This is a genomic window from Natronolimnobius sp. AArcel1 (assembly GCF_011043775.1).
Lineage (GTDB): Archaea > Halobacteriota > Halobacteria > Halobacteriales > Natrialbaceae > Natronolimnobius.
Genome location: NZ_JAAKXY010000002.1, coordinates 729,107 through 829,900, shown reverse-complemented (window position 1 = coordinate 829,900; position 100,794 = coordinate 729,107). Strand labels below are relative to the sequence as shown.

Below are 100,794 nucleotides of genomic sequence, written 5' to 3'. Positions count from 1 at the left end.
AGAAGGGGGAGGGTCTCTTTGGCGGTGAATGTCGTATCAATACACACTCACACATAAATGGGTCCACGTTCGGCGACCCCGTCATAAACCGATCAGGCGTCACCGAACTACCATGGCTCACATCAGATCCCATCTTAACGGAAGACCGCAGGGGTGGAATCCTCATCTCCTTCGGACGTATTTGTAGTCCGTCTGGGGTACTTAACCCCTTCGGACCGTCCGTCCAAGTCGACCACACTGAGCGTTTCAGTGCGACCGAACACATCACATCCGAATACCCTTATACACTTAAGGGCATCGGATCGGCGAGCCGCCGGAAATCGCATCCGGGGAGCGCCGTTGCGTACTCCAAGAGACGCGCCTTGATTACTTAAGGGCACCGTCTTGGTGTCGCATCCGATCCCGTGTGGGCATGGATGTGCGTTCCTGCCTCCGTGCCGGAATACGGCCGGAGGGCGCGGCGTCGTGCGCCGCGTTGTTCGCATTCATACCGAGTGCCGGGTCTATATATAAGGCCGTCGGACTGTCGGGACTTCGGAACCCGATACCATGAGACAGTGTTTCATCGACAAGCTGCTGGAATCGAACGCTGTTGCTACGCTATGGGGCGTGGTTCACGAGAATATTGCGCAGGCGGAGGTCGGTTGGTCATTCCGTCCTTGCAGACACGGTCGCACCGAATGATACCTGCGCGTTCGCACTGGAATTGACACATACGCATGAAGGCTTCGGGTTGACGATTATAGCAACCCGCCGAATTAGAGCGAACACGTTCGGAACACGGTATCTGACGGCCGTCACAGGGCGGCCAGCATCGATGCGAATAAACGGCATGCGTTGTAAGAAACGAACGAATGGTCCGGGACCCGACCGCATCGGAGTCGGCACCATCGGCGAACGAAATCTGTGCCGCGCTCGACGATCCCGATTGCCGTGAGATTATTCGGAATCTCGAGGAACCGATGACGGCCTCTGAACTCGTCGATCAATGCGAGATCCCACAGTCCACACTGTATCGAAAACTCGAGTTACTGACTGAGGCGACCTTACTCGAGGAGTCGACGGAGATCAGACGGGATGGGCATCACGCGAGCAAGTACACGGTGGCGTTCGAGGAGATCACGCTCTCACTAGACGATAATCGCGATCTTGCGGTTGAAATCGACCGGCCGGCCCGGACGGCAGATGAGCGACTTGCAGAACTGTGGTCGGAGGTGCGAAAGGAGACATGAGTCCCCTCACAACACTCGGAGAACTGGAGGTAACGCTTGCGCTGGCGGTAGTCAAGACGCTTGTACTCGTCGTAGGTGGGGTAATTACCTACTTTGCATTCAAAGCCTACCGACGCACACGCCAGCGAGCGCTCGGGTATCTGGCACTTGGGTTTGGCTTGGTAACGCTTGGGTTCGTTCTGGCAGGAATGCTGTATGAGATTCTTAATGTCACGCTGGCGCTTGGCGTCTTACTCGAGAGCCTACTCGTACTGGCTGGCTTTCTGGTAATTGCCTACTCGTTGTACGTCCAGTAATTTGTTAGCGGTTCAACGTATGGATCGCGTGTCCGAGTGCGTTTTCGGCAGCCTCCATCACGGATTCGGAGAGCGTCGGATGGGCGTGAATCGTCGAGGCGACGTCCTCAAGCGTTGCGCCAAGTTCGATAGCGAGGCCCAGTTCAGCCACCAGTTCGGAGGCTTCGGGACCGGCGATGGATGCGCCGAGGACGTACTCCTCGTCCGCATCGGCGACGATTTTGACGAACCCATCGCTTTCGCCAGTCGTCAGTGCGCGACCGCTGGCCCGGAAGGGGAATTTCCCGACCAGTGGCTCGAAGCCGGCTTCCTCCGCCTCCGTTTCGGTCATCCCGACGGTTGCAATTTCGGGGTCGGTAAAGACGACTGCGGGCATCGCCTGGTGGTCGATCGCGGCAGGTTCGCCAGCGATGACCTCAGCGGCGACCTGACCCTCCGCGCTGCCTTTGTGTGCGAGCATCGGTTCGCCAGCCACGTCCCCGACCGCGAAAATGTGTTCAGCGCTCGTGCGTGCGCGCGAATCGGTCTCGATGAAGCCGCGGTCGTCCGTCTCGAGGCCAACGTTCTCGAGATCAAGTGTATCAGAGACGGGTTCTCGGCCGACTGCGACGAGCACCGTTTCGACATCGATCTCGAGGCGCTCGTCCTCAATAGCAGCCTCGCTCCCGCCATTCGCCGCTGCTCCATCGACCGGCTCGGCAACGATGCGGATGCCATCGCCGGGTTCGTACCACTCCGAGGCGGTGTGTTCGAAGTGAAAGTCGATGCCGAGGTCGTTCGCACGCTGTTTGACCGGGCGTTTGAGGTCGTCGTCGTAGCCCGGCAGGATCGAATCGAGCATCTCGATGACCGTCACATCAGTTCCCAGTTTCGCGAAGACGCTCGCCAGTTCCATCCCGATGTAGCCCGCGCCGACGACAGCCAGCGAGTCGGGCACTGACTCGAGTGAAAGAGCCTGTCTCGAGTTCAATACCGGCGAGTCATCAAACGAGAAGTCGGGGATCGAGATGGGCCTCGAGCCGGTTGCGATGATTGCGTGTTCGAACTCGATAGTCTCGGATCCCTGGCCCTCGCCGCCATGAGAGATGCGAGCGGTGTGCTCATCGACGAAGGTGGCGGTGCCCTCCATCAGATTGACCTGATTGGCTTTGCAGAGCTTTTCGACGCCGCTGGTGAGTTGATCGACTACGTCGTCTTTCCAGCCGACCATGCCGGAGAGGTCGATTGCGGGGTCGGCGTGGATACCCATCGCCTCGGCGTGGCGGGCCTCGTGGGCGATGTCGGTGGCCGTAATCATCGCCTTCGAGGGGATACAGCCGTGGTTCAGACAGGTGCCCCCGTAGGCTTCTTTCTCGACGAGCGTGACGTCTAACTCGAGTTGTCCGGCCCGGATCGCGGCGACGTAGCCCGCAGGTCCAGCGCCGATGATCAATACGTCCGTTCCGGTGGTAACGTCTCCGACGACCATTAGCTCGATCCTCCCTTCGAATTCGTAGCGACCGTGGTGACTGACTCCATGTGTTGGTAGTTCGGTGTAGGCTCACTCGAGCAATAGTAACTGTGGGTTCTCGAGGTACTCCATGACGGTGTTCGTAAATCGCGCGCCGATCGCGCCGTCAATGAGTCGGTGGTCGAACGACAGCGACAGCGTGAGCACGGAGCGCGGTTCAATCGACTCCGCGCCGTTCTTGTCGGTAACGACGCGCGGTTTGCGCTTGATTTCGCCAATCGCCAGAATACCTGACTCGGGGTAGTTTAAGATTGGCGTGGCGTACTCACCGCCGATGCCGCCGACGTTGGTGACTGTGAACGTCGAGCCCTGCAACTCATCGGGCGAAATCGTGCGCTCGCGAGCCTTCTGGACCAGTTCGTTCATCTCCGAGGAGAGTTGAAGCAGGCCCTTCTCGTCGGCGTTCTCGAGGACTGGCACCATCAACCCGGCGTCCGTCGCGGTGGCGATGCCGATGTTGTAGTAGTCGCGGTAGACGATTTCCTCGTGTTCGTCGTCGAGGACCGCGTTCATTTCGGGGTATTCCTTCAACGCCGCGACGACAGCCTTCATGATGAACGGCATGTAGGTCAGGCGAATGCCCTGCTCCTCGGCGCGCGGTTTGAGGTCCTCGCGAGCCGCGACCAGTTCGGTCACGTCCACTTCGTCGTGGTGGGTGACGTGGGGTGCGCTGTACTTCGATTCGACCATGGCTTCGGCGATGCGCTTGCGGACGCCGCCGAAAGGTTCGCGGCGCTCGCGCTCGCCAGGGTCGAACTCGGTGCCCTGCTGGCCGACCGGTTCGCCGGCCTCGAGCGCCTCGCGGTCCGCCGTTTGCGCCTGCTGCTGTGCCTCGGCGTACTCCACAACTGCCTCGGGCGTGACGAACGGCTCTCCGTCGCGTTCCTCCGTGGCAGGGACGGCGTTGATGTCGACTCCCTCCTCCTGTGCGAGTCGACGGGTTGCAGGCGCGGCAAGCGTTCGGTCGCGGTCGGCGGACTCGAGCGATGACGGCGTGTGTTTCGGTTCTGCACTCGCGGCTGCACCAGCCTCTGCGGAGTCGTCACCACCGTCACTCGAGTCAGCCCCTATCTCGCCCGAGCCACCAGCGGTATCTTCTGACGTGGGCTCTGTCTCTGTTCCACCGGAAACGGGGGGCTCACCGTGTGCGGCGGCTTCGATATCCGCAGCCGTAAGCCGACCACCGGGGCCGCTTCCCGCGACGCTCGAGAGGTCGACCCCTTCCTCGCGGGCTAATCGGCGTACTCGAGGCGGGGCGAAGACCCGGTCCTGTGGCGTGTCGATGGTCGTGGTTTCGCTGCCGGTTGCGCCTGCGTCTCCAGCGTCAGCAGCGGTGACTTCGTCATCGCCAGCAGCGGGTTCGCCATCATCGGTTTCCGTCTCACCAGCGTCGGCCGCATCAGCAGTACCTGAATCGGCTTCAGACGCGGGTGCCTCCTCACCCTCAACATCGAAGGAAATGATAACCGTCCCGACGGGGACGACCTCGCCTTCCTCGACGTGCAGGTCGCGAACGGAGCCGTTGACCGGCGCAGGAACCTCCACGAGTGCCTTGTCCGTCTCGACTTCTGCGACTGGCTGGTCTTCGCTCACCTCATCACCTGCATCGACGAGCCACGAGACTAACTCGCCCTCTGCAACGCCTTCGCCGACATCCGGGAGTTCGAACTCACGAACCATCTTAGAACCCCATCGCGTTGCGAATGCCCGTCTCGATGCGCGCTGCTTCAGGGAGGTAGTAGTCCTCGAGTGCGTACAGCGGGAACGGCGTATCGAAGCCGGTGATACGCTCAACCGGCGCTTCCTGATAGAGCAGGGCCTCCTCCTGCAGCGTTGCGGTGATCTCCGCGCCCAATCCGCTCGTCTTCGGCGCTTCGTGGACGACCGCGGCGCGCCCGGTCTTTTTGAACGAGTCGACAATCGTCTCCTCGTCCAGCGGGGAGAGTGTTCGCAGATCGATCACCTCTACGTCGATCTCGCCTGCGAGGTTTTCCGCGGCCTCGAGCGTCGGCCTCGTCATCGCACCCCACGTATAGACCGAAATGTCGCTGCCCTCGCGACGGACGGCGGCCTCGCCGAGTGGGACTTCGTACGATTCCGTCGGGACATCCTCGCGGAAGGCCCGATAGATGAGCTTCGGCTCTAAGAAAATGACCGGGTCGGGCGAGCGAATCGCGCTGGTGAGCAGCCCCTTCGTGTCGTACGGGGTCGAAGGCATCACGACTTTGAGTCCGGGCTGGTGGACGAACATCGCCTCACTCGACTCGGAGTGGTGTTCGGGCGCGCGGATGCCGCCGCCGTAAGGCGCGCGGACGACCAGTGGACAGGTGTATCGCCCGCGCGAGCGCGTTCGCAGGCGCGCGGCGTGAGAGACGATCTGATCGAATGCGGGGTAGATGAAACCCAGGAACTGCATTTCAGCGACCGGCCGGAGGCCGTAGGCAGCCATTCCGATTGCCGTCCCGACGATACCCGACTCCGCAAGTGGGGTGTCGATGACGCGGTTCTCGCCGAACTCATCGTACAGTCCCTCAGTCGCCCGAAAGACGCCGCCGTTCTTGCCCACGTCCTCGCCCATCACGAGCACGTCCTCGTCGCGGCTCATTTCGGTCTCGAGGCCGTCCTGAACGGCCTGCACGAGTGTGAGGCTCTCCGTCTCAGTCGATTCGCCGTCTGTCTCAGTGCGTGCGTCCGTCGCCATTGTTAGCCCTCCAAGAGTTTGTCGTCGCCATGCGTTTCGCGGATCGATTCGAAGTACTCGAGTTGCTGCTGGAGTCGCCGAGGCATCCCCTCGTAGACGTGTGCGAAGATTTCCTCGGGATCGGGTTGTGCGACCGATTCGGCGCTCTCGATGGCGTCGGCCACGTCCTCGCGGATGCGTTCTTCGATTGCGTCGACGCGTTCGTCGTCGAGCAGGCCGTTGTCCCGCAAGAACGTCTCGAGGCGCGGAATTGGGTCTTTGGCCTTCCAGCGGTCAACCTCGTCGTCGTCGCGATAGACCGACGGATCGTCGGCGGTCGTATGCGCGCCAAAGCGGTACTGGACGGCCTCGATGAGCGTCGGTCGCAGTTCGTCGTCTGTGGGATTCTTGGACTTCTCGACGGCATCTCGAGTGACGTTGTAGACGGCGAGTGGATCCATACCGTCGACCTGAACGCCCTCGAAGCCGTAGGCTTCGGCCTTTTGGGCTAACGTGGCGCTTGCGGTCTGGCGCTTGCGGGGCACCGAGATCGCCCACTGGTTATTGTTACAGAAGAAGACGTTCGGCGTGTCGAAGACGCCAGCGAAGTTCAGCCCCTCGTGGAAATCGCCCTCCGAGGTAGCTCCGTCGCCAAAGTAGCACATAAAGGTCTTCTCCTCGTCTTTCAGTTTCGAGGCCCAGGCCGCACCCGTTGCGTGGGGAATCTGGGTTGCAATCGGCACCGCGACGGTGAAGATGTTGGCGTCCTCGGGAATGTAGTTGCCCTGCTCGTGGCCCATCCAGTACAGGAGGGTGCGCTCGAGTGAGAGGCCACGAACCAGCCCAACGCCGTGTTCGCGGTAGCTTGGAAACACCCAGTCGCGGTCATCTAAGGCGTGGGCGCTCCCGATCTGGGCACCCTCCTGACCCGACAGCGGCGGATATGTGCCCATCCGTCCCTGTCGCTGCAGGCTCACCGCGCGCTCGTCGAAGTGACGAACCAACCGCATCTGCTCGTACATCTCGACGAACTCGTCGTCGGTGAGGTCGGGGACCCTGGCACCCTCGAGGACCTGCCCGTCCTCGTCGAGGACCTGTACTCGCTCTCGGGGGTCGCGCTGTATCGTACTCACGGGTGAACCCTCCTGAACATACGTTATTGATTGTATCGCACAGGATAAAGGGGTTTTCCCGATCTGCAGTATGACCGACGAGGCAGACTCTACATGAACGTAATGATTTCGGACATCAGTAGACAAACATGGACATAGATTCAACATTGCTCCGTGTTCGTTCGTGGAGAATGACGGAAAGACCAAGCACTCTCGCAGTTGGTGTGATGACCCTGTTCAGAGATTGTATGCCCACCAGAACACGCCACAACCGAACGCGATACTTGCGAGACCGAAGACGATGTCAGCCGTTCCTGACGATTCGACGGTCGATTGGACACCAGCGATCACGAAAACCGCAGTGAGTACGAATCCGAGACACAAAGCCACAATACGCAAAAGCGCGTTTTCGACGGCGTCTTGGACCGCTGTCTGAAACTCATCAGCATCCATCTCGAGAGAAACAGTCCCTGACTCAGCGTTTTCATCTACCATTGCTACACCACATTTCGGCCAAACTACAATAAAAATGGGATATCGAACGATGTGGTCCGACGTCACTCGGCGCGCGCCGCCGTCCGCGCCTCCGCGGCACTCTTGCCTTCGCGTAGGATGGCATCGACGAACAACTCGCCCGCTTTGTACGACGAGCGGACCATCGGCCCACTGGCACAGTACAGAAAGTCAAGTTCCTCCTCGGCCACCCGTCGCCACGTCTCGTACTTGTCCGGATGGTCGTACCGGCGAACCTCGAGGTGGCTTCTCGAGGGCTGGAGATACTGCCCGAGCGTGACGATGTCGACCCCGCGCTCGCGACAGTCCGCCAAGGTCTGGTAGACTTCGTGGTCGTACTCGCCGTGGCCGAGCATGATCGATGTCTTCGTGTGAATCTCGGACTCGCGCTCGACTTGCTCGAGCACGCCCAGGCTCTGCTCGTATCCCGCACGGCGGTCCCGAACGGGGAACTGCAGACGTTCGACGGTTTCGACGTTGTGCGCGATAACGTCTGGTTCGGCGTCGATGATCTTTCGGACGAGTCGCTCTTCGCCCTGGAAATCGGGGATCAGCACTTCGACGAGGATGCCCGGATGGCGGGCTTTGATCTCGCGGATCGTCTTAGCGAAGTGGCCTGCGCCTTGATCCGGCAGATCATCTCGATCGACCGACGTCAACACAACGTAATCCAGTCCGATTTCGGCGACCGCCTCGGCGACGTTTTCTGGCTCGTCCGGATCGAGTGGCTCCATCCCACCGGTTTCGACATCACAGAAGTTGCACGCTCGAGAGCACCGATCTCCCATGAGCATGAACGTCGCGGTGCCGCCTTCACTCTCTCCCGTACTAGCTCCGCCCGACCAACACTCACCGAGGTTCGGGCAGTTAGCTTCCTCACAGACAGTATGAAGATTCCGCTCGCGCAGCGTCTCACGAATGTCGGCGAACTCTCGGCCCGACGGTGGGCGCATCTTCAGCCACTCAGGCTTTCGAGCGCTGCTCATATGGGTAGTCTCGGACCGGAGGAGGAAAAACCGTTCCGTCACCGAACGGATTTTTCCCACACAGATGTGAAGCATTCACAACAGGTCAGGTAAATTTATAACTATCGGCCATAAGCTATGGATAGGAATGTTCGATCTCGAGCGCGACGAGATCACCAGCGGGTCGATTCCGCGGACCCTCGCGGTGCTTGCCGCGCCACTGTTCGTCCAGAACCTCGTGCAGGTCCTCCAGCAGGTCATCGACACCCTCTGGCTTGGCCGTCACAGCCTCGAGGCCGTCGCGGCTGTCGGGCTGATCTTCCCGATTGCTGGATTGCTCGCTGCCGTTGCAGTTGGCGTTAGTGTCGGAACGCAAGTGCTCGTCTCCCAGCGTGTCGGCGCGGACGAGTCGACGGCTGGTCGCCGAGCTGCGTTCAACGGCACGCTCGTCGGCCTGCTCGCAGGCGGCCTGACTGGCCTCGTCATCTTCTTCTTTGCCTACGAAATCGTCTCTATCTTCGGTGCGGATGAGACGGTAACCGATCTGGCCGCCTCGTATCTCGCCGTTTACGCCCTGTTGTTTTTCATCCTGACTGCGAGTGAGTCACTCGAGTCGGGCTTCATTGGATGGGGCGATACGCGGGCCGCGCTGTACATTAACGTCCTCGCAATCGCGGTGAACATCGTCCTCGATCCGTTCCTGATCTTCGGCTGGTGGGCGTTCCCCGAACTGGGCGTCGCAGGTGCGGCGCTTGCGACCGGGATCGGCTACGGCTTCGGGCTGGCGCTTGGCGTCGCCATGGCGGCGCACGGGCGCGATGGATTCGTCTTTACGCGCGAGAATTGTCGACTCTCACTCGAGGACTGGCGCGAAATCATCGACATCGGCTGGCCGACGGCGGGCCAACACGTCTCGAGTCAGTCGGCCCGCGTCGGGATGATCTGGCTGGTCACCTTCTTCGGCGGGACGGCAGGGCTGGCGGCGTTTACCATCGGCGCACGCGTGGCGACGATTGCGTTCGTGCCGGCGATTGGTCTCCAGCAGGCCGCACAGAGTATGATCGGCCAGAATCTCGGTGCAGAACTGCCAGAGCGAGCGCGCCGGACGACGTGGGTTGGCGTCGCCATCGCGAGCATTGGGCTCTCTCTTGTCGGTGCGGTCCAATGGTTCATCCCCGAAACGCTGTCGGTGGTGTTCGTCCCCGACGCGACGGCCGCAGAGGTCGCTCTCGCTGCAGACTACCTCCGGATTCTCGCCTACGGCTACTGGGCTATCGGCGCAACCTACCTCCTGCAGGCCGGGTTCAACGGTGCCCGGCGCACCCGGACGAGTCTCATCGCGACGCTGTTGCAGTACTGGATCATCCGCCTGCCGGTCGCCGCTGCAGCGGGATACCTCATGGAGCCAAGCGTTATCGGCGTCTTCTGGGGTGTGACGATTTCGAACATTGTCGCCGCGCTCGGACTGGGCTGGTACTACTGGCATGAGACTTCGAACGGCATGAACGCTCGAGCGGCCGAAACGGCGGCCACAGAGGCAGCAGACTGACGAGTCGCACTCGCTCGAGCGCAGAAACCACCCCCTACCACGGGTAGCTTTACAGTCGTGAACGGAATACCGCCTGCGTATGAGCGCTTCGACGCCGGACTGGCTGCATCTCACGGACGAGGAAGAAATCGTCTGGGAGAGCCGGCCACACCCGATTGCGATGGGGCCGCGGGTACCGCTCGCACTGGCGATTGTCCTCGTCGGCGTCGTCCTCGCTGGCTGGGGCGTCACCGACAGCGGCATTGCAATCGTCGCGTTGTTCGGCGTCGTCTTGATGATTGCCGGCCTCATCGTTGCCGGCATCCAGTACATCATCTGGACGAACACGCGCTACGTCATCACCTCCGACGAGTTGTACAAAAAGTACGGTATTATCTCGAGAGATGTGACCCAGTTTCGTCTCGACCGCGTCCAGAATACGAGCCTGCAGCAGTCAACCGTGGGCCGTGTGTTCGGCTACGGAAATTTGACGGTGTACACCGCCGGCTCCGGCGAACCCGAACTCACCTTCGAGCGAACGCCGAGACCGGAACGGGCCTCGAGCGTCCTCAACGAGTATCTCGGGAATGTTAGTGCGCCGAACGATCAGACAGTGTGACAGACTCCTCTCAATCAATAGTCCTTCGGCCATAGGCGATTGTATTCACCCCCTGTCACATTTGGCAGCAGACAGTCTGAGACAGATTGTAATTTTTAGCTGCTGAGATGGCCGTGATCGTCACTGACGGTTAGCATTATATATTTCTTAACTGAACAGATAGAACACAAAGCTCATATGTGAGTGTGGATTCTGCCAACGACACTATGGCATCACAGCCTGTGCTGTCGAGCGACCACGGTGAGACGAACCGGACGAGCGTCGCCGCGAGTGCCGGACTCGGGGTGGTAACTGCTGCGGTTGGCTACCTGCTCACGGCGCTTCTGATCGCAGGTGAAGTCAGCGATGGCGCTGGCGAGGAGGTCGCCGACTGGAAGGGCATCGCCTGGTACTACTACAACGGCCACATGGTCGATATCAGCGGCTCCGGATCGATCGGTGGATTCAGCAGCAGCGACACCGTTAATTTCCTCGCTGAGTCAAGTTCAACGAGTGCCACGCTCGTGTACGTCGTCCCGCCGATTGTCCTTCTCGCGACCGGGGCAGCCCTGGCGTACCACTTCGGGACGCGAGACATCGGGTCGGCCGTCCTGATCGGCGCACCGGTCACGATTGGCTACGCCGTCGTAATGGGGCTCGGTACCCTCGTCACGGAAGCAAGCGGCGAGTGGTCGGCGTTTGGCATCGATGCAACTGCCTCGATGGCTCCCGAAACGATGCCCGCAATCGTCCTTGCAGGCCTCCTCTACCCGCTCGTGTTCGCGACGGCCGGTGCCGTCCTGACTGCCGTGCTTCGATCCTAAGAACCGCCACTCGAGGGCGGCTGTGCCGACTCGAAGGAAACGCCTTTCACTGCTGACTCCCCGTGTTCGCCTGATGGAGGTCGCCGAGGTTCTCCCAGAGTTTGCCGACGCCTTTGCCTTTGAGGAGTTCAACCGAATGCAACGCGAGGCCGTGCCAGCCTTACTCGAGTCAGAGGATAACGTCGTCGCCAGCGCGCCGACGGCGGCGGGCAAGACCGCCCTCGCCGAACTCGCGATCTGTAAGGCGCTCGCGGATGGCGGAACCGCACTGTTTATCGCGCCCATGCGGGCGCTGACGAACGAAAAGGAAGACGACTGGGACCGGTTTGAAGACCTCGAGTACTCGGTGTACGTCGTCACGGGCGAGCGGGATCTGAACCCGCGACGCGCGCGACGCGCGGACATCCTCGTGATGACGCCCGAGAAACTCGACTCGGCGACCCGCAAACACGATTCGCGACGCTACGACTTCGTCACCGACGTCGACGTCTGCGTTATCGACGAAGTCCACTTACTTGATGCCGACCGACGAGGCTCGGTGCTCGAGGTGACGATTTCCCGACTGCGGCGGCTCTGTGAGCCACGCGTCGTGGCGCTGTCGGCGACGATGCCGAACATCGACGACGTGGCGGCGTGGCTCGACGCGCCCGCGGAGACGACCTTCGAGTTCGACGATGAGTATCGTCCGGTCGATCTGAACGCAGGCGTCAAGACCTACACGCACGGCGAGAACTCCTTTGCCGACAAGTATCGGCGTCTCTATCGCGCACTCGACCTCGCAGAACCCCACCTTCGGGAAGACGGCCAGTCGCTCGTGTTCGTCTCCTCGAGACAGGACACTGTCCGCGCGGCCGAGAAAGCCCGCGACGAGATCGCCGAACGCGACATTCCGATGGGCGCACGCGGCAACTACGATTTCCATACTGACTCGAAAGAACTCGAGAACGACACCCTTCGGAACTCCGTCCTCGACGGCGTCGCCTTCCACCATGCGGGGCTCTCGAAGAACGACCGCGACCTCGTCGAGGAGTGGTTCAAAGCGGGCATCGTCGAACTGCTCTTTTCAACCTCGACGCTGGCGTGGGGTGTCAACCTCCCCGCGCGCTGTGTCGTGATTCGAGACACGAAACTGCACGACCCACTCGAGGGCGAAGTCGATATGAGCCCGCTCGACGTGCTCCAGATGCTCGGGCGGGCAGGTCGGCCGGGCTACGACGATGTGGGCTACGGTTGGGTCGTCTGCGATACAGCGGAGGCGGATAAGTACCGCCGCCTGCTGCGCGACGGCAAGGAGATCGAATCCCGTCTCGCCGAAAGCCTCGAGACCCACCTGAACGCCGAAATCGCGATGGGGACCATCACCGACCTCGATGACGTGATGGACTGGCTCGAGACGACCTTTTACTACGTCCGCGGCCAATCCAAACCCGACAAATACGACTTTCCAAACCTCCGCGAGCGCGTCCGTGACTGCCTCGAGGATCTCGTTTCCCACGGCTTCGTCGAAACTGGCGAGGACCTCTCGATTGAGGCGACACAACGAGGCGTCCTTGCCTCGAAGTACTACCTGCGCCTCGAGACGGCGGCGACGTTCGCCAGCCTCTGTGACCGAGCGGACGACGGAACAACCCTCGAGACGGATGACATCCTCGAGGCGGTTGCGACCGCCGGCGAGTTCGATTCGGTCTCGGCCCGCCAGGACGAACGCGACGCCATCGACGCCGTCTTAGTCGGCCAGGAGTACGGCGACCTCGAGGCTGGCCAGCGGAAGGTCCTCGCCATCTTGCGCGGTGCAGCAAACGGGAGGACACCCACAGAGTTGACGAGCGACGCGTGGGTGATCCGCCAGAACGCAACGCGGCTACTCTCTGCACTGAGCGCGTTTCTCGACCGATTCGTCGGCCCGCACGCGGCGAACCTCTCGCGACGAATCGAAGCTCGCATCGAAAACGGCGTTTCGGCGGACGCTGTCGGGCTAACGGCCATCGACGGCGTCGGTGCCGGTCGCGCGAGCAAACTCGCGACAGAGGGGCTGGCGACGCCCGGCGACGTAGTCGACGCCGGTATCGCTGGCCTCGTCGACGCCGGTCTCTCGGAGGGCGTCGCCGAACGCGTCTACGAGGGCGCACAGTCCCTGCCGGCACTCGAGATCGACTGGGGGGCGTTCCCCGAGACCATCGCAACCGGCGACAACGACGTTTGTGAAGTAACCGTCCGAAACGTCGGCGAACCCGAACGCGCCGGTATCCGCGTCACCGTCAACGGCCGCGAGATGACGAGTACGAACACCTATCTTCGCGACACTGAAACCGTCCCCGTCGGCGTCTTCGGCGCAGACACGGACGAACTCGAGTATACGATTAGCGTTGCGTTCCCAGATGAATCGCTGGTGCCGGTCGAGCAACGCCGGACGGTCACAGTCCAGTCTGAGTAGGCTGACTTCGCTTCCGCGACTAGTGAAACTGGATCAAAACGACCCGAGAGGCCGGTACATCTTTACCCCCGACGAGACAGGTATTCTACATGCAAATCGACCGCTTTGGGGGAATACGGTCGTCGGGTAGTGACGTGTCGGCTACCGTTGGGTGGGGAACGGAACGCGGCATATCGCATCCGATGTCAGGGTGGGAGTACGCGGACGGGCCTCTTCTAACAATCGTGCGCGAGTTCAGCGGTCTCGAGACGACGGTTAGTATCGTGGACATTGGGCCGGCGGTCGCGCTGGCCATGGGTGGACTCCTCGTTCTCGGTGCCGGACTGGCGATTCTCCGCCGATCTCGATCCAACAGCAGATCAGATACTGAGCCTGCCTCCTCACGCAAACCCGATGACAATGCTCCGGAAATCGGGTCGAAAAACGGTGATGCGCCAGCGCAGAACGGGACCGTGGACCCGCAGGTCGCCTTCGAGGAACGGATCGGTGGCGGAACGCTCAATCGGCTCAAGCCGATCGTTCCAGACTCCGTCGAGGAGGCGCAAGCGTTCGACCCGGCTGCGGCTGCCGACCCGATGAGAGAGATCAATCGACTGGAGCAACGCTTACGCCGGGAACTCGAGGACGCTATCGGTGATGGAACGCTCGATCCAGGCGTTACCTCGAGGGATGGCAAACCGTACGAGATTGTAAATTTGCCGAGCCAGTATCGGGAGGTCTCGTTACCGCCGGCGAACGAGACGATTCACGTCGCGGATATCGAAACTGTCGCCGCCGACGTCCTCGAAGACGAACCCCACGTCCGAGACGCCGCGCGAACAATCGCGGCGCTGTTTGATCACTGCCGCGAGATTGAGTCATACGTTCGTCGGCAAGAAGACGCCTTTATTCAGCGCCGGCGCGACGTCGAAGGGACCCTCGAAGACGTTCGTGACCTGATCAACCGGTTCGACGGAGACCTCAAGGATCGGGTCGCCGAGTTTGTTCTGGAGGGGCGCCACGGAGAGGTCGACGGCGTCGTCGAAATCGAACGAGAACTCAATGATGCGACGCGGGCACTCCATCGGTGTACGTTCGACGAGGCGACGCGGACAGGAGAAGCAGCCGCCGAACGAAGCGACGAGTTGCTGATGACAGTGGACTTTCTGAGCGGTGTGGTTGGGACAATCGACCACGGCCGCGGTACAATCACCATCCCCGAGGACGTCGCGGTTGAATTCGTCGCCGACATCGCCCCGATCATCGAGCGCCAGTACGAACACGCCGTCACCCTCAAGCGCGAGCGTCGGGAGCTTGTCGTTGAGGATCCGGCCAACGAACGCGGTGACGAATTCGAGTTTGACGGCAGCGAGTTGTCCCATGGGCCCGAGGCAGCTGGCGTGGACACTCCACCAATCAGTTCTGATACAAATGTGGACGCACAGAGGGGTCCCGATGGACAGACACGAGTACCCGACGAAGAACCCGAATCTGGAGCGGCGCGAGCGCAAACACGGCGGGCGGAGGTACCGCCGGAGGCGGTCGCCGACGAAGTGTTGTTCATCCTGCGAGAACTTGACGGCGGCGGTCGCGCCAGCGTTGAGTGTCAGACTGAACGCCTTCCCGATGCCGTTGCGAAGCCAGCGGTTCTGGAGACGCTCGAGCGGTTCTGTCGCCGACAGACCGACATTGTCGCGACCGTCGAGTTACAGGCGGGTGCACCGCCCGGCTTTTTCGAACTCGAGTTCGACGACCGAACGAGCGCGAGCGCTGGTCTGGAGACCCTTCGCGAACGATTCACGGATAGGTACGGCAGGTAACTGCCTGATGCAAACTCAACGCGGTGCAACAATGCAGTGCAAAGACGGCGGGGTGGCGCCCGACACACCGATTGAGCACTCACCCCACACGTAATACTTTAGATAGTTCCGACAAACGAGTACGATATCCGAATGTATGACTTCCATCTGTAAAATTTGCATGAAACGAGCGAACGAGTGGAATCGAGAGACACTCCTCGAGCACGTTCGGGCGGCTCACGGAGACGAACCGGCGTCAGTCGAGCAAGTGTACCCCGAGTTACAAGAAGAGGTGTTCGCGGAGCCCGAGTCCGAGGCGGGAACAGGACCAAAAAGCAGTTCTAATGCGAGCGACCGGAACGGACCTGCTGGCGGCCATCTGAGGGAAGGGAACGGACTCGGTGACGGAGAAATCGGAACCCGTGGATCGACTGCGGTGCCGAGCGACGACCTGATGGATTCATCGTACGGGAAAAAGTGGTACCTCATCGGCGTCGGCGGCGCGGGGAATAACATCCTCGACGCGATCCTGTTGCGCCGAGATACCTTAGCGGAGAATAACGAACGGAGAGCACGCATCTGGAATGGCGGACTTGCCGGCTACGGTCCGCTAAACACAAACATCAGCGAACTCGAGCAGACCTACTATGCCCAAGAAGAAAAAGAGTACAGTCGACACGACCTCCTCTCGAACTGTATCATCGGGCAGGGAAAGCACGACTACGCGGGCGCCGGCTATCGCTGGGATATTGGCGAGCAACTTGTCGAGGCCGACTTCGCCGACGGAGGAGATCCCTTCCGGGAGCGGTGGGATCTCAAGCCGCAGGCGATTCAGGACTCACAGGCCGTCATGTTCGTCCATAGCGTCACAAAGGGCACGGGCTGTGGCTCGACGCCGGTGCTGGCTGAGAAACTCCGCGAGGAAGTGGTCGAAGAGGATTTCGTCGTTCCGAAACCGCTGTTTAGCAGCATCGTCATCCCCTCAGAGGGAACCGAGTACTCAGAGTTTGGTGGGCGGGCGAAAGTGAATGGGGTTGTGGGTTTAGCCCGGGCTTCCCGCTCCGTGGACGCGATAATCCCCTTCGATAATAATCGCTTGGAGAACGTCCAGGCAGACATCCGGCCACGAATCAACCGTCTCGAGGAGTACAATCCGCCCCAGTACCGCGAAATTAACAGGCCGCTCGTGGCGTTCCTCGAAGCGTTTACAATGTCGTCAGTGCCGCAGTTCCTCGACCGTGACGCGACGATGTCGATTATGGGCGACGTCTTTGACCCGGCAGACAGTTTCCGCCCGGTTCAGGACAAGTATCAGCGCGACCCCGACAGCGAGTTCACGCCGGCAGTAATCCTCGCGCCCGTCCTTGGTCGGTCGCGTGCGAGTTCGTTCGATGAGTCAAAACTTGAAATCCTCGTTCGAAACGCATTGTTCCAAAATAAGCTCGCAGAGTTTGATCCGACGACGGCTTGGGGTGGGACCTTCCTCGTCTACGGACCCGAAGACAAGATGGCAGCGGTCTCAGAGTACGTTTCCGATGGGACCCTCTCGAGTATCATCGCTGACGAAGAGTTCCTCGATGCGGGCACCGTAAGCGGTATCGAGTCAGTCGACATCCACGTCAAACAGCTCGTCACGCCCTACCTCGACGACGTATTCCTCTGGGGAACATTGTGGAACCCAGAGATGCCGTCACTCGACGAGATGTACGAACACGCCAGAACACTCAAACAAGAGGGGAACACACAGCAAGCAGAGAACGTGCGGGAGACGTGGGAGCATGTCGAAGCGCTGTTCTCCTGTTTGGGACGCGAGAACATGGGATAAGCTACTCCTCCGGTCGATTCGCTCCACGGTTGTCGGCGCAGGCATCAACGTCGGTCGATGCTGATCGGTCAGAAAAGGAAGTCTCATCCGACCTGTATTGTTCGACTATGGCAGCCAATGTGGCTCGAGATTGCTCGAGGGTCGACATCGATGTTGTTTTCGTGGCGCGTGCTGCGCGACGAGAGTGTCTGCCTGCGTTTCTGGTCGTTGTAGCTGCAACCCGCCTCGAGCGGTCGGCAGCTGATCGGGCTGCGTCGGTTTGTCGGAGTCGAAAGACGGCGTGCCACGACGAGAGCGTATGAAAGCCGACGACGATGGCCCCGATGAACGTCAGTGTAACGACGTTGAGGCTCCCGTCGATGAGCCACAGTCCAGGTGCTTCGAAAGTAATGCCGGCCGCATCGAGTACTGCTGCCACCGGTGCGACGATCCCGACGGTTCCTGAGCGGGCGATGCGCTCTTTAGTCAACAATACGCCTTTGCCGACCAGCAGCGTTCCAAAAACGGTTGCGCCAGCATGGCTGCTATGTGCGCTCGCAGTCTCGTCGGTAACGTGTCGAAGTGTCCGATCCATTGTGCCGCGAACGACCGCGCGAACTCCAAGAACAATGAGGCTGAGGAATCCGAATCCAAGTAATGAGACGAAGGCGGTCCGATCGTAGGTGATAGCGTTGGTTGAGACGAACCAGATCGATACTGCAAGGCCGAGCACGAAGATCGTTCCCGACCAGGCATAGGGTCGGTAGCCATCGATCCGTCGAACAATCATGACGACGGCGACGGCGCCTGCACCGATCGACAATGCCGGCGGAGCAACCGTCGCAAGCACCAGTGCGAGTGCGATCCCGGCGCTGCTGGCACGAAGTGAATCGATGACACTTCCCACCATACGATGACCCTCGGCGCAGAATTAGTAAAACTATTGGCTCAAAGCTGAACCGGGGCTGGCCTGATGACACAGCTGCCGTGCAATCACTGTGACTAGCATATATATTTGGTTCTATAGTACACATATCATATTCAGACACATAACTGGTTTCTACATAGGTTCTGGAACGGGTAGCAGGTCGGTGTACGACTCGACAGGAACGTACAGGGCGAGTAGCAGTAATCGTAACTGGTGATCGCCAATATCTGAAAAGGGAACCGCTACCCGCCCAATTCCGGACGGAACAAAACAAGGAACGAGAGCAAAGGCGGTAGGCAAACCGTTCTTTCAACGGTTCGGAAAGCGAATCCACACACAAATTTTTAACAGATGGTTAGTAATTGGCGGTTGGGATGACTAATGAGCGAGTCTACAAATAAGGGAGGCGAGGGGACCGGGAAGTTGCTGAAAGCAATCCTTGCGGGAGTGATTGTGACCAAAATAGTCTACTTCATCCCGGTTGTACAAATCGGTGCACCGCTCCTCGGCGGGGCGACGACAGCCTATATTATCAACCGAGGACCGCTCGGCGGACTGAAGTCCGGTTTTCTTAAGGGACTGGCGATGACGTTTCCCGCCATTATACTTGGCGTGTTCTTCGCGGGCATGGTAGCCGACGTGCCGTTCCTGGGAGATCTGCTTGCAGGAAGTCTCATCGTTCTCGTCGGGATAATCGTGATACACTCCGTTACGCTGGGAATGATCGGCGGACTCGTCAGCGGCTGGATCGCACAGAAAGTCCGAACAACGCCCGTACCGACCGACCAAACAGTGAAAAAAACCGCAGAGGCGGCTAACACTGTCGATAACGTGAAAGACACATACTCGGAACACCGAAATGCCAAGTCTGACGTCGACGACACCACTGAGAGAACATCGGCTGCGGCGAACGATGCCGATTCGGACGACGTGACCGAAGAGACGCGATCGAAACCAAACGCCTCCATACCGTCGACGTCTAAAGGAAGGCCGACATCCGCGGACAGAGAGCAAGACCGGACACCAACGCATGGCGAACGTAGCGGATCGGCCCCTTGGTCGAACGGCCAACCTTGTTCCGCTTGTGGGGAAACTGTCTCGACCAATGCAAGTTTCTGTCCCGCGTGTGGCGTCGAATCACCGCTCGAGTCAACAGCTGAGAAATCCCATTCAAACGCCGAGTCGAACTCGAGCCTGCGGACCGCAGGGACCAACGCTCAAGGGCCACAGCGCAAGCAGGGACACGAGGACGATGAGAGTGGCGACGACACCGAACCGAGTGTGGCGGCAACTGCTGCGGAGACGGTTGCCGAGCACGAACGGCCCGAGTCGGCCGTTGCAAGCCAACTTTGTCGGACCCTCTCTGATTCCGACGCGTCAAGCGACCGCGTCGAGACCGTTTTGAGTGATGCGGTCGCGGTCATCGACTCGGCTGTCGCAGTGATCGACGCAGTCGATGCAATCGATGATCCGTCTTCGAGTCGAGAACTCGAGTCCGCCCGTCGACGGCTAACCGGGACGAACGGCGATCTGGCTACCGCGTTAGTGCCGGTTTTCGAGCGAGGGCGCGAGCGCGAGGAAACGCTCGAGACCGTTGAACGGAAACGAGAGCAACTTCGGGAGGCGGCCAAAAAGCTTTGTCAAGAAGCCGAACAGGCGGACGATCTGACGATTCGCTCGACCGACATTGAGTCTCGAACCGCCGAACTGGCAAGGGCACTCGAACGGAACGAAATCGTGTTTGCGGCGTCGGGAGCGGACGAATCGGTGACCGAGACCATTGCTGAATTCGAGCGGTCAGCGCGCCCGCAGAGCGCGCAGTCCCGCGAGTTGCTCGAGGTTCTTGGTGGTGGGCACAGCAACGAATTGACGGACGTGTTGCGCGCAACGATTGACTCACTCGATGAGTTCGCTGACTTACAAGCGGCAATCGCAGACATTGGCGAGCGCGACGTTCGCCGGCGACTCGACTCCCTCGATGGAGAACTCCAGCGTGAGGAGGGAGCTGTGTATCGCCATCTCGCTGACCGCGTCCGGGAACTCGAGGCAATGGTCGATCGAAACGAGATCGACGACGTACAGCTGTACGCGATCTATCAGGAGAGTACATTCTATGATCGAACGCTACTCCCACGACTGTCCAGGGCCAGACCCAGTGATGGTTCGGTCGATTTCGACCGACTCACGACGGCTGTCGACCGGCGGATCGAAACGATAGAAGACGAGTACATCACCGTTCGGGCAGATCACAACCACACGATACCAAAGCACTTCCTCTCGTTGGCTGCGGAACTGCGCAACGAAGCGGCCGCGCTCGAGGGACGACAGCCAGAACAGGCAGCCGGAGTCCTTTCTGCGTCCGAGGAACTCCTTGACTATATTGAGCAACTCTACGAGCGAAACGAGTACAGCGTGATGCTTCGTCGGCTACGCGGGTAGTCGGCTTGATTACGCGGGTGGCGAGTCCCTGTCTCAGTTGGCAGTTCCAATCATCTTCTAGTATAGTAGTGACAGCGGCCAAATAATCACTTCAGGCAATATGGTTGGAGTATTTTCCATATTTCTGAGATATAGATGTTTGACCTATAGCGTACAAATAACCAAATATGACCTGGATAAAACGAAATATCGTATTCAGCCAGTATTTTTATTACTGACTACTCGAGTACTAACTACTGTCGAGAAATGTACCGTTTAGTAACTATTTCTTCACTCGAAATAAACAACCGGTTGATACGAAAATGACGTACCTGTTTGTTGGGGCGGGACAGGCCGGGGGAGCGATCGTCGACTCAATTTTTGATTACACCGACGACTCGATGTTAGGGCTATTCGAGTCAACCGACATTTCGACGCTCGGTCGTCCAATGGTCTTCAATTCGACGATGCGAGACTTACAGAACCTGTCGAATGTTCCCGCCGGAGATCAGTACGGTGTCGCAGAACAGCACGGCCTGGTTCAGGGGACCGAACCGGGCTTCGAAGAGATGGTCACGGGAGGATTCGGGCGCAATCCGGTGGAAGCTGACGAGGTGATGAGCGAGCATGCGTCTGAACTCCAGACGATTTTCGGGGAGCGTTTCGACGACGGGTACGACAGAGCAGACGATTCCGAAGGGGCAGAAGACGTCCAAACCGACCCTAGTCGATCCAACACGATTCAGTTTGCGTTTCTCTTTCTCGGACTAGGCGGGGGAACTGGATGCGGGATCGGTCCGCATCTGGCCCGAGAGATCAAATCGTTTACTGACGGGCAAACAAAAGTCGTCGCGGTCGCCGTCCTGCCAAACACGAGAGGAGGAGCTAGTTCAGACGACGACGGCCCGAGCGCTGGTCGACAAGCGTGGAACGCACGGTACGGGCTCGAGCGCCTCGAGGAGGAGGTTGACGGGATAATTCTGATGGATAATCAGCGGATTTCGTACCTCGCCTCTGCGGGCGGAGAGTTCGGTGAGTACAACGAGTACGTTGCGACGGCGATCCACGACATGGTTGCGGGGCCGATGTTGAGCAGCGTCGACGCAAGTGAGGTTGACGGCATCGACACGCCGGACATTGACGTTCGTGACATCGTGACGTCGCTCTCGTTCGGCGTCGGCACCGAGGAGTCGACGCCGGGTTACGGCGCAATCGGTCGTTCGGTAACGATGACGCGGTCGCTTTCGGGCTACCTGTTACCGTTCGTCGGAAAGCGAAACATCGACAGCGCTGCACTCTCGCGGCTGTCGGCGTCGAAACAGACGCTCGCAAACGCCGATGTTGAGGACGCACAGAAAGCCATCGCACTGATCCGAGCGCCGAGTGCGACCCTCGGCGGCGGCTCACACAGCGTCGAGACAGGGACCGTTAAGGAGTTCCTTGAGCGCAGTTGCGGGCTGAATGAGGTGAACTTGGGAGTTGCACTTAGTGACCGGAATCTGGCATCGGTGACGACGTTGTTGACTTATCGCCGAGAAGATATCGACCGACTCAAGGAGATCGAGGCGGCGGCCGACGCCTACGAGCGGGAGACGGAGGAGTTACTGGCATGAGGTGGGGTGGGACACGACGGGCAACGTTCGGAGCGAGTGTGCTTGCCGTCTTTTGGTTCGGTTTCGTTGCTGTCGCCGGAGCGAGCGACTCAGCGGGCGAATTGTCGATACAAGACGATATCACTGCGACGGAGACCGCGGCGTTGACCCACGAGTTCGCTGACCAGGCGTTGCTCGTCGTGGGCGGGGGCCTTCTGCTGGGGCTTGGAGTCGGAATAGTCGTCGCAAGCGGCGTGACCTACTGGTACAAAAACAAGGAAATTGGGGGACGATTGGGATGAACGAGACCAGCAATGACGGACGAATCGTCGTTGCCGTGGCGTTGTTCGCGATTGGGCTGGTAGCGGTCGCCGTCGCTGCGACGGGTTCCGTTGCGGCCGTCGAGGACCACTGTGAAGATGTCGACGAACCAGCCGTCGTTGGCGTCGTCGCAGACGAGACCTACAAACCTGACGAAAACCTGGAGCTTCACGTCAACTCGACGGTTGAAGTAGTGTTCTGCGACGCGGACGACGAACCCGAAGATGAGTGGCTCAACGAAAGTGAGCTCGAGGGCCTTGAGGTGACCGAGAGACCGACCGAGAGTGATGAGCACTACGAGTTCGTCGTTGTCGGTATCACCGACGAGATTGTCTTCGAGGACGCCGTCACGGTCCCTGAGTACGAAGAGACGCCCGAGGCGATCACGGTGACGGTCGCCACGAGCGAGTATGCGACTGACGAAGCGTTCGCAGGTGTGGACTGGATCGCCGGAACTGGATCGGAGTACGAACTCCACGAAGAGAACTACCTCGGGGCTAGCGAGGATCTCACGGCGAGCATTGAGGAACTGAACGAAACGACCGCGAGCGACGACGGACTCGACCTCGAGGCGGGAGCAAAGACGCTCGAAAAGCTCGAGGACCGACACGAGGCTATGACGACGAACGAAACCAAAATTGTCGACTATTTGAACGCGGAAGCGGCGGCGGGGAACACGACAGGAACGTTCAGTGCGATCGACGTGATCGAAACAGAGCAAGCGGACCGAACTGCGGCGCTCGAGGATGCAACCAGCGAGTACCGTGACGCGGTTGCGAACGAACGAACCGAGCCGCAATCGACAGTTCAGTTCTCGCTGTTCGGATCGCTGATCGGTGGACTGCTTGTCGGTGCGGTTGCCGGGGCGGCGATACCGCTTGTGGCAGCACGGCGTGTCGAGGAGAAAATGAAACTGAGTCGGAACGTAAACTACGATCGAAAGACGGCGCTGTTGCCGATGCTGGTCGGGACCGCACTCGTGATTGCAGGACTGGTCGTCTTGACCGTTCTGCTCGGTGATGGCCTCGACTTGTTCAGGGTGATTCGATGAGCGGGAACGCAAAGACGGCTGCAGGAGTCGGCGCGCTCGTCGTCGTCGCGGCAGCGATTGGAGCTGGCGTCTTCGTCTGGTCCGGTTCGCAGGCCGCGACTTGGTTCGTCCTCGTCGGCATCCCACTAATCGTCGTTACAGGAATTACGCTGTACGTTCGCGGCGTCGTTGCCCGTAGCGGCACGAGCGAACAGCAATTCGTCCGCACGCGCGCCCGGTCGATTGCAGAAGAGTTTCAGGCGTGCATCAGACAGATAAACGATCTCGAGAACGACTATCCAGAGTGGAATGCCGGCGTCGACGCGCAGCTTGAATCGATCGCGGGCGACTTCCGCACGGAAGGCGTTACGTTCGATCTCGAGACGGGCGCGTTCGACCTCGGAAAGGGAGTCAAAAGCGCTGATCTTCAGGAATTTGAGCGGCTTTCGACCGAGATCGAAACGATCGAGCAGGACGTCGAATCGTCGTTCCGGGAGTTTGGCGCACAAGAACAAGACCGCATCGAGGACGCTATCGATCGCCTCGCGGATGTCGGTCTCATCGACGGAGCCGGTGGCTCCTACCCCGAACTCGAACCAGACAAGAGTGCAACGATACCAGAGTGTCGAGACGCAATCGACGCGCTTCGAGTGGAGGCAGTCGAGATCGTCAGGACGGCGATCGGAACCGTCCGCGAGATGGGACGAGGCGGAACGCGACCTGACGATGGCAACGCTATCGAGCAGGAGCTAAAAGAGGCCGAGGCGGCCCTCGAACGCACCGACTTTGGAACGGCCGTCGAGCGGATCCTCGAGGCCCGTGACCGACTTCGTGATCAATTCTCCGGCTCGTTCGAAAGCGAACGCGACGCAATGCGCGGGTTAGTCGAGACGGTTAAAGACGCTGAAGTCGAGGCGTACGTCAACGCCGAGTACGTCGACGATATCGATCGGATCGATTCGACCATCGAGGAACTCGACTCGGCGCTGGATCTGTCCGAATTGAGTCGTCCACGATCGGAACTGCGTCGGACGTGTATCGACATGATTGCGGCGATGGAACGCGACCTCGCAGACGACGTGGAGACGTTGCGGAATGCAGAACTTCCCTCCGGCTACTACTCCGAGCCAGAGATCGTTGACGAACGACACGTCGACGAACTGCAGGATGCCGACGATCTCGAGGGGCTCGCTGAACGGTGGGGAGAGATTGCAGACCGATTGAGTACGGCCCTTGAGACGGCGAGCACAAAGGCGGCGGTCGTCGACGCCTACGGTGATGTCGCTGACACGATTCAAACAACACTCGAACAGGAGGGTGAGGTGGTCGGCGACGATCTGCCGATGCGTCACGCCGATCAGTTCCTCGGGCTCTACTTCCGTCGAAACGACGGTGTCGAGTTCGATCCTGCGGTGCCCGTGCTCAGACGTGGCGACGTCGAGACCTATGACCTCGATATTGCGGTGACCTACGAGAAAGGCGGCGATGTCCGAACGGCGACGCTCGAGTTGACGGATGGCTACGCGGCGAGCGAAACTGTCAAAACCCGGATTGCCGGGAAGGCGACGTTTGTCGACGTTCCCGAAGGGACTCATACGCTCTTGGCAGATCCGGGTGACGAAGCGTTCGCACCCATCGAGCGAGCGGTACGCGTCAACGAGGATCGCGAAATCACCGTGGAGTTCGCCGAACGAGATCTTCGCGATCAACTCTGCGAGGGTGTCGAGACTGACATGGTGGCTGTCCTAGGGGATATGCGCCCACACCTCAAGGAACTGTTCGACGACGAGGGGTACGTCTCGACCAAGATGGACCTCCCCGTTCGAGACTCCCACGCCCCGTGTTTGCTCGCAGTCTGGAGCGAGCAAACGAGCTATGCGGTGTGTCAGGATGGCGACGAAATCGTCGTCTACGACAGGGCAGAACTCGAGCGGGAGCTGACCAACGTCCTGCGGTACAACCTGGAGTCGGGCGACCGGCTGACGTACGACGACCTCGAGCGGAACTTCCTGTCTGCACCGGTTCCGAGGCCGGTAATACGGGACGTTGTCCGCGAGATCAACGGTGATGGAGAGTACAGCGTGACGACAAGCGAAACAGCGATTGAATCACAATAATATGGCACAGATAGATACGTTTACGAGATGGAGCGTCATTGCGTCGGGAGAGGGAGGCGGCCGAATCGCCTCGCAGTTTTTCAACCGTAGCGAGAATCCGGGGATCGATGACCGCATTCTGGTAATGAATACGAACCGGGCTGACCTCCGGAATACAATCGACCGAATGCGGGGCGAGATGGCGTCTGATCAAGGCGAAGAGGAGATGATGCAGTCACACGCACTGGAGTTCGGGACTCAGCAGGGGGCCGGCAACTTCTTCCCGAATGGGGAGGCCTGTGCTCGAGAGGACCTGGATCGCATCGTCAGGCGAATTAGTGACTTCAATGGAGCTGATGCGTTCATGCACGTTGCGACGCTTGGAGGAGGCACCGGAAACGGGTCGATTCCGTACGCTGTTGATCAGTTCAAAAACGGCCTCGCCGACTTGGATGACGACGGAGCGTCAGAAGACTGGATGGACAGCGTGATCCACACAGCATTCGGCGTCTGGCCGTATTACACTGAGCCGCCACAACGACACTTCAACGCTGTCTCCGGGCTTTCGCGGTTGCTCCGGAACGCTGACGGAAACCAGAACGCCGACATGGTTCTGCTCGCAGCGAACTCCCACCTCGATGACGAGGGTCGTGGGAGTGGGCGTCACTACGACTCGATCAACGACGCGATCATCACCGCGGTTGACCTGATGATCGGAGCCGGACGCGAGACCCACAGCGTGATCGATATCAAAGATTACGTCACGATTCCGTCCCAGATGGACGCCTACCACTTCACGCCTGCCGTCGCGACGGACCTCAACGGCGATGTCTACGAACTCAAGTACATGCTTGATCAGGCCGCAGAGAACACGTACGTTCCGATGGATGTCGCCACCACGCAGGCGGCATACGCTATCGTCCGCGCACCTGAAAGCATGATCGACAACGAGGAGATTACCGAGCCGGACGTTTACAGTGCCTTTCAGGACTGGACAGACAAACACGGCATCAACGTTGCCGGCCAAGCCAGTCTGACGCCTAAACGCGGACGAGGCAGCGACGTCGACGTCCTACTGTTGCTGGGCGGGTTTGACTTAAATCCGCTACTCGAGCACTCTCGAGACGAGTTTGAGATGCTCGGCGACAGCCTCGCTGGCCAGGGGGGAAGCGGGGGTGGGGGCGACCTCACACGCACGGAACTCGATCGTATTGTCGAGAACCTCGAATCGTACGTCGAACGGAACGCGGAGTGACGGTGACCGATGGTAGTACACGGAACCCACGCCGATCAACGCTCGAGCGCCCGACGACTACTGACGGTCTTCCTTCTCGTCATCGCGATTGCGTTCGCCGGCGCGGTAATCGCTGACGTCGCGGTCGGTGAAGACAGTCAAGACGACAGCGAAGACGCAATCGAACGAAGCGGTCATAATCTGAGCATTGGGCTCACGGATGTCGACGGCGACGTCAACGAGGTACGCGTCACTGTTGAGGACACAGACGTGCTGTACGAACAGAACGCGACTGACGAAAGCCAAATCGACATCGACGTCACCCAACCCGAAGAGGGAACCGTTGGCGGAACGTCGCTCATTGATCCAAACGTCACCGTCACGGCCGTGACTGACGAAGACGAAGAGACGCTCGTCGACGGCGTACCGGTCGGACTCCACGCTGTCTCGTTTGCCTCCGAGGCACCTGTGTGGATCGACGAGGCCGTCAACGAGGGCGAAAGCGACATACTTCGTGTTCCGCTTTACGAGTCGGCAACGACCGGTGTCGCCGACGGGGATGAGGTTTCCGTCGTTGTAAACGGCGACGAGGAGGCGCCGCTCACCGGCATCGTTAGCGCTAACGCCAGCCAACTCGCTCTCGAGCGTGAGGAACTCAAGGCACTCGAGGACGTATCGGTCGAATCAGAAATCGGAGTCGATGTACGGGCCGACGATGAATCCGTTACCGAAGACCCCCACATCCTCGAAGCCGAACTGCGTTCGATTGACGATCAACTCGTCTTCTGGCATCCCCTGCTCGTGGACAGACAAACGTACGACATCGTCGCTGATGACGGCAACGGTCAGTACGTGAGCTCCTCCGTCGAACCGAGTCAGCCTGGTGCCCTCGAACTTTCCTCACTATCACCTGACGCAACCATAGACATAGACGTCACCGGCAATGACTTCGAACTTGAGGAGACGGAACTCGAGTACAACGGCGCGTTCGAGATGATGGGGACAGTTCAGGGCGGTGACTCGACCGTCATGTTCGATGAGAATGAGTGGGCTGCCGATCTCGAGGTGACAAGCGCCGTTCTCGAGTCAGAAGACGATCAGCCGCAGTCACTTGACACCGATGGGATCGACGAGGATGGCAGTCTTTCGGTCACTCTCGAAGACGGCGCGCTGACCGAAGACGACTCACTCTTGTTGCAAACGCCAGCCGGTGTGGCATCGGTCACACTCGAGGAGTCGACTCCTGGAGAGACCGATGAAGAGAGCGACACGATGGGGGCCGTCCTCAGTGCTGGGCAACTCGCCACACCAGTCGTACTTTCGCTTGCGTTCGGGCTCGGAATCGGCGTTGTCGGGGCTCGTTTTGGCGGTTCTCCGACGCCGGTGACGGTCGGCCTCGCAAGTCTGATCGGATTCTGCCTGACGCTTGCGACGACCTTGATCGTCCTTCTGATGACAGACAGCGTTCAACCGATAGATTCACTCACCCACGGAATTGCTGCAAGCGGTGTTCTCCTTGCGACGGTGCTGGCTCCGACGTCGTACTATCTGCTTGGAAAGCGATTCGCCGCGGGACCGACAGGATTTACGGCCGATGTAGCAATCACCGACGGGAGCGACCCGATAACAGAGCCGATCACGGTCTATTACGAGAAAGGCGACGGCAGCCGGGCTGGGAAAGAACAGATTAGCGGGGGCGGAGGAAACATCCGCCTTCCCAGCCGCGGCGCGTGGAAACTGGTCGCCGAACGTGGCACTGATAGGTCCGACCCCGTCGAGATCAGTCATCGAAGTGCGAGTGCCACCCTCACTGTTACCTCCGCGACGACGCTTGCCGTGGTCGATCAGGCGAGCGGTGAGGCGATCCCGAACGCAACGGTTCGCACCACCGATGGTTCGATAGCAACGGACAAACGCGGCCGGGTTACCATTGAGCCACCAACCGACGACTCGAGTACGCACCTCGAGGCCGAGTTTGATCATGAAAAGTACCACGAGCAGTCGAAAACCGTTCGCTTTGATCGACGTGCCGACGGGAGGGTCAGACTCGCGCCGCGAACTGGGCGCATGCAGATCGTCTCACGAATTGACGGCGTCGCGACGGAGTCCATGGCGCTTCGAGTGACGCCGGCCGAGAACGAACAGTTCCTCAGATACCGCTCTGAAGGATTCGAAGAGACGACCGGTGGAGACGGGGTCGCAACCCGAGATGACGTGCTCGTCGGCACGTACCGGGTCGGGATCTCTTCGCCCGGCAACCGTTCGGATATCTTCGCCCAAGGCGAAACTGACGTCGTCATCCGGGAAGGTGACACGGCGCGGGTTGACGTCGATGCGCAGTTCACCTGGACGCTCTCACCAACCCACAAGGATCAAATCGCCCGAATCCGGGACGACTTGCGGTCGCTTTCGGCACACTCCGGGCGTGATACGTCGATTCCAGCCTACTACGCGTCGGTTGTCGAATCGATGCTCGAGACTGTTGAATCGATGCCAGACGCTGGCCATCACTTCGCCGGGGCCGGCGCTGACCCCGATTCGGTCGCTGACGCCGTGCTTGAGGCTGCTGCAAAGACGACCGATGCGATTAATGATGCGATGACAACGAAACGCAACATCGATCTCTTTGCCGCCTGCGCAGATATGTCCGAACCGCGTTCCGGCGCTCGGTGGCGCGGCGAACACGATCTTGAGGAACTGCTCGAGCGGCTTGCAGACGATCCGATGAGCCAGCGTAACGAGCTCAAACAACGCTACGAGGCCGTCGCTGGTCAGATCGAAGACGCCCGTCAAGATGTCTCCGAGGTTGCACCGGCGCGTGAGATGCACCGGCGCGCTTGGGATATGGTCGGTGACACCGACCGTGGTGACGACGCGATAGCCATTGTCTATGCGTCCCTGCTCGTGCTCGATTCGGTCGAAAAGATGTTTGAGCACGATTTCCTCCGCGAACGACTCTCACGGACGGTGTTCTAGATGTACGAACAGACACACACCAACACGACTGGACCCAGCGCTCGATCGGTGATCCTCGTTGCGATCGTTGCCGTCGCAGCCGTCGCAACGGCGACTCTGTTCGTCGCGAGCGTCGCCGCGGACGAGCCAGAGACAGCGAACGAGTACTTCGACGAGTTCCGTGCAATGGAAGGAACCGAAGCCTACGAAGAGTACGACGAGTTCGAAACCCTTCGGACGTTCGCCGTCACGCAAGTACAGGAAATCGGCACCCTCGATGCAGACGAACAAGCCGAACTCGAAGCCGTCCGCCAGACGATGCTCGCCTTCGAGCAGGCGTACGAACACGCGGAGGGCGGCGACTACGAGGAAAGCCTCGAGTACGCTGAAGAGGTCGACAGTCACGTCGACGAACTCGAGGAGCACGAACAGACTCAGGCAACACTCGCCGATCTTGCAGTGACGCGGTTCTACGAAGGGCTGGCTGACGGCCTTCACGATGATGCTGAAGCCGTTGATCGGACGCCAGATCGACTCGACCTGCTCTCGCTGACCGCGACAGCCTACGAGCGAGCGAACATGCCCGACGAGGCAGCGGAGTTCAATTTGCAAGTCGAACAAGAGACCGCAGCCTACGAGGCCGCGCTCGAGGAAATGAACGACACTGAGAATGACGCTGAGGCGTTCTTCGGGGACTGTGTGGACTGCGATAACGTGGGCAGCGCCGTCGCCGGTGCGCCGAACGCCCTCGAGACTTTCGAGAGGTATCAAGAGATCCAATCGGTCAATGCCAAGGTCGGAGACGTCCGTGGAGAGGCTGAAACGCATGGATTAGAGGAGCGAGAGGAAGAACTCGCGACGATCGACGAGGAGGCCGGGAACGCCCATCTCTCGCTCGCGGTCGCATCGACCTCGGTACTCGTAGGATATGGCATCATCGTCGGCTTGTTGGGGACAGTCCTCCTTGGGCGGATTTTCCTCTGGAAACGAACATACGACAGGGCGCAAGTCGGTTCGGTTGTGACGGTGGGTGATGGCGATGTCTAGGCGAACGGTTGCGACACTCGCGATTCTTGCCGTCGTTGTAGTGGCAATACTGGGGACACTACCGGTGGCGCAGGCTGGTGAAGTCATCGACGTCACTGGGAACGACGACGTCGAGATACTGACCGGCGAGAGTGACGAAACCACGATCGAAGTGTCGACGATCGACAACACTGGCGAGGAAGAAGAGGCCGACGACGTCGACGCCGATATTTCCGTTGACGATACCGGACTGCCGTTCGACGTCGAGGAAACAACCGTGACAATCCCGCCGGGCGACACCGAAACCGTCAATCTCGAGGTTGACGTGGACGACGACGCCGACCCCGATACATACTCCGTTTCCGGAGATGTGAACGGCGAACCGTTCTCGTTTGACGTGACCGTCGAATCGCAACCGCCGCTTCCTGGTTTCGAGGACGAACCCCTCGACGCCGGCGACATTCTCGTCGGCGAAACGGTGTCCGACGAGTTCGTCGTTGAGGAACTCGGTGGGGACGAGGGACTCGACGGCGTTGAGTGGGATATCGTCAGCGATGACCCCGACGCCGATCTCAGCTTCGACGATTTGAGCAGCAGTGGCGGCTGGGGCGGGAGCGACGGCGTCCAGACTGATCCCGGCGGCGAGGACACCGCTGAATGGGAGGTCTCAGTCGATGACGACGCGGACCAACACGAGTCACTGTCCTGGACGGTCGACCTCTGGGACGAGAACAACCCTGACGAGGCCCGTGAGGTCGATGTCGAGGCGAATGTGATCTATCCCGGCTACTACGGGACCCTCGAGTTCGAGGAAACGATGGTCTTTGACGAACCGAGGGACGAAAATGACGTGATCACGCAGACGCTCGAGTTGGACGTGCCGAACGACGGCGATGAGCCACTCGAGGTCGGTAGCATAAGGGGATCAGCGTCGAACGCCGACATCAGCGTCGACACCGAGAATGTTCCCGATGAAATCGATGCGCAGTCGAGCGAAACGATAGACGTCGTCGTCGCCGCGGACACCGATCTCTCGGAAGGCGAGTACGACTTCTCTGCGACTGCGAGCGCCGACGATGTTGACACCGACGATGGAACGTATGACGGTGATATCGAAATCATACATGAGACCGAACTTACCGTTGAGAGCGTCTCAATCGGCGAGGTGGCGATTGGTGAGAGCGAGCAAGTCGCGACCGAACTCAAGGAAGAACTCGGCTACAACGACATTGACGACCTCGAGTTAGCCCAAGATGAGGGGCCCGACGAGTGGCTGGTCGTCGAAGAGGAACCAACGTCGCTGTCAGCCGGCGAAACCGACGACGTCGTCTTCGACCTCGAGTTCGATACGGATGCTGAACTGGGCGAGAACTACGAATGGGTTCACACCGCTGACGGTGACGGCGTCGAAGCCGAATCCATCTCCGTTTCTGCCTCGCCGGTTCCGCTCGACCTCGATCCGATCCGTGACGACCTCTCTGGTCACAGTGGGCCTGTTGCCGACGGAACCCTTGAGATGGTCGAGACGATGGACGAGCAGATGCAAGCCGGCGAGGCTGACGATGACGACATCTCGACGGTGCTGACCTTCGGCAGCGCGTCGACGCTTTACCTCGACGCCGCAGAGGAGGCAAACGAGCTGGTTGACGACGACGACCACGAGGAGGCACAGGCTGAAATTGTCCAGTCGTCGGCCGCCTACAACACGATGACGCTCTACGCAGACCAGATCGAGGGCGACCAACAACGTGACGACAGTGAGGCCATCCTCGAGACCGCCGAAGCGGATCTGGAAGAGTTGATCGACGCACAGGAAGCCCACTACGAACAGCGCCTCGAGTCCGGCGAACTCTCGTTGCTTGAGGAGGCGACGATCCAACGAGAGCTCGCCCGTATTGCCCTCCTGCAGGGTGACGACGAACGCGCGGACGCACTCGAGAGCGATGCAGAGTCGGCGTTCGAGGAGTACTCCGAGGCGGTCTCAGACGGTGAAGGGGCGGCCCAGTCGAGCGAAGATACCTGGCAGACGATGGAGTCCGAGCAGTTCGTGACAGTACTTGGCCAGCCGTTGATGGTCAATCCGGCGGAGTACGACACGTTCACCGACAGAACCGACGAGTTACACGATTCATATGATGCGTCGGTGACTGCGTTTGAGGATGCAGGTGAATCCAGCCGCGCCGAAGTAGTTGCAAGCGAACACGAGGACCGAAGCGGGTCGCTCACTATCGCGCAGACGTCGTTATTCGTCGCCACCGGCGTCTACGGGCTCGTTGCCATCGGAATCGTCACCCGAATCTCCAGACGGATGTACTGGTACCTCCGCGACGCTCGCGAGTCGGTCACTGGCGACTTCCTCATGTAGGTATCAGACCCAAGCATCGATCCGTCTATTCCGAATCGTCTCAGTTTCAGAGCAAGAAGAACCGGAACCGTAACTTACGGAAGTTGTTTCAATGGCATCAGTGCCAGATAACGAGGTGAAATCCTGAAAAGAAAGCTACCGCCGACGAAGCGACGTTGACAGCGACGACGGTAATTCGGGGACCGAGAGGGTCTCGTTGCCAGCTGTCGCCTCGTCAAGTCGTTCGACAGACCACGCCGCGAGATGGTCGTCAGTCCACTCCGCTTCGTTGGTGACTGCTGGCCCTGACGCACGGACGGTATACGCTCGTTCAGAACTGTCCTCGAGCATGTAGCTCACGGTTGCTTCGAAGGTCGGTTCGTCAATACCACTTTCCAAGTCGACGAAATGTTCGATCCAGTCACCGGCCGCCAGTTCGCCGCGGCGCGCCTCGGAATAAAACATATCATTGATTGGGTCGCCAGTTGCTGACACTGAGACATCCAGCAGCGGTCGGTTGCTTTCGTTCTTGAAGACGAGCACAACAGAACCGTACTCTCCCGCAGCCTGAGTCTCAGGCCCGATGGCGGCAGTGAGCAACATGTTCTCGGGCGACGATGAGCCGGTGGCCGTTCCACCCCCCTCGAGCGGCGTCACCGCCGCCAGCGCGTCAATCGTCTCCTCTTTGCCGTCGTCGTAGCGAACGGCGATCGAGAGGCCAACGGCGTCGCGTTCAACACCCAATCCGCGCCCATCTCCGCCGACAGTGTCGAGAGAGGCGGTAACGGTCGCCGTTGCACCAGCCTCGAGTCGCTCGTCGATCGACTCTGGACGGCTCGGTCCGTCGATTTCAACGCCAAGCACCCGACAGTTGCGGTCGTCGCGGTTCGCCAGATCTGCGACGACGGTTCCGTCCGTTGGGTCGACTGCTGCCCTGACGGCGAGTCCCTCGCTCGAGACCTCGAGTCGGCGCTCGGGAAGCCGGTCGACGATGGTTCCGCCAGCCTCGACCGTCGCGGGCGCTAGAACCACGCCGTCGATGGAGACAGCACCGACAGCGCGCTCTACGGTTGCCGTTTCGCCAGCCGGAACAGATCCAAGTTCGACCCGTTCATCATCGATGATAACCGAAACCTCCTCAGCGCGACCGTCCACTGCCGAGACGACGATACGATCTCGGACTGCGTGGCCGAGCACGAGAGAGTCGTCGACGCGACGAGTTACAGAAAGTGATTGAGAGTCAGCGTCGGTCGCGGTGGTGCTCTGGCTCTGGTCTGGAGGGCCTGAGAGATGGCGTTTCGGACCCCTCGAGTCAGTCGGGTCGGATGCAGCAAACGTATCGGCTGCTCCCGGGTCAGACCCGGGGTCGGAGCGCGAATCGGAACCAGGCTGGCGCGATGGTGGGTCGGAACGGGAACGAGAACTGGAACGGTTACCACGGCGCTCGCGAGTGGACCTGGTTCCCGATGACGTCGTGAACAGACTCAAATCGGAGACCTGGACCCGCTCGTCGACATCGATTGCATCGAGTGCGATACGCGCGGTCCCATCTTCGTACAGAGGGACGACTACGAGGAGTTCGTCACCGTCGATCGTCACCGGCGATCGAACACGGCCGGCACCGGGCACCTCGATCACCAGCCTATCCGAGACCGGCGGGTCGCCATCGGTCACGATCGTCGCTCGAATCGCGTCGCGACCGGATTCGACGTCGATCGTCGGGAGCGCAGGGAGCGTACAGGTCGGCGCGTATTCCCGACGGCGATCCCCGCGAAACACCTCGAGGCCAACTGAAACGCGCCGATCGGGCTCGTAGGGTCGGGTTACCGACCCCGTCCACGTCTCACCAGGTTGGAGTTCGTCCGTCCCGGTTTCGGTCTCGAGCAGCGAGACCGAATCGAGCGCCACGCCGCCAACATTCTCGACGGTCACCGCGAGTTTGGCTACGCCATCATCGATCGACGCTGTCTCAAGAGCGGCGTCGACAGCCAGTCCCCCGCTAGCGGCGTCTTCGACTGTAATCGACGTCTCGGAGGCCACCGAGCCATCGACGGCGATTGAGAGATCAGCCACACCCTCCGCGCGGACCGCCGACACTGGAAAATCAACGAGTTCTGTTACTCCGGGCGCAACGGACACCGTCCGCTCCGCCGGCGAGAGCGAACAGCCCGTGACGTCAACGGTGAGCGTTGCGGTCCGCTCCCGATCCGTCGGGTTCGAGACGTGAATGTCGATGGTTCCACCGATGCCGACAGTCTCGGTCGCGACCTCGAGGCCGAGTTGCTCGCGCGTGTGAACATACGTGGCTACCGTTCCGCCTCGCACCGCACAAACGAGTGTCCCCGAGGGCGTGGTGTACGTCTCGCCGCCAGGGAGGTCGCCGACCGGTTCGGTCGTCCCGTCAGAACTGACCGACCGTGTTCCGTCGGTCGTGCTCACGAGTACCGTGCCTTCGCCGACCGGTGCGACGTGGTTTGCTTCGAGTTCCGTCCGCCACCGCGGGTCGCCGGTACCGGCCTGAAGCCCGACGAGTTGATCGCTCTGCAGGGCTGCGACGAGCGTGTCATCACAGCGTCCAACGCTTCGAACGACCGCCGAAAGGTCACGATCGAAGTCGACGTGTCCCTCGACGTCGACATGGGTGAGGAACGTCCAGGTGGCGATCAAAAACCCGGTTGGAACCGCGATAAGGGCGTCATCAGGGCCACCGGGTCGAGATCGTTCAACGTCGAATCGCTCGCGGCCACTCGAGACGTCGATTCCAGATACCCGATCGGGACCGAGCACGCCGCAGATGTCTGCGTTGGTGATAGCAGCAATCGCATGGGCATCCTCGACGGACTGAGTCCACAATCGGTCACCCGTCCGCGAGTATGTGGTGAGTTCGCCGGGAGAAAGAACGATCACCCGGTCCGCAACGGCAACGTCGAGGATCCGGTCGCCGTGGTCGATCCCGGTCGAGTCACTCCCTGTAACCAGTTCGAGGCGATCCTCGAGTCCGATCGCGATCACATCGTGGCCGACACCGACAGCCTCAACCCGCCGACTCTCGAAGGAACCGACCTGTCTGTAGTTATCGGTCATCGGACTCACCCCCAGTACCGAACTCAAAGCCGTCTTCGTCTGATCCGTCAGTGGCACTAGCACCGTCAACACCAACGTCATCCCTTCCAACGGCGTCGCTGGTTGCGGACTCGGTCATCGCGAAACCGTCCATGTCCCTCGCTTGAGCGCCGTCCGATCTGGAATCGCCACCAGAGCCCCCGCCAGATTCACTAGCAGAATTACCGCCAGAGCCGCCACCTAACAGCCGCTCGAGCGACGACGGTTCGTTCCCGAGTTGCATCCCCAACCGGTCCGCCTGTGCCTCAACGTATCGGCGCAGTTCTGGATACCCCTCGAGATCGTCGATCTTGGTGCGGACGCTAGCGACGTACTGGCGAATCGTCTTCGGATCGGTCCGCTCGAGGCGATCAACGAAGTACTCAGTGTCGGGCTCGATCGGGTCTCGTTCCGGAAGATAGACGCTCTCGACGAACTCCCGCTGGAGATCGCTGCCGAGGACGCGATCGGCGATTTCAGCCGGAGTGTATCCTTCCGAGGCGACGCCGAGACGCTCGTAATCAATGGTTTCAGTCTCCGTCATCGACGAAAGATGTTTCCGCCAGACCTCGGCCATTACTTCCCGATCGGGCTGTGGGATGAACTGCTGGATCGGAAACCGCCGGGTCGCAGCCGGATCAATCGTAAACGGCATATTCGTCGCGCCGATTACGAGGAGGTTGTCTTCGATCTCGTTCATCTCCTGGAGGAAGGCGTTAGTCAGCGACCGCTCGTGGCGCTGCAACGAGTCGTCACCGCGGTCTGGAATAAGGGTATCAACCTCGTCAAAAAAGAGGACAGCAAACCCCTCCTGGGCGATTCCGTGAGCCTTCTCGAAAATCGCCTCGACGCGTTTCTCGGACTCGCCGGAGTACTTCGAGAGCACGTCGCTGCCCTTGATCTCGAGGAACTTTACCTCGCCGTAGCTATCCTCAATGTTTGAGTTGTATTTAGCCTCGTAGGCGATTGCCTCAGAGATCAGCGTCTTCCCGCAACCAGGCGGCCCGTACAGCAGCATACTGTTACCTCGCGAGGCGAACTCGTCACCGTACCGTTCGACAACCTCGTCACGAACGTCGGGATCAAACAGCGCAAGCAGGTTCTCCGCTGTTCGTTTCACCTCCGGCAGCCCAGCGACATCCTCCTCAAAGCTGACTGTCGGCTTCTTGGGCTCGAGCGATACCTGTACCTCCTCATCATCGCCGGCTTCGCCTTCTCCCGCACCGCCACCAGGACCGCGCCCGGTTGCGTTTCTCGTTGCTCGCAGTTCCCGCAGTTCGCCGGCGTCAATGAACTCAAGGTCCGTGTTCGGAGTGACTCGAAGCGTGGTGTAGCCCGAGGGCTCCATCTCAGCAACCTCGAACGTCGCCAGATCGTCGCCTTTCGGAACGACCTCTTCCATCGGGTGTAACAGGTAATCGTTCTCCCGGAGGAACGGCTCGAGGTCGTCCGGGGCGACTTCACTCGTGTGAATCTTCGCTCTGGAACACTCTACGACGTCACGTTTGCCGGCATCAGGATCGACGAGAAAGTCAGTCCCACGGTCGATTCCCCCGAACACCGTCTTGACGTTCTGGTGCATTCGAACTTTGTTCCCGATACCGTCAACAATTGAGTCATCAATCGGCTCGACATAGAAAAATGCCCGCCCATCGTTGTGACGGATCTCGACGGTGTCGGTGTTTGGACCGACTTTTTTCGCCCCGATTTTGATTTTCGAGGTTGGCTGATCTCGTTTCAGTATTGGCGTCAGATTAAGCATTGTCGTTACTCTGTGGTTGTAGCTGCGTCGTGGCTTGCTCGATCGTCGATAACAGTTCTCCCTGGCGCTGGTCAGTCCGATTACGAACGTACCGTGAATCAGCATCGGCTCGCTGAACAACAAGCAACAGTGTCTCAAGCATCTCGACGACCGCCTCGCAGCCGTTGATGAGTAGGCGATCTGTCTCTGCGGCCCGCACCCGACGGACGATTCTCCTGAAATCCTCAACAATTCTATCAAGTCGGGCCGAGAGCGTTTCGATGACCGGACGCCAGTTAGACGCGTACGGTTCGGCGCCCGAAAGCGGAACAAGAACCCAGGAATCGACTGTCTCAAACCGTTCGTCAGTCACAACTCGGTTGGCGATCCCCGGGTCAAGTTGGTCGGTTGTCGCCCCACCGCGTTCGTAACTAGTCTCAAGAACGCGACGTACGAGGGGGAATTCGTCTCGATCAGCGTCAGTACAGTTTGGGTTTGTCACGTTCGTTCGACTGCTGCGACCACCGCCCGCATTCGATACGAGTTCCACTCGCGGTGGAAACGGCGCCCCGGCGCGGAGCAACTCGGCTAAATCGACAAGTGCGTCCATCGTCGCATCGATCCGGTGACCCAGTTCGACCCCTGAAAATGTTCGCAAGGAGAGGAGCTGTTCTCCCTGCCGATCGATCCGTCGGATTCCTTGCAGTAGCGAGTCCGCACGCATCCTACGACATCTCGAGTTCGTTCGCTTCCGCCTCCCGTTCCGCCTCACTTTGCATCTCCTCGCCAGCGGTCTGCTGTGCGGTTTCACCGACCCCGTCGATGCTGCCAAGGACGTCGTCAACCACGCTGCCGACTTCGTGGTCCGGCGTCTGCTCGATTGCTTCTTGAATGCCGCCGACACCCGCAAGTTGAGTTGTCAGTTCGCCCATATTGTCAACAATGTTCATCGCCTCGTCTGGGAACGTCTGCTTTTTCAGCGCCTGAGTACGAACCTGCTCTCGCTTGTTCCCGAGTGTCGTCTTGGCTGATTCCAACATTTCGATGTTATCAGCGAGTCTATCGGCCCCGCTCTCGACTTTCTCCGCTAAGTTCTCTTGATCCGCCTCTTTCATCTTCTTGTGGTAGATCAGCTTCCGTTTGAGCTGTTGGAAGCGGTCACGTTCGTCCTGAGAAAGCGCCGACGGATCGTCCGGAACGCCAGGTCCATCGCCAAGGCTCCTGAGTTCCTGGGCAGTTTCTTCCAAATGTTCGTCGATCTTTCCTGATTCCTGGTCGATGTCGTCGATCCGATTCTCAAGTTTTTTCTTTGCGTCGTCGACTCGTCCGATAGTCTCGGTGATCTTTTCCACACAGGCGTCGATTGCGGCCGCCCAGTTCAGGATCATCCGTCCATTTATCTCTTCGGGGTTCTTGCCGGGATTGCGAAGCATCACGACCTGTCCACTTTGTAACTCGAGGATGTCCTCGTCAGCGAAGAACTCGATCAGCGCCTCGGCTTGCTGCGTGCTGGTGACGATATCGCCGTCCTCGTCGCTGGCGGCTGCGAGCGTCTCGATTGCCTGTCTGCGATCGATTCGCCCATTCCCCTCTTTAAGTTCCATCGAACCGAGCAAGTCAGTCTTGATGATCGCCCGAACAGCACGTTCCCACTCGCCTTCGATATCGTCGCCCTCAATCCACCTGGCGTCGAGACGGACTGGGTCAGCCGTCTGGTTGACCGGATCCGCGATCACGTATTCCCGTCCGTCGCTTTCTATGCGTTCGAATTCGTATTTTTGCGGCATTGTTGATCAGTTGCTGTATGTCGTTTTGGTATCAATTATTCGGCCATTCCGCCGAACTCCTCCTCATTAACGAGTTCTCGGTACCGTTCTCGAACTGCGTCGCGAACGTACTCGTTGACCGCCGTCGCGTTGCTAACATGTAGTTCCTCGAAATACTCCTCAGCCAGTTCGACCCACTCCGGCAGTGTTCCAGGAAGCTGTTCCTGATCGGCTTTCAGATCGGTTCGAATCCGCCTGGCGTGGTCCTCGGCCACGTCCTCGAACGGATCGACCGCCTCGACCATCTCCCGTCCCGCCTCGAGACCGAGGCGATCAACCAGTGTATCGGCGGTGCTCTCGAGGAGTTCCCGGCGAACACTGCGAGCCTGCGAGAGAACATCGAACCGACTCTCAATCTCATTTTCAACGACGCGGTCAAACTCGTTGGTTTGAAGCACGTAACTCGAGTCCTCGAACACCGCTTCGACGGCGTCTTCAATCTCTTCGGCCAGGTACCGAGCGTACTCGTCGAGCGCCTCCTCGACCAGATACTCTCCATCCAGGTCGACAATGTATCCCTCCCGATCGAGATACCGAATCACGTCCGAGGTTGCGTCGACGTCGATGACGTTCTCGAGGTCACTGTGGGCAATCTTTCCGTCTGACGCCTCTCGCTCGAGTCGGGAGTCGAGACCGACGTCGTCGGCGTGTTCTTTGAGTTGCGGGCCGATTGTGTAGTAATCGCGTTTGCCAGCGGTGATCCGCCGGAGGTAGTTTCGTTCCGCGAGTTCGTCGGCGAAGAACTCCATGTCATCAATCGCCAGCGAAAACCGCGAACGGAGCGTCTCGCCGGTGACAACAAGACGTTGACCGAATAAGTTCGTGAGTTCGCGAGTGATGTTCATGTTCCCTTTGACACCGAACGGATCGACGTAGAAAACGCCGTCCCGAAGTTGCTCAACGTCGACGAACTCGTCGGTCGCCATCTCGGCCAGTGCCTTGCGCATATCACTGACAGAAAGCGACCGTGCGTTGACGAACCCGACGTCTGAACTCTCGTACGCGGATTTGATCTCCCCCTTCTGATCGGAGACGTAGATAAATCCGTAATTGTCCTGTGCGATGTCTCGACAGACATCTTCCAGAACGTCAGTATCAACAGGTAAGAGAGTCATTGTAAAATGACACACATGCTCGCATACTAAAACTTGCGCCCATCGGCCGTTGAGGGGGTAACACGTACGAATTTAATTCCACGGTTGGACGGGAAAATACAGCGCGCAGACGCATGTCATAGATTTACCACCGGAACGACGGTACGCTTCGAGGATGCAATCGAAAACGCAACCACAACGGACGGCACCGGAGACGAAGTCGTCCCGTGAACTGCACAGTCGACTCGATCCTAGCATTCGGGTTCGCACTCGGCACGACAGTCGCGGCGAGTATCGGCTTCATCGGTGTCGCCTCGAGAATTGGCTGGGGGAACCAGTGGCGGACGCTGTTCGCCGACCTGTATCCCGGCTTCGAAGCCGATCAGGGCGGCACGTTAACTGGAATCGTCTGGGGCGGTCTCGATGGCTTTGCCGCTGGCGTTGCATTCGGCTGGCTCTACAATCAGTTCAAACGAACGTCGTGAGAGGATTCCCCAGCTGAGAACGAACGAGTTGGGTCAGAAAATCAGCTCATGAACAGTCGCCGACCCGCGCGTTCGTGTCGCATCCCCATGATTTCGGCAAGCGGCGCGAACGACACCATCGCTGACGGATCGCGCTCGACGTAGCGATCACAGACTGCGGCAATCACGGGTCGCAGCGACTCGAGAATGGACTGAATCGCGGTGTGGCCGAACCGGCCAAGTCGCTGTGCGGCCCCGAGCAGGCCGGTGACGAACGCGTGGGCGTAGGCGAGGCAGGCCTCGCGTCGCGACAGCCCGCGTGTCTGGGCGACCGCGCCGAAGACAACGGGATAGTGCCCCGGCGTCTCGTCGGCGTCGATAGCGTTCGCAACCGCAGCGTCAAACGCGCGGTCGCCGTCCACTTCGAACAGCAACTCGCACAGCTTCGCACCGGCTTTTGTCGAACTCTCGCGGAACTCTCGAGGCATCGTCACCGCGTGAAGCCGTTCGTCGACCGCACAAAATGCGTCAAGAGCTGCGTCCGCACTCGCCGCGTGGGCGTTCGACAGCGCCACCACCTCACAGGGGCCGACAACCCGACGGAGGAACGCAGCGACCACCGCCTCGAGCTCGTCGTGAGTCTCTATTCGCCCTTCGTTCAGGTACTGCTCGAGGCCGTAGGAGGCCGTGTAGCCCCCGACTGGTAGAAACGAGTCGGACAGGCGGAGGGCCGAGAGGAACGCGTCGGCGTCAGTGGTCATGATCGTGTGGATGGGAGTGGTCAGTGGTGTCTGTATGCCTGTGTTCGTGTCCGCGAGAGTGTGAGTGATCGGCGTCACCGTGTGCATGTTCGTGCTCGTGTGAATGCGAGTGATCGCCGTGACCGTGCGTGTGGGAGTGGCCACCGTCGCCATGGGCGTGGTCAGCGCCGCCGTGTTCGTGCTCGTGGTCTGGGACCGTCTCAGCGCCGTCGGAAACGAACAGTTCGGCCTCGACTGTCACCGCCTCGACGCTTGCTCCTGGAATCACGTCGGTGACGACCCGCTCGACGATATGCTGGTCGGCCTCGAGCGGAACATAGGCGATGCCATCCTCAACTGCCAGATCCCAGTGCTGGTTCCCGACGCGATGGCCGAGTTCAACCGCCGCCTCGAGCGTCTGGGGCGTCGCCTCGGGCAACGTCACGGCGAGTGCCTCGCGAGGTTCGAACGCGACGACGATCATGCGCTCATCATCGACGAGCAACACGTCGCCCGCGGAGATTGCGGCGCTGTCGACGACGACACCGACATCTGTTCCCGCATCTGTCATCTCACGAAAGCGCGACCGCCTGCGCCGGCCGGCGTCGATGACGACACGCTCGAGCGTGCCCGCATCGGCGTGTTCGGCCCGCAGCGCGGCGAGTTCAGCGTCGGCGTGGACATTGCCGACGATGCCGTCGATTTGCTCCATCAGTATCGCCGGTCGGCAGGTGCGCCGACCCCCAGTGTCTGCTGTCGCGTTTCGTCCCATGCCTGTCGCAGGGCCTCGGTGACGTCTGCCTCTCGATGACCAAGCAGGCGAACGACTGCACCCGACTCGAAGGGAAGCGTCGAAACGCCCGCGTGGACGCCCTCGAAGTCGGCAAGCCGGTCGTGGATGGCGTCCGTAAGATCCTCGAGATCGGGTGTGATCGCGGGTGCAGGGTTGGAATTGGTGGCGTTCGCAGCATCGCGCTCACCCTCGTTCGCATCGGCATCCGCCGTCGGTGCGATAATATACAGCGAGCCAACAGTGCTGTACTCGCCGACGGTCGCCGGATCGCGCGGGTCGCGCTCTGCCGGCCGCAGGTCGACCGCGTCCGCACAGATGAGTCGGCCCTCGTGGTCGGCATCGACGCGTGCATGGTAGTGGTCAAAACTGAACGACTCGTGGTCGGACAGACCATCAGGCACGAGCACGTCTGCGATAACGGCCACCGCCCCGCTTTCGATATCGACGCTCACGGTTTGCAAGCACCGCGCATCCTCGTTGAGGATAGTCGGCCCCGGCATGTACTCGAGGTAGCCATCGGCTGCCACCGACAGCGAGGCATCGAGATGCGCGTAGTTCGCATGCATGCTGTGGACTTTCGTTGCACTCTGGGTGGTGACGTGTGCGCGTGCGCCCGCTTTCGCGTCGATTTGCATTCGGTGACGATCACCCTGTGCGACGCCGCCCGTCGGTTCCTGGGCCACGAGCGTCGTGAGGCTGGGCGCTGGATCGGTCTCGAGCGTGCCGGTGTGATGGTACGGAACCTTCGCACGGTCGTGGATGAGTCGAGTCGGAGCGTCGCCCTCGCGGGCAAACGTCGCCTCGAGCAGGCCGTTCTTTCCGGGGCCGCCGGCGGGAGCCTGTGCGAGCGACTCGTCGGCGTAGCCAGCGAACGCGGGTGGCAGTTGCCCGGTTTCGCTGCGGGCGGTCGTCTCGGTGCCGCTCACGCGAACAGCACCTCTCGCTCGATATGCTCGAGGGTTTCGTCGATGCCTGAGCCGTCCTTGCAGTTGGTGAAGACGAACGGGTCGTCACCACGAACGGCTGCGGCGTCGGATTCGATCACATCCAGATCGGCATCGACGTGGGGCGCGAGATCAGTTTTGTTGACGACCAGCAGATCGGCCTGCGTGACGCCGGGGCCACGTTTTCGTGGGATGTCCTCACCTTCTGCGACCGAGATAATGAACAGGAAATAGTCGGCGAGTTCGGGGTTGAAGGTTGCGGCGAGGTTGTCACCGCCGCTCTCGATCAAGACGACATCGAGGTCGGGATGTCGTTCGGTGAACTCATCGATCGCCGCGAGGTTCATCGACGGATCTTCACGAATGCCGGTGTGCGGACAGGCACCCGTTTCGACGCCATCCACGAGGTCCTCAGGGAGGAGATCGGCGAACGTCTCGCGGAACACGTCAGCGTCCTCCTGCGTCATAATGTCGTTTGCGATGACGCCAACCTCGTATCCCTCCTCCACAAGCGCCGGCACGAGATGTTTGACCAGTGCGGTCTTTCCCGACCCGACCGGACCGCCGAGACCAACTTTTGCGACGTCTCGGTACCCCATCTATTCACCCTCCGTCTCGGTCTCGAGACTGTCGCCCGGTTCGCGTCCAGCCGTCTCGAGGTCCTCGTCCGGATCGGGGTCGACGGCCTCGAGTTGGTCACGACTATCGGCTCGGATCGGTTCGTGGATGGTGACGAGCTTCGTGCCGTCGGGGAAGACGGGTTCGACTTGAATCATGTCGACCATTTCGGGAACGCCGCTCATGACGTCCTCGCGGGTGAGTAACTGGGTTGCCTCCGCTCGGATCTGTGAGACGGATTTGCCGTCACGGGCAGCCTCGCAGGCCCAGTCGGAGATGTAGGCAACCGTTTCGGGGTGATTCAGCTTGACGCCGCGAGACTTGCGGCGGCGAGCGAGCTCTGCGGCCATGAAGATCGTGAGTCGTTCGGACTCTTTTGGTGAGAGATTCATAGTGTGTATCGCTGTGCGAGCGCGACGCGCTCGGCTGGGTCGCATGTCGCTGGTTCGCCGTCAATCGACACCTCGAACGTCTGGGAGTCGACATCGACAGACGGGCTATACGTGTTGTACAGGAAGTCATCAGTCGAGAGCGACCGCGTGTTCCCGACGGGAAGCGTCATCGAGGAGAGGCCGTACGTGTCGCCAATATTGTCGTCGTAGGCCTGCTGGCTGACGAACTGGACGCTCGTCGCGTGCTTTGCCGAGCCGAAGGCCCCGTACTGAGGCCGTTGCATCATCGGCTCACAGGTCATCAACGAGGCGTTTGCCTCGCCCATCGAGGCGTACGCCGGGAAGCCACCTTTGATGACGACCTCGGGCTGCAGCCCGAAGAAGGCCGGGTCCCACAGCACGATATCCGCGAGTTTGCCCGGCTCGAGGCTGCCGACGTAGCTGTCGATGCCCGCCGTGATCGCCGGGTTGATCGTGTACTTCGCCAGATAGCGCTTGATTCGGAAGTTGTCGTTGTCCGTGTCCGCATCAGGCTCGAGTGGGCCGCGCTGTTGTTTCATCTTATCCGCGGTCTGCCAGGTTCGGGAGATGAGTTCGCCCATCCGCCCCATCGCCTGGGAGTCAGTCGTCATCATCGCGATTGCGCCCTCATCGTGGAGCACGTCTTCTGCGGCGATGGTTTCGGCCCGAATGCGTGACTCGGCAAAGGCGACATCTTCGGGCACGTCCGGATTCAGGTGATGGCAGACCATCACCATGTCCAGGTGCTCGTCGAACGTGTTTTCGGTGTAGGGCATCGACGGGTTCGTCGACGACGGCAGCATGTGCTTCTTCCCAACGAGTTCGAGCACGTCGGGTGCGTGGCCACCTCCAGCCCCCTCGATGTGGAACGCGTGGATCGTTCGGCCGTCGATGGCGTCGAACGTGTGTTCGACGAAGCCAGACTCGTTCAGCGTGTCCGTATGGATCGCTACCTGCACCCCCGTCTCGTCGGCGACCTCGAGACAGGTGTCGATGACTTCGGGTGTTGCGCCCCAGTCTTCGTGGATTTTCAGCGCGACCGCGCCGGCATCGACCTGTTCGTGGATGACTGCCGGTTTTGAGGAGTTGCCTTTGCCGTAGAAGCCGAAGTTAATCGGCCAGGCTTCTGCGGCTTGCATCATCAGTTGCAGGTTTCGCGCGCCGCTCGTGATGATGCCGACTGTCGATGGGCCGACGCCGCCGCCGAACATTGTCGTTATGCCCGAGGCGATGGCGTGAGTGGGCAACTGCGCGGAGTTGAAGTGGACGTGAGCGTCGATACCGCCTGCGGTCGCGATCAGCCCCTCCGCGGAGATGACCTCGGTATTCGCGCTGACGATCAATTCTTCATCGACATCGTTCATCGTCTCGGGATTCCCAGCGTTCCCGACGCCCGCAATGTAGCCGTCTTTGATTCCGATATCGGCCTTTTGGATGCCGAGTACGGGATCGAGGATGGTGAGGTTCGTCAGCACCCAATCGAGCGCACCCTCCTCGGCCGTGAATCCGGGCTTGAGTCCGAGGCCGTCGCGAAGCGTCTTTCCGCCGCCGAAGACGGCTTCGTCTCCGCGAGCAATCTGATCCTCCTCGATCTCTGCGATTAACGACGTGTCCGCAAGCCGGACCTGATCGCCCGTCGTCGGCCCGTACAGACTGGCGTACTCGCCAGCCTCGAGGTCGCGTGTCATAGCAGGTACCGCTGGGCCAGTGGAATCTCGTCCGCTGGATCGCAGGTGACGTGTTCGCCGTCGACTGCAACCTCGAACGTCTGTGCGTCGATTTCGATGTCGTCCGGGCAGTGGTCGTTATGCAACATATCTGATTTCTCGACGGCTCGTGTCCCGGAAACCGGGCGAACGGGCGTCTTCAGGTCGTAGGCCTCGCCGACCTCGTTTTCAGCAGCCGCCTCGCTGACGAACGTCACGGAGAGGTCGTGTTTGGCCCGTCCCTGCGCGCCGGCGCGCTCTCGCCCTTTCACCGGCTCACAGGTCATCAGCGAGCCGTTGGCTTCACCCATCTGCGACCAGACCGGAAAGCCGCCCTTGATCACCGCCTTCGGCTTGATTCCGAAGAAGGCCGGGTCCCACAGCACGATATCCGCGAGTTTGCCCGGCTCGAGGCTGCCGACGTAGTCGTCGATCCCTGCCGTAATCGCCGGGTTGATCGTATACTTGGCGACGTAGCGTTCGATGCGGGCGTTATCGGCTTCGGTTCCCTCGTCGGCCTCGAGCGGCCCTCGCTGATTCTTCATCTTGTGGGCGGTCTGCCAGGTACGGCAGACGAGTTCGGCCATGCGGCCCATTGCTTGCGAGTCGGTCGTCATCATCGAGATGGCGCCGGTGTCGTGGAGGACGTCCTCTGCACCGATTGTTTCTGCACGAATTCGGGATTCGGCGAAGGCAACATCTTCGGGGACATCCGGATTCAGATGATGGCAGACCATCACCATGTCCAGGTGCTCGTCGAATGTGTTTGCCGTGTACGGCATCGACGGATTCGTTGAGGATGGCAACATGTGCTCGTGGCCGATCAACTCGAGCACGTCCGGCGCGTGGCCGCCGCCGGCACCCTCGATGTGGAAGGTGTGGATCGTCCGGCCGTCGACGGCGTCGAAGGTGTGCTCGACAAAGCCGGACTCGTTCAGCGTGTCCGTGTGGATACAGACCTGGATATCTTCCTCGTCTGCGACCTCGAGGCAGGTGTCGATTGCAGCGGGCGTCGAGCCCCAGTCTTCGTGGAGTTTGAGCCCGGCAACGCCGGCCTCGATCTGTTCGTAGAGGGCAGCGGGCTGGCTGCTATTACCCTTGCCGTAGAAGCCGACGTTGACCGGCCACTCCTCGGCGGCCTGGAGGAATCGCTTGATGTTTTCGGGACCCGGCGTACAGGTCGTCGCGCCGCCGCCGAAGCCGCCACCGAACATCGTCGTGACGCCCGAGGCGAGCGCGTGGTCGACGAGTTGCGGGCTGTTGAAATGGACGTGAATATCGAGCGCACCGGCCGTCGCGATCAGGCCGTCCGCCGGGATAGTGTCGGTGCTCGCACCGATGACCATATCCACGTCGTCCATCGTGTCGGGGTTGCCAGCCTTGCCAACGCCGACGATTTCACCGTTTCGGACGCCGATATCGCCCTTTCGGACGCCAAGGATGGGATCAATGATGACGACGTTCGTAAACGCCCAGTCGAGCGTCCCCTCGGCCTGTGTGGTCCCCGACTGCATTCCCATCCCGTCACGCATCGTCTTTCCGCCGCCGAAAACTGCCTCCTCGCCCGGAACCGTATGATCCGTTTCGATCTTTGCGAACAGATCCGTATCACCGAGGCGGAGTCGATCTCCCTCCGTCGCGCCGAACAGATCCGTATACTCACGCCTCGAGAGGTCCCGACTCATTCGTCACCGTCCCCCGCAGACAGATAGCCCTTCTCTCGAGCGCGTTCTATCGCCCGCGTTTTCACGTCCTCATCGTCGAGGTTGCCGTTGACCAGCCCGCCCATCCCGTGAACGATTCGGTCGCCGCCAATGGCGACGAGGTCGACATCGCGTTCGCAGCCGGGTTCAAACCGGACGGCTGTGCCTGCCGGAATATCGAGTCGCATGCCATAAGCCGCCTCACGATCGAACGTGAGGCCAGGATTGACCTCGAAGAAGTGAAAATGGGAACCAACCTGTGCGGGACGGTCACCGGTGTTTTCGACCGTGACGGTCGCCGTTTCCCGTCCCTCGTTGATTCGAACAGGCTCGTCTGCTGGCAGCAACTCACCCGGAATGTGGTCACTCATATGGACTCACCGCCGGATTGGCGATAGATAGGTGTTCGGAACAATAGTGTATCACGGCCCATCATAGGAACACGTTCGATGTAAACGCATGGCTGCGAGACAATATTTGCCCACTAAGCCTGTGTTTTGAGTGAATAATATAATTAATACGCTGTTCGTGTTAGATCGTCCACTACAGAAACGGCCATTCACGCAAACTGGTTCTGTACAGACAGCTATGGCATGGAAATGAATTGTCTCACGCAGCCGAACACAGTACACTCGAGTCAACACTCAAGAACGACGATCGAACCAAACATACGTCCAGAATAATAGGATATCCAGTGACTCATCACCCGATTAGTGTGACTTTCATTCTACCTACGGTTACGCATATCCTTGAAGCAACCCTTTTATATCTCCCACCATCTCGAAAAGAATGGCTAATGATCGGACAAATGTTGTCTAATACTACTCGAATGGATTACGATAGCGGAAATGAACAGGAGATCGGTTGTGGGGTGTCACAATGAGTCGCCGATCGATCTCGCGCCGGGACATTCTTGCTGCCGGAACAGCTGGGACGCTGCTTGGTGTCTCTGGATGTCTCAGTGATGGGGGGGTACTCGGCGACTCGGATGACGACGACGATGGGGCACCGACGATCGGCATCCTCGAGGACCGCTCCGGTGAGTTCGCACTCAACGGCGAATCGAAGTGGCAGGCCTCACTGCTTGCTGTCGAAGAGATCAACGCAGATGGCGGCGTCCTCGGCGAGGAGATCGAGGTGTACGATCCTGACCCACAGTCGGACAACCAGCGCTACCAGGAACTGACTCGTGAGGCGATCAACGACGAGGGTGTCGATGCGCTGTGGGCAGGCTACTCGAGTGCGACGCGCGAGGCGATTCGCCCGATCATCAACGACGAAGAGCAGTTGTACTTCTACACGACCCAGTACGAGGGTGGCGTCTGTGACAGTACGACGTTTGCAATGGGGGCGACCGCTCGTCAGCAACTGGGTGCAGTCATCCCGTACATGATCGAAGAATACGGCCCACGTATTTACACGATTGCTGCAGACTACAACTTCGGACAGATTTCGGGTGACTGGATCCACATCCTCGCAGAGGAACACGGCGCAGAGGTCGTTGACGAAGAGTACATCCCACTGGGCGAGACCGACTTCGGCTCAACGATCAACAATATCCAGAGTGAAGACCCAGACTTCATCGCCTCGATGCTTGTCGGCGATAGTCACGCCAACTTCTACGAACAGCGTGCTGATACCGGCCTCGACATCCCCATGGGATCGTCGACAACAATGGCCCAAGGCTACGAACACCTGCGTCTTGACCCACCCGCACTCGAGGATATGTACGTCGGCGTCAACTACATGGAAGAACTCGAGACCGACGAGAGCCAGACGTTCGTCGACGCCTTCTACGAGGAGTACCCGGACGCAGACTACCTCAACCAGGAGGCACAGAACAACTACTTCTCGGTCCACATGTGGGCCGAAGCCGTCGAGGCCGCCGGGACGTTCGATCAAGAAGAGGTCATCGCCGAACTCGAGAGCGGGGTTGAAATCGATGCTCCTGAGGGAACGATCGAACTCGATCCGGCAACGCATCACATGACTCACCACATGCGGATCGGGCACGCAGACGAGAACCACGAGGTGACCTTCGACGAGGAACAGTACATCGAGCCGACATTCCTTCACGAAGTTGGGTGTGACTTGACCGAAGAGCCCGAACAAACCCAGTACGAGCCAGAAGAGTTCTACGACGAGATCTAGTATGGATGCTCTGTATGAACTGCTGAACTTTGGCTTTCAGTTCCTCGATAGCTTCGCGTTTATCGTCCTCGCAACGGTGGGATTGGCGATCATCTTCGGGATGATGGGCATCATCAATCTCGCTCACGGCGAGTTCATCCTCGTCGGGGCGTACGCGACGACACTATCGTTTCACGCTGGGTTGCCGCTCCCACTTGCGATGGTCGCTGGTGTCGTCGTGACGACGATTTTCGGCATCATCCTCGAGCGGACGATCATCCATCGACTGTACGGTCGGTTACTCGATTCGATGGTCGTTACGTTTGGGATTAGCCTCGTGATGATTCAGTTGACCAGAATCGTCTTTGGCAACTCACTCCCCCAGATCGGGACGCCGTTTGGTGGCATCAGCTACGGGCCGTACTCCTACTCGACGTACCGAAGCGTCTTTCTCGCGTCGGTTGCGGTCGTGGCGCTCGTCGCACTATACGTCGTGTTCACGCGAACGACGTTTGGAGTCTGCGCTCGCGCAACGATTCAGGACGAAGAGACTGCCCGCAGCATGGGCGTCGATACCGATCGAATGTACCTCTCGACGTTCGCAATTGGGTCTGCACTGGCTGGGCTGACCGGCGCACTGTACGCGCCAGCAACGACAATGTCGCCCGAGCTCGGCACGTACTTCCTCGTGGAAGCGTTCGTCGCCGTCGTTGTCGGCGGGCCATCAGTGTTGCTCGGAACGCCACTTGCCGGCGTGCTACTCGGGACCGTTGATGCGTTTTTCGCCAATCTGTGGGGACAGTTCATGGGAACAGTCTTCTTGCTCCTGACGGCGATCATTGCGATCCGGCTCATGCCCGATGGCATCACCGGCTTGCTCAGAGATCTCCGTGAAAAATGGGGGCAGTCAGAATGAGTTCGGAATCGAAGTCATCGCTGCTTGCTCGCGTTCGCAGTCCATTCGAGGGGCCAAACACGATTGGCAACTCGAACGCGTTCTGGGCGAGTTTCACACTGGGAATCGTCCTGCTAGGACTGTACCCGGTCCTGTTCGGTGCATACGCCGCCGAATCAAGTTCCGTCTATCTCGTCTACGCACTATTGGGTGTGAGCCTGGCGTTCATCTGGGGATTCTGTGGTATCCTCAGTTTCGGACAGGTCGCCTTCTTCGGCATCGCCGGCTACACCTTCGGGATCGTCTCGATTAACATCTCGACGTACACCGGCGTTACCCTCGGCCTCCTCACGGGCGTGCTCGTTGCAACCCTGTTTGCAGCCCTGCTCGGGTACTTCATGTTCTACGGCGGGATCCGCGAGGTCTACGTGACGATCATCACGCTGGTCGTCGCGCTCGTGTTACACACGTTCATGGGCCAGACCGCAGGCAGCGAGTGGGCCATCGGCGATGCCCGACTGGGCGGGTTCAACGGCATGGTCGGCGTCCCTGACCTCGCAGTCGGTTTTGGCACCACCGGCCTCGAGTTCGCCGGTGCGATGCACTACTACATCGCATTACTCGTGTTAGTCGCGACGGTGCTTGGACTCCGCGCGCTCGTCAACAGCCAGTTCGGCTACGCCATGGTCGCGACGCGAGAGGACGAAACACGAACCGAGATGTTCGGCTACAACACGACGTTCATCAAATTCGCGACGTTCACGATTGGCGGTGCACTCGCTGGACTCAGTGGCGTCCTTTTCGTCACATGGGGCAACTACATTGACCCGAGCGAGTTCGCGATTACCGCTGCCGCGATGCCGGTCATCTGGGCCAGCATCGGCGGTCGCGAGTCACTCGTCGGGACGGTCGCCGCAGCGATCGTTATCCAATGGCTTCAGCTCCAACTTATCGGCGAGTGGGCGCTCGTCATCGTTGGCTCGTTACTAATCGTCGTGATACTCGTCCTTCCCAACGGGATTGCGCCAGGAGTTCGGGATCTCGTTGCCTCCTTTCAGGAAAACCGTGACAAAGACGCCGGAACGCCTGCTGCAGCCGAGGAGGTGAGTGACTAATGGGAACAAGCGATCCTACGGTCAAAACCAACGTCGCAGTCGACGAAACCGGCGTTGACACGGATACGATCCTCCAAACGCGCGACCTCCGCAAACAGTTTGGCGGCCTGACTGCAACTGACGACGTCGACTTCGGTATCGACGAAGGAGAACTTCGCTGTCTGATCGGCCCAAACGGCGCTGGCAAGAGTACGTTCGTGAAACTCCTCACCGGCCGCCTCGAGCCAACCGACGGGTCTATCTACTACAACGGAAGCGAGATTACGTCACTGCCATCCTACAAACGAGTCAAACGCGGAATCAGCATCAAGTTCCAGGTGCCAAGTATCTACCCGAACCTGACCGTCCGGGAAAACGTTCGCATTCCGCTCCAAACGGTCGCTGATGCCGCGGCCTTCGAGGAGCGAACCCACGATATTCTCGAGCGATTCCACCTGGCTGAGACGGCCGACCAGACAGCGTCGAGTCTCTCACACGGCCAGCAACAACGCCTCGAGATCGCGATGGCGATGACACTCGAGCCAACACTCATGCTACTCGATGAGCCGGTCGCCGGACTGTCAGTCGAAGAGACTAGCGAGATTGCCGAGTTGTTGACGACGATTAACGAAGAAGACGGCGTCGCGTTCATCGTCATCGAACACGATATCGACTTCGTTGAAGCGATCGCCGATCAGGTGACAGTCCTCCATCAGGGGAGTATTTTCACCGAAGGCTCGATCGAGGACGTTCGCACCGACCCTGATGTCAGACGAATCTACCTGGGTGAAGAAGAATGATGCTCACAGTCGAACACCTCGATGTATCGTACGGCAAAACGCCGATCTTGCGGGATATCAACATCAGCGTCGATGACGGCGAAATCGTCGGCATCATGGGAAAAAACGGCGTCGGGAAGACGACGCTCGTCAAGGCAATCATGGGGCTGCTCGAGGCCAACAACGGCCGGATCGTCTTCAAGGATGAGCGCGTCGTCGATGCGACGACAACTGAGACGGAGGACACGGATTCCGGTGGGCTTGCGAACCTCGGGAGAGTCTTCCGTACGGATTCGACGCCACAGGTCTGGGTGAGTGCCGACGAACGCGCCCGCCGTGGAATGGGGTACATTCCGCAGGGACGAGACGTCTTTCCGGACCTCACTGTCGAGGAAAACCTCCGAATGGGCGAAGGAATCAACGCCGCCGATTCGACGGTCCGCTATGATGACGTCTATGACTACTTCCCTATCCTCGAGGAACGGCGTACCCAGAAGGCCGGGACCATGAGCGGCGGCCAACAGCAGATGCTCGCGATCGGCCGGGCGCTGATCGGCAATCCGGATCTCTTGTTGCTGGATGAACCCTCTGAGGGCGTCCAGCCATCGATCGTCCAAGACATTACGCGCGACCTCAAACAGGTCAATCGCGACCTTGGAACGACGATTCTGTTCGTCGAGCAAAATCTCCACGTCGTCCAGAATCTGGCCGAACGATGCTATGCAATCGACAAGGGAACGATCATCGACGAACTCGGACCCGACCGAATCCAGTCGCGCGAAGAGGTCACAGAGTATCTGGCAGTCTAGTGACCGCTCGCCTCGAGCACCGTCTTCCGTAACTCGGCCGGCGACTCGACCACGTCATCCGCAGTCGAGAGGTCCAGCCCGTCATGGGCGTCGATTCGATAGGCGATAACGAACGCACCCGCTCGAGTGCCTGCCTCGACGCCATGTTCGGAATCCTCGATGACAACACACGACTCGGGAACCGCGCCAACCTCGCTTGCGGCGTACTCGAAGACGTCCGGTGCAGGTTTTCCGTCAGCGTCGATATCTTCGGCGCTGATAACTTCGTCGAACGCATCCTCGAGATCGAAGCGCTCGAGCACCCAGCCGATCCACTCCTGGGGCGACGAAGAGACAACGGCCGTCTCGAGGCCGCGTTCGTCGAGTCGGTCGAGCAATCCCGGGAGTCCATCCAGCAGGTCGACGTGGTCGCGATACATCGTCTGGGCTGCCGTCTCGAAGCGATTTTCAAAGTCATCGCGCCCGATAGCGGTGCCGTAGGTCTCCTCGAGATAGTCGTAGGTTTCGCGGTAGTTCATCCCGGTGACTTCGGCGACGTCGACATCGTTGTCGGGAACCGCCGCGGGGAGGAGTTGATCGCGCTGGAAGTCGGTCCAGTAGTCCTCGCTGTTGACGAGCACGCCGTCCATATCAAAGAGCACTGCCTGCATGTCAGTACATCTGGTTACCGGACGGTCCCGTATAGCCATTTGGCCGGACTCGAATTAAGCAAAGACCGAACCGCGCCGGTCGTGAGCCATCTCCTCACTAACTGCGTCCGCGATTTCCGCGCCGAACTCGCGTTCGACAAGCCACAGCGCCAGATCAATCCCCGACGTGACGCCACCCGCGGTCAAGATGTCGCCGTCATCGACGACACGCTCGTCAACCATTGAAGCCGTCTCCGCGAGGTCCTCGACGGCGACGTGGTGGGTTGTGGCAGGCCGGCCCTCGAGCAAGCCAGCCTCAGCGAGGATCATCGCGCCGGTACAGACCGAGGCGACCGTCGCACCGTGGGTGTACCACTCGTCGACGGCATCGGGAAGGGCACCGTCCTCGACTGCAGCGCGGACGCCACCAGCTGCGGTTGTCCAGCCCCCACCGGGGACGACGAGCAAGTCGGGTTCGCCCAACGTCCCGTCCGGTTCGACTCGCAAACCGTGACTGGCCGTCACGAGGTCCGTTTGCTCGAGCGTGACTAGATCGGTCTCGAGCGATGCGCCGGCTTGGGCAGCGTTTTCGAAGACCTCGTAGGGTCCGATTGCATCGAGTTCGTCGAATCCCTCGAAGAGCACAATTTCGGCGGTTGTCTCGGACATACTTGCGTCTCGGACACGAACGACCAAACCAGTTTCTTCACTCACAACGGGTTTCGTGACATTTTTGCAGCATCTCTCAGTGAACCTACTATGGACTTGCCAGACGCACAAGCCGCCGTTGCCGACTTCGTCAAAACCCACAACCTCGAGATCCCACCCGAGTACAGACTGCTCGATCTCGTCTCCGAAATCGGTGAACTCGCCAAGGACGCAAACACCTCGACAGGGTATGGCGCAAGCCCCGACGACCTCACAATCGAATCCGACGAAATCGGTGACGTCCTCTTTGCGTTGCTCGCACTCGCAGACGACCTCGAGATTGACGCAAACGCGGCGCTCGAGGAAGCACTCGAGAAGTACGAAGAGCGGTTGGCAGCAACCGGTGAGGAGTCACCTGGATCGGGAGAGTAACTGACGCCCGGAACGGAACTGGAGTCGCGCTCAGAGGTTTCCCTCGCCCGGGCTGGACATCGTGGACTTCTTGCGTCCCGTTCCTCGCTCTTCGTCGGAATTACGTGTGTTCGGACCGTCTGTTTCGGCATCATTTCGATACATCGCGACGGCAGCAACGATCACGGCAAAGACAACCAATCCAACGGACAGCGACCCAATTCCCTCGACTATTGCGGCTCCGAGCGCTGCAAAAAGGCTCAGCACGACGAGGAGACCGTAGCCATTTAATTGTGGAACGGTTGCGTTTGAATCTGTCATTACTAGTGGATGCATAATCGAAACATATAATTCTTGTTCGTCACACGCCAGATTCGTCACCGCTCTCGAGCAGGGGGAATCAGATTGTCGTCCGAAAGGAAACTCAGCTGGGTCGATTTAGCACCAGATCTATCGCTGGGGCTACGGCACAACAACCGCGTCCGTCTCGAGTACCGTCGCTGCTGCTGCCTGGACGTCATCGAGTACAGGCTCTGGTGCATAGACACCAAGTCGCCAGATTTCTCGAGCACAGGCATCGAGACCAGCGACCAGTGACGAGCGCTCCTCGAGTCGTTGCAGTTCGCCGTCGACAACAAGTCGGGCGCGAGATTCGGGCGAACTCGGTTCCGACGGACTGTCAACGATAACCGCTGACGGGTCGACGCCTGCGAGATCGGCGATTTCGCGCTCGAGGCCGCGTGTTCGATCGTACTCGAGGCCGGCGAATCGGTCGGGAACGTCCTGTCGGCGCGCCCAGATGGCTCGTTTGTAGAGGTCGCGCTCACGGATTCGAGTCGCCATATCAGCCGTTGGCTCGTAGTCGGCGAACGTCGCGAGCAGTTCTGCGTCGGTGAGCCGGGCGAATCGATCCGGGTCGATGTGGCCGTCTGCGAGCAATCGCTCGCTCGCCCGGTCGAGCATTGCACCGGCGATCCGAGAGACGTGATGGCGATAGACCGTTGCGTTCATCAGCGTCCGGGCGATCAGCGCGCTCTCAGCTGTCGCAACGTTGCCCGCCTCGAGTGCAAGTTCGCCGTCGACGATGCGCAGGGCGTAGAGCAAGCGCGCGTGGTCGATTGTCCCGTAGGGAACGCCAGTGTGATGGGCGTCGCGCACGAGGTAATCCATCCGATCTACGTCGAGCGAGCCCGAGACGAGTTCACCGAGTGGGCCACGGCCGTCGACCGTGGCTGCGACAGCCTCGAGCTCAAGGCCGTGTTCCTCGAGAACGTTCCCAATCTCGCTGTCGGCGAGCAACCACTCGATTTCGTCGTGATGACGCCCGACGTGACGCTCGATGGCGGCCTCAGTTTGGTGGCCGAAGGGACCGTGGCCGACATCGTGGACGAGTGCTGCGGCCCGAAGGCGATCAGCGAGAGACTCATCGACCTCGAGTCGGGAAACGGCTCTCGAGGCGAGGTGATAGACGCCGAGGCTGTGCTCGAAGCGGGTGTGATTCGCCGAGGGGTAGACGAGTTGAACGGTACTTAGCTGTCGGATCGTCCGCAGTCGCTGCATCGCCGCCGTATCGAGCAGCGCCTCGGCGGTCGGGTCCAGTTCGATATAGTCGTGAATGCTGTCTTTGATCGTAGTCATAGCAGACGGAAAGCGTCGGTACGGGCGAGCTATGCGTTGCTCATTGCCAGAATCGAGCGGTCGATCTGTTCATAGGTCTCCTCGAGCGTGCTGGAGTTGTCGATGACGACGTGGTCGCGTTCGATCGGTTCGAACGAGTCACGGACAAGTTTGTAGACGCGGACGTCGGCATCGCTGACGGAGTCCGTGCAACTGCGACTCTCGATGCGGTCGATAACAACGTCAGAATCGCAGGTGACGTGGACGATATCGAAGCCAACGCCGATAGCGTCGGCGAGGTCGGCCGCACGCGCTCGCAACTGTTGTGAGCGAAAGGTTGCATCACAGACAACGGTCTCACCGGCCTCGAGGTCGCTGCGAGTACGTGCGAACAGTTCGTCGTAGGTCGCTTCAGTTTCCTCGGCGGTATACTCCGGGTCGGCAAACAACTGTTTGCGGATTTCGTCGGTCCGGTAGCGCGTTGCCGAACACTGATCTGCAGTGTAGGCAGAGGCTGCCGACTTCCCAACCCCAGGCAGGCCACAGTAGACGAGGAGTCGTTGACGGGGCACGAGTACAGTGTGGGGTGGGACGGTACTAAATCAAACCGATTCGTTGGAACGCCGTCTCTGCAGTGTCGCATGTCAGGGTCGCCGGCGGCAAGGAAAACAAGGAGCGTAGAAATGGAATACTCGAGTGCCAGACGTTACTTCGTCAGGGAGTCGGCAAAGCGGTTGGGCATGCCGACGATGAGTTCGCGCCAGCCCATCTTCTCTTCGTCAGAGCGCAGTCGAGCGCGAAGGCGCTGACTGAACAGTTCGACGAGGAAGATGAGGACGAAGATGACGATCAGCGTCGCCATCATGTTCGCGAAGTTGAAGAAGTTCTCCTGTGCAGCAACGACTGCACCGAGTCCGCCGGCACCGATCACACCGACGGTCACCGCGGCCCGAACGTTGATCTCGAAGATATACAGCGTCCAGGCGATAAACGAGGTTTTGACCTGGCTCAACATCCCGAAGAAGACAATCTGGGATTTGTTCGCGCCGGTCATCTGCATCGCCTCGATAGGCCCTTCCTCGAGTTCCTCGAGTTCCTCAACGAAGAGACGGCCGAGGTTGCCGATGGTGTTCAACGCAATTGCAAGCGTCGCGGCTGCAGCGCCGAGGCCGACGAGGGCAACGAAAATCAGCGCCCAGATAATCGCCGGGATAGCGCGGATAAAGGACATGATTCCGCGGAAGATGAAGTTGATCGGGAACGGCGTCACGCGCTCAGAGCCGAGGATACTGAACAGTAACGCGATCGGGAAGCCAAGAATCGTTCCGACCAGCCCCATCGCGAGTGTGATGCCAGCCTCACCGAAGATTGCGAACATCCCCAGTTCCTGGAAGAGGAACGCGTAGAGATCAGCACCGCTTGGCGGGAACTGAAAGAGTAAGCCACCGATGTCGCTGTCGTAGATGAGGTCGTTGGCCCAGATGAACTCCCAGTACCGGCCGACATCGAGAAACGGAATCCCGCCGTAATCCGTGAGCGGGAAGTAATCGCCCATCCTGCCCGAGAAGTGACTCCAAGTGAATTCTGTTCCATCGTCGAAGAACTCAGTCGCTGCAAGCCCCTGAAGCAAGACGAACGCGAGTGCCGCTGTACCGACAAGCCAGCCCAGTGCACGCTGACGGCGTGTCTGTCGGATGTTCTCGAACTGTTCGTTGATCTCCGGTCCAGCAGACTCGAGTCGCGCCGACCTATCGGTACCACCGTCAGTCGCTGGCTCCTGACGATTGCTGTCAGTCGCGTCAGTCACAGTGTGGCCCCCGTTTCGTTGTTTTCATCGGCAGGGTTCGCCGGTCCGTCGTCAGTCTGTACGAACATTCCCTCGGTGTCAATATCGCCATAGATTGTGTCGATAACGTCAAGTGTCAGCTCATCCCGATAGCCATCAAAGACTTTTTGACCGTTGTGGAGGCCGATAAATCGCTGGCCGTACTTCCGGGCGATGTTGACCTGATGAAGACTGATAAATGTCGTTAGCTCCCGTTCGGTTGCCGCGTGATGGAGATACTGCATCACATCCTGTGCACTCCCAGGATCGAGACTTGCAACCGGCTCGTCAGCGAGCAACACTTCGGGTTGCTGTGTCAGCGCACGGGCAATGCCAACACGTTGTTGTTGGCCCCCACTCATTCGTCGCGCTTTCTTTTCGGCGTCATCGAGTAAGCCGACCGTATCGAGCGCCTCGAGCGCGCGCTGTTTTTCCTCGAGATCCTGCAGTTGAAGGACGCTCTCGGTGAACGAGCAGCGGTTGATTCCACCCGATAGTGCGTTCGAGTAGGCGCTCATGTCACCGATGATATTGTGCTGCTGGAAAATCATTGCCAGCTCTGGACGTGGCCGGACCATGGGCTCTCCATCGATCACGACCTCACCAGCGGTTGGCTTCGTCAGTGACGACAGACAGCGCAAGAGTGTTGATTTCCCAGAGCCAGAAACGCCGAGGATAATAACGAACTCACCGGCCGGCACTTCAAACGAAATATCGTCAAGTGCAACGGTGTCCCCGTACGTTTTTCTCAGATTGTCAACGACAATTTTGCTCATTAGTTAGCCTGAGTTCGGAGTTAGATTAGTTGTTGCGTGTCCAATCCCTGTACCGAACGCGTTATCCCATCTCCTCGAGTTCGATACCGAGATCCTCGGCGAACTCACGAATCGGCTCGTAGTCGTCGTGGTCAGCGTCGATGATGTCCGTAAACCACAGCGTGTGGTCGTCGAAGTTGTCCCAGTCATCTTGCTGATCCTCGTCGAGGTCGTACTCGTCGGGATCGGCATCCGCATCCGGATCGTTGTAATCCTCGAGCAGGCCCTCAGGAAGATCCAGGTCGAGCGCATCGGCGAGGTCGAACGCATCGTGATCGAGGTCCTCCGTCTCGAGTTCGAGCATGAACTCCTCGATTTCGTATCGAATATCGTCTTCCCACTGCGTGTTGACGAGAATCGGTGCACGTGGGATCGGTGGCGAGGCACCGATCAGGCGAAGTTCTGGGTCACGCGAGCCAGCATTGGCCATTTCTGCAGAGATATCAGCGACTTCTGGGAAGTCCGATTCGATCTGGTCAGCTGGAACGTGTGGCAGTGATGCGAATCCGCCTGCACCGGCTGCCATGATCGTATCGTCTTCGATCAATTCCTCAACGGCAAGGTCGTGTGCGACACCGCCACGCCATTCGAAGTCTTCGGCACTGCCACCCTGTGCAGCGTTGCCGATGTCAAGACCGGCATCTTGCAGAATCCACAGTGGTGCAACGCCGCCCGACACCGAGCCAGCATCGCCCGTCGCAATCGATTCACCCTCGAGGTCGGAGATGTCCGTAATGCCGCTATCGGCCGTGGTGACAATCGTTCCGAAGTACTGCTCTGCGCCGTGTTGCTCGCGCATGCCGACAACGTCGACAACATCGGGGCCGAGCAATGGAACAGCATTTGGCGACGTATCAGCGAGAATTGCATCGCCTTCACCGGCGCGATCGAGTTCCTCAAGTGTTCCCGAGTAACTCGATGTTGGCTCACCTTCGATTTCGACGTCGAACTCCTCTTCGATGCGGTCAAACAGCGGCTGATACTGAATTTCGATATCGATCGTTTCCTCGGCAGGATTCATGACCCACGTAATGGTGTCCGCATCGCCATTGCCACCGTTTCCACCATCATCACTGCTTCCACCATTGCCATCGTCACCACCAAGACAGCCAGCCAGCGCAACCGAGCCGACACCAACAGCACCGGTTTTTGTCAAAAAGCTACGTCGAGTGTTGTTCGATCCACCACTTTCTCGAGACATTCGTATAGTGGATTCGATAACACCACCAAGTATTTTTCTAATTCAGCTACCGAGTGATACATTGACTAGGTCGATGTCAGATCGGGTTGGGAACGAATGACGTAACCACGATTACCGTGTGTCCTCAATATTGAGTCCCTGTGCTCGTTCGAGAAAAGCCGTCTTTGCGTCGTCCCACTCGAGGTCGGCTGGCTTAACTGCAAGCGCCGGTCGGTCGAACTGACTCTCGCCGAAGTGAGTCGCTAATTCGAACCGGCCGACTGCCGAGTCGACAGCGTCGACAAGTCGGACATCATCCGGCTCGAGTGAGAGGTCAAAAGCGGTCTTGACGGTCTCTTGAAAGCGCTTTTCAGCATGTGTGTAGCCGGGCAAACTCCGCTTGACCGGGGCGGGAACGTCTGCGAAGTAGGCTTCACTGGCGTCGTGTAACAGCCCCCAGCGCTGGGCCTCAAGCGAACCGTCGCGGGCTGCAACCTCGTGGCTGACGTGGATCGCGTGGCGCGCAACGCTGTAGAAGTGAGTGCCTTGCCCGGCAAACCGGCTCAGGTTCGAAAGCGCGTGGGCGATGTCCACGAGCGCAATTGCATCCGGGTCCGGCTCAAACGGCGTAATCTGGCCACCCGAGTGAGTGTTGATTTCCCAGTGACCGCCCGCCGTCTCCGCAAACGCATCCTGTACGGCCCCTGCAACAGATTCGAACAGGTGGCGCTGGTCGTCCGCAGAGACGTCCGCCGCCGTCAGCGACTGCGACAGCACCTCGAAATTAACCTCGAGCCGCTCGAGTGCTCGCTCGAGCGACTCGGTATCAGCGTCGGTCCCAGTCCTCGAGTGGGTCCGCGACTCAGTCGGATCAGTCATACACAGGGACTCCAAGGCAAGCTAGATAAGCGTGGTGCGTCACCGGTACACTTGTCCGCGAATTTAAATACGAAACCGGGGCCAACGGTGGTATGATCGACGACGCGATTCGCGTGCTCGCGGGCGACTGTACCGTCATTACTGAGGGCGTCGAACGCGAGGAATACCGCGGCCGCATGACGACAGTGGTCAAGCCGGACAACACCGTCCTCGTCCACGACAGGGACGGCTACCAGCCCGTTGCCTGGCTAACGAGAGCCGACAGCGTCTCGAGTGAGCGTTCGGACGGATTTACCCTCGTGGCGAAAAAAGACACCCAGACGTTGCGGATCGCCGCACACGAACAGGATGGCTTCGCGCACTATCCAGTCTCGGCTGCGGGTCCGCTCGTCGGCACGTGTCCGGACTGTGACGGCGCGCTCGTGCGCTCGAAAGGGGTCCACTGTGTCGACTGTGGCACCCGCTATGGCGTGCCGGCGGATGCGACGATTCAGACCGACCAGAGCCATTGCGACTGTGGATTGCCGCGTATGCGTGTCGAACGCGGTCTCGCGTTTAACGTCTGTCTCGACCGTGATTGTGAGTCACTCGACGCCGCCGTCAAAGAAGCGTTCGACCGCGAATGGGACTGCCCAGAAGCCGACTGTGACGGCGACCTGCGAATCCTTCGCCGAGGCGGCCTCATCGCTGGCTGCGAACACTATCCCGAATGTGACACCGGTTTCGCCATGCCCGCTGGCGTAATCGACGGCGACTGTGGCTGTGGCCTTCCGACGTTCGATGCGCGCTCTGGCACTCGCTGTCTCGACGCTACCTGTGAGCAACTTCATCGCAACACACTCGAGCCAGAGGAAGTCCCAAGCGACGACTGACTCAGTGCAGTGCCGAGTTGCTGATCACCCCAAGACAGTTCGCGGTTGTACCCTCAGTGACCACGACGGATGAACTCGGCTAACAGCGCAGTCAGTCCGATGAGATCGACGCAGTTCGCTCCTCGAGACGCTCGCGAAGGGTGTCGCCGGCAAACGCGACGAGTGCGAAGACCGAGTCACCGTCCGGTCGCGGTGCGTCACCACCGAGGAGTTCGTCGGTTTCAGTCGCCGATTCGACGGTCCGTCGCCCATCGGTGATCGCCTGCCGGTTGAGCCACGCTGGCGGACCACCAACAATCACCAGCGCCCGATCAGCGTCAGCCGCCTCGCACTCGAGGGTGTGCTTGCCGTACAGTGCCTTCTGGATCACTGTCTCGACGGCGCTGTAGGCTGCGGCGGTCTCGACAGCTTCGTCCTCGGCGAACAGTTGCGGACCGATGTCAGGACCGAAACCAAGCCCGAGCAACGAGCCGCCACCGGGGGCGTCGACCTGCTGCGTGCCGTAGCCAATCGAGACGATCGAACTCCGCGAGCCCAGAATCCGCGCCACGTCGTTCGCGTCGATAATCGTCTCCGCCTCTGGAGTCGTGGCTGGCTGTGCCCTCCCCTCGCCCGCATCGCCAGTTGCAGCGAAAAACTTCCCGACACGGGTTGCGAACGCCTCGTTGAGTCGCACCCGCCCATCGGCCAGCGACTCGCCCGTTTTCAGCCACGCCTCGTTATCGAAACAGATGATCGCATCCGCTAGTCCCTCGAGTTGTGCGAGTGTCTGTGTCGCGTTTTCGTCGGCGAGTGGGCGTGTCTCTGCGATTGTGATCCCGTCGGTAGCGGTGTCACCGTCATTGCTCGCTGCGACTGCACTGCCAGCAGTGTCCTTGGTGTCACTGGCCTCAGCCGCCGATTCGCTGGCTGCGCCACGTTGGTCCGCCGCCGCAGTCGCGGGCGAGTCACTGGTGTCGGCTGCATCAGCAACGACATCTTCGACGACGAGCGAGTCGTCGCGCTCCTCGAGTTCGCAGGCGGCTGGCAGCGTCGCGAGGACGTACACCGGGGCATCGTAGAGACGTTTCAGACTCGAGACGAGCGCGGGTGCAGTGCCGCCGCCGGTCGCACCGCCGAGGCCGATGGCGACGAGAAAGCCATCCGCAATCGACGGGTTCCCAGCGTCGAGTTGGCGTTCCAGTTCGTCGACGTGTTCGGTGCCGAGTTCGAGCCCGCGCTGGAGGTTGCCGTTGAGTCCGTGGTTGACGCCGTCGCCGTAGCGATAGCGGTTGTCCTCGGGAACTGTCTCCGGCAGTGACGCCAGCGTGTCAGTATCGGTATCGAACGCGAACGTATCGAGGACGAACGACTGCGGTGTGTCCGCCTCCCACGCACGGATCGCCGCGGCGAGGCGACACCCCCCGCCGCCGACGCCGATCACCTCGAGTTGCATAGCTGATCCGTTCGGCGGGCCGGGATTTTATGGTTCCGTTCGCCTCACTGGGTGATCGGACGCGAGAGAATGCGTTTCAGAGGCAGTAAGGATACAGTTTAGGGCGTCAATCGCTCGATCGACCACCAGTCGATAGTGGGGTCGCCCGATCCGGCACTAGCGTCCTCGACCAGTGCAAACACCATCGTCTTGCGTACGCCGTGGGCCAATCGCACGTCGAGCGAGAGGTCTCGCGGCTCGAAGACGTAGGCTGCGGGATGAACACGAACCAGTAGCTCGGAGTGGTCTAACTCCTCGACCGAGTCGACGTTCGCATAGGTTCGGAAATCCGCACCGAACTTATAGCCCGTCTTCGGGACGACAGCCTGTTCTCGCAAGTGCGTATAGACGGCCAACCGGCGGTCGAAGCGCTCGCCTTCGACCTCACGGCCGCGCGCCCGAACCGTTTCGGGGTCCAGATCGAGCGCCCCACGCTCCGTGAGATACGCTGCCTCGAGCAGTGAACACTGGAGCGTTGGCCGGTCGTACTCCCGTCCCTCGAGTGGCTGGCCGTAAAACGTCCGTTCGTACAGCGACAGCGGCGGATCCCAGACGACGACGCGGTCCGCCAACAGATCGGCTTCGGCGTTGTCGGGCAGCGAAACGTCGGGGTTTGACGATCCGGTCGGCTCGTGGCGACTCACGTCGAAGTACGTAATCTCACTTTCTTCGTCGACGATTGCGTAGACGGCTTCCTCGAGATCGGCGGCTGGAACGTCGGTGCGCTCGCCAATTACCCGCAGTGGGTACTCAATCACGCCGTCACCGGGGCCGTTGCCGCGTGGGAACACGGCAAAGTCAACAGCGTCCTCGGGCGGGTCGTCGATCCACGGTTCGGCCGCTGGCGAGAGATAAAAGCCACGAGAGCGTAGATCAGCATAGACCAGAAAGCGGACGCCGAAGGCGTCACCGGGTTCGCGTGCGATGAACGACTGAAACTCGAGTCGCTCGCCGTCGGTAGTGGTCACCGCCGCAAGGTCGCCGCGGTAGAGCAAATGCGCCGCCTCAACGGGTGCCAGTTCGATCTCGTTTCTCTCGAGCGGGTAGCCATAGCCCCGCGAATCGTGATAGCGCTGGCGTGCATCGCCCCCGACGCGGACGACGCCCGCGTCCTCATCGAATCGCCCCTCGAGTGACATACCAGTGGATTGGTCAGCGGGCATTAAGTCGCTGTGGATCCGCAGATTGGCGATTGCCGTGTCATGTTGCAAACGACTGCGCGCGCATCTGGATAAATCCGTTTTGGCCGGCAATGTGTCACGTGTGCATACGTTTATTGGAGTGGGTCAGATAGGAGACACAAGACAGCGGTCTTGGATGGGATCTGAATCGAAAACAGGTGACGACGCAGTGGCGACGAGCCCGACAGCAAGCCCCGATTGGGGGCAGTTCGGGCTCGTTCTCGTAGCGATTGCCATCCTCGCGCTTGCGGCGGTTGCAATTCCTGCATTGGGCGGTGGTACACTGGGTTTTGGCGGTGATGACCGCGAAGCGGATGGGCCATCGGCGCTGCCCTCGCTGTTCGACGGCGATGGCGAGCAGCGCTCGGATGGATCAGGTGACAGCTCCGCACTCGAGCGCTCCGGTAACGAAGGCGACGAATCAGACGACGAGTCGGGTGATGAAACGGAGACAGATGAGGGCGACGAGCCGAACGACCAGGAAGCAGACGGCGATGAAGTCGACCCAGAAAGTGACGACTGGGACAGTGAGGGCGAACTACCGGACGACAGCACAGAGGACAACGACAACGGCGATATTGACGACTCCCTCGAGGATGCGCCCGATAGCGAGGGTGAAAACGGTGATGGGGACTGGGCGGACGGTGACGAGCGCGAATCAGATGCGTTTGGTGAGGCAGACGAGGGAGGTGACGAGTTCGGAGACGCTGCTGACGGTGACGACGTAGACGACGGGGAGTTCGATGACGCCCCAGCGGCAGACGATGAATCGGGCGACGACGTCACAGACGAGTTTGATCCGGATGACGACACCGACGGTGAACATGAGAGCGACACCCCACTCGAGGACGACACCGACGGTGACGATCCAAATTCGGGTGACACGGATGACGGAGACGACGCCGGAGAACGCACCGACGGTGACGAATTCGCCGACGATGACGTTGACAGCGACGACATCGATGAAGGCGACGGAGTGGAGACAGGTGACGAGACGGCGGGCGATGATGACGAAACTGCAGATGACGAGACTGGCGACGTAGAAGCGACTGACGATACTGGCGAGGAAACAACGGCTGGCGACGAAGAAGCAGCAACTGACGGTGATGAGGAAATAACCGATGACGATGACGCCGAGGAAACAGTAACTGACGATACTGACGAAGACTCGAGCGAGGATGCCGGATCCGGAACCTACGACTACGCACTCGAGCCCGACCCGTCGCCCGGCACGACCGTCGCAGTCACCGTCACGGAAAACGGCGACCCAGTTGTCGGCGAAACAGTCACGTTCAACGGCGAACCGATTGGAACGACCGATAGCTCCGGAACTGTCTCCGGCGAGGTGCCATACACTCAGACGCTCGAGGTCGATACGCCCGGCGCACAGGGCGATCAGAGCCAGGACGTCCGCGAATCGTTGGCTCGAGGTGCCCCAGGCGCATCAGGTGACGGGGCGAGACAGTTCGCACCGGTTCGACAGGATGAACCCGCGAACGAGACGGGAACGGTCATCGAGATGGAGACGAACACGACCCTCGCAGTCGATGGCCCGGCGGTTCCCGGTGGGGACGTAACGCTCGCTGCTGCGGTCAACGACCACCCAATTCCGGACGGGACAGTCGTCGTCGTCGACGGCACCGAAGTCGGCTCGACGGATGCCAACGGAACGGCACAGATTACGCTGCCAGACTCAGACGGAAACACGACCGTCGCCGTCGAGCGCGATGAGATCACCGCCAAGCGAACGATCGACGTACAAGCGCCGACGCTTGCCGTCGAAGAGCGCGTTCCGCTTCCCGGCCGAACCGTCGATGCAACTCTCGAGCACGGTGACGAGCCGGTCGAGAACGCGACAGTGCTTGTCGACGGGGAGGAAGCGGGGACGACCGGCGCTGACGGGACGGCAGCCGTCCAACTCCCTGTCGCAAGCGAGGCGACGCTCGGCGCGACGGTTGGCGGGACGACGACGGAGACCGTCATTGACGGCCTTTACCGGAACGCCGCGCTCGTCGCGCTCGGTGCAGTCAGCCTCGTGCTCGCCGGTTTGTGGCTGCTTCGGCGCCGATTCGGCGTTAGCGCCTCGAGTGTGCGCTCACTACCAGCAAGAGTCGCCGACCTCGTCCGGCGCGCGGGCGCGCTGTTCCAGTCACTCGGACGCTGGCTCGTCGACGCCGTCGTCAGGCTCGCGCATGGACTCGAGGCCGCCGGCCAGTGGCTCGCCGCCCGACTTCGGGACGCCGGAGACGCGCTGGCTCGAGCGGGGCGCTGGCTTGCGGCGTTGCCACGGGCGCTTGCCACGCAGGGACTGACTGCGCTCGCGGCGATACATCCCCGACGACTGTACCGGCTGCTCGTCGGCGCGCTTCGGTCACTCCTGCGCTCGTCAAAACAGCGCGTCGAAGCCGCGGCCTCGAGTGCGAGTCAGGGTCGATCCGCGCCGAGTGCTGGCAGCACCGAAACCGACGCGGACAGCCGGACGCTTCGGACGCTCTGGCGGGAGTTCGTCCGACTGGTCCGACCACCGCGGCTGCGGACGCAGACCCCCGGCGAGATCGGCCGCCATGCAATCAAGCGTGGCTTTCCCGAGCCACCGGTCCGAACCGTCGTCGAGACGTTCCGAGACGCCGAGTACGGCGAGACACCACCATCAGACTCACGACTCGAGCAGGTTCAATCGGCGGTTCGGACGGTCGCAGGTGACGATGACGGTGACGACGAGAGTGATGGGACAGACTCCGACGACACCGAAACCGACGAAAATCGACACAGCGAGGAGGGACAGCCATGAGGCGACGCTCGCTACTCGATTGGGTACTCATCGCGCTCGTGCTCGTCGCACTCGGCTTTGCGAGCGTGCTGGCAATCCGACCCGCACTGCTCCCGCCGGCTGTGCTCGAGGCCGTAATCACCCTCGAGACGGCCGTCGACCCGGATCACGCGCTCATCGCAATCGCCGTCGTCGTCGGCCTGTTCGCGCTCTGGCGATCGTACTTCTCAGGTGCGACGGACGTTCAAGATGCTGGCCCTGACGAGCAGGACAGACGCAGGGAGGAAGCATTGAAAGCGGCGATAACCGGCGCAGCGCCTGGGTCGGCCGAGCCACGCGTCGTCGGCGCGGGCGCAACCGAACGCGTCGAGCGGACGGTCGCCGCACTCGAGCGCGGCCAGCGAGCGACGATGGAACGCGATGCCGTCACCGAGGATGTACGCGACTCACTTCGCGCCGTCGAACGCGCCAACGGCTACTCGAGCGACGAAGCCGACGAACGGATTCGAACGGGTGCGTGGACTGACGACACCGTCGCCGCCGTCTTCCTCGGCGATGCAACCGCCGGCACGTTCTCGCTCGGCCAGCGCCTTCGCATGTGGTTGTTCCCCGGCCGCACGTTCGAACAACGCCTCGAGCGGACACTCACCGCGCTCGAGCAGTATACAACGGAGGGCGACGATGCGTAACGGCCAGGTCCGCGTCTCGCGCTGGCACTCTGGCGTCGTCGCCGCCAGTGTCCTCGTGACTGCTGGAATCCTGTCGGGGTCGGCTGCACTCTTGCTCGCCGCAATCGTCCCGATTACGTACCTCGGATACGCTGCGCTATCGTCCGTTCCAGCCCCCGAAACGGCGGTCTCCCTCGAGCGCGAATGGGCACCGAAAACGCCGCTTCCGGGCGAGCAAATCGAGGTGACGCTCACGGTTCGCAACGAGTCTGACCGAACACTGCCGGACGTTCGGGTGGCAGACGGCGTTCCCGACACGCTCGAGGTCATCGACGGCGAGGCGATGGCTGCGATGACACTCCGGGCCGGCGAGGAGACAACGCTCGAGTACACGCTGCAGCCCCGGCGCGGGACGTACGTTTTTGGCGCGCCATGGGTTCGCCTGCGGAGCCTGAGCGCGACAGCCGTCGCCACTGGCGAAGTGGCGGTCGCGGGTGACACCGACCTCGAGTGTCGAGTTCCGCTCGACGGCCTGCCAGTACATCGCGAGACGATTCCGTTCGCGGGGTCGGTCGCAAGCGATAGCGGCGGCCCCGGCTACGAGTTCCACTCGACGCGAGAGTACCAGCAGGGTGACCCGCTGAGCCGGATCAACTGGCGACGGTATGCCCGAACCGGCGAACTCGGGACGGTCCAGTATCGCGAGCAGGAGTCGACGAACGTCGTCATTCTTGTCGATGGACGCTCCGACGCAGGCATGGCAGCAGCACCCGGACGCCCAGACGGACTCACGCTCGCTGCCTACGCGGCCATTGTCACGAGCACCACGCTCTCGAACGGCGGCCACAACGTCGGCCTCGCTGGTCTCGGCGTGCGCGGCGAGACACCCGGCGTTTACACTGGTCCCCCAGCGTACGTCGAACCCGGCACCAGCGCAGACGTTAGCGGCCGGATTGCTCGCGTCTGTGACGCCATCGCCGCCCGTGCCAGCGGGACGACGCTCTCGAGTGGGGGTAGTGGCAGTGCTGATTCCTCGCCAACACGCCCGCGTGGCTCCCAGAAACGCGAGCAGTCACAGTCGCCACCTGACTCGAGCGGCGAGCAGGCGCCGCTCCAGACTGACGGCCGTGGTCGGACGACTCGTCAAACGACGGCCAGCAACACGGTGTCAGCGACCGATGTCGACCACCTCGATGCCTTGCTGCCGGCCGGCTGCCAACTCGTGCTCTGTACGCCAGCCGTCGATGACGAGATCATCGAGTACGGTACTGCACTCCGGCGACGAGGCTACCGCATGTCGGTCGTCTCGCCGGACGTCACCGGCGCGGACACCGCCGGCGCACGACTGGCAGCCGTCACGCGGAAGGCCCGCCTCGAGCGACTGCGCCGTCTCGACGTGCCGGTTGCGGACTGGGACCCCGAAACGCGGCTCGTCACAGCACTGGGGCGTGGTTTCGGCGAGGTGATTCACTGATGGCACCCCCACATGACTCGAGGACTCGGCACTCCGAATCGGCGGCCTCAGCGTCAGGGGCAGAAACGGTCAGTGCGCCCGTTACCGCGGTGACGACGATTCTCGCGACGCTCGCCGGCATTGCGCTGCTCACACTCGGGAGTGACCCGCTCGCCGGAGCGCTCGCAGTCATCACGGGTGGCTTGCTCACGGCCACCGTCACCGCAGCAAAACGGGGGACACCGGGCGGGCGTGGCGTCGGCAGCATGCTCGTCGTGGTCACCGCAGTCGGGCTAACCGGCGCAATCGCGCTTGCGGCGACGAACGGCCCGCTTTCCGATGGGATCATCGCTCGAGTCGGACTCGTTCTCGCCATTGCGCTGGCCACGTTTGGCGCGACAGCGACCGTGACGGGCGCAGTCGGCGGCGGCGCTGTCCGCGCTGCGTTGCCGATTCCCGTCCTGACGGCGCTTCCGCTGAGTATCGTTGCCCTCGCCTATCTCGAGGCTGTTCGCTCTCGAGTCGATGAATTTGCTGGCGTTGCAAGCGACTCGAGTGGCGGGTCGGTCGTCACAAATGCAGTTCTCTCACCGGACGAACCCGTCCTCGCCATCGCGACGTTCGTCACGCTCGTCGTTGCGGTGCTCTGGGTGTGCGCGTACGTTCTCCCGAAACTACCGATTGCAGAACTCGTGGCTCGAGACCGGCGTGATCGAACTCGGCAGAAAATTGAGCGAACCGCGAAGATGGCCGGGCTTGCCGGACTGTTGCTCTTGCCGACGAGTGTTGGGCTGGCTGCCACGGCAACGCTCAGCGCAACCGGTGCGTTCCCGTCGGAGATTGCGTCTACGCTCGAGACGTGGGTGTTCCCACTGACGACGATGACCGGAATCCGCGTCGCGGTTCTGGCCGCGATCGCGGTGCTGGTGGCGTTACTCGTGCTCTCGTGGGTGCCGAGCCTGTACCGGCTTCGCTATCACCCGTTCGTCGCCTGGGCACCCGTCTTCTCGGGCGGCCTCTTCGTCAGCGTGTTGCTCGTGGTCGGCTATCCAGCCGCCTTCGAGCGATGGATCCAGCCCGCACTCGAGGAGGCGACAGTGAGTAACGAACCACTCGCGATTCCCGGTGGTGGCGACGTGGTACCGGCGGGAGAGTTGGTGCCCATTCTCGCGCCACCAAATGGAATTGCCCTCCTTTCAATTGCGACGATTTCGCTGATCGGCACGATCACTGGAGTGCTGGTTACTGTCTGGCTACTTGGCTCGATTGGCCCGCTCCCGGATCGTGGTGCACCTGGCTCGCTGGGTGCCGGCGCACTCGTTTTCGGCGCGATCATCGCGGGGATTGACGGCGCAAGCGCACTCGTCGTCAGCGCCGTTGTCGTCTGCGCGCTCATCACGTGGGACGGTGCCGTCTACGGCGTCTCAGTGACCGAAGAACTCGGCCGCGAGACGGGCGTCCGGCGGCCAGCACTGGCACACACGACTGGCTCCGTCCTCGTCGGCGTCGTCGCTGTTGCGCTCGTCGCCACGCTTCCGCGACTCCTCGAGCGACTAACCGTCAGTACCGGAATCACGGTCGCTGCGAGTCTAATCATCGCGTTGGTCCTCTTGTTTGTCCTGCTCAAACGCTGGGCTGGCGCGGAGTGGGAAGCGCCGCCGGAGTCGCTGACGCCCGACTCGTCAGGTCCTAACACTGATCGAACGGACGGACGGGAACAGTAACTGACGCGACCTTACGGATCGACCGCCGGCACTTCGACGCGGTTCAACACGTCGCGGACGACACTCACGCCGTCGACGCCCTCGATTCTGGCATCCGTAGTCAACACAAGTCGATGTTGCATCATCGGCTCGGCGATTCGCTTGATATCGTCCGGTGCAACGTACTCTCGCCCCTCGAGCGTCGCTCTGGCTCGAGCAGCCTCGTAGTAGCGCTGAATCCCGCGCGGGGAGATGCCGATCTCAACACGGCTATCCGCGCGCGTCTCACGAGCGAGGTCGACGAGATACTCACGGACAGCGGGTGCCATCGAGATGCGCTCGGGGACAGCCTGCAGGTCTTGGACGCCCGCCGTGTCGAGGACCGGATCGACCGTCGGCAGCTTCGTCTCGCGTTGGCTCCGTCGCTCGAGCAACTCGAGTTCGCCCTCGCGGCCGGGATACCCAATCGAGGTCTTCATCATGAAGCGGTCGCGCTGGGCTTCGGGGAGTTCGAACGTGCCCTCCTGTTCGACCGGGTTCTGCGTCGCAATCACCAAGAATGGGTCCGGCAGGTCGCGGGTTTCCCCATCGACGGTAACCTGTCCCTCGTCCATCGCTTCAAGCAGCGCGGCCTGCGTCTTTGGCGGCGCACGATTGATCTCGTCGGCCAGCACGACGTTTGCGAAGACCGGCCCGGGCGTGAACTCGAACTCGCCGCTTTGTTCGTTGAAAATGTGTGAGCCCGTGATGTCGTTCGGCAGGAGGTCCGGCGTAAACTGAATCCGGGAGAACTCGAGGCCGAGCGCCTGTGCGACGGTGACTGCCGTAAGCGTCTTTCCCGTCCCCGGGACGTCCTCGAGCAGGATATGCCCGCGAGCCAGCGCCGCGGTGAGAACGTGCTCGAGAAATTCCCGGTCCGTAATTACTGCGTCGCTGATCCGAGAGAGGACCTCGGTGCAGGTGTCGCTTGCCGTACCGACGGAGACGCCGTCATCTGCCATCGGTCGGTGTTGTCCGCGCCGTCACATGAAGATACTGGCACCCGAGCTTACGAAGGGCGGGACGGCACGGAGACTCGAGAAGCGAAGGCTTTTGCGAACCGGACGCACAACACGAAACTAATGACCGGAGACGATTCACGCGAGGAGCCTACTGCGAACGAGTCAGGGACCCCAGTACCCGATGGAGGAGCCGCCGGAGCAGATGACGTTGCACTGGACCCCTGGGGATCCTCGTCCGTCTCCGACTACCGCAAACTGTTCGAGGAGTTCGGCATCGAGGAGTTCGACGAGGTCCTCGAGGAGGTGCCGAATCCGCACTATCTGATGCGCCGGGGCGTCATCTTCGGCCACCGCGACTACCGCCCGGTCGCCGAAGCACTGCAAAACGACGAACCAGCGGCTGTCCTGTCGGGATTCATGCCCACCGGCGACCCCCACATCGGCCACAAACTCGTCTTCGACGAGATCATCTGGCACCAGCAACAAGGCGCAGACGCCTACGGCCTAATCGCCGATCTCGAGGCGAACTCTGCTCGCGGCATGAGCTGGGAGGAGATCGACGAACACGCCCGCGACTACCTGCTCTCGTTGCTCGCACTCGGCTTCGACCCCGAAGAGGGAACGCTCTATCGTCAGTCCGAAAACCGCGAACTACAGGATCTTTCCTTCGAACTCGGCGCTGAGGCCAACTTCTCCGAGTTTCAGGCCATCTACGGCTTCGACGGCGAGACCGACGTTTCGCACATGCAGTCCGTCGTCACCCAGATGGCAGACATCCTCTACCCACAACTCGAGGAGCCAAAACCCACCGTCATCCCCGTCGGCCCGGATCAGGATCCACACGTCCGCCTAGCGAGGGACCTCGCCGAACGGATGCGATTCTTCAAGGTCAGCGAAGCGTACGCCAGCTTCGAACTCGAGCCCGCAGAACGCGCCCTCGTGGCGACGTTCTACGATGACCTCGATCCGGCCGACTTCGACGACGACACACTGCGCTGTACCCACGTCGCTGACGCGCTCGCCGAAACGCCGCTTGCCGACCTCGAGACCGACGCCGACACGTTGAGTTCAGTCCTGACGAAACTCGAGGAGGCAGGTATGGAGCCGGTTCGGCCGCGTACGCGATTTTCCGACCGGCGGGCGACCGAGGACGCCTTCGACGCGCTGATCGACGCCATCGAGGGCGAAAAGCGCGTCTACGAGAACCACATCGACGCCTTTGAGATCGACCGCGCTGCGGCCGAAGCGTTGGCTCGGGAGATCGAAGTCGACAACGGCGGCTACGGCTTTCAGCCACCGTCGTCGATCTACCACCGCTTCATGACTGGGCTGACGGGCGGGAAAATGTCCTCATCGAACCCAGCGAGCCACATCTCCTTGCTTGACGACCCCGAGGACGGCTACGACAAAGTGAAAGCCGCGACTACCGGCGGCCGCGAAACCGCCGAGGAGCAGCGCGAGAAAGGCGGCAAAGCCGACGAGTGTCCCGTCTACGAACTCTACGCCTACCTGCTCGCCGGGGACGACGACGAGTTCGCCAAAGAGGTCTACGACGAATGTGTCGGCGGCGAACGCCTCTGTGGCGGCTGTAAGGAACAAGCCGCCGAACTCATGCGCAAGTTCCTCGCAGACCACCAAGAGAAACGCGACGAAGTCGAAGACCTGCTCGAGGAGACGGATATCGAACTCGAGTCACCGCGCCGACGGTAAGAGACAGCGTCACTCCTCATCGACGACTGCAGCCACATCCATACTGTAGTCGAGCCAATTATTCGAGCGCGAATGTCTGACGAAAATATATAGGGCCGTTCGTGAAATGGCTGGGCACGGATGTCCCGCCCTCCCCGTGACGCGGACGAACTCCTGATCTGTGCTGACGTTCTCGGCGCGTTCGGCGTCACACCCGCGGATATTACCCGCGGCCGACGACGCACACCCGCCAGCGACGACAGCCTCGAGGCCGCGCTCGCTAATCTGCTCGCCGACGGGCGCGACCGAACGACTGTCCTCCGGCGGACCATCGCCCAGAGCGACCGCGGCGTGAGTTGTCCCGCCCGCTACAGCGAGGGCGAACTCGAGGCGGAACTCACAGTTGTTTTCGATGCCATCGACTGGACCCTCGAGTGCGAACGCTGGGGCGGGTCGGGGACACAACGATGGACGCTTCGGACGAGCGATCACCGCGGACGCGAGCGCGAGACAACGCTCGAGTATCCGACGACGCCCCTCGGGAGCGACAATCTGCCGGCCGTGTTGCGTGCGATCAACGAGTCGCTGTTGTCGGGCACGCACGCCCGATTCGTCCTGCTTTCCTCGGGCATCGACCGCTGGCAGGCCGCGCTGGTCGACGGGCGCGACGACGACCGTCTGCGCGAACGGTACGGGTCGCGGATTTCGGTCGTGGGCCAGCCGTTGCTTCCCGAAGATGGCCTCGAGGCGTACGCTCCCGACGAGGGCGAGGTGATTAGCTTCGGCGAGGATGGACCGTGGCCGGCGTGGGCGCACGAGCGCGAGCCGACGAGTGCCTCGCAATCAGCTGCAAAATCTGACCCCCACTCAGGCGCGACTGATACGGCCGCTGTCGACTCTCTCATCGAGGAAGCCGAGCATGGCGGCACAACAGCTGACGACTCGAGCGCCAGTACTCCGGAGTCCTCGAGCCCCAATGCTTCAAAGTCCTCGAGTCGCGATGACCACAACTCGAGCGTTGACCAGCGTGAGTCGACGGCTGCGACGGCCGACACGACAGCGCCCACAGCGGAGCGAGACGGCTTCGAGCTCTGTGGTTCGCCGACGGTCTCGAGGGTTAGCGACGAGGACGCCAATACGTCAGCCGAGACCGACGATAACGACCGTTCTGAACGGATTTCGAACGAGGCCTCGAGTGAATCGGATTCGAACTCATCAGCGGAAACCGACGATAACGACGGCTTTAGCTCGCTGTCAGGATCGTCGACCACGGCCCGCGTCTCGAACGACTCCTTCGGCAGCGACGTCGAATGGGAAAGCGACACCGACCGCTACCGAGCGCTCGGGGCCGCACTCGGCGCTGGCGGCAACGTCTCCGTTCGTGGCCTGCTCGAGGATGAGGAGTTCCTGCCGGAACTGCCCGCGATGGAACCCGAGGAGACGCGCCTCCGATACGAGGACCCGTTCGACCCCGGCGCGCTCCGCGAGGCGAAAGCGGCCGCCGAGCAGTCGGGATTCGTCTGGGTCGATTCGGGAACGCTCGAGACGACGCGGGTCTCGAACGGGTGAGTCTTAGTTAGTCAGCAGCAGGGTCGGGCTCGAGCGCGCCCGACTCGACCATCTCGTGGAGTGGATTCCCCTCTATCTCGAGCGGGAAGTCCACGCGGCCGCGGCGGCGGGCGGACTCCCAGATGCCGAAGATAATTTCGGTCGTGTTGAGCGCCCGTCGTGCGCTGAGTTCCGGTTCTGCGCCGGTCTCGAGACACTCGACGACGTGCGCAATGGCGTCGTTGATCGGGTCCGTCCAGGCACCTTCCTCGAGCGTGCGTCGGTTCCAGTCGGCCTCGCCGTGGCCGCGCCAGCGGACGACGTTGTCCGCGTCTTCGTCGTCCGGATTCACGTCGAGGACGCCGTCGGTGCCGGTAAAGCGCATGTGTGCGGGGATGAGCGAGTTCCCCTTGCCGGTGGTGACGACGCCGTACACGCCGTTGTCGTACTCCCACTGGGCGAACGCCTGATTCTCGTTGTGCACGCCGAACCAGCGGTTCTCCTCGCGATAGTCGATCTGGCCGAGCACCCACTCCGCCGGGCGGTCGCCGACCACGCCGGTCGCGAAATCGAACTCGTGCGTGCCGCCGTCGTAGATGTTTCCAAGTGAGAGTTCGACGCGCTCGAGAGAGCCGATTTCGCCCGACTCGATGAGGTCGCGGGCCTCAACCCACGTCGGCTTGAACCGGCGCATGTGGTTGAACGTGAGTTGGACGCCGCGTTGCTGGCAGACTCGAGCCATTCGCTCTGCGCCGTCCCAGGTGAGGTCCATGGGCTTCTCGCAGTGGATCGCCTCGACGCTGTCGGCGCGGGCGCAGTCGATGACCACGTCGGCGTGGATGTCCGGCCAGACGGAGATCGAGACGATATCGGGCTCGGCTTTGGCGAGCATCGTCTCGTAATCCGCGTACGTGTGTTCGCCCGCGATATCGAACTCGTCGGCGAAGGCGGCCGCGCGGTCGGCGTCGATATCCGCACAGGCAGCGAGCGTACAGTTCTCGAGAGCCTCGTAGGCCTCTGCGTGGTAGTAGTTCATCGCGAAGCCGTCGGGGCCTGGATTGGTCAGGTCGGCCGCGTCGCCGGTGCCGATGAACGCGACGGTGTAGTCAGTCATAGCCTCGAGTGGCGCAGGGAGTCGGTTAGTTCTTTGCCAACGAGTCTCGTCTGCCACTATCTCGCAACGTTTTTGCTCGCGTGCTTACATCGACTGTACATGGCACCCGAATCCCACGCCGGAGGCGTCGCCAGCCAGCCACAGCAGACACACCCGGGATTCGGCTTTTTCTTCGCCTAACGGCCTCGAGACGGTGGACTCGCGTCCAACGGTCCCATATCGGGACGACGCGGCGAAACCGTCTGCTCGAGTGCGGTCGGTCGGTGCACCAACTGCCGGCCGGTGCGAGTCGGAACCGCTAACTGACACCCACGCAGCCATTCAACCAAGCGAATGCAACTTCCAGAATCACAGGTCGCGGTCTTGGAGGCCGCAACCGCGGACGACGCACAGTCCGTCGACGCCCTCGCCGCGGCGACCCAACTCCCGCCGGAAACCGTCACCGGCGCTGTCTTCGAACTCGAGGACGAGGGGCTGGTCGCCGTCGCCGAACGAGTCGACGAAACGCTCACACTCACCGACGAAGGGAGCGAGTACGCCAACAGCCAGTTGCCCGAGATCACGCTCTACGAGGCCGCACTCGAGGCCGGCGCGGACGACGAGCCAGCCCAGATGGGCCGAGTTATCGGCCAGTCGGGACTCGAGGGGCCGGGCGTCGACATCGCACTCTCGAACTACGCGCGCAAGGGCTACGGCGTAATCGATAGCGGCGAGATTACAGCAGATGCCGACGCCGACCCCACAGCCGACGCGGAGGCCAACGCGCTCGCCGAACTCGAGGGCGCAGACGAGACGCCCGTCGATAGCGTCGATATCGACGAGGGGACGCTCGAGCAACTCGAGCGGCGCGGCCTCGTCGAGATTTCGGAGACAACAGTTCGTGAGGTGACGCTAACCGAACTTGCCGTGACGGAACTGATGGCCGGTCTCGAGACCGCCGAGACTGTCGGCCAGGTGACGCCAGAACTCCTGACCAGCGGGGAGTGGGAGGATGTCGAGTTCGCCGAATACAACGTCGAAGCCGACGCCGAGCGCTTCGAGGGCGGCAACGTCCACATCCTGCGCCAGACAGCCGAGCGCGTCAAAGACGTCCTCGTCGGGATGGGCTTTCAGGAGATGGAAGGCCCGCACGTCGATGCGGACTTCTGGATCAATGACTGCCTGTTCATGCCGCAGGACCACCCAGCACGAACGCACTGGGATCGGTTCGCACTCGAGGAGCCGACGCACATCGACGACCTCCCCGAGGGGCTCGTCTCGGATGTCGAGCAGGCACACCGCCAGGGCGTCGGCCCGGACGGCGAGGGCTATCACTCGCCGTGGGACGAGGACTTCGCCCGCGCGCTCGCGCTGCGGGGACACACGACCTCGCTGTCGACGCGCTATCTCTCGGGTGAGGAAATCGGCGAGATTGAACCGCCCGCACGCTTCTTCAGCGTCGAGAAGGTGTACCGGAACGATACGCTCGATCCGACTCACTTGCTCGAGTTCTTCCAGATCGAGGGCTGGGTGATGGCTAAGGACCTCTCCGTGCGCGATCTGATGGGCACCTTCGAGGAGTTTTACGCCCAGTTCGGCATCACGGACATCCAGTTCAAACCCCACTACAACCCCTACACCGAGCCAAGCTTCGAGCTGTTCGGCACGCATCCGACAACGGGCGAGTTGGTCGAAATCGGCAACTCCGGTATTTTCCGCGAGGAGATGCTCGAGCCACTCGGCGTGGAGTGCGACGTGATGGCCTGGGGACTCGCTCTCGAGCGCCTGCTCATGCTGATGTACGGCTTCGAGGACATTCGCGACATCCACGGCACGCTGTGTGATCTGGATCTGCTTCGCAACACGGAGGTGACCTACTGATGCCCACTGTCGATATCGACCCTGACGAACTGCGTGCGCTGACCGACCGCGACGACACGGACGACGAGCAACTCAAGGAGGACCTGTTCGGCCTCGGCCTCGAGTTCGAAGGTCGAACCGAAGACGGTGCGTTCGAACTCGAGTTCGCGCCGGACCGTCTCGACCGGCTCTCGGTCGAAGGCGTCGCCCGCTCGCTTGGCTACCAGTACGGCGACTCTCGAGGTGTGCACGTTCCCTCGACGAACTCGGCCGAGTGGACCATCGAGGTCGCTGACTCCGTCCCCGAGGAGCGCCCGTACGTCACTGGGGCGATCATCCGCGACGTGAACCTCGACGAGGACAGCCTCGACTCGCTCATCCAGTTACAGGAGAAACTGCACGCGACGATGGGGCGCAAGCGCGCGAAGGGCGCGATTGGGATTCACGACCTGACGATGATAAAAGGGACTGCGCCCACCGAGGGCAACCCAACCATCGAGTACGTCGGCGTCGAACCTGAAGAAGACACATTCGTCCCACTCGATTCGAACGACGAGATGTCGCCCGCAGGCGTTCTCGAGGACCACCAGACCGGCCAGACCTACGCCGACCTCGTCAGTGAGTACGAGCGCTACCCAGCGATCTACGACGATCTCGGGCTGTTCTCGTTCCCGCCGGTGATCAACGGCCGGCGCACCGAGGTCACGACCGACTCGAGAGACCTGTTCGTCGAGATGACCGGCACGGACCAGTGGACGATTGATAAGATGCTGAACATCGTCTGCTACGCCCTCGCGGCGCGCGGCGCAACCATCGAGGAGGTCACGGTCAACTATCCAGATCACGAACTCGTTCGGCCGGATCTCTCCACGAAGACGAAGACGGTCGCCCACAGTCGAATCGAGACCATTCTTGGCATTGATCTCGACCCCGAGGACGTGATTGATCTGGCCGAACGGTCGGGACTCGACGCCACGAAACGCACGGACGGAGAGACAGATGAAGACGAGAGCACCATCACACCGCTTGCGGATCGAGATGGACTCGAGGAACGCGACACCCCAGACGGTTCGGGCGAGACGCAGGCTGGCGGCGACGCGCCAACAGACACTCTCGTCTACGACGTCACGATCCCACCGTACCGCGTCGACGTCCTTCATCCGCTGGACGTCATCGACGACCTCGGGCGCGCCTACGGGTTCAACGAACTCGAGCCGCGCTATCCCGACGTGGGAACCGTCGGTGGCCGCCACGAGCGCTCTCGCCTCGAGCGATCCGTCCGCGAGCAACTCGTCGGCCTCGGCTTCGAGGATCTGCTGAACTTCCACATGATCAGCGAGGAGGAGAACTACGAGCGCGTCGACGTCTCGCCCGACGACGATGTCTACGGCGCGGGCAAGCCAGCGACGATCAAAGGCCCCTACAGCGAGGACTTCACCATGCTTCGGACATGGGTCACGCCATCACTATTGATGGTCTTAGAGCGCAACACCCACCGCGCGTACCCGCAGGATCTCGCGGAAATCGGGTTCACCGCTGAAGTCGATGAAAGCGAAAATACTGGCGTTACGGAACGCCGCCGCGTCGGTGCCGTCCTCGCAAGCCACGATGCGGGCTACGAGGACGCCAAAGCGCGCCTGCAGGCGCTCTGTCGCAAGTTCGATGTCGACCTCGAGACGCCGCCGACGGAACACCCCACCTACATTTCGGGTCGAACGGCGAGCGTCGTCATCGATGGCGAGGAAGTCGGCGTCATCGGCGAGGTACATCCAAAGGTGCTCGTCGAGCACGACCTCGAGGTGCCCGTAGCAGGCTTCGAGTTCGATCTCGCGGCACTGCGCTGATCGATCTCAATTCCGCTTTTTCGAGGACAGGGTCGGCTTTCAACCGTGACCAGCAATGCTACCGCGAGCGAGTATAACGAGCGAGCGGGCCGACGACCGATGTGAACGAGCGACTAACAGGAGCGAGAGAACGGAGAGAGGAGTGCTTTTCATCGAAGCTAAGCGGGATCTTCGATCCCGCGAGGTCGTCGGGCGGCGCTGCCGCCCGACTGCAAGCGATTCCGAAGGAATCGCCCAGTCCAAAAGAGCTCGGAGTGCTCTTTTGAAGATTTTGCCGAGCGAACAGCGGCGCTCGTCGCCGCTGTGAGCGCAGAGCAAAAGGTCGGTTTAGAACTCGTGTTCGACCTCTTCTTCGTCTGCCTTTTGGATGATGATTTTGCCGTCTCGGACTCGGACGAAGACCTCGTCACCGATATCCATGCCCGCGACTGCGAGTTCATCCTCGTGGAGGTTGAGGTGTACGTTGTGATAGTTACCGTCGTCGTCTTTCGCACCGCTTGGACTCAGCTTCTTTTTCCGTACCATCGCGGGATTCTATGCCGAACTTCGCCGTAGGATATACTTAAGTGTTTTCGACGGCACATCAGATGACCCCCAAATTCACTGATTCGAGAGACTATCTAGGAAGGTAACGAGTGTCACAAATTGCAGGTAGTGCGGGTATGATCCGCAGGCGAATTACTTAAAGATACCGCCGCAGTCGGTCGATTTGCGGGGATATCTTTATGTCGGGCCGTGTGCTGGATTGACACGGAGGCGAAATATATGGTACGTGAAGACGGTAAGCGCAACTTCGCACTGCGGGAATCGAGCGGGGAGGAAACAAGTGTCTTCTCAGGGAACACGCCCCGACAGGCGGCACTGAAAGCAGCCCGACGCCTCGAGCCTGGCTCGAGCGAGGAGGATGCAGAGCGTGTTGAACTGCAACTCCGCGAGAAGGGCACGGATAAAGTCCACATTTACGAAGGGTGGGCGTGGGAGCAGACTGCGCCTGACGACAAACCAGACTGGATGCCGGGCGAGATTACGGAGGCGAACGTCTCGAAGCAAGGAATCGACCACCTCGAGGAGTGACGGAAACCGTTGGGGCACGGGATTTTTCGGGCAGTCAGTCGATATCAAGAGCCATTGCTGTGCAACTGAGTGCTATCCCGACGTTCTTTTGACGCCAACCCTGTTAGAGGGCACCAATGACTGCAGTGACGCTCGGACCTGAAGGGACCTATTCGCATCGCGCGACGACGGCAGTCGCTGATGACGGCGAAATCGATTTCCGCCAGTCGGTGACGGCAATCGTCGACGCCGTCGCGACCGGCGAGTACGACCGCGGCGTGATTCCTATCGAGAACAGTATCGAAGGCTCCGTCACGGAGAGTCTGGACGCGCTCGCAGAGTACGACGTCGCCGTCGTCCGCGAAATCGTCACGCCGATCCGCCACGCCTTACTCGCCCAGGGTGAAGGCTTCGACACCATCGCCAGCCACTCCCAGGCACTCGCACAGTGTCGATCCTACCTCGAGCGAGAGTTCCCGGACGCGACGCTCGAGGCCGTCGCAAGCACGGCCCAGGGCGTCGAGTTCGCCCGCGACGATCCGTCGGTGGCAGGAATCGGCCACCCCGCAAATTCCGAGAACGGAACGAATCTCGAGGTGCTCGCGGAGGATATTCAGGATCAGGACTCGAACGCGACCCGCTTCTTCGCCATCGCGCCGACCGACGCGCGCTCGAGTGGCGGCGGCAAGACCTCGCTCGTCGTCTACCCCGACGTTGACTACCCCGGGCTCTTGCTCGAGATGCTCGAGCCCTTCGCCGAGCGCGATATCAACATGGCCCGCGTCGAGTCGCGCCCGAGCGGCCAGCGACTGGGCGATTACGTCTTCCACATCGATATCGAGGCCGGCCTGTACGAGACGCGAACGCAGGACGCACTCGAGGAGATTGAAGCGCTCGCGGAGAATGGCTGGGTGCGCCGGCTGGGATCGTACGATACGGAACACGTCGTCAAGTAAGCCGGGTTGCTGTCTCGAGATCACCACCTCTAAACCCGTATTAGCGCCCGTCACGACACAGTTAGCAAGACGCTTTATAACTGGATGCTCGGTAGCAGCAGGTATGCAATCGAGCACATTTGCAGACCCGGCAGAGTACGAGTGGGGCTTCGAAAAACGCGGTCGCGTTGGCATCTGGGATATGACCGGCTGGCAGGGCTTCGCCGATGGCGACCTCGAGGCGGCAAGCGATCACTATCGCGAACGTGGGAAACGAGCCGATATCGACGCGACGCTTGCTGTGTTCGGTGAAACGACGCAACTGCCCAAAGAGACCCAGGAGTTCATGCGCGACGCCTGGTCCACGAACATCGCCTACGCGGGCGTCGAAAAAGCCGGCTTCGTCGCCCCGGGAATCACAGCGTTGGCAGTAAAATCGACTATCGAGTCCGACGGCGCTGATGTTGAGAACTTTACCGACCTCGAGGCGGCCCTCGAGTGGGCACAATCCTGATACTGGTCAGGCCAACCGGTCTCGACGAGCGACTCCGACGATGATCGGAACCCGCCGCCTCGAGTCGCGATTGGCTGTTCTACTGATATACTGTGTCTCGAGTATCGAGTTCCAGGACGCGAAGTTCGTCCTGTTCGTGGATCCAATCGATAATTGCTCGTCGTTTCCCGATGCGGAGCGAGTACTCATCTCGTCCGTTAAGCGGTTTGAGGTGACGGTCCGGATTCTCCCCAGCCTCAGTCAATTTTGATCGAATTCGATCCTCGATATCGTTTGGGAGAGAGTCCAGTTCCTTCTCTACGTCTGGATGCAACAACACTGTCGCCATCTCTCGCTACAATTCCTCCCACTCGTCAGACTCTTTTCTCGAGTCAATCGTGTCGGCAGTGGTAGAATCAAGTTCGGGGGCTACCTCTGCCCACCATCCCACAGCTCTCGCACCGAGCTTTTTGCGGCTTACAAGACCTTTCTCGTCCATCTCACCAAGTCGGTTTCGGACCCCTTCAGGGGTGATTTGCTTCCCAAATCGCCGAAGACCGTCAGCAACTTCTGGCGCTGTGAGGACTGGATCATCCTCGTAGTCGAATACTTTGAGGATATCTTGTTCGGTAACGGACTCCTCGAACCGGCCCGCGTCATCGCGTCCTTGGCTCATACTCTGACTATCGTGACGGGGCCCAATAACCGTTTGGTTCGTGCAAACCGGGGCTGAACGTGAGAGAGCGCCAACCGTCAGTATGCACACGGGTCGAGCAGTCGTGTTCTCATTTGGTGTTTGAACCGTATGTACGGCCCTCCCACACACTCTCTGACGTCGAAACACCCTGTCTACCCACTGCCGGACACACATCTATTCTCCTCACATAACAGTAGATATAAGTCACCACACATCAACATTCCAACTGGAAGCCAAACCGGGCATGAATGAAATGCCCCGGGTGTTAGAGCACCCGAGACGGCTTCCAAAACCCCACAAGGTTTTGCAAGCATGATTCCGTTCATTCTACCGGGATATAAACATCCCGCACACCAGTCGAATCGCACACCTCGAGCACCAGCACCACCACTCGAGGACCCGACACGACGACTCGAGGCTAGTCACTCAACCAGCGGGCAGCGCCGATGACCGCCGATACCACTGGCGACGAGCCAGCCGACGAGTCGTCAGTCCTCGGCACCTGTTCCGCCTGTGGCAACCCGACGACGATGACCGTCGTGCTCGGCCCCGGCAACGCCTACGTCAAGCCCTGCGGCTGTCGGGTCGCCCCCGAACTGCTGGTCGGGCCGGACCCAAACTCGTCGGGTACTGGCCACGAGTAACGCGGGTTCGAACTCGGACTCGAGTCCGTCGGCTCACGTAATCCAGTATTGTACAAACGCACTCAAGAAGGAATCCGAGACACTGTCGAAGGAGCCGAATCGTTGGGCCGTACAGAGAAGCTATTGGATCTCGGATTTACGGCGAGCGAGTGCAACACCGAGCAAGACGACGCTTGCCCCAATGAACGCGATTGGAACGCCTTGCTCGAGGCTAGCTGTCGTCACACCGATGAAATCGACCGGAACGCCGCCGTTGAGCGGGCCAAAATACCACAGGAGCAGGTAGGTAAGTTCGAACATTCGAGGCGTTCGACTCCAGATACCTGCCGCAATGGCCAGCGACGGGGCAAACAGGATGGCACTCGCGAATCCGAGAGCCAGTGCTGTCTCGCCCGCTGCGAGGAACGCGACAAGCAACCCACTCCCGATACCGATGGCCACGAGAACGCCAGCAATCCACTCCGAGAGCAGTTGACCGACCGGTCGTTGAGACGACCACACGAGTTCTGTCATCTGGTGTTGGCTCGGACGAACGCCCATCGCGGACCAGATGAATATCGGCCACACGTACGCGAGCGGAAGAGCTAGTTGCCGGAAGGTATCGACCGGGACGTCTGCCGAACCAGCGGTGACGAGGCTGAAAAGCGGAACGAAAACGAATCCAAGCGCACCGGCGTACCACCACCGTTGCCGTCCCCGAAGCGCCAATCGAAGCTCTGCATCGACGAGTCGTCCAAATCCACTCGCATCGCGCGTTTCCACGCTCGTCAACGACGAAACGTCGATCGTTGACGACTCACCTGCATCCGGATGGACACCACCGGAATCCGATACAGCCATCCCACCGTCAGTGGGATTCTCGGATTCCTGTCCTGTGTTACTACCCGCAGAGCCGGTGGAAGGGATCCACGCCGTCAGTCCGGATCGATCCGGTGACGACGGACTCGAGCCCGAATCCACTCGAGTAAATGCGATCGTTGCGGCGAGGACGATCCCGGCCGAAACCGCGAGAAGACCGAGTCGCTGGAAGACCGCCCAAATCGGCCAGCTCTCGACCGTCATAGTGAACGCTTCGTCTCCACCGAATGTTCCCAAGGCTGGAAGGCCCCCATTGTATCCCGGGATCTCGTCCAGTGCTGCGCTAACAGTCACCTCGTAGACTGCAAGCAATCCAACGAGATCGAGCGCCATGAGCCAACGTGGAATATCCTCCGGGAGCGCCTCACTCGCAGGCGTGATACCGACCAGCGCGATCATCGCCAGGAAGAAGTACCCAATGTTTCCGAGCGTCCCGTCGAGTCGGTCGACCGTCTCGAACAGCAACGCTACCGCACCGACGAACGCACCCACCGGGAGCGCGAGCAGGAGTAGCGGGACCAGCAGCGCGATCGGATCCGTCGTCCCAACGCCGTTGACCAGATGGTAGGTTATCGCCACGAATCCGAGTGTCGCAACGACAACACCGGTGAGTGCAATATTACTCAGCCACTTGCCAAAGAGATACGTTCGATCGGACACCGGCATACTTGCGATCAACCGGTCGACATCGTGCAACCGGTCACGTTCGAGGGTGTTTTTCACGAGGAAAAAGCCCCCGAACAGGAGTATTACTGAACCGGTGAGACCCGCCTTGATTCCGATGACGTCTGCAGTGGGTTCACCATAATAGTTGACGTACGTATCACCGTCTTGGATTTGATAGGACAACTCGATCTGTCCGCTATTGACGATGTAGCCGAGATATGCGACCACCGCCAAAACAGCGACCAATCGACGCGAGCGGATTCGTTGCAGTAAATCCGCGCGGGCAACGGCGTAGATTTTCCGTCTGTTACTGACCATTGTCCACCGAAATCATGTCGAGATATGCATCCTCGAGCGAAGGAGTCACACGCTCGGCGTTATCGGTCGGAGGCGTTTCCGCAATGACTCGAACGTCCACTCCGTCAGCGTGTTGAACTGTATGACAGATCTGGTACCGATCCCTGAGCGACGGGAGTTCAGACCGTGAGACACAACATTCGTAGACAGATCCGGTCATTTGATCTACAATCGCTTCGGTTTCAGAGTGAGTAACAACGCGTCCAGAATCGAGAACCGCGACTGTCTTCGCGGTAGCCTCGATATCCGGCACAATGTGGGTTGAAAGAATTACCATCCGGTCAGCACCGGCATTGCCCAAGGCGTTCCGAAGTCGAACGCGTTCCGCTGGATCGAGTCCAACAGTCGGTTCGTCAACGATGAGTAACTCCGGATCGTTGAGTAACGCCTGCGCGATACCAGCCCGCTGACGCATGCCTCCAGAAAACGTTCTCAACTTTCGGGATCGAACAGCTGTCAGGTTGGTCAGTTCGAGCAATTCCCCTATTCGTGCGCTCGCAGTCTCCGAATCGAGTCCACGCAGTGCCGCAATGTACTCGAGAAATTCCTCGAGCGTGAGATCGGGATAGACACCGAACTCCTGCGGAAGATATCCGAGGACGTGACGGACTGTATCTGGTGACTCCACAATATCGGTTCCGTTCCAGTAGGCAGTGCCAGTCGTCGGTTTCAAAACGGTTGTGAGAATCCCCATCAATGTCGATTTTCCGGCACCGTTCGGTCCCAGAAGTCCGTGGATACCATCCTCGAACTCGAGCGTTACATCACGAATTCCCCAGGAACCGTTCCCGTAGTCTTTTCCGAGGGATTCGGTCTGTAGCTTCATAATTTGATTTCATTTTTATAGTATTAGTATTTTGTAGGTATCAAAGTCAGCCGATATTCTCTCCAAAAATAAGTTCGCGTTATAACCAAATAGGCTATCAGATAGTTCGGATAGCGAGAGCGCATAACCGATCGAATAGTTATACAACACTGGATCGATACGTGCACGAAAGATAACAACCACCTTGAGTGACGTTCTGTCCTCGAGGCACGGGCAGAATTTATCTCGCTTCGTCCCGTAGGAGAAAGTATGCGAGGAAACCCATTCGACGAAATCGAGGACATGCTCGACCGCGTCAGCCGACAGGTCGAAGAAGGCGTCGCAAGCGGCGGCCTACAGGTTCCTGGCTCCGTGGCAGTCGACGTCGCTGACACCGCAGACGAGTTCGTCGTCACGGCCGACCTCCCCGGCTACGAGACCGATGACATCGAACTGACGCTCTCGGAGGGCACGCTGCGTCTCGAGGCCAATCGGGAAGACGAACTCGAGTTCACCGACGGCGACTACATCCGTCGTGAGCGAAGTCGGAAGACGGCGAACCGTCGCATTCGCCTGCCCGAGCCGGTCGAAGAAGACGAGATTTCTGCGGGCTACGAAAACGGCGTCCTGACGGTGCGACTGCCGAAAGTCGTCGGTAGCGACGAGTCCAAAGAGATAGACATCGAATAGCGAAGCCCCGATTTTTGGGTCAGCAAATCAAGTCGACGACGAATTTCTCGAGGCGTTACGAACCCGACCACAATCATGAGAACGGAAGCCAGCGGATGGAAAGCTATAGGGAGACGACCCGCCCACTCGTATATAAGCAAATGAGCGACGCGGGATACGACCACGCGGCAGTCGAGCGGCGCTGGCAAGCGGCGTGGGACGACGCAGACGTGTATCGAACGTCCGACGACGTCGAGGAACCGACGTACGTGCTGGGAATGTACCCCTATCCGTCGGGCAAACTCCACATGGGCCACGTCCGAAACTACACGATTACGGACGCCTATGCCCGCTACCGCCGGATGTGTGGCGATAGCGTCCTCCACCCGATGGGCTGGGACGCCTTTGGCCTCCCCGCCGAAAACGCAGCCAAAGAGCGCGATACCAACCCGCGTGACTGGACGGTCGACTGCATCGATACGATGCGCGACCAGATGCACGCGATGGGCTTTGGCTACGACTGGGACCGCGAAATCGCAACCTGCAACCCGGAGTACTACCAGTGGAATCAGTGGCTCTTTACCCGCTTTCACGAGGAAGACCTCATCGAACGCCGCGACGCCGAAGTCAACTGGTGTCCCGAGTGCGAAACCGTCCTCGCCGACGAGCAGGTCGAAGGCGACGACGAACTCTGTTGGCGCTGTGATACCCCCGTCGAGCAGCGCGAACTCGAGCAGTGGTTCCTCAAAATCACCGAGTACGCGGACGAACTGCTCGAGGATATTGATGACTTAGAAGGGTGGCCGAACTCGGTGCGCCAGATGCAGCGCAACTGGATCGGCCGCCAGTACGGCGCTGAAGTCGACTTCGACATTTCGGGCCACGGCGCGGTGACGGCGTTTACGACGCGTCTCGATACGATTCACGGCGCGACCTTCTTCGCGCTCGCACCGGATCACCCAATCAGCGAGCAAGTCGCCGAGGAAGACGACGACGTTCGCCACTTCATCGATCACGAGGCCGATCCGGACGGCGACGAGCCAAACGGCGTCGCGACCGACCTGACGGCGACCAACCCCGCGACGGGCGAGGAGATTCCCGTCTACGTCGCAGACTTCGTCCTCTCGGACGTGGGTACCGGCGCGCTGATGGCCGTTCCCGGCCACGACGAGCGCGACCACGCCTTCGCACAGAAGATGGATGAGGAAATCGTCCCGGTCGTCGCCCCCGAACCCGATGAGGGCGAAGAGCCCGAAATTCCGGACATCAGTGAAGCGGCGTACACTGACGACGGCGTGCTCGTCAACTCCGGCGAGTACAACGGCACGGCAAGCGCCGAAGCCCGCGAGCGCCTGACTGCGGACATCGACAGCGCCGAAGAGGCGACTCAGTATCAACTGCGCGACTGGGGGATCTCCCGCCAGCGCTACTGGGGAACGCCGATTCCGGTCGTCCACTGTCACGACGACTGCGGTGCCGTGATGGTCCCCGACGAGGACCTGCCAGTCGAACTGCCAGAGTTCATCAACACGACCGGCAACCCGCTCGACGCTGCCGAGGAGTGGAAACAGACGACCTGTCCCGCCTGTGGCGGCGACGCCACCCGCGAGACGGACACGATGGACACCTTCGTCGACTCCTCGTGGTACTTCCTGCGGTACGTCTCGCCGGACCTCGAGGACGCGCCGTTCGATCTCGAGCGGGCAAACGACTGGATGCCGGTCGATCAGTACGTCGGCGGCATCGAACACGCCGTAATGCACCTGCTGTACTCGCGATTCTTCACCAAGGTCCTCGCAGACCACGAAGGCCTCGAGCATCGCGAACCCTTCACGAACCTGCTCGCACAGGGGATGGTCCAACTCGAGGGCGAGAAGATGTCCAAATCCGTTGGAAACACGGTCTCGCCCCAGCGGATCGTCGAGGAGTACGGCGCGGACACTGCTCGCCTGTTCATGATGCAGGCCGCCCAGCCAGAGCGCGATTTCGACTGGAGCGAGGAGGGCGTCCGCTCGACGAACGCCTTCCTGGGTCGACTCAAGGAGATGGTCGAAGCGTACGTTACCGACGAACCAGCCGGCGAGAAAGACGCCATCGCGAACTACGTCGACGCGGAGATCGACGCCACCATCGCCATCGCAGGCTCGGAGTACGACGACCTGCGATTTAACCGCGCACTGCGCGAGACCCAAGATCTCGTGCGCACGCTGCGCCAGTACGCCGACTACACTGAGCCACACGCCGACACCTACGAGCGTGGCCTCTCCGCAGTCGTTCGCCTGCTCGCCCCCGTCGCACCGCATCTCGCCGAAGAGCTGTACGAGACGCTTGGCCACGACGAGTTCGTCGTCGACGCCCCGTGGCCGGCCGCAACCGTCGACCGCGACCACGTCGCAAAGCGCCGTCGTCTCGTCACGAACACGCGCGAGGACGTTCGCGACATCATCGACGTCGCCGGCATCGAGGACCCGCAGGCAATCGACGTCGTCATCGCCCCCGACTGGAAGTACGACGCCCTCGAGATCGCCATCGAGAGCGACGCACCGAACCTGATCGGCGAACTCATGCAAGAGAGCCACATCCGCGAGCAAGGCGACGCCGCCGCGAACTACGGCCAGGACCTGCAGGCCGAACGCGAGGCGCTCGAGGTGACGCTCGGTCCTGACGCAGAGTACGACGCTTTGGAGTCTGCGGCATGGCTGCTCGAGCGCGAGTTCGACGCCAACGTCGCAGTCGTCACCGCTAACGAGGTCGACGACAGCGTCCTGAAAAACGCCGCGCCGGGTCGACCGGCGATTGAGATTGAAGACTAAGACTACCCGCGATCCACTACCACGACGCTCTTTTCAGCCGAACCGTCTGCGGGCGACGTACTCGAGGCCGCCACAGAGAAGCGCGATCACCAGAATGAGTGGCGACCAAAACGCATAGAGTGACAGGTGACTCGGCGAGATGCCGGCACCCGCGCCCGGGACTGACTCGAGCGAGCGGAGCCACGTCTGGTAGGTCGCCCAACCAAATGCGATAGCGACGAACCCAAGCGGAGTCACAAGTCGCCATCGCAAGGCGAGGACGGCCGGAATCGCCCCAAGGAGAATCATGCCGGCGACGGACACGACGAACATGAGTATCCCGTATTGATCTGCAGCGAGGAGTTCGTTCGGTGTCGGACCAAACGGGTCGCCTTCGAGAACAGCGGTCACGCCGACGAGAGCCAGCAGGTGGCCAACACCGACCGCAAGCGCGATGGCTTTGATTCGAGTTGGAATAACTCGAGTTCGGTCGTTCGACCCATCGTTCGTGGTATCCGTCTCACCCATACTTAGCCCCCAATTCGGAGCCATCCGACGAATATCAGCACCATTGCGAAGGGGTGGCACAACACGAGGAGAGCCACTCGCGTCGAGATGGGCGGCCCCCGACCTCGCCACGTGGCGACAGCACGTCCGAGCAGATAGGCACTCGAGCCGATCGCTGTTCCAATGAGTGCGATCAGGGCGAGGCTAATACCAATCAGCAGGGGGTCGAAGCCACTGCGTGCAAGCGACCCCCCAAGCAGATAGCCACCGATGCCAGCGAACGGCGCACTCGCAGCCAGCCAACTGACGAGAAGGCCATCGTTCACCGCGGCCAGTATCACCGCACCGAGGACGCCGGCCGGAATCGCCAGTTGAACCACCAGCCAGCCCGCCATCGCGAGACGCTGTCCCGTGCCAGTCGCGACGAGGTCGAGTGCGAGAAATGTCCCGAGCGCGAGGGCGAGACTCGAGAAAACACCCAGTCGCGTCAGTCGGTACTGAGCGCCACACCACACTCGCCCAGTGCCGCTGCGTCGGTCGTCGGGTTCGCGAGACCGCTCGAGAACACCCAGTCGATCCGCAGCGAGGACAGCGGCCAGCCCGACCAGAAACGTCGTCGTCGCGACCACGAGTGCGGGCGAGACGGTCGTGGTCGTCGTTGTCGTCGCAGCGGCCCCAGCATCGTCACTACCGAGCATCCCAATTGGCGCAGGTCCGCGAGCGAGAACGCCGGCGACCATCGAGAGTAGGCCCACGATCACCACCGGCGCGAACAGGCGCTCGAGTGCGTCGGCGAGTCGTTCGACGAGTCCGGGTTCGCCCGCCGCCACGACGACCGCGCGCTTCGACGGCTCGTACACCGTTACCTCCCGGCCGTTCTCGCCGTAGCGCGTCTCGACCGCCTCGAGCAAGCCCGCAGACTCGAGTTTGTCGACGTGGTAGCCGACGTTCTGGATGCTCGTCTCGAGGTCGTCAGCCAACTCAGAGCGGGTCCGGCCCTCCTCGTAGCACGCCTGCAGCACGGCTCGGGAGGTTTCGGAGCCGAGCGCGTCGAAGAACTGGTCTGCGTCCTCGCCCTCGAGGCCGACGACGGCTGGTTCGTCAGGATCACCATCGCGAAGGCGCTTCACGAGGCGGCCGGCGAGTCGGTCCATGTCAGTGGCCTCTCACTCGAGGGTAAAAGCCTGTCCGGGAACTCAAATGGTTGTTTGAGTCGTCAATCACCAAATCGTGTTCGGATAGTAGACCGAGAGCAGCATGGCAACAGAATTATTTTCTGGTTCGGAGACAATACACCACCTATGAGTGCGTCGGTCACCATCACGGACACGACGAAATCCCAACTCGAAGAACTGCAGGCGGAGATCCGTCTCGAGACGGGACAAACGGTGACCCAACAGGAACTACTCGAACAAATCGTGTTGAGCGTGGAAAAACGCGACGTGATCGACTCGTTTCGCGACTAATTCAAGCCAGATATCGCGCCAGTACCCTGCGGTTGCTTCAGGAAACAGTTACGGCAGATCGTATCAGTTCGCAGCGACCTCGAGACCCGCCGTCTCCTCCTGTCCGATGGCTTCGACGATCAGCTCTGCGATATCGACGATTTCGATCTCGTCTTCGAAGTCACCGGTTTTACGCCCGTCTTCGTACATCGTCATGCACATCGGGCAGGCGACGACGAACTTTTCGACTGCGGAGCCGGCCGAAGTGTCCTCGAGTGCTTCCCGGAGTCGTTCCTCGCTTGGCTTTGGCTCTTCCTCGAAGTCCATCCAGAGACCGCCACCGCCGCCACCGCAGCAGAACGAATCGGCGCGGTTGCGTGGCATCTCCTGGAGGTCACAGCCAGTTGCCTCGATGAGGTCACGCGGCGCTTCGTACTCGTCGTTGTACCGGCCCAGATGACACGGGTCGTGGTAGGTAACGGTGTACTCGAGTTCCGTCCCATGGAGATCGAGTGCGCCGTCGGTGACGAGTTCTTCGACGGCCTGTGTCCAGTGGAGGACGTCGACCTCGCCGTCTGCGTTCCACTGCTCGTCGTAGTCAAAGGGCATCAGTTCGTCGTCGGCGTGCTCGTCGAAGTTGACCTCGGGGTACTCGTTTGTGAACGTATTGTAGGAGTGTGGGTCCGTACAGACGATTTTCTCGAACTCGCACTCGTCCCACGTCTCGACGTGGTGGCCGGCCAGTTCGACGTAGAGCAGTTCCTCGCCGACCCGGCGGATGTCGTTGCCGTCGGACTTCTCGTCCTCGAAGAGAATGCCGAAGCTCACGTCGGCTTCCTGCAGGATCGTGGCGAGTGAGCGCGCGACTCGCTTGTTTCGCTCATCGTAGCTTGGATAGTCGCCGACGTACCAGAGATACTCGACTTCTTCCTCGCGGGCGTCAGTGAGGTCGAACCCGAGGTCCTCGCTCCAGTCACCACGATTACGCGCCGAGTCGCCGAACGTGTTGCCGTTTTGCATCACGTTCTGGAAAACGTCCTGCATACTCGAGTCGACGTCACCCTGATCGGTCAGCTGGCGGTTGAGTCGCGTAAAGGACTGGAGGTGCTCGATTTCGACCGGGCAGGCGTCCATACAGGCCATACAGGCCATGCAGGACTCCATCGTCTCCGTGTCGATGACTGAGGTGCCTCCATGGGCGATGATCGGCTGCTCGTCGGCACCGGCCTCGAGTGATTCCCGGTACTTCTTCAAGTCGAGGATGACGTTACGCGGGTCGAGCGGGCGGTCGGAAGCTTTGGCGGGACACACTGAGGAGCAGCGTCCGCATTTGGTACAGGCGTCCTGGTCGAGCAGTTCCTTCCAAGTGAAATCGTCAATAGAGTCGGCGTTGGTCGCGTCCAGATCGGCGGGGACGTTCGGGAGTCGCTGGCCCGCCTTCTCGTCGCGGGTGACGACGTTGGCGAACGACGAGAGCATGTGGAAGGGCTTGGCGTAGGGAATCCACGCAATGAAGAAAAAGGCAAGCAGGGAGTGAGACCACCACGAGAGCCAGTGGAGGTTTTCGGCGGTAACCAGCCCCGAGGCGGTGCTGACGCCGGGTTCACCCGCAAGCGGGAGGCCAATCGCACCAAAGAGCAGGCCGAGGCCGTAGCCGACGAAACTGACGACCTCGTGTTCTGGCATGCCCGTCGCGTAGATGCGCAGTCCCTGCAAGATGAAGCCGCCAACGCCGAGCCCAAAGAGCGTCCAGATGAAGATATCGTCCTCGCTCGAGGTGTGGCGACCCCAGAGGCGCTCGTTACGGACCCAGTAGCGCCGATACATCGCCATCCCGATACCGACGACGAACAACAGCCCCATCGCGTCGACCATGAACTGGTAGGCCAGATAGAAGTCACCCTCCCAGAAGTTCCCCTGCACGATGGGTTCGTAGACGTAGCCATCGATAGCGAGAATCGAGGTCGCGATAAACAGGGTCAGAAAGCCCCAGAAGATAAACGCGTGCATCAGGCCGCCGTACAGATCGCGGTTAAATTGTTTCTCGTTTGAGAGTGCAATCTTGGCCGCGCTGAGGACGCGCGCCGGCAGGTCGTTCACTCGAGCGAACGGATCATCGTCGCCCTCGGTATACCGGCTGAATCGGCGGTAAACACCATAGAGAAAGACTGCAATCGTAATCGCCGCCAGGAGATAGAACACCGCGAAGCCGGTGGAACTGATCCCCCAGTAGGTCTCTCGAGACACATCTGCCTGGGCTACAACGTTCATGTTCAACCACGCGGAAGGCGTGACCTTAATTCTTGCCCCCTGATGACATACCATACCCCGACGCAGTCTTGCGAAAATAGAAAACTAAGTTCTCGTTTACTGTCGTTCACGGAGACTCCCAGAACTCCCAACGTTAGCTGGCAACAGGCTTAAATAGCCACCCATCGGGAGTGTCCACTCATGAACGAAAAAACCGAGGAGCTTCGGGATATCTTCACCGACGTCACCGACGGCGAGGAAACCGTCACCCAGTCACAGGAAGACACGCGCGGATCACTCGAGCGCGATGACCGGACGGTCAAGGAACGCCTCGAGAACGTGATCACGCAGATGCAAGAGCGCTACGAATTCGAGACGGACCTTTCGACTGACGAGCTCAGCATTGTCGCAGAGTCGTTCTACGAAGACGAATACGACGAGGAAATCGCAGCCGATCTCGGTGTCGAACCCGACGAGGTCTTTGAGGCCCGCATGTCGTTACACCTCGTTAGTAACGATGACGCCGACGAGGTCGACCTCGCGGCGATCCGCAACCGCGAGGAAGACAACGCGACGCTCGCGACGGAGTACGACGTGAGCGAAGCCGACATTCGGCGCTACCGCCGTGTCGCCGTCGCCGAGGACGAATCCCGAACCGCAAACGACCGCTACCGCGACGAGTTCGACAGCATCCTCGCGGACGCCGACCTCTCCGCGCAGATGACGACTGACGTTCGCGAGGACGGCCTCGAGGACGCGACCGAAGGGATGGAGACTGACGTCGACTTCTAGGTTGAGGGAGCCGAGACTTCTTATCGGAAGGCGCGGCCAACCACGGCATGTCTCGCCAACTGGTTGCGTTCAGCGACCTGCGAACTGCCGCCTACTGTCCGCGTAAGTGCTACTATCAGCGCCGACAGGATCAGGACGACCGCGAGCCACCGCCATCGGTTGAGTCCATCCGTGCACTCTCGAGTCGCTATGCCGATCTCCTCGAGGCCGACCTCGAGACGCTTGCCGAGGAACCGTTCGCGCTCGAGCCAGCCGCCTATCAGCGCCGACTCGAGACGACGCGCGACCGGCTGCAAGCGGATGGACAGTGGGAACGACTCTGTGATCCAGAAGTGCGAAACACGCTGCTCACCGGCCGCGACTGCCGTGGCATCGTCCACAAGGTCCTTGCAGACCCACTCGAGCCGGTGCTCGTCTCGACAGGGAAACCGCCGGAACAGGGCGTCTGGGAGCCCCAGTCAGTACAGGCCGTCGCGGCCGCGAAGGCACTCGGCTGGGAACACGAGACGCCCATCGAACGCGCCTGGCTCGAGTATCCGGCCTACGGCGTGATTCGCTCGATTACGTTGACGACACGGCGGAAAGCTCGCTACCGGCGGGCGCTCCGAACGGTACGCGGGATGGATGGCCCGCCGGCTCGCACCAGCAACCGCTCGAAATGTGAACACTGCGAGTTTGCGGACGAATGTGGCGTGCGGACGCGAACGCTTCGCTCACTGCTTGGATTCGGCTGAGGTGCCTAATCCGAAAAGAGACTCGTGTGGACTGGCGCGAACGAGTCCGTATCGTCTTCGTCGTCAGTGTCCGTGATGAGGCGTCCCGTGAGGCCCTCCTCGAGCAGTGCTGACAGCGGCGGGCCGACCTTTTCGGGTTCGACGAGGAATGCGTCGTGGCCGTGGTCGGAGTCGACAATGTGGTGGGCAACGTCGACGTTGGCTTCGCGGGCAGCCTCGGCAAGCGCCTCGGACTGCTCGACGGTAAAGTGCCAGTCGCCGGTAAACGAGAGGAGCAGGAGGTCGCCCTCGAAGGCGGCAAGCGCGTCGGCGTCGCCCTCGTAGCCCGCCGAGAGGTCGAAGTCGTCCATCGCGCGGGTCATGTAGAGGTAGCTGTTGGCGTCGAAGCGGTCGACGAACTTGTCGGCCTGATAGTCGAGATACGATTCGACCTCCCTGTAGGGGAAGAAGGCGGCTGCGGGGTCCGGCGAGGTCTCATGCACTGTTTCGCGGCCCGCCGAGCGACGGCCGAACTTGCGGCTCATCGAGGCCTTCGAGAGGTACATGATGTGGCCGATCTGGCGGGCTCGAGCGAGGCCGTCTTCGGGTTCGGGGCCGCCGTAGTAGTGGCCGCCGTTCCAGTTCGGATCGCTCGTGATCGCTCGCCGGGCGACCGTATCGAGTGCAAGCACCTGTGCGTCGAGTCGGCCAGCAGCGGCGACGACGCCCGCCCGCCCGATGTCGTCGGGATAGCGGCGCAACCAGTCTAAGACGTTCATCCCGCCGACGCTGCCGCCGATGAGTGCGTGCAGACGCCCGACACCGAGTTCGTCGAGCAGTTTCCGCTGGGCGCGGGTCCAATCGCCGACGGTGACGGGTGGGAAATCCGTCCCGTAAGGCTCGCCAGTCTCGGGGTTCTCGCTCGAGGGACCCGTGGTTCCGTAGCAAGAGCCGGGGACGTTCGCACAGACGACGTAATACTCGGTGGTGTCGATGGCTTTCCCAGGGCCGACGACGTCGCCCCACCATGCGCGGGCCTGACCCGCTGTTTCGTCGCCTGCGTCGGGTCGGCGCGCCACGTGGGAACTGCCAGTCAACGCGTGACAGATGAGGACGGCATTATCGCCCGTAAAGTCGCCGTAGGTCTCGTAGGCGACCTCGAGGCTCGGAATGGTCTCTCCGGAGAGAAACTGAAACTCGCCGAGGTCGGCTGTGTCCTGGGTCGTCATCGTGTCTCGCCCTCCCGACACGCGCGTGTCGCCGCGTCGATGGCTTGCTCGAGGTCGGCCAGAATGTCCGTGGGGTCTTCGATGCCGACGGACATCCGGATCAGATCCTCAGTCACACCGGCTTCTTCGCGCTCTGTAGGGGTAAGCTGTCCGTGGGTCGTACTCGCAGGGTGGATGACGAGCGTCTTTGCGTCGCCGATGTTCGCGAGGAACTGGGCGACCTCGACTTCCTCGCAGAAGGTCTTGCCCGCCTCGTACCCCCCTTTCAGGCCAAACGTAACCATTCCGCCGTAGTCCTCGAGATAGCGCGTCGCGTTCTCGTGGGTCGGATGGGACTCGAGGCCGGGGTTTGTGACCCAGGCAACGTCCTCGTGGTCCGTGAGGTAGTCGGCGACGATAGAGGCGTTCTCGCAGTGTTTGTCGACGCGAAGCGGCATTGACTCGAGGCCCTGCAGGGTTTGCCAGGCGTCGAACGGTGATTGCTGGTTGCCAAGACTGCGCAGCGAGCGAAAGCGAACGGTTGCAGCAAAGGGGGCGTCGGCAAAGTCTCGCGAGAAGTCAACATCGTGGTAGGCGTGGTTCGGGCCGGCGATTTCGTCGTATCCATGTGCGCCCCAGTCGAAGTCGCCGCCGTCGATGAGCACGCCGCCGACCGTCGTCCCAGAGCCGTGGAGCCACTTCGTCGTCGATTCCCAGACAATGTCGGCTCCGTGCTCGAGCGGGCGACAAAGCGCGGGTGTCGCGAACGTGTTGTCGACGACGAGCGGCACGCCGTTGTCGTGGGCGATCTCGGCGACGCGCTCGAAATCCGGCGTCACGAGCGAGGGGTTGCCAATCGTCTCAACGTGGACGAACGCGGTGTCCTCGTCGATAGCCTCGGCGTAGGCGTCGTACTCGAGTGTCGGCACAAATTTCGTCTCGATATCCCGTCGGCTCGCCGTTTTCGAGAAGTACGCGGTCGTCCCGCCGTAGGTGTCCGTCGAACAGACCACGTTGTCGCCCGCCTCGGCGAGGACGAGCGTTGCGGAGTCGAGTGCAGCCATCCCACTGGCCGTTGCGACCGCGCCCGCGCCGCCCTCGAGCGCGGCGAGGCGATCCTCGAGCGTGGTCACCGTCGGGTTCGCGATTCGAGAATAGATGTAGCCCTCAGCCTCGAGCGCGTAGAGATCCGCAGCCGTATCGGCGTCGTCGAACACGTAGGAGGTCGTCTGGTAGATCGGCGGGGCCATCGCGCCCGTCTCCGGGTCCGGCGATTGGCCGGCGTGGACGCTTCGTGTTCCGAGCCCGCGCTCGGAACAGTCCGACTCCTCGCTCGCGTCGCTCGCGTCGTCGCTCATGTTTAGTATGCATACTACTCGAGCCACATATGCGTCTCAGTAACGGCAAAAACCGCTAACCGTGCGTGAGACTAGCACTCGAAACGGTCGCTCAGACCGGGTCGTCTACTTCGAGCGCGGCCTCGAGTTGGGCACGTTCCTCGCGCAGCGCCTCGAGTTCGTCCGCAATTTGCCCACTGGCCAGTCGCTTGCGCTCTTCGGGTGTGAGTTGGGCAACTGCCTGGGCGGCCGTCTGGAGGCGGTCGTAATCAATATCTGGGTCGTCGATGAGCGCGCGGACGTTTCGGAGTGCAACAACCCCTTCTTCGCCAGCGATTCGCTCGACGAACGGGCGATACTCGCGGACGCGCTGTCGGAGTTCACCCGCCGGCCCCGGCGGCCACTCGAGCAGCAGCGCCTCAGCATCAATATTATCGAGATACGTTCGCTGGGTCGCCACACGGCGTTTCAGGAGGTCCGCATCGTCGACGTAGTGATCCAGTTTCGACCGGGAGTACTCAGCGTACTCGAGCAACTCGGGAATCGTGTACTCGCCTGCTGGGTCGTCGGTGACGTACGTTCGAAGGTCTTCGGGCGGCTGTTCGTAATTGATGAATGGGTACCACCGACTGCGCTCGAGCAGTGCGAACACCTCGCGGGCGGACGCCTCGAGTCGGTAGGTTTCGACGGCTTCGCGGATGGCGTCGTTGTACGCCTCGAGTGGCTCACGCAGGCGTTCAACTGGCGCATCGAGGTCCGCGTTCGCGAGCTCGAGCAGGCGTTCGTGGTCTGCGAGTTCGTCGTCGATCTCACGGAGTCGCGCTCCAGCCGCAGTCCGGGCGTTCTCGAGTTCCTCGCGTGCGTCTTCACGTTCGGTGAGTAAGTCGTCGTAGCGTTCTGCTGGCTCGAGTTTTGCGTGGGCCGTCTCGAAGTCGGATTCGCTGAGTCGGCGCTTGTCGATCGCGTCGAGGGCGTCCTCGAAGGCCTCGCGCTGGCGGAGGTCGTCAGGCAGGTTCTCGACGAGTGTGGCGAACTGCCCCTCGAGTTCGACGTAGGCCTTGAAGTTCTCCCGGCCGGTGCCGGTCGCTCGGTCGACGTACCGCTCGAGCAGTGTCGTTGCGTTGCGGTAGGCAGTAGCCGCCTGCTCGACGGTTTCTTCACCCTGCGCGTCGATGCGCTGTTGGGCCTGATCAAAGCGATCGCGGGCGGCCTCGAGTGCCTCGAGTGGCGATTGCGAGTGATCGTCAGCGGCGCTCGAGTGGGCAGAGTGACTCATTCGTCGTCGTAGACGGCATCAGGGTCGAACACTTGCTCGCCGACGTTCTCGCCCTCGAGCGTTCGGTA

The 100,794-nt window shown here is 60.7% G+C and carries 87 protein-coding genes (1 of these 87 running past the window's edge); 42 read left to right on the top strand and 45 right to left on the bottom strand.

Going from position 1 to position 100,794, the window contains the following annotated elements:
* Positions 1-854: 854 nt before the first annotated feature.
* The gene (locus G6M89_RS08160) at positions 855-1,232 is read left to right on the top strand and encodes a helix-turn-helix domain-containing protein (RefSeq protein WP_165161288.1); all 378 of its coding nucleotides are present in this window, start codon (positions 855-857) and stop codon (positions 1,230-1,232) included.
* Positions 1,229-1,528 (top strand): hypothetical protein, encoded by a 300-nt coding sequence (locus tag G6M89_RS08155; RefSeq protein ID WP_165161287.1) that lies wholly within the window; start codon positions 1,229-1,231, stop codon positions 1,526-1,528. The genes G6M89_RS08160 and G6M89_RS08155 overlap by 4 nt, the downstream gene beginning before the upstream one ends.
* Before the next feature lie 4 nt (positions 1,529-1,532).
* Here G6M89_RS08155 and lpdA read toward each other — a convergent pair whose 3' ends face one another.
* The 6 genes from lpdA to lipA form a co-directional block, all read right to left on the bottom strand.
* The gene (lpdA, locus tag G6M89_RS08150; RefSeq protein ID WP_165161286.1) at positions 1,533-2,996 is read right to left on the bottom strand and encodes a dihydrolipoyl dehydrogenase; all 1,464 of its coding nucleotides are present in this window, start codon (positions 2,994-2,996) and stop codon (positions 1,533-1,535) included.
* Between the two features lie 72 nt (positions 2,997-3,068).
* A complete protein-coding gene (locus tag G6M89_RS08145; RefSeq protein WP_165161285.1) occupies positions 3,069-4,718 on the bottom strand; it encodes a 2-oxo acid dehydrogenase subunit E2 in 1,650 nt (549 codons plus the stop codon).
* Position 4,719: 1 nt separating this feature from the next.
* A complete protein-coding gene (locus G6M89_RS08140; RefSeq protein ID WP_165161284.1) occupies positions 4,720-5,739 on the bottom strand; it encodes an alpha-ketoacid dehydrogenase subunit beta in 1,020 nt (339 codons plus the stop codon).
* Positions 5,740-5,741: 2 nt separating this feature from the next.
* Entirely contained in the window at positions 5,742-6,851 is a 1,110-nt protein-coding gene (pdhA, locus tag G6M89_RS08135) for a pyruvate dehydrogenase (acetyl-transferring) E1 component subunit alpha (RefSeq protein WP_165161283.1), read from the bottom strand.
* 216 nt (positions 6,852-7,067) lie between these two features.
* Positions 7,068-7,325 carry a hypothetical protein gene (locus G6M89_RS08130; RefSeq protein ID WP_165161282.1) on the bottom strand — a complete coding sequence of 86 codons (258 nt, stop codon included), beginning with the start codon at positions 7,323-7,325 and terminating at the stop codon, positions 7,068-7,070.
* Positions 7,326-7,387: 62 nt separating this feature from the next.
* On the bottom strand, positions 7,388-8,404 hold the full coding sequence (gene lipA / locus G6M89_RS08125) for a lipoyl synthase (RefSeq protein WP_255488162.1): 1,017 nt from the start codon (positions 8,402-8,404) through the stop codon (positions 7,388-7,390).
* A 52-nt stretch (positions 8,405-8,456) separates the two neighbouring features.
* On the opposite strand from lipA, the gene G6M89_RS08120 reads away from it, so the two are divergent.
* The 6 genes from G6M89_RS08120 to G6M89_RS08095 all read left to right on the top strand — a co-directional run bounded on the left by G6M89_RS08120 (position 8,457) and on the right by G6M89_RS08095 (position 17,295).
* Positions 8,457-9,857 carry an MATE family efflux transporter gene (locus G6M89_RS08120; RefSeq protein ID WP_165161280.1) on the top strand — a complete coding sequence of 467 codons (1,401 nt, stop codon included), beginning with the start codon at positions 8,457-8,459 and terminating at the stop codon, positions 9,855-9,857.
* A gap of 79 nt (positions 9,858-9,936) precedes the next feature.
* Positions 9,937-10,455: a PH domain-containing protein gene (locus tag G6M89_RS08115; protein ID WP_165161279.1), complete on the top strand. Its 519-nt coding sequence runs from the start codon at positions 9,937-9,939 to the stop codon at positions 10,453-10,455.
* A gap of 206 nt (positions 10,456-10,661) precedes the next feature.
* Positions 10,662-11,258, top strand: coding sequence for a hypothetical protein (locus tag G6M89_RS08110; protein ID WP_165161278.1), 597 nt, complete (start codon positions 10,662-10,664; stop codon positions 11,256-11,258).
* Between the two features lie 73 nt (positions 11,259-11,331).
* Positions 11,332-13,692, top strand: a complete 2,361-nt coding sequence (locus tag G6M89_RS08105) for a DEAD/DEAH box helicase (protein ID WP_165161277.1) — start codon at positions 11,332-11,334, stop codon at positions 13,690-13,692.
* Positions 13,693-13,781: 89 nt separating this feature from the next.
* Positions 13,782-15,491, top strand: a complete 1,710-nt coding sequence (locus G6M89_RS08100; protein ID WP_165161276.1) for a hypothetical protein — start codon at positions 13,782-13,784, stop codon at positions 15,489-15,491.
* A 136-nt stretch (positions 15,492-15,627) separates the two neighbouring features.
* Entirely contained in the window at positions 15,628-17,295 is a 1,668-nt protein-coding gene (locus tag G6M89_RS08095) for a cell division protein FtsZ (protein WP_165161275.1), read from the top strand.
* 1 nt (position 17,296) lies between these two features.
* On the opposite strand, the gene G6M89_RS08090 is transcribed toward G6M89_RS08095, so the two are convergent.
* Positions 17,297-18,184 (bottom strand): hypothetical protein, encoded by an 888-nt coding sequence (locus tag G6M89_RS08090; protein ID WP_165161274.1) that lies wholly within the window; start codon positions 18,182-18,184, stop codon positions 17,297-17,299.
* A 399-nt stretch (positions 18,185-18,583) separates the two neighbouring features.
* Between G6M89_RS08090 and G6M89_RS08085 the strand changes: the two genes are divergently transcribed.
* The 9 genes from G6M89_RS08085 to G6M89_RS08045 all read left to right on the top strand — a co-directional run bounded on the left by G6M89_RS08085 (position 18,584) and on the right by G6M89_RS08045 (position 33,239).
* A complete protein-coding gene (locus G6M89_RS08085) occupies positions 18,584-20,641 on the top strand; it encodes a DUF5518 domain-containing protein (RefSeq protein WP_165161273.1) in 2,058 nt (685 codons plus the stop codon).
* Between the two features lie 302 nt (positions 20,642-20,943).
* The gene (locus tag G6M89_RS08080) at positions 20,944-22,233 is read left to right on the top strand and encodes a cell division protein FtsZ (protein ID WP_165161272.1); all 1,290 of its coding nucleotides are present in this window, start codon (positions 20,944-20,946) and stop codon (positions 22,231-22,233) included.
* Complete coding sequence (locus tag G6M89_RS08075; RefSeq protein WP_206335500.1) at positions 22,230-22,514, top strand: hypothetical protein; 285 nt, start codon at positions 22,230-22,232, stop codon at positions 22,512-22,514. Before G6M89_RS08080 ends, G6M89_RS08075 begins: the two co-directional genes overlap by 4 nt.
* Complete coding sequence (locus tag G6M89_RS08070; RefSeq protein ID WP_165161271.1) at positions 22,511-23,584, top strand: hypothetical protein; 1,074 nt, start codon at positions 22,511-22,513, stop codon at positions 23,582-23,584. Before G6M89_RS08075 ends, G6M89_RS08070 begins: the two co-directional genes overlap by 4 nt.
* Entirely contained in the window at positions 23,581-25,680 is a 2,100-nt protein-coding gene (locus G6M89_RS08065) for a hypothetical protein (protein ID WP_165161270.1), read from the top strand. The genes G6M89_RS08070 and G6M89_RS08065 overlap by 4 nt, the downstream gene beginning before the upstream one ends.
* Before the next feature lies 1 nt (position 25,681).
* Positions 25,682-26,914 carry a hypothetical protein gene (locus G6M89_RS08060; RefSeq protein ID WP_165161269.1) on the top strand — a complete coding sequence of 411 codons (1,233 nt, stop codon included), beginning with the start codon at positions 25,682-25,684 and terminating at the stop codon, positions 26,912-26,914.
* Positions 26,915-26,923: 9 nt separating this feature from the next.
* Positions 26,924-29,869 carry a hypothetical protein gene (locus tag G6M89_RS08055; protein WP_165161268.1) on the top strand — a complete coding sequence of 982 codons (2,946 nt, stop codon included), beginning with the start codon at positions 26,924-26,926 and terminating at the stop codon, positions 29,867-29,869.
* Positions 29,870-30,895 carry a hypothetical protein gene (locus tag G6M89_RS08050; protein WP_206335462.1) on the top strand — a complete coding sequence of 342 codons (1,026 nt, stop codon included), beginning with the start codon at positions 29,870-29,872 and terminating at the stop codon, positions 30,893-30,895.
* The gene (locus G6M89_RS08045) at positions 30,888-33,239 is read left to right on the top strand and encodes a hypothetical protein (protein WP_165161267.1); all 2,352 of its coding nucleotides are present in this window, start codon (positions 30,888-30,890) and stop codon (positions 33,237-33,239) included. The genes G6M89_RS08050 and G6M89_RS08045 overlap by 8 nt, the downstream gene beginning before the upstream one ends.
* 135 nt (positions 33,240-33,374) lie before the next feature.
* Here G6M89_RS08045 and G6M89_RS08040 read toward each other — a convergent pair whose 3' ends face one another.
* The 5 genes from G6M89_RS08040 to G6M89_RS08020 are packed head-to-tail and all read right to left on the bottom strand — an operon-like array spanning position 33,375 to position 41,002.
* Positions 33,375-36,302, bottom strand: a complete 2,928-nt coding sequence (locus G6M89_RS08040) for a PQQ-binding-like beta-propeller repeat protein (RefSeq protein WP_165161266.1) — start codon at positions 36,300-36,302, stop codon at positions 33,375-33,377.
* Positions 36,292-38,082, bottom strand: coding sequence for an ATP-binding protein (locus G6M89_RS08035; protein ID WP_165161265.1), 1,791 nt, complete (start codon positions 38,080-38,082; stop codon positions 36,292-36,294). The genes G6M89_RS08040 and G6M89_RS08035 overlap by 11 nt, the downstream gene beginning before the upstream one ends.
* The gene (locus G6M89_RS08030) at positions 38,075-38,785 is read right to left on the bottom strand and encodes a hypothetical protein (protein WP_165161264.1); all 711 of its coding nucleotides are present in this window, start codon (positions 38,783-38,785) and stop codon (positions 38,075-38,077) included. Before G6M89_RS08030 ends, G6M89_RS08035 begins: the two co-directional genes overlap by 8 nt.
* 1 nt (position 38,786) lies before the next feature.
* Complete coding sequence (locus G6M89_RS08025) at positions 38,787-39,848, bottom strand: hypothetical protein (RefSeq protein WP_165161263.1); 1,062 nt, start codon at positions 39,846-39,848, stop codon at positions 38,787-38,789.
* Positions 39,849-39,883: 35 nt separating this feature from the next.
* Complete coding sequence (locus G6M89_RS08020) at positions 39,884-41,002, bottom strand: hypothetical protein (RefSeq protein WP_165161262.1); 1,119 nt, start codon at positions 41,000-41,002, stop codon at positions 39,884-39,886.
* Positions 41,003-41,208: 206 nt separating this feature from the next.
* Between G6M89_RS08020 and G6M89_RS08015 the strand changes: the two genes are divergently transcribed.
* Positions 41,209-41,466, top strand: a complete 258-nt coding sequence (locus tag G6M89_RS08015; RefSeq protein ID WP_165161261.1) for a bacteriophage holin — start codon at positions 41,209-41,211, stop codon at positions 41,464-41,466.
* Between the two features lie 41 nt (positions 41,467-41,507).
* On the opposite strand, the gene G6M89_RS08010 is transcribed toward G6M89_RS08015, so the two are convergent.
* The 8 genes from G6M89_RS08010 to G6M89_RS07975 are packed head-to-tail and all read right to left on the bottom strand — an operon-like array spanning position 41,508 to position 48,733.
* Positions 41,508-42,206 (bottom strand): urease accessory protein UreF, encoded by a 699-nt coding sequence (locus tag G6M89_RS08010; RefSeq protein WP_165161260.1) that lies wholly within the window; start codon positions 42,204-42,206, stop codon positions 41,508-41,510.
* On the bottom strand, positions 42,196-42,897 hold the full coding sequence (gene ureE / locus G6M89_RS08005; RefSeq protein ID WP_165161322.1) for an urease accessory protein UreE: 702 nt from the start codon (positions 42,895-42,897) through the stop codon (positions 42,196-42,198). Before ureE ends, G6M89_RS08010 begins: the two co-directional genes overlap by 11 nt.
* Positions 42,897-43,904: an urease accessory protein UreD gene (locus G6M89_RS08000; RefSeq protein ID WP_343162630.1), complete on the bottom strand. Its 1,008-nt coding sequence runs from the start codon at positions 43,902-43,904 to the stop codon at positions 42,897-42,899. The genes ureE and G6M89_RS08000 overlap by 1 nt, the downstream gene beginning before the upstream one ends.
* Entirely contained in the window at positions 43,901-44,521 is a 621-nt protein-coding gene (gene ureG / locus G6M89_RS07995; RefSeq protein ID WP_165161259.1) for an urease accessory protein UreG, read from the bottom strand. The genes G6M89_RS08000 and ureG overlap by 4 nt, the downstream gene beginning before the upstream one ends.
* Complete coding sequence (locus tag G6M89_RS07990) at positions 44,522-44,932, bottom strand: urease subunit gamma (protein WP_165161258.1); 411 nt, start codon at positions 44,930-44,932, stop codon at positions 44,522-44,524. It lies immediately after the preceding gene.
* The gene (gene ureC, locus G6M89_RS07985; protein ID WP_165161257.1) at positions 44,929-46,641 is read right to left on the bottom strand and encodes an urease subunit alpha; all 1,713 of its coding nucleotides are present in this window, start codon (positions 46,639-46,641) and stop codon (positions 44,929-44,931) included. The genes G6M89_RS07990 and ureC (G6M89_RS07985) overlap by 4 nt, the downstream gene beginning before the upstream one ends.
* Complete coding sequence (gene ureC / locus G6M89_RS07980; protein ID WP_165161256.1) at positions 46,638-48,344, bottom strand: urease subunit alpha; 1,707 nt, start codon at positions 48,342-48,344, stop codon at positions 46,638-46,640. The genes ureC (G6M89_RS07985) and ureC (G6M89_RS07980) overlap by 4 nt, the downstream gene beginning before the upstream one ends.
* On the bottom strand, positions 48,341-48,733 hold the full coding sequence (locus G6M89_RS07975) for an urease subunit beta (protein ID WP_165161255.1): 393 nt from the start codon (positions 48,731-48,733) through the stop codon (positions 48,341-48,343). Before G6M89_RS07975 ends, ureC (G6M89_RS07980) begins: the two co-directional genes overlap by 4 nt.
* 508 nt (positions 48,734-49,241) lie before the next feature.
* On the opposite strand from G6M89_RS07975, the gene G6M89_RS07970 reads away from it, so the two are divergent.
* Genes G6M89_RS07970 through G6M89_RS07950 form a run of 5 tightly spaced genes read left to right on the top strand, consistent with a single transcriptional unit; the run spans position 49,242 to position 54,069 of the window.
* Positions 49,242-50,513: an urea ABC transporter substrate-binding protein gene (locus G6M89_RS07970; RefSeq protein WP_165161254.1), complete on the top strand. Its 1,272-nt coding sequence runs from the start codon at positions 49,242-49,244 to the stop codon at positions 50,511-50,513.
* A 1-nt stretch (position 50,514) separates the two neighbouring features.
* A complete protein-coding gene (urtB, locus tag G6M89_RS07965; protein WP_165161253.1) occupies positions 50,515-51,408 on the top strand; it encodes an urea ABC transporter, permease protein UrtB in 894 nt (297 codons plus the stop codon).
* Positions 51,405-52,502 (top strand): urea ABC transporter permease, encoded by a 1,098-nt coding sequence (locus tag G6M89_RS07960; RefSeq protein ID WP_165161252.1) that lies wholly within the window; start codon positions 51,405-51,407, stop codon positions 52,500-52,502. The genes urtB and G6M89_RS07960 overlap by 4 nt, the downstream gene beginning before the upstream one ends.
* The gene (locus tag G6M89_RS07955; protein ID WP_165161251.1) at positions 52,502-53,281 is read left to right on the top strand and encodes an ABC transporter ATP-binding protein; all 780 of its coding nucleotides are present in this window, start codon (positions 52,502-52,504) and stop codon (positions 53,279-53,281) included. Before G6M89_RS07960 ends, G6M89_RS07955 begins: the two co-directional genes overlap by 1 nt.
* On the top strand, positions 53,281-54,069 hold the full coding sequence (locus G6M89_RS07950) for an ABC transporter ATP-binding protein (RefSeq protein ID WP_165161320.1): 789 nt from the start codon (positions 53,281-53,283) through the stop codon (positions 54,067-54,069). The genes G6M89_RS07955 and G6M89_RS07950 overlap by 1 nt, the downstream gene beginning before the upstream one ends.
* Here G6M89_RS07950 and G6M89_RS07945 read toward each other — a convergent pair.
* Together G6M89_RS07945 and G6M89_RS07940 are read right to left on the bottom strand one after the other, a co-directional pair.
* Positions 54,066-54,719: an HAD family phosphatase gene (locus G6M89_RS07945; RefSeq protein WP_165161250.1), complete on the bottom strand. Its 654-nt coding sequence runs from the start codon at positions 54,717-54,719 to the stop codon at positions 54,066-54,068. The genes G6M89_RS07950 and G6M89_RS07945 overlap by 4 nt on opposite strands.
* A 54-nt stretch (positions 54,720-54,773) precedes the next feature.
* Complete coding sequence (locus tag G6M89_RS07940; RefSeq protein ID WP_165161249.1) at positions 54,774-55,367, bottom strand: DJ-1/PfpI family protein; 594 nt, start codon at positions 55,365-55,367, stop codon at positions 54,774-54,776.
* A gap of 90 nt (positions 55,368-55,457) precedes the next feature.
* Between G6M89_RS07940 and G6M89_RS07935 the strand changes: the two genes are divergently transcribed.
* The gene (locus tag G6M89_RS07935) at positions 55,458-55,778 is read left to right on the top strand and encodes a MazG nucleotide pyrophosphohydrolase domain-containing protein (protein ID WP_165161248.1); all 321 of its coding nucleotides are present in this window, start codon (positions 55,458-55,460) and stop codon (positions 55,776-55,778) included.
* Between the two features lie 30 nt (positions 55,779-55,808).
* Here the strand turns inward: G6M89_RS07935 and G6M89_RS07930 are convergent, their stop codons facing one another.
* The 7 genes from G6M89_RS07930 to G6M89_RS07900 all read right to left on the bottom strand — a co-directional run bounded on the left by G6M89_RS07930 (position 55,809) and on the right by G6M89_RS07900 (position 62,073).
* Entirely contained in the window at positions 55,809-56,078 is a 270-nt protein-coding gene (locus tag G6M89_RS07930; protein WP_165161247.1) for a hypothetical protein, read from the bottom strand.
* Positions 56,079-56,219: 141 nt separating this feature from the next.
* Positions 56,220-57,395, bottom strand: a complete 1,176-nt coding sequence (locus G6M89_RS07925) for an HD domain-containing protein (RefSeq protein ID WP_165161246.1) — start codon at positions 57,393-57,395, stop codon at positions 56,220-56,222.
* Positions 57,396-57,424: 29 nt separating this feature from the next.
* Complete coding sequence (locus G6M89_RS07920; RefSeq protein ID WP_165161245.1) at positions 57,425-57,946, bottom strand: AAA family ATPase; 522 nt, start codon at positions 57,944-57,946, stop codon at positions 57,425-57,427.
* Positions 57,947-58,080: 134 nt separating this feature from the next.
* The gene (gene phnE / locus G6M89_RS07915) at positions 58,081-59,181 is read right to left on the bottom strand and encodes a phosphonate ABC transporter, permease protein PhnE (protein ID WP_165161244.1); all 1,101 of its coding nucleotides are present in this window, start codon (positions 59,179-59,181) and stop codon (positions 58,081-58,083) included.
* Positions 59,178-59,975 (bottom strand): phosphonate ABC transporter ATP-binding protein, encoded by a 798-nt coding sequence (locus tag G6M89_RS07910; protein WP_165161243.1) that lies wholly within the window; start codon positions 59,973-59,975, stop codon positions 59,178-59,180. Before G6M89_RS07910 ends, phnE begins: the two co-directional genes overlap by 4 nt.
* 61 nt (positions 59,976-60,036) lie before the next feature.
* A complete protein-coding gene (locus tag G6M89_RS07905) occupies positions 60,037-61,035 on the bottom strand; it encodes a PhnD/SsuA/transferrin family substrate-binding protein (protein WP_165161319.1) in 999 nt (332 codons plus the stop codon).
* 291 nt (positions 61,036-61,326) lie between these two features.
* Positions 61,327-62,073 carry a hypothetical protein gene (locus G6M89_RS07900; RefSeq protein ID WP_165161242.1) on the bottom strand — a complete coding sequence of 249 codons (747 nt, stop codon included), beginning with the start codon at positions 62,071-62,073 and terminating at the stop codon, positions 61,327-61,329.
* 92 nt (positions 62,074-62,165) lie between these two features.
* Between G6M89_RS07900 and G6M89_RS07895 the strand changes: the two genes are divergently transcribed.
* Entirely contained in the window at positions 62,166-62,945 is a 780-nt protein-coding gene (locus G6M89_RS07895) for an endonuclease NucS domain-containing protein (protein WP_165161241.1), read from the top strand.
* Between the two features lie 91 nt (positions 62,946-63,036).
* On the opposite strand, the gene G6M89_RS07890 is transcribed toward G6M89_RS07895, so the two are convergent.
* Entirely contained in the window at positions 63,037-64,380 is a 1,344-nt protein-coding gene (locus G6M89_RS07890; RefSeq protein ID WP_165161240.1) for a cell division protein FtsZ, read from the bottom strand.
* A 98-nt stretch (positions 64,381-64,478) separates the two neighbouring features.
* Complete coding sequence (gene endA, locus G6M89_RS07885; protein WP_165161239.1) at positions 64,479-65,558, bottom strand: tRNA-intron lyase; 1,080 nt, start codon at positions 65,556-65,558, stop codon at positions 64,479-64,481.
* 178 nt (positions 65,559-65,736) lie between these two features.
* Here endA and G6M89_RS07880 point away from each other — a divergent pair, with 178 nt between their 5' ends.
* Genes G6M89_RS07880 through G6M89_RS07865 form a run of 4 tightly spaced genes read left to right on the top strand, consistent with a single transcriptional unit; the run spans position 65,737 to position 72,215 of the window.
* Positions 65,737-68,391: a DUF4129 domain-containing protein gene (locus G6M89_RS07880; protein ID WP_165161238.1), complete on the top strand. Its 2,655-nt coding sequence runs from the start codon at positions 65,737-65,739 to the stop codon at positions 68,389-68,391.
* Positions 68,388-69,059 carry a hypothetical protein gene (locus G6M89_RS07875; protein ID WP_165161237.1) on the top strand — a complete coding sequence of 224 codons (672 nt, stop codon included), beginning with the start codon at positions 68,388-68,390 and terminating at the stop codon, positions 69,057-69,059. The genes G6M89_RS07880 and G6M89_RS07875 overlap by 4 nt, the downstream gene beginning before the upstream one ends.
* On the top strand, positions 69,052-70,512 hold the full coding sequence (locus G6M89_RS07870; RefSeq protein ID WP_165161236.1) for a DUF58 domain-containing protein: 1,461 nt from the start codon (positions 69,052-69,054) through the stop codon (positions 70,510-70,512). Before G6M89_RS07875 ends, G6M89_RS07870 begins: the two co-directional genes overlap by 8 nt.
* A complete protein-coding gene (locus G6M89_RS07865) occupies positions 70,512-72,215 on the top strand; it encodes a hypothetical protein (RefSeq protein WP_165161235.1) in 1,704 nt (567 codons plus the stop codon). Before G6M89_RS07870 ends, G6M89_RS07865 begins: the two co-directional genes overlap by 1 nt.
* Before the next feature lie 11 nt (positions 72,216-72,226).
* Here the strand turns inward: G6M89_RS07865 and G6M89_RS07860 are convergent, their stop codons facing one another.
* Positions 72,227-73,195 carry a MoxR family ATPase gene (locus tag G6M89_RS07860; RefSeq protein WP_165161234.1) on the bottom strand — a complete coding sequence of 323 codons (969 nt, stop codon included), beginning with the start codon at positions 73,193-73,195 and terminating at the stop codon, positions 72,227-72,229.
* 120 nt (positions 73,196-73,315) lie between these two features.
* Here G6M89_RS07860 and G6M89_RS07855 point away from each other — a divergent pair, with 120 nt between their 5' ends.
* Both G6M89_RS07855 and G6M89_RS07850 read left to right on the top strand, forming a co-directional pair.
* Entirely contained in the window at positions 73,316-74,905 is a 1,590-nt protein-coding gene (locus tag G6M89_RS07855) for a tryptophan--tRNA ligase (protein WP_165161233.1), read from the top strand.
* A 120-nt stretch (positions 74,906-75,025) separates the two neighbouring features.
* A complete protein-coding gene (locus G6M89_RS07850) occupies positions 75,026-76,453 on the top strand; it encodes a hypothetical protein (protein ID WP_165161232.1) in 1,428 nt (475 codons plus the stop codon).
* A 7-nt stretch (positions 76,454-76,460) separates the two neighbouring features.
* Here G6M89_RS07850 and G6M89_RS07845 read toward each other — a convergent pair whose 3' ends face one another.
* Positions 76,461-77,546, bottom strand: a complete 1,086-nt coding sequence (locus tag G6M89_RS07845; protein WP_165161231.1) for a Gfo/Idh/MocA family protein — start codon at positions 77,544-77,546, stop codon at positions 76,461-76,463.
* Between the two features lie 333 nt (positions 77,547-77,879).
* On the opposite strand from G6M89_RS07845, the gene G6M89_RS07840 reads away from it, so the two are divergent.
* Together G6M89_RS07840 and G6M89_RS07835 are read left to right on the top strand one after the other, a co-directional pair.
* The gene (locus tag G6M89_RS07840; protein ID WP_165161230.1) at positions 77,880-79,406 is read left to right on the top strand and encodes a phenylalanine--tRNA ligase subunit alpha; all 1,527 of its coding nucleotides are present in this window, start codon (positions 77,880-77,882) and stop codon (positions 79,404-79,406) included.
* Positions 79,406-81,229 (top strand): phenylalanine--tRNA ligase beta subunit-related protein, encoded by a 1,824-nt coding sequence (locus G6M89_RS07835; protein WP_165161229.1) that lies wholly within the window; start codon positions 79,406-79,408, stop codon positions 81,227-81,229. The genes G6M89_RS07840 and G6M89_RS07835 overlap by 1 nt, the downstream gene beginning before the upstream one ends.
* A 327-nt stretch (positions 81,230-81,556) precedes the next feature.
* Here the strand turns inward: G6M89_RS07835 and G6M89_RS07830 are convergent, their stop codons facing one another.
* The gene (locus G6M89_RS07830) at positions 81,557-81,754 is read right to left on the bottom strand and encodes a hypothetical protein (RefSeq protein WP_165161228.1); all 198 of its coding nucleotides are present in this window, start codon (positions 81,752-81,754) and stop codon (positions 81,557-81,559) included.
* Positions 81,755-81,994: 240 nt separating this feature from the next.
* Here G6M89_RS07830 and G6M89_RS07825 point away from each other — a divergent pair, with 240 nt between their 5' ends.
* The 3 genes from G6M89_RS07825 (at position 81,995) to G6M89_RS07815 (ending at position 83,731) form a co-directional block, all read left to right on the top strand.
* A complete protein-coding gene (locus G6M89_RS07825; RefSeq protein ID WP_165161227.1) occupies positions 81,995-82,303 on the top strand; it encodes a non-histone chromosomal MC1 family protein in 309 nt (102 codons plus the stop codon).
* 116 nt (positions 82,304-82,419) lie between these two features.
* Positions 82,420-83,238: a prephenate dehydratase gene (gene pheA / locus G6M89_RS07820; RefSeq protein WP_165161226.1), complete on the top strand. Its 819-nt coding sequence runs from the start codon at positions 82,420-82,422 to the stop codon at positions 83,236-83,238.
* A gap of 103 nt (positions 83,239-83,341) precedes the next feature.
* Positions 83,342-83,731: a hypothetical protein gene (locus tag G6M89_RS07815; protein ID WP_165161225.1), complete on the top strand. Its 390-nt coding sequence runs from the start codon at positions 83,342-83,344 to the stop codon at positions 83,729-83,731.
* 79 nt (positions 83,732-83,810) lie between these two features.
* On the opposite strand, the gene G6M89_RS07810 is transcribed toward G6M89_RS07815, so the two are convergent.
* On the bottom strand, positions 83,811-84,059 hold the full coding sequence (locus G6M89_RS07810; protein WP_165161224.1) for a type II toxin-antitoxin system RelE/ParE family toxin: 249 nt from the start codon (positions 84,057-84,059) through the stop codon (positions 83,811-83,813).
* A gap of 6 nt (positions 84,060-84,065) precedes the next feature.
* Positions 84,066-84,386 (bottom strand): winged-helix domain-containing protein, encoded by a 321-nt coding sequence (locus G6M89_RS07805; RefSeq protein WP_165161223.1) that lies wholly within the window; start codon positions 84,384-84,386, stop codon positions 84,066-84,068.
* 467 nt (positions 84,387-84,853) lie between these two features.
* Here G6M89_RS07805 and G6M89_RS07800 point away from each other — a divergent pair, with 467 nt between their 5' ends.
* Positions 84,854-85,051: a hypothetical protein gene (locus tag G6M89_RS07800; protein WP_165161222.1), complete on the top strand. Its 198-nt coding sequence runs from the start codon at positions 84,854-84,856 to the stop codon at positions 85,049-85,051.
* A 120-nt stretch (positions 85,052-85,171) separates the two neighbouring features.
* Here G6M89_RS07800 and G6M89_RS07795 read toward each other — a convergent pair whose 3' ends face one another.
* On the bottom strand, positions 85,172-86,893 hold the full coding sequence (locus G6M89_RS07795) for an ABC-2 transporter permease (protein ID WP_165161221.1): 1,722 nt from the start codon (positions 86,891-86,893) through the stop codon (positions 85,172-85,174).
* Positions 86,883-87,758: an ABC transporter ATP-binding protein gene (locus tag G6M89_RS07790; protein ID WP_165161220.1), complete on the bottom strand. Its 876-nt coding sequence runs from the start codon at positions 87,756-87,758 to the stop codon at positions 86,883-86,885. The genes G6M89_RS07795 and G6M89_RS07790 overlap by 11 nt, the downstream gene beginning before the upstream one ends.
* A 249-nt stretch (positions 87,759-88,007) precedes the next feature.
* Here G6M89_RS07790 and G6M89_RS07785 point away from each other — a divergent pair, with 249 nt between their 5' ends.
* On the top strand, positions 88,008-88,427 hold the full coding sequence (locus G6M89_RS07785; protein WP_165161219.1) for an Hsp20/alpha crystallin family protein: 420 nt from the start codon (positions 88,008-88,010) through the stop codon (positions 88,425-88,427).
* A gap of 140 nt (positions 88,428-88,567) precedes the next feature.
* A complete protein-coding gene (gene leuS, locus G6M89_RS07780) occupies positions 88,568-91,219 on the top strand; it encodes a leucine--tRNA ligase (RefSeq protein WP_165161218.1) in 2,652 nt (883 codons plus the stop codon).
* Positions 91,220-91,252: 33 nt separating this feature from the next.
* On the opposite strand, the gene G6M89_RS07775 is transcribed toward leuS, so the two are convergent.
* A complete protein-coding gene (locus G6M89_RS07775) occupies positions 91,253-91,726 on the bottom strand; it encodes a hypothetical protein (RefSeq protein ID WP_165161217.1) in 474 nt (157 codons plus the stop codon).
* A 2-nt stretch (positions 91,727-91,728) separates the two neighbouring features.
* On the bottom strand, positions 91,729-92,859 hold the full coding sequence (locus G6M89_RS07770) for a helix-turn-helix domain-containing protein (protein WP_165161216.1): 1,131 nt from the start codon (positions 92,857-92,859) through the stop codon (positions 91,729-91,731).
* 147 nt (positions 92,860-93,006) lie between these two features.
* Here G6M89_RS07770 and G6M89_RS07765 point away from each other — a divergent pair, with 147 nt between their 5' ends.
* Positions 93,007-93,171 (top strand): hypothetical protein, encoded by a 165-nt coding sequence (locus G6M89_RS07765; protein ID WP_241175238.1) that lies wholly within the window; start codon positions 93,007-93,009, stop codon positions 93,169-93,171.
* A gap of 63 nt (positions 93,172-93,234) precedes the next feature.
* Here G6M89_RS07765 and G6M89_RS07760 read toward each other — a convergent pair whose 3' ends face one another.
* Positions 93,235-95,421, bottom strand: coding sequence for a (Fe-S)-binding protein (locus G6M89_RS07760; RefSeq protein ID WP_165161215.1), 2,187 nt, complete (start codon positions 95,419-95,421; stop codon positions 93,235-93,237).
* 180 nt (positions 95,422-95,601) lie between these two features.
* Here G6M89_RS07760 and G6M89_RS07755 point away from each other — a divergent pair, with 180 nt between their 5' ends.
* Both G6M89_RS07755 and G6M89_RS07750 read left to right on the top strand, forming a co-directional pair.
* A complete protein-coding gene (locus G6M89_RS07755) occupies positions 95,602-96,192 on the top strand; it encodes a conditioned medium-induced protein 4 (RefSeq protein ID WP_165161214.1) in 591 nt (196 codons plus the stop codon).
* Positions 96,193-96,239: 47 nt separating this feature from the next.
* Positions 96,240-96,926, top strand: a complete 687-nt coding sequence (locus G6M89_RS07750) for a hypothetical protein (protein ID WP_165161213.1) — start codon at positions 96,240-96,242, stop codon at positions 96,924-96,926.
* A 5-nt stretch (positions 96,927-96,931) separates the two neighbouring features.
* Here G6M89_RS07750 and metX read toward each other — a convergent pair whose 3' ends face one another.
* From metX to hisI, 4 genes are all read right to left on the bottom strand, one after another.
* Positions 96,932-98,134, bottom strand: coding sequence for a homoserine O-acetyltransferase (metX, locus tag G6M89_RS07745; protein WP_165161212.1), 1,203 nt, complete (start codon positions 98,132-98,134; stop codon positions 96,932-96,934).
* The gene (locus G6M89_RS07740) at positions 98,131-99,471 is read right to left on the bottom strand and encodes an O-acetylhomoserine aminocarboxypropyltransferase/cysteine synthase family protein (protein ID WP_165161211.1); all 1,341 of its coding nucleotides are present in this window, start codon (positions 99,469-99,471) and stop codon (positions 98,131-98,133) included. The genes metX and G6M89_RS07740 overlap by 4 nt, the downstream gene beginning before the upstream one ends.
* Positions 99,472-99,562: 91 nt before the next feature.
* Positions 99,563-100,726, bottom strand: coding sequence for a hypothetical protein (locus G6M89_RS07735; RefSeq protein ID WP_165161210.1), 1,164 nt, complete (start codon positions 100,724-100,726; stop codon positions 99,563-99,565).
* Positions 100,723-100,794 carry the 3' end of a phosphoribosyl-AMP cyclohydrolase gene (hisI, locus tag G6M89_RS07730; protein ID WP_165161209.1) on the bottom strand. The gene runs 303 nt beyond the window's last position, so 72 of the gene's 375 nt are visible here — the last part of the coding sequence; its start codon lies beyond the right edge, outside the window; it ends in the stop codon at positions 100,723-100,725. Before hisI ends, G6M89_RS07735 begins: the two co-directional genes overlap by 4 nt.

Bases quoted from the DNA above. Each gene is read 5' to 3' on its own strand.
- pheA (WP_165161226.1), top strand. From the start codon at position 82,420: ATGACTGCAGTGACGCTCGGACCTGAAGGGACCTATTCGCATCGCGCG.
- G6M89_RS08095 (WP_165161275.1), top strand. From the start codon at position 15,628: ATGACTTCCATCTGTAAAATTTGCATGAAACGAGCGAACGAGTGGAAT.
- G6M89_RS08065 (WP_165161270.1), top strand. From the start codon at position 23,581: ATGAGCGGGAACGCAAAGACGGCTGCAGGAGTCGGCGCGCTCGTCGTC.
- G6M89_RS07910 (WP_165161243.1), bottom strand. From the start codon at position 59,975: ATGAGCAAAATTGTCGTTGACAATCTGAGAAAAACGTACGGGGACACC.
- G6M89_RS07810 (WP_165161224.1), bottom strand. From the start codon at position 84,059: ATGGCGACAGTGTTGTTGCATCCAGACGTAGAGAAGGAACTGGACTCT.
- G6M89_RS08050 (WP_206335462.1), top strand. From the start codon at position 29,870: ATGTACGAACAGACACACACCAACACGACTGGACCCAGCGCTCGATCG.
- G6M89_RS08115 (WP_165161279.1), top strand. From the start codon at position 9,937: ATGAGCGCTTCGACGCCGGACTGGCTGCATCTCACGGACGAGGAAGAA.
- G6M89_RS07765 (WP_241175238.1), top strand. From the start codon at position 93,007: ATGAGTGCGTCGGTCACCATCACGGACACGACGAAATCCCAACTCGAA.
- G6M89_RS07850 (WP_165161232.1), top strand. From the start codon at position 75,026: ATGTCCCGCCCTCCCCGTGACGCGGACGAACTCCTGATCTGTGCTGAC.
- G6M89_RS07975 (WP_165161255.1), bottom strand. From the start codon at position 48,733: ATGAGTGACCACATTCCGGGTGAGTTGCTGCCAGCAGACGAGCCTGTT.
- G6M89_RS08160 (WP_165161288.1), top strand. From the start codon at position 855: ATGGTCCGGGACCCGACCGCATCGGAGTCGGCACCATCGGCGAACGAA.
- G6M89_RS07990 (WP_165161258.1), bottom strand. From the start codon at position 44,932: ATGAATCTCTCACCAAAAGAGTCCGAACGACTCACGATCTTCATGGCC.
- G6M89_RS08090 (WP_165161274.1), bottom strand. From the start codon at position 18,184: ATGGTGGGAAGTGTCATCGATTCACTTCGTGCCAGCAGCGCCGGGATC.
- G6M89_RS07900 (WP_165161242.1), bottom strand. From the start codon at position 62,073: ATGACTGATCCGACTGAGTCGCGGACCCACTCGAGGACTGGGACCGAC.
- G6M89_RS08110 (WP_165161278.1), top strand. From the start codon at position 10,662: ATGGCATCACAGCCTGTGCTGTCGAGCGACCACGGTGAGACGAACCGG.
- G6M89_RS07815 (WP_165161225.1), top strand. From the start codon at position 83,342: ATGCAATCGAGCACATTTGCAGACCCGGCAGAGTACGAGTGGGGCTTC.
- G6M89_RS07755 (WP_165161214.1), top strand. From the start codon at position 95,602: ATGAACGAAAAAACCGAGGAGCTTCGGGATATCTTCACCGACGTCACC.
- G6M89_RS08155 (WP_165161287.1), top strand. From the start codon at position 1,229: ATGAGTCCCCTCACAACACTCGGAGAACTGGAGGTAACGCTTGCGCTG.
- ureC (WP_165161256.1), bottom strand. From the start codon at position 48,344: ATGAGTCGGGACCTCTCGAGGCGTGAGTATACGGATCTGTTCGGCGCG.
- G6M89_RS08085 (WP_165161273.1), top strand. From the start codon at position 18,584: ATGAGCGAGTCTACAAATAAGGGAGGCGAGGGGACCGGGAAGTTGCTG.
- G6M89_RS07860 (WP_165161234.1), bottom strand. From the start codon at position 73,195: ATGGCAGATGACGGCGTCTCCGTCGGTACGGCAAGCGACACCTGCACC.
- ureG (WP_165161259.1), bottom strand. From the start codon at position 44,521: ATGGGGTACCGAGACGTCGCAAAAGTTGGTCTCGGCGGTCCGGTCGGG.
- G6M89_RS07760 (WP_165161215.1), bottom strand. From the start codon at position 95,421: ATGAACGTTGTAGCCCAGGCAGATGTGTCTCGAGAGACCTACTGGGGG.
- G6M89_RS07905 (WP_165161319.1), bottom strand. From the start codon at position 61,035: ATGAATCCTGCCGAGGAAACGATCGATATCGAAATTCAGTATCAGCCG.
- G6M89_RS07925 (WP_165161246.1), bottom strand. From the start codon at position 57,395: ATGACTACGATCAAAGACAGCATTCACGACTATATCGAACTGGACCCG.
- G6M89_RS07880 (WP_165161238.1), top strand. From the start codon at position 65,737: ATGGGATCTGAATCGAAAACAGGTGACGACGCAGTGGCGACGAGCCCG.
- leuS (WP_165161218.1), top strand. From the start codon at position 88,568: ATGAGCGACGCGGGATACGACCACGCGGCAGTCGAGCGGCGCTGGCAA.
- G6M89_RS07935 (WP_165161248.1), top strand. From the start codon at position 55,458: ATGGACTTGCCAGACGCACAAGCCGCCGTTGCCGACTTCGTCAAAACC.
- G6M89_RS07895 (WP_165161241.1), top strand. From the start codon at position 62,166: ATGATCGACGACGCGATTCGCGTGCTCGCGGGCGACTGTACCGTCATT.
- G6M89_RS07865 (WP_165161235.1), top strand. From the start codon at position 70,512: ATGGCACCCCCACATGACTCGAGGACTCGGCACTCCGAATCGGCGGCC.
- G6M89_RS08045 (WP_165161267.1), top strand. From the start codon at position 30,888: ATGTCTAGGCGAACGGTTGCGACACTCGCGATTCTTGCCGTCGTTGTA.
- G6M89_RS08020 (WP_165161262.1), bottom strand. From the start codon at position 41,002: ATGACTCTCTTACCTGTTGATACTGACGTTCTGGAAGATGTCTGTCGA.
- G6M89_RS07890 (WP_165161240.1), bottom strand. From the start codon at position 64,380: ATGCAACTCGAGGTGATCGGCGTCGGCGGCGGGGGGTGTCGCCTCGCC.
- G6M89_RS07790 (WP_165161220.1), bottom strand. From the start codon at position 87,758: ATGAAGCTACAGACCGAATCCCTCGGAAAAGACTACGGGAACGGTTCC.
- G6M89_RS07800 (WP_165161222.1), top strand. From the start codon at position 84,854: ATGACCGCCGATACCACTGGCGACGAGCCAGCCGACGAGTCGTCAGTC.
- G6M89_RS08035 (WP_165161265.1), bottom strand. From the start codon at position 38,082: ATGCTTAATCTGACGCCAATACTGAAACGAGATCAGCCAACCTCGAAA.
- G6M89_RS07840 (WP_165161230.1), top strand. From the start codon at position 77,880: ATGCAACTTCCAGAATCACAGGTCGCGGTCTTGGAGGCCGCAACCGCG.
- G6M89_RS07770 (WP_165161216.1), bottom strand. From the start codon at position 92,859: ATGGACCGACTCGCCGGCCGCCTCGTGAAGCGCCTTCGCGATGGTGAT.
- G6M89_RS08075 (WP_206335500.1), top strand. From the start codon at position 22,230: ATGAGGTGGGGTGGGACACGACGGGCAACGTTCGGAGCGAGTGTGCTT.
- G6M89_RS07805 (WP_165161223.1), bottom strand. From the start codon at position 84,386: ATGAGCCAAGGACGCGATGACGCGGGCCGGTTCGAGGAGTCCGTTACC.
- G6M89_RS07950 (WP_165161320.1), top strand. From the start codon at position 53,281: ATGCTCACAGTCGAACACCTCGATGTATCGTACGGCAAAACGCCGATC.
- G6M89_RS07835 (WP_165161229.1), top strand. From the start codon at position 79,406: ATGCCCACTGTCGATATCGACCCTGACGAACTGCGTGCGCTGACCGAC.
- endA (WP_165161239.1), bottom strand. From the start codon at position 65,558: ATGTCACTCGAGGGGCGATTCGATGAGGACGCGGGCGTCGTCCGCGTC.
- G6M89_RS07735 (WP_165161210.1), bottom strand. From the start codon at position 100,726: ATGAGTCACTCTGCCCACTCGAGCGCCGCTGACGATCACTCGCAATCG.
- G6M89_RS08140 (WP_165161284.1), bottom strand. From the start codon at position 5,739: ATGGCGACGGACGCACGCACTGAGACAGACGGCGAATCGACTGAGACG.
- G6M89_RS07940 (WP_165161249.1), bottom strand. From the start codon at position 55,367: ATGTCCGAGACAACCGCCGAAATTGTGCTCTTCGAGGGATTCGACGAA.
- G6M89_RS08055 (WP_165161268.1), top strand. From the start codon at position 26,924: ATGGTAGTACACGGAACCCACGCCGATCAACGCTCGAGCGCCCGACGA.
- G6M89_RS08010 (WP_165161260.1), bottom strand. From the start codon at position 42,206: ATGACCACTGACGCCGACGCGTTCCTCTCGGCCCTCCGCCTGTCCGAC.
- G6M89_RS07750 (WP_165161213.1), top strand. From the start codon at position 96,240: ATGTCTCGCCAACTGGTTGCGTTCAGCGACCTGCGAACTGCCGCCTAC.
- G6M89_RS08145 (WP_165161285.1), bottom strand. From the start codon at position 4,718: ATGGTTCGTGAGTTCGAACTCCCGGATGTCGGCGAAGGCGTTGCAGAG.
- G6M89_RS07785 (WP_165161219.1), top strand. From the start codon at position 88,008: ATGCGAGGAAACCCATTCGACGAAATCGAGGACATGCTCGACCGCGTC.
- G6M89_RS08130 (WP_165161282.1), bottom strand. From the start codon at position 7,325: ATGGTAGATGAAAACGCTGAGTCAGGGACTGTTTCTCTCGAGATGGAT.
- G6M89_RS08070 (WP_165161271.1), top strand. From the start codon at position 22,511: ATGAACGAGACCAGCAATGACGGACGAATCGTCGTTGCCGTGGCGTTG.
- G6M89_RS07795 (WP_165161221.1), bottom strand. From the start codon at position 86,893: ATGGTCAGTAACAGACGGAAAATCTACGCCGTTGCCCGCGCGGATTTA.
- G6M89_RS07875 (WP_165161237.1), top strand. From the start codon at position 68,388: ATGAGGCGACGCTCGCTACTCGATTGGGTACTCATCGCGCTCGTGCTC.
- G6M89_RS07740 (WP_165161211.1), bottom strand. From the start codon at position 99,471: ATGAGCGACGACGCGAGCGACGCGAGCGAGGAGTCGGACTGTTCCGAG.
- G6M89_RS08080 (WP_165161272.1), top strand. From the start codon at position 20,944: ATGACGTACCTGTTTGTTGGGGCGGGACAGGCCGGGGGAGCGATCGTC.
- urtB (WP_165161253.1), top strand. From the start codon at position 50,515: ATGGATGCTCTGTATGAACTGCTGAACTTTGGCTTTCAGTTCCTCGAT.
- G6M89_RS07830 (WP_165161228.1), bottom strand. From the start codon at position 81,754: ATGGTACGGAAAAAGAAGCTGAGTCCAAGCGGTGCGAAAGACGACGAC.
- G6M89_RS07930 (WP_165161247.1), bottom strand. From the start codon at position 56,078: ATGACAGATTCAAACGCAACCGTTCCACAATTAAATGGCTACGGTCTC.
- G6M89_RS07960 (WP_165161252.1), top strand. From the start codon at position 51,405: ATGAGTTCGGAATCGAAGTCATCGCTGCTTGCTCGCGTTCGCAGTCCA.
- G6M89_RS08100 (WP_165161276.1), top strand. From the start codon at position 13,782: ATGCAAATCGACCGCTTTGGGGGAATACGGTCGTCGGGTAGTGACGTG.
- G6M89_RS08040 (WP_165161266.1), bottom strand. From the start codon at position 36,302: ATGACCGATAACTACAGACAGGTCGGTTCCTTCGAGAGTCGGCGGGTT.
- metX (WP_165161212.1), bottom strand. From the start codon at position 98,134: ATGACGACCCAGGACACAGCCGACCTCGGCGAGTTTCAGTTTCTCTCC.
- G6M89_RS08030 (WP_165161264.1), bottom strand. From the start codon at position 38,785: ATGCGTGCGGACTCGCTACTGCAAGGAATCCGACGGATCGATCGGCAG.
- lipA (WP_255488162.1), bottom strand. From the start codon at position 8,404: ATGCTTCACATCTGTGTGGGAAAAATCCGTTCGGTGACGGAACGGTTT.
- lpdA (WP_165161286.1), bottom strand. From the start codon at position 2,996: ATGGTCGTCGGAGACGTTACCACCGGAACGGACGTATTGATCATCGGC.
- ureE (WP_165161322.1), bottom strand. From the start codon at position 42,897: ATGGAGCAAATCGACGGCATCGTCGGCAATGTCCACGCCGACGCTGAA.
- G6M89_RS07955 (WP_165161251.1), top strand. From the start codon at position 52,502: ATGGGAACAAGCGATCCTACGGTCAAAACCAACGTCGCAGTCGACGAA.
- G6M89_RS07775 (WP_165161217.1), bottom strand. From the start codon at position 91,726: ATGGGTGAGACGGATACCACGAACGATGGGTCGAACGACCGAACTCGA.
- G6M89_RS08060 (WP_165161269.1), top strand. From the start codon at position 25,682: ATGGCACAGATAGATACGTTTACGAGATGGAGCGTCATTGCGTCGGGA.
- G6M89_RS08025 (WP_165161263.1), bottom strand. From the start codon at position 39,848: ATGCCGCAAAAATACGAATTCGAACGCATAGAAAGCGACGGACGGGAA.
- G6M89_RS08105 (WP_165161277.1), top strand. From the start codon at position 11,332: ATGGAGGTCGCCGAGGTTCTCCCAGAGTTTGCCGACGCCTTTGCCTTT.
- ureC (WP_165161257.1), bottom strand. From the start codon at position 46,641: ATGACACGCGACCTCGAGGCTGGCGAGTACGCCAGTCTGTACGGGCCG.
- G6M89_RS07870 (WP_165161236.1), top strand. From the start codon at position 69,052: ATGCGTAACGGCCAGGTCCGCGTCTCGCGCTGGCACTCTGGCGTCGTC.
- G6M89_RS07970 (WP_165161254.1), top strand. From the start codon at position 49,242: ATGAGTCGCCGATCGATCTCGCGCCGGGACATTCTTGCTGCCGGAACA.
- G6M89_RS07945 (WP_165161250.1), bottom strand. From the start codon at position 54,719: ATGCAGGCAGTGCTCTTTGATATGGACGGCGTGCTCGTCAACAGCGAG.
- G6M89_RS07855 (WP_165161233.1), top strand. From the start codon at position 73,316: ATGACCGGAGACGATTCACGCGAGGAGCCTACTGCGAACGAGTCAGGG.
- G6M89_RS07825 (WP_165161227.1), top strand. From the start codon at position 81,995: ATGGTACGTGAAGACGGTAAGCGCAACTTCGCACTGCGGGAATCGAGC.
- G6M89_RS07845 (WP_165161231.1), bottom strand. From the start codon at position 77,546: ATGACTGACTACACCGTCGCGTTCATCGGCACCGGCGACGCGGCCGAC.
- G6M89_RS08120 (WP_165161280.1), top strand. From the start codon at position 8,457: ATGTTCGATCTCGAGCGCGACGAGATCACCAGCGGGTCGATTCCGCGG.